The sequence below is a fragment of the Streptomyces sp. NP160 genome, assembly GCF_006335115.1.
Lineage (GTDB): Bacteria > Actinomycetota > Actinomycetes > Actinomycetales > Quadrisphaeraceae > Quadrisphaera.
The window spans coordinates 1-115,343 of the sequence record NZ_VDMJ01000006.1 but is presented as its reverse complement, the minus strand read 5'-3'; the positions used below and the strand labels follow the sequence as shown (position 1 = coordinate 115,343).

General features: G+C 75.3%; 99 protein-coding genes, 3 tRNA genes and 1 pseudogene. 49 read left to right on the top strand and 54 right to left on the bottom strand.

The genetic code is table 11. From position 1 onward, the window contains the following. Nucleotides 1–46: 46 nt before the first annotated feature. The 3 genes from FHN55_RS04610 to FHN55_RS04600 all read right to left on the bottom strand — a co-directional run bounded on the left by FHN55_RS04610 (nt 47) and on the right by FHN55_RS04600 (nt 3,515). On the bottom strand, nt 47–1,138 hold the full coding sequence (locus tag FHN55_RS04610; protein WP_139711067.1) for an alpha-ketoacid dehydrogenase subunit beta: 1,092 nt from the start codon (nt 1,136–1,138) through the stop codon (nt 47–49). After that, entirely contained in the window at nt 1,135–2,286 is a 1,152-nt protein-coding gene (locus FHN55_RS04605) for a thiamine pyrophosphate-dependent enzyme (RefSeq protein ID WP_218974348.1), read from the bottom strand. Before FHN55_RS04605 ends, FHN55_RS04610 begins: the two co-directional genes overlap by 4 nt. A 107-nt stretch (nt 2,287–2,393) precedes the next feature. Next, the gene (locus FHN55_RS04600) at nt 2,394–3,515 is read right to left on the bottom strand and encodes a histidinol-phosphate transaminase (RefSeq protein WP_139711066.1); all 1,122 of its coding nucleotides are present in this window, start codon (nt 3,513–3,515) and stop codon (nt 2,394–2,396) included. A 96-nt stretch (nt 3,516–3,611) separates the two neighbouring features. Between FHN55_RS04600 and FHN55_RS04595 the strand changes: the two genes are divergently transcribed. After that, entirely contained in the window at nt 3,612–5,081 is a 1,470-nt protein-coding gene (locus FHN55_RS04595) for a sugar porter family MFS transporter (RefSeq protein ID WP_257570696.1), read from the top strand. A 9-nt stretch (nt 5,082–5,090) separates the two neighbouring features. On the opposite strand, the gene FHN55_RS04590 is transcribed toward FHN55_RS04595, so the two are convergent. Together FHN55_RS04590 and FHN55_RS04585 are read right to left on the bottom strand one after the other, a co-directional pair. After that, complete coding sequence (locus FHN55_RS04590) at nt 5,091–6,680, bottom strand: hypothetical protein (protein ID WP_139711064.1); 1,590 nt, start codon at nt 6,678–6,680, stop codon at nt 5,091–5,093. Next, nucleotides 6,677–7,030 carry a hypothetical protein gene (locus FHN55_RS04585; RefSeq protein ID WP_139711063.1) on the bottom strand — a complete coding sequence of 118 codons (354 nt, stop codon included), beginning with the start codon at nt 7,028–7,030 and terminating at the stop codon, nt 6,677–6,679. Before FHN55_RS04585 ends, FHN55_RS04590 begins: the two co-directional genes overlap by 4 nt. A gap of 52 nt (nt 7,031–7,082) precedes the next feature. Here FHN55_RS04585 and FHN55_RS04580 point away from each other — a divergent pair, with 52 nt between their 5' ends. From FHN55_RS04580 to purB, 4 genes are all read left to right on the top strand, one after another. Further along, on the top strand, nt 7,083–7,802 hold the full coding sequence (locus tag FHN55_RS04580) for a hypothetical protein (RefSeq protein WP_139711062.1): 720 nt from the start codon (nt 7,083–7,085) through the stop codon (nt 7,800–7,802). After that, the gene (locus FHN55_RS04575) at nt 7,799–8,431 is read left to right on the top strand and encodes an MOSC domain-containing protein (RefSeq protein WP_218974347.1); all 633 of its coding nucleotides are present in this window, start codon (nt 7,799–7,801) and stop codon (nt 8,429–8,431) included. The genes FHN55_RS04580 and FHN55_RS04575 overlap by 4 nt, the downstream gene beginning before the upstream one ends. 108 nt (nt 8,432–8,539) lie before the next feature. Beyond that, entirely contained in the window at nt 8,540–9,487 is a 948-nt protein-coding gene (locus FHN55_RS04570) for a M23 family metallopeptidase (protein WP_139711061.1), read from the top strand. A gap of 109 nt (nt 9,488–9,596) precedes the next feature. Continuing rightward, nucleotides 9,597–11,021 (top strand): adenylosuccinate lyase, encoded by a 1,425-nt coding sequence (purB, locus tag FHN55_RS04565; RefSeq protein WP_139711060.1) that lies wholly within the window; start codon nt 9,597–9,599, stop codon nt 11,019–11,021. A gap of 61 nt (nt 11,022–11,082) precedes the next feature. Here purB and FHN55_RS04560 read toward each other — a convergent pair whose 3' ends face one another. Together FHN55_RS04560 and FHN55_RS04555 are read right to left on the bottom strand one after the other, a co-directional pair. Continuing rightward, nucleotides 11,083–12,054: an aldo/keto reductase gene (locus FHN55_RS04560; RefSeq protein ID WP_139711059.1), complete on the bottom strand. Its 972-nt coding sequence runs from the start codon at nt 12,052–12,054 to the stop codon at nt 11,083–11,085. Nucleotides 12,055–12,112: 58 nt separating this feature from the next. Next, entirely contained in the window at nt 12,113–12,298 is a 186-nt protein-coding gene (locus FHN55_RS04555; RefSeq protein ID WP_139711058.1) for a hypothetical protein, read from the bottom strand. Between the two features lie 22 nt (nt 12,299–12,320). Between FHN55_RS04555 and FHN55_RS04550 the strand changes: the two genes are divergently transcribed. Genes FHN55_RS04550 through FHN55_RS04540 form a run of 3 tightly spaced genes read left to right on the top strand, consistent with a single transcriptional unit; the run spans nt 12,321 to nt 15,542 of the window. After that, on the top strand, nt 12,321–13,145 hold the full coding sequence (locus tag FHN55_RS04550) for a fructosamine kinase family protein (protein WP_139711057.1): 825 nt from the start codon (nt 12,321–12,323) through the stop codon (nt 13,143–13,145). Nucleotides 13,146–13,205: 60 nt separating this feature from the next. Continuing rightward, entirely contained in the window at nt 13,206–14,621 is a 1,416-nt protein-coding gene (locus FHN55_RS04545) for a cation:dicarboxylate symporter family transporter (RefSeq protein WP_139711056.1), read from the top strand. A 42-nt stretch (nt 14,622–14,663) separates the two neighbouring features. Beyond that, entirely contained in the window at nt 14,664–15,542 is an 879-nt protein-coding gene (locus tag FHN55_RS04540) for a CPBP family intramembrane glutamic endopeptidase (protein WP_257570694.1), read from the top strand. A 19-nt stretch (nt 15,543–15,561) separates the two neighbouring features. Here FHN55_RS04540 and FHN55_RS04535 read toward each other — a convergent pair whose 3' ends face one another. The 5 genes from FHN55_RS04535 to FHN55_RS04515 all read right to left on the bottom strand — a co-directional run bounded on the left by FHN55_RS04535 (nt 15,562) and on the right by FHN55_RS04515 (nt 20,482). Then, a complete protein-coding gene (locus FHN55_RS04535) occupies nt 15,562–16,335 on the bottom strand; it encodes an HAD family hydrolase (RefSeq protein ID WP_218974346.1) in 774 nt (257 codons plus the stop codon). A gap of 58 nt (nt 16,336–16,393) precedes the next feature. Further along, complete coding sequence (locus FHN55_RS04530; RefSeq protein WP_257570693.1) at nt 16,394–18,127, bottom strand: ABC transporter ATP-binding protein; 1,734 nt, start codon at nt 18,125–18,127, stop codon at nt 16,394–16,396. Between the two features lie 65 nt (nt 18,128–18,192). Continuing rightward, nucleotides 18,193–18,459, bottom strand: a complete 267-nt coding sequence (locus FHN55_RS04525; protein WP_218974345.1) for a hypothetical protein — start codon at nt 18,457–18,459, stop codon at nt 18,193–18,195. A gap of 11 nt (nt 18,460–18,470) precedes the next feature. Then, a complete protein-coding gene (locus tag FHN55_RS04520; RefSeq protein ID WP_139711055.1) occupies nt 18,471–19,211 on the bottom strand; it encodes a phosphatase PAP2 family protein in 741 nt (246 codons plus the stop codon). Then, entirely contained in the window at nt 19,208–20,482 is a 1,275-nt protein-coding gene (locus FHN55_RS04515) for a lycopene cyclase family protein (RefSeq protein ID WP_139711054.1), read from the bottom strand. Before FHN55_RS04515 ends, FHN55_RS04520 begins: the two co-directional genes overlap by 4 nt. 75 nt (nt 20,483–20,557) lie before the next feature. Here FHN55_RS04515 and FHN55_RS04510 point away from each other — a divergent pair, with 75 nt between their 5' ends. After that, nucleotides 20,558–21,154 (top strand): GNAT family N-acetyltransferase, encoded by a 597-nt coding sequence (locus FHN55_RS04510; protein WP_139711053.1) that lies wholly within the window; start codon nt 20,558–20,560, stop codon nt 21,152–21,154. On the opposite strand, the gene FHN55_RS04505 is transcribed toward FHN55_RS04510, so the two are convergent. The 4 genes from FHN55_RS04505 to FHN55_RS04490 form a co-directional block, all read right to left on the bottom strand. Next, nucleotides 21,132–22,451, bottom strand: coding sequence for a nitrate/nitrite transporter (locus tag FHN55_RS04505; protein ID WP_218974344.1), 1,320 nt, complete (start codon nt 22,449–22,451; stop codon nt 21,132–21,134). The genes FHN55_RS04510 and FHN55_RS04505 overlap by 23 nt on opposite strands. A gap of 128 nt (nt 22,452–22,579) precedes the next feature. Then, nucleotides 22,580–22,882, bottom strand: a complete 303-nt coding sequence (locus FHN55_RS04500) for a DUF1540 domain-containing protein (protein WP_139711052.1) — start codon at nt 22,880–22,882, stop codon at nt 22,580–22,582. Between the two features lie 164 nt (nt 22,883–23,046). Beyond that, nucleotides 23,047–24,756 carry a DEAD/DEAH box helicase gene (locus FHN55_RS04495; protein WP_139711051.1) on the bottom strand — a complete coding sequence of 570 codons (1,710 nt, stop codon included), beginning with the start codon at nt 24,754–24,756 and terminating at the stop codon, nt 23,047–23,049. A gap of 289 nt (nt 24,757–25,045) precedes the next feature. Next, on the bottom strand, nt 25,046–26,476 hold the full coding sequence (locus tag FHN55_RS04490; protein ID WP_139711200.1) for a DNA polymerase IV: 1,431 nt from the start codon (nt 26,474–26,476) through the stop codon (nt 25,046–25,048). 162 nt (nt 26,477–26,638) lie between these two features. On the opposite strand from FHN55_RS04490, the gene FHN55_RS24075 reads away from it, so the two are divergent. Together FHN55_RS24075 and FHN55_RS04480 are read left to right on the top strand one after the other, a co-directional pair. Then, on the top strand, nt 26,639–27,274 hold the full coding sequence (locus FHN55_RS24075) for a transglycosylase family protein (RefSeq protein ID WP_139711050.1): 636 nt from the start codon (nt 26,639–26,641) through the stop codon (nt 27,272–27,274). A gap of 96 nt (nt 27,275–27,370) precedes the next feature. Continuing rightward, nucleotides 27,371–27,985 carry a transglycosylase family protein gene (locus FHN55_RS04480; RefSeq protein ID WP_139711049.1) on the top strand — a complete coding sequence of 205 codons (615 nt, stop codon included), beginning with the start codon at nt 27,371–27,373 and terminating at the stop codon, nt 27,983–27,985. A gap of 78 nt (nt 27,986–28,063) precedes the next feature. Here FHN55_RS04480 and FHN55_RS04475 read toward each other — a convergent pair whose 3' ends face one another. Further along, nucleotides 28,064–29,443, bottom strand: coding sequence for an aspartate aminotransferase family protein (locus FHN55_RS04475; protein ID WP_218974343.1), 1,380 nt, complete (start codon nt 29,441–29,443; stop codon nt 28,064–28,066). A gap of 78 nt (nt 29,444–29,521) precedes the next feature. On the opposite strand from FHN55_RS04475, the gene FHN55_RS04470 reads away from it, so the two are divergent. Then, on the top strand, nt 29,522–30,673 hold the full coding sequence (locus FHN55_RS04470) for a phosphotransferase (RefSeq protein WP_139711048.1): 1,152 nt from the start codon (nt 29,522–29,524) through the stop codon (nt 30,671–30,673). Nucleotides 30,674–30,706: 33 nt separating this feature from the next. Beyond that, on the top strand, nt 30,707–31,513 hold the full coding sequence (locus FHN55_RS04465; RefSeq protein WP_180357636.1) for a siderophore-interacting protein: 807 nt from the start codon (nt 30,707–30,709) through the stop codon (nt 31,511–31,513). 24 nt (nt 31,514–31,537) lie between these two features. On the opposite strand, the gene dnaB is transcribed toward FHN55_RS04465, so the two are convergent. The 7 genes from dnaB to FHN55_RS04430 all read right to left on the bottom strand — a co-directional run bounded on the left by dnaB (nt 31,538) and on the right by FHN55_RS04430 (nt 40,661). Next, a complete protein-coding gene (gene dnaB / locus FHN55_RS04460) occupies nt 31,538–34,111 on the bottom strand; it encodes a replicative DNA helicase (RefSeq protein WP_139711047.1) in 2,574 nt (857 codons plus the stop codon). 848 nt (nt 34,112–34,959) lie between these two features. Further along, nucleotides 34,960–35,409 (bottom strand): 50S ribosomal protein L9, encoded by a 450-nt coding sequence (gene rplI / locus FHN55_RS04455; RefSeq protein ID WP_139711046.1) that lies wholly within the window; start codon nt 35,407–35,409, stop codon nt 34,960–34,962. A gap of 27 nt (nt 35,410–35,436) precedes the next feature. Continuing rightward, nucleotides 35,437–35,673: a 30S ribosomal protein S18 gene (gene rpsR / locus FHN55_RS04450; protein ID WP_109772846.1), complete on the bottom strand. Its 237-nt coding sequence runs from the start codon at nt 35,671–35,673 to the stop codon at nt 35,437–35,439. A gap of 86 nt (nt 35,674–35,759) precedes the next feature. Further along, entirely contained in the window at nt 35,760–36,350 is a 591-nt protein-coding gene (locus tag FHN55_RS04445) for a single-stranded DNA-binding protein (protein WP_139711045.1), read from the bottom strand. A gap of 83 nt (nt 36,351–36,433) precedes the next feature. Continuing rightward, nucleotides 36,434–36,724, bottom strand: coding sequence for a 30S ribosomal protein S6 (gene rpsF / locus FHN55_RS04440; protein ID WP_139711197.1), 291 nt, complete (start codon nt 36,722–36,724; stop codon nt 36,434–36,436). Nucleotides 36,725–36,823: 99 nt separating this feature from the next. Further along, nucleotides 36,824–38,218 (bottom strand): hypothetical protein, encoded by a 1,395-nt coding sequence (locus FHN55_RS04435; protein WP_180357635.1) that lies wholly within the window; start codon nt 38,216–38,218, stop codon nt 36,824–36,826. A gap of 58 nt (nt 38,219–38,276) precedes the next feature. Next, nucleotides 38,277–40,661 carry a transglycosylase domain-containing protein gene (locus FHN55_RS04430; RefSeq protein ID WP_139711043.1) on the bottom strand — a complete coding sequence of 795 codons (2,385 nt, stop codon included), beginning with the start codon at nt 40,659–40,661 and terminating at the stop codon, nt 38,277–38,279. A gap of 260 nt (nt 40,662–40,921) precedes the next feature. On the opposite strand from FHN55_RS04430, the gene FHN55_RS04425 reads away from it, so the two are divergent. From FHN55_RS04425 to FHN55_RS04410, 4 genes are all read left to right on the top strand, one after another. Then, nucleotides 40,922–41,599 (top strand): PadR family transcriptional regulator, encoded by a 678-nt coding sequence (locus tag FHN55_RS04425; RefSeq protein ID WP_139711042.1) that lies wholly within the window; start codon nt 40,922–40,924, stop codon nt 41,597–41,599. 11 nt (nt 41,600–41,610) lie between these two features. Continuing rightward, on the top strand, nt 41,611–42,690 hold the full coding sequence (locus tag FHN55_RS04420) for an inositol-3-phosphate synthase (RefSeq protein WP_139711041.1): 1,080 nt from the start codon (nt 41,611–41,613) through the stop codon (nt 42,688–42,690). Nucleotides 42,691–42,713: 23 nt separating this feature from the next. Continuing rightward, nucleotides 42,714–44,126: an MFS transporter gene (locus FHN55_RS04415; RefSeq protein ID WP_139711040.1), complete on the top strand. Its 1,413-nt coding sequence runs from the start codon at nt 42,714–42,716 to the stop codon at nt 44,124–44,126. A gap of 398 nt (nt 44,127–44,524) precedes the next feature. After that, nucleotides 44,525–45,424 (top strand): DUF559 domain-containing protein, encoded by a 900-nt coding sequence (locus FHN55_RS04410; RefSeq protein ID WP_139711039.1) that lies wholly within the window; start codon nt 44,525–44,527, stop codon nt 45,422–45,424. Nucleotides 45,425–45,826: 402 nt separating this feature from the next. Here FHN55_RS04410 and FHN55_RS04405 read toward each other — a convergent pair whose 3' ends face one another. Then, nucleotides 45,827–47,245, bottom strand: coding sequence for a CCA tRNA nucleotidyltransferase (locus FHN55_RS04405; RefSeq protein ID WP_257570709.1), 1,419 nt, complete (start codon nt 47,243–47,245; stop codon nt 45,827–45,829). A 207-nt stretch (nt 47,246–47,452) separates the two neighbouring features. Here FHN55_RS04405 and FHN55_RS04400 point away from each other — a divergent pair, with 207 nt between their 5' ends. The 6 genes from FHN55_RS04400 to trxA all read left to right on the top strand — a co-directional run bounded on the left by FHN55_RS04400 (nt 47,453) and on the right by trxA (nt 56,250). Beyond that, nucleotides 47,453–48,016, top strand: coding sequence for an NUDIX hydrolase (locus FHN55_RS04400; RefSeq protein ID WP_139711037.1), 564 nt, complete (start codon nt 47,453–47,455; stop codon nt 48,014–48,016). 4 nt (nt 48,017–48,020) lie between these two features. After that, nucleotides 48,021–50,459, top strand: a complete 2,439-nt coding sequence (locus FHN55_RS04395) for a DUF6049 family protein (protein ID WP_139711036.1) — start codon at nt 48,021–48,023, stop codon at nt 50,457–50,459. Beyond that, the gene (murJ, locus tag FHN55_RS04390) at nt 50,452–52,086 is read left to right on the top strand and encodes a murein biosynthesis integral membrane protein MurJ (protein ID WP_218974342.1); all 1,635 of its coding nucleotides are present in this window, start codon (nt 50,452–50,454) and stop codon (nt 52,084–52,086) included. Before FHN55_RS04395 ends, murJ begins: the two co-directional genes overlap by 8 nt. Nucleotides 52,087–52,467: 381 nt before the next feature. Beyond that, complete coding sequence (locus tag FHN55_RS24070) at nt 52,468–54,765, top strand: protein kinase family protein (RefSeq protein WP_139711035.1); 2,298 nt, start codon at nt 52,468–52,470, stop codon at nt 54,763–54,765. A gap of 97 nt (nt 54,766–54,862) precedes the next feature. Continuing rightward, nucleotides 54,863–55,864 (top strand): thioredoxin-disulfide reductase, encoded by a 1,002-nt coding sequence (gene trxB / locus FHN55_RS04380; protein ID WP_139711034.1) that lies wholly within the window; start codon nt 54,863–54,865, stop codon nt 55,862–55,864. 62 nt (nt 55,865–55,926) lie between these two features. Further along, nucleotides 55,927–56,250 carry a thioredoxin gene (trxA, locus tag FHN55_RS04375; protein ID WP_139711033.1) on the top strand — a complete coding sequence of 108 codons (324 nt, stop codon included), beginning with the start codon at nt 55,927–55,929 and terminating at the stop codon, nt 56,248–56,250. 106 nt (nt 56,251–56,356) lie between these two features. On the opposite strand, the gene FHN55_RS04370 is transcribed toward trxA, so the two are convergent. The 9 genes and pseudogenes from FHN55_RS04370 to rpmH form a co-directional block, all read right to left on the bottom strand. After that, the gene (locus tag FHN55_RS04370; RefSeq protein ID WP_139711032.1) at nt 56,357–56,995 is read right to left on the bottom strand and encodes a GNAT family N-acetyltransferase; all 639 of its coding nucleotides are present in this window, start codon (nt 56,993–56,995) and stop codon (nt 56,357–56,359) included. 19 nt (nt 56,996–57,014) lie between these two features. Further along, nucleotides 57,015–58,223 carry a ParB/RepB/Spo0J family partition protein gene (locus FHN55_RS04365; RefSeq protein WP_180357634.1) on the bottom strand — a complete coding sequence of 403 codons (1,209 nt, stop codon included), beginning with the start codon at nt 58,221–58,223 and terminating at the stop codon, nt 57,015–57,017. 338 nt (nt 58,224–58,561) lie between these two features. After that, nucleotides 58,562–59,443: pseudogene (locus FHN55_RS04360) on the bottom strand (ParA family protein); the annotation flags it as partial. A gap of 61 nt (nt 59,444–59,504) precedes the next feature. Continuing rightward, nucleotides 59,505–60,311 carry a 16S rRNA (guanine(527)-N(7))-methyltransferase RsmG gene (gene rsmG / locus FHN55_RS04355; protein WP_139711031.1) on the bottom strand — a complete coding sequence of 269 codons (807 nt, stop codon included), beginning with the start codon at nt 60,309–60,311 and terminating at the stop codon, nt 59,505–59,507. A gap of 1 nt (nt 60,312) precedes the next feature. Further along, nucleotides 60,313–60,810: a R3H domain-containing nucleic acid-binding protein gene (locus FHN55_RS04350; RefSeq protein ID WP_218974359.1), complete on the bottom strand. Its 498-nt coding sequence runs from the start codon at nt 60,808–60,810 to the stop codon at nt 60,313–60,315. Between the two features lie 149 nt (nt 60,811–60,959). Then, nucleotides 60,960–61,931: a membrane protein insertase YidC gene (gene yidC / locus FHN55_RS04345; RefSeq protein ID WP_139711029.1), complete on the bottom strand. Its 972-nt coding sequence runs from the start codon at nt 61,929–61,931 to the stop codon at nt 60,960–60,962. Continuing rightward, a complete protein-coding gene (yidD, locus tag FHN55_RS04340) occupies nt 61,928–62,278 on the bottom strand; it encodes a membrane protein insertion efficiency factor YidD (RefSeq protein ID WP_218974358.1) in 351 nt (116 codons plus the stop codon). The genes yidC and yidD overlap by 4 nt, the downstream gene beginning before the upstream one ends. 38 nt (nt 62,279–62,316) lie before the next feature. Then, entirely contained in the window at nt 62,317–62,682 is a 366-nt protein-coding gene (rnpA, locus tag FHN55_RS04335) for a ribonuclease P protein component (RefSeq protein ID WP_139711027.1), read from the bottom strand. A 29-nt stretch (nt 62,683–62,711) separates the two neighbouring features. Then, entirely contained in the window at nt 62,712–62,849 is a 138-nt protein-coding gene (rpmH, locus tag FHN55_RS04330) for a 50S ribosomal protein L34 (RefSeq protein WP_109772950.1), read from the bottom strand. A gap of 460 nt (nt 62,850–63,309) precedes the next feature. Here rpmH and dnaA point away from each other — a divergent pair, with 460 nt between their 5' ends. The 10 genes from dnaA (at nt 63,310) to FHN55_RS04280 (ending at nt 75,288) form a co-directional block, all read left to right on the top strand. Beyond that, nucleotides 63,310–64,830, top strand: a complete 1,521-nt coding sequence (dnaA, locus tag FHN55_RS04325; protein WP_373995700.1) for a chromosomal replication initiator protein DnaA — start codon at nt 63,310–63,312, stop codon at nt 64,828–64,830. A 493-nt stretch (nt 64,831–65,323) separates the two neighbouring features. Next, on the top strand, nt 65,324–66,478 hold the full coding sequence (dnaN, locus tag FHN55_RS04320; RefSeq protein ID WP_139711025.1) for a DNA polymerase III subunit beta: 1,155 nt from the start codon (nt 65,324–65,326) through the stop codon (nt 66,476–66,478). A gap of 51 nt (nt 66,479–66,529) precedes the next feature. Beyond that, on the top strand, nt 66,530–67,528 hold the full coding sequence (gene gnd / locus FHN55_RS04315; RefSeq protein WP_139711024.1) for a phosphogluconate dehydrogenase (NAD(+)-dependent, decarboxylating): 999 nt from the start codon (nt 66,530–66,532) through the stop codon (nt 67,526–67,528). 12 nt (nt 67,529–67,540) lie between these two features. Continuing rightward, nucleotides 67,541–68,806, top strand: coding sequence for a DNA replication/repair protein RecF (gene recF, locus FHN55_RS04310; protein ID WP_139711023.1), 1,266 nt, complete (start codon nt 67,541–67,543; stop codon nt 68,804–68,806). Nucleotide 68,807: 1 nt separating this feature from the next. Then, entirely contained in the window at nt 68,808–69,410 is a 603-nt protein-coding gene (locus tag FHN55_RS04305; RefSeq protein ID WP_257570687.1) for a DUF721 domain-containing protein, read from the top strand. Between the two features lie 178 nt (nt 69,411–69,588). Beyond that, a complete protein-coding gene (gene gyrB, locus FHN55_RS04300) occupies nt 69,589–71,709 on the top strand; it encodes a DNA topoisomerase (ATP-hydrolyzing) subunit B (RefSeq protein ID WP_139711022.1) in 2,121 nt (706 codons plus the stop codon). Then, nucleotides 71,702–74,299, top strand: coding sequence for a DNA gyrase subunit A (gene gyrA, locus FHN55_RS04295; protein ID WP_139711021.1), 2,598 nt, complete (start codon nt 71,702–71,704; stop codon nt 74,297–74,299). Before gyrB ends, gyrA begins: the two co-directional genes overlap by 8 nt. Beyond that, entirely contained in the window at nt 74,296–75,075 is a 780-nt protein-coding gene (locus FHN55_RS04290) for a DUF3566 domain-containing protein (protein WP_139711020.1), read from the top strand. Before gyrA ends, FHN55_RS04290 begins: the two co-directional genes overlap by 4 nt. Before the next feature lie 52 nt (nt 75,076–75,127). Next, nucleotides 75,128–75,201: transfer RNA gene (locus tag FHN55_RS04285), tRNA-Ile, on the top strand. Nucleotides 75,202–75,215: 14 nt separating this feature from the next. After that, nucleotides 75,216–75,288 (top strand) — tRNA-Ala (locus tag FHN55_RS04280). 68 nt (nt 75,289–75,356) lie between these two features. Here FHN55_RS04280 and FHN55_RS04275 read toward each other — a convergent pair. Continuing rightward, on the bottom strand, nt 75,357–76,571 hold the full coding sequence (locus tag FHN55_RS04275) for a hypothetical protein (protein WP_139711019.1): 1,215 nt from the start codon (nt 76,569–76,571) through the stop codon (nt 75,357–75,359). Nucleotides 76,572–76,680: 109 nt separating this feature from the next. On the opposite strand from FHN55_RS04275, the gene FHN55_RS04270 reads away from it, so the two are divergent. Both FHN55_RS04270 and FHN55_RS04265 read left to right on the top strand, forming a co-directional pair. Further along, nucleotides 76,681–77,202 (top strand): peptidylprolyl isomerase, encoded by a 522-nt coding sequence (locus FHN55_RS04270; protein ID WP_139711018.1) that lies wholly within the window; start codon nt 76,681–76,683, stop codon nt 77,200–77,202. Between the two features lie 19 nt (nt 77,203–77,221). Further along, complete coding sequence (locus tag FHN55_RS04265; RefSeq protein ID WP_139711017.1) at nt 77,222–78,082, top strand: rhomboid family intramembrane serine protease; 861 nt, start codon at nt 77,222–77,224, stop codon at nt 78,080–78,082. A gap of 34 nt (nt 78,083–78,116) precedes the next feature. Here FHN55_RS04265 and FHN55_RS04260 read toward each other — a convergent pair whose 3' ends face one another. Beyond that, entirely contained in the window at nt 78,117–78,365 is a 249-nt protein-coding gene (locus FHN55_RS04260) for a cell division protein CrgA (RefSeq protein WP_139711016.1), read from the bottom strand. Between the two features lie 68 nt (nt 78,366–78,433). On the opposite strand from FHN55_RS04260, the gene FHN55_RS04255 reads away from it, so the two are divergent. Then, a complete protein-coding gene (locus FHN55_RS04255; RefSeq protein ID WP_180357633.1) occupies nt 78,434–79,237 on the top strand; it encodes a DUF881 domain-containing protein in 804 nt (267 codons plus the stop codon). Next, complete coding sequence (locus FHN55_RS04250; protein ID WP_139711015.1) at nt 79,234–79,899, top strand: aminodeoxychorismate/anthranilate synthase component II; 666 nt, start codon at nt 79,234–79,236, stop codon at nt 79,897–79,899. The genes FHN55_RS04255 and FHN55_RS04250 overlap by 4 nt, the downstream gene beginning before the upstream one ends. A gap of 26 nt (nt 79,900–79,925) precedes the next feature. Here the strand turns inward: FHN55_RS04250 and pknB are convergent, their stop codons facing one another. From pknB to FHN55_RS04215, 7 genes are read right to left on the bottom strand one after another with little or no spacing between them, the layout of a single operon-like run. Further along, complete coding sequence (gene pknB / locus FHN55_RS04245) at nt 79,926–81,869, bottom strand: Stk1 family PASTA domain-containing Ser/Thr kinase (RefSeq protein ID WP_139711014.1); 1,944 nt, start codon at nt 81,867–81,869, stop codon at nt 79,926–79,928. Continuing rightward, nucleotides 81,866–83,440, bottom strand: coding sequence for a serine/threonine-protein kinase (locus FHN55_RS23200; RefSeq protein WP_218974341.1), 1,575 nt, complete (start codon nt 83,438–83,440; stop codon nt 81,866–81,868). Before FHN55_RS23200 ends, pknB begins: the two co-directional genes overlap by 4 nt. Next, nucleotides 83,440–84,927 (bottom strand): penicillin-binding protein 2, encoded by a 1,488-nt coding sequence (locus tag FHN55_RS04235; RefSeq protein ID WP_139711013.1) that lies wholly within the window; start codon nt 84,925–84,927, stop codon nt 83,440–83,442. Before FHN55_RS04235 ends, FHN55_RS23200 begins: the two co-directional genes overlap by 1 nt. Then, nucleotides 84,924–86,297, bottom strand: coding sequence for an FtsW/RodA/SpoVE family cell cycle protein (locus FHN55_RS04230; protein WP_257570686.1), 1,374 nt, complete (start codon nt 86,295–86,297; stop codon nt 84,924–84,926). The genes FHN55_RS04235 and FHN55_RS04230 overlap by 4 nt, the downstream gene beginning before the upstream one ends. After that, nucleotides 86,294–87,727, bottom strand: a complete 1,434-nt coding sequence (locus FHN55_RS24065) for a PP2C family serine/threonine-protein phosphatase (protein WP_139711012.1) — start codon at nt 87,725–87,727, stop codon at nt 86,294–86,296. Before FHN55_RS24065 ends, FHN55_RS04230 begins: the two co-directional genes overlap by 4 nt. Further along, a complete protein-coding gene (locus FHN55_RS04220) occupies nt 87,724–88,263 on the bottom strand; it encodes an FHA domain-containing protein (RefSeq protein WP_139711011.1) in 540 nt (179 codons plus the stop codon). The genes FHN55_RS24065 and FHN55_RS04220 overlap by 4 nt, the downstream gene beginning before the upstream one ends. Before the next feature lie 4 nt (nt 88,264–88,267). Continuing rightward, nucleotides 88,268–88,999, bottom strand: a complete 732-nt coding sequence (locus FHN55_RS04215) for a DUF3662 and FHA domain-containing protein (RefSeq protein WP_139711010.1) — start codon at nt 88,997–88,999, stop codon at nt 88,268–88,270. A 153-nt stretch (nt 89,000–89,152) separates the two neighbouring features. On the opposite strand from FHN55_RS04215, the gene FHN55_RS04210 reads away from it, so the two are divergent. From FHN55_RS04210 to FHN55_RS04190, 5 genes are all read left to right on the top strand, one after another. Next, nucleotides 89,153–89,236, top strand: a tRNA-Leu gene (locus FHN55_RS04210). A 118-nt stretch (nt 89,237–89,354) separates the two neighbouring features. After that, nucleotides 89,355–90,380, top strand: coding sequence for a 3-oxoacyl-ACP synthase III (locus FHN55_RS04205; RefSeq protein ID WP_139711009.1), 1,026 nt, complete (start codon nt 89,355–89,357; stop codon nt 90,378–90,380). Beyond that, nucleotides 90,377–93,109, top strand: a complete 2,733-nt coding sequence (locus FHN55_RS04200; protein WP_218974340.1) for an alpha/beta fold hydrolase — start codon at nt 90,377–90,379, stop codon at nt 93,107–93,109. The genes FHN55_RS04205 and FHN55_RS04200 overlap by 4 nt, the downstream gene beginning before the upstream one ends. Beyond that, nucleotides 93,106–94,110, top strand: coding sequence for an NAD(P)-dependent oxidoreductase (locus FHN55_RS04195; RefSeq protein ID WP_139711008.1), 1,005 nt, complete (start codon nt 93,106–93,108; stop codon nt 94,108–94,110). Before FHN55_RS04200 ends, FHN55_RS04195 begins: the two co-directional genes overlap by 4 nt. Before the next feature lie 40 nt (nt 94,111–94,150). Beyond that, nucleotides 94,151–95,281: a glutathione-independent formaldehyde dehydrogenase gene (locus FHN55_RS04190; RefSeq protein ID WP_139711007.1), complete on the top strand. Its 1,131-nt coding sequence runs from the start codon at nt 94,151–94,153 to the stop codon at nt 95,279–95,281. 47 nt (nt 95,282–95,328) lie between these two features. On the opposite strand, the gene mnhG is transcribed toward FHN55_RS04190, so the two are convergent. The 6 genes from mnhG to FHN55_RS04160 are packed head-to-tail and all read right to left on the bottom strand — an operon-like array spanning nt 95,329 to nt 101,980. Next, on the bottom strand, nt 95,329–95,730 hold the full coding sequence (gene mnhG, locus FHN55_RS04185; protein ID WP_139711006.1) for a monovalent cation/H(+) antiporter subunit G: 402 nt from the start codon (nt 95,728–95,730) through the stop codon (nt 95,329–95,331). Continuing rightward, complete coding sequence (locus FHN55_RS04180) at nt 95,727–96,032, bottom strand: monovalent cation/H+ antiporter complex subunit F (RefSeq protein WP_180357632.1); 306 nt, start codon at nt 96,030–96,032, stop codon at nt 95,727–95,729. The genes mnhG and FHN55_RS04180 overlap by 4 nt, the downstream gene beginning before the upstream one ends. Before the next feature lie 8 nt (nt 96,033–96,040). Continuing rightward, a complete protein-coding gene (locus tag FHN55_RS04175; RefSeq protein WP_139711004.1) occupies nt 96,041–96,670 on the bottom strand; it encodes a Na+/H+ antiporter subunit E in 630 nt (209 codons plus the stop codon). Then, nucleotides 96,667–98,253, bottom strand: a complete 1,587-nt coding sequence (locus FHN55_RS04170) for a Na+/H+ antiporter subunit D (RefSeq protein WP_139711003.1) — start codon at nt 98,251–98,253, stop codon at nt 96,667–96,669. The genes FHN55_RS04175 and FHN55_RS04170 overlap by 4 nt, the downstream gene beginning before the upstream one ends. Further along, nucleotides 98,253–98,807, bottom strand: coding sequence for an NADH-quinone oxidoreductase subunit K (locus FHN55_RS23195; protein ID WP_218974339.1), 555 nt, complete (start codon nt 98,805–98,807; stop codon nt 98,253–98,255). Before FHN55_RS23195 ends, FHN55_RS04170 begins: the two co-directional genes overlap by 1 nt. Next, the gene (locus tag FHN55_RS04160) at nt 98,804–101,980 is read right to left on the bottom strand and encodes a Na+/H+ antiporter subunit A (protein ID WP_180357631.1); all 3,177 of its coding nucleotides are present in this window, start codon (nt 101,978–101,980) and stop codon (nt 98,804–98,806) included. Before FHN55_RS04160 ends, FHN55_RS23195 begins: the two co-directional genes overlap by 4 nt. A gap of 111 nt (nt 101,981–102,091) precedes the next feature. Between FHN55_RS04160 and FHN55_RS04155 the strand changes: the two genes are divergently transcribed. Together FHN55_RS04155 and FHN55_RS04150 are read left to right on the top strand one after the other, a co-directional pair. Next, on the top strand, nt 102,092–102,727 hold the full coding sequence (locus FHN55_RS04155) for a YitT family protein (protein ID WP_218974338.1): 636 nt from the start codon (nt 102,092–102,094) through the stop codon (nt 102,725–102,727). A 61-nt stretch (nt 102,728–102,788) separates the two neighbouring features. Then, on the top strand, nt 102,789–103,865 hold the full coding sequence (locus FHN55_RS04150) for an RNA polymerase subunit sigma-70 (RefSeq protein ID WP_139711002.1): 1,077 nt from the start codon (nt 102,789–102,791) through the stop codon (nt 103,863–103,865). Here the strand turns inward: FHN55_RS04150 and FHN55_RS04145 are convergent. The 5 genes from FHN55_RS04145 to FHN55_RS04125 all read right to left on the bottom strand — a co-directional run bounded on the left by FHN55_RS04145 (nt 103,810) and on the right by FHN55_RS04125 (nt 110,977). Further along, nucleotides 103,810–106,224, bottom strand: a complete 2,415-nt coding sequence (locus FHN55_RS04145; RefSeq protein ID WP_257570685.1) for an AAA family ATPase — start codon at nt 106,222–106,224, stop codon at nt 103,810–103,812. The two genes, FHN55_RS04150 and FHN55_RS04145, sit on opposite strands and share 56 nt — an antisense overlap. Before the next feature lie 154 nt (nt 106,225–106,378). Beyond that, complete coding sequence (locus tag FHN55_RS04140) at nt 106,379–107,566, bottom strand: PP2C family protein-serine/threonine phosphatase (protein WP_139711000.1); 1,188 nt, start codon at nt 107,564–107,566, stop codon at nt 106,379–106,381. 24 nt (nt 107,567–107,590) lie between these two features. Further along, entirely contained in the window at nt 107,591–109,243 is a 1,653-nt protein-coding gene (pgm, locus tag FHN55_RS04135) for a phosphoglucomutase (alpha-D-glucose-1,6-bisphosphate-dependent) (RefSeq protein ID WP_139710999.1), read from the bottom strand. Nucleotides 109,244–109,305: 62 nt separating this feature from the next. After that, on the bottom strand, nt 109,306–109,497 hold the full coding sequence (locus FHN55_RS04130; RefSeq protein WP_139710998.1) for a PspC domain-containing protein: 192 nt from the start codon (nt 109,495–109,497) through the stop codon (nt 109,306–109,308). Nucleotides 109,498–109,501: 4 nt separating this feature from the next. Continuing rightward, a complete protein-coding gene (locus tag FHN55_RS04125; protein WP_139711189.1) occupies nt 109,502–110,977 on the bottom strand; it encodes an MFS transporter in 1,476 nt (491 codons plus the stop codon). Between the two features lie 57 nt (nt 110,978–111,034). On the opposite strand from FHN55_RS04125, the gene FHN55_RS04120 reads away from it, so the two are divergent. From FHN55_RS04120 to FHN55_RS22525, 5 genes are all read left to right on the top strand, one after another. After that, complete coding sequence (locus FHN55_RS04120) at nt 111,035–111,931, top strand: DNA-formamidopyrimidine glycosylase family protein (RefSeq protein WP_139710997.1); 897 nt, start codon at nt 111,035–111,037, stop codon at nt 111,929–111,931. A 91-nt stretch (nt 111,932–112,022) separates the two neighbouring features. Next, nucleotides 112,023–113,426: a hemolysin family protein gene (locus tag FHN55_RS04115; RefSeq protein ID WP_257570684.1), complete on the top strand. Its 1,404-nt coding sequence runs from the start codon at nt 112,023–112,025 to the stop codon at nt 113,424–113,426. Further along, nucleotides 113,423–113,752 carry a rhodanese-like domain-containing protein gene (locus FHN55_RS04110; RefSeq protein WP_139710996.1) on the top strand — a complete coding sequence of 110 codons (330 nt, stop codon included), beginning with the start codon at nt 113,423–113,425 and terminating at the stop codon, nt 113,750–113,752. Before FHN55_RS04115 ends, FHN55_RS04110 begins: the two co-directional genes overlap by 4 nt. Before the next feature lie 61 nt (nt 113,753–113,813). Continuing rightward, nucleotides 113,814–114,536, top strand: a complete 723-nt coding sequence (locus FHN55_RS04105) for a DUF4232 domain-containing protein (RefSeq protein ID WP_139710995.1) — start codon at nt 113,814–113,816, stop codon at nt 114,534–114,536. 99 nt (nt 114,537–114,635) lie between these two features. Next, nucleotides 114,636–115,343: Ig-like domain-containing protein (locus FHN55_RS22525; protein ID WP_257570683.1), on the top strand; the 708-nt coding region annotated here is incomplete at its 3' end.

Here is a 115,343-nt window from a genome sequence, read left to right as displayed (position 1 = left end):
GCCTCCTCACGGGCGGTGGTCACTGCGGTGGTCGCGTGCCGGGTGCTCAGGCGAGCACGCGGTCGACGGCGTCGAGCAGGCGCTCGGCGTCGGGCAGGTAGTGCTCCTCGATGCGGGCCGCCGGGTAGGGCACGGAGAAGCCGCCCACGCGCAGCACGGGCGCCTCGAGGGAGTGGAAGCAGCCCTCGGTGACGCGCGCGGCCACCTCAGCCCCCATGCCCAGGAAGACCGGCGCCTCGTGGACGACGACGACGCGCCCGGTGCGGCGGGCGCTGGCCTCGACCACGCCGACGTCCAGCGGCGAGAGGCTGCGCAGGTCGACGACCTCCAGCTCGACGCCCTCCTCCGCGGCGGCCAGGGCGGCGTCGAGCGCCACGCGGACGGTGGGGCCGTAGGCGACCACGGTGACGGCGCCGCCCTCGGAGACGCGGGCGTCGCTGACGGGGCGGGCCACGCGCGCGGAGTGCAGGCCCGGCGCGGAGGCCAGGGCGGCGGCGGAGGTGTCGACGGAGCCCTTGTCCCAGTAGCGGCGCTTGGGCTCCATGACGACGACCGGGTCGGGCTGGGTGAGCGACTGCCGCAGCATCCAGTAGGCGTCCTGCGGGGTGGCGGGCGTGATGACGCGCAGGCCCGCGGTGTGGGCGAAGTACGCCTCGGGGGACTCGCTGTGGTGCTCCACCGCGCCGATGCCGCCGCCGTAGGGGATCCGGACGACGACGGGCAGCTGGGCGGTGCCCGCCAGCCGCGCGGGCATCTTGGCCAGCTGGGACACGATCTGGCTGAAGGCCGGGTAGACGAACCCGTCGAACTGGATCTCGCAGACGGGCCGGTAGCCGCGCAGCGCGAGGCCGACCGCGGTGCCGAGGATGCTCGCCTCGGCCAGCGGGGTGTCGACCACGCGGTCCTCGCCGAAGGCGGCCTGCAGGCCGTCGGTGACGCGGAACACGCCGCCGAGGCGGCCGATGTCCTCGCCCATGAGCAGGACCTTCTCGTCGGCGGCCATCGCGTCGTGCAGGGCCGCGGTGATGGCCTTGGCGAGGGTGAGGGTGGTGGGGCCGGCGGGTGCCGCGGCCGGCCCGGCGCCGCCCGGCGCGCCGGTGCTGCTCGTGGTGGCGGGGCGGGTGGTGGTGGCGCTCATCGGGCCTCCTCCGGCTCGGTGGCCAGCCAGGTCTCCAGCCAGGCGCGCTCGGAGGCGACCAGCGGGTGCTCGGCGGCGTAGGCGTGGTCGAACATCGACGTGGGGGCGGGGTCGGACATCTCGCGGACCCCGCGGCGCACGCGGGCGCCCAGCTCGTCGGACTCCTCGCGCACGGCGTCGAAGAAGGCGTCGTCGGCGCCGTCGGTGGCGCGCAGGTGGGCCTCGACGCGGGCGAGGGGGTCCTTGGCGCGCCAGGACTCCTCCTCCTCGCGGGTGCGGTAGCGCCCGGCGTCGTCGGAGGTGGTGTGGGCGTTCATCCGGTAGGTGACGGCCTCGACGAGGGTCGGGCCGGCGCCGCTGCGGGCGCGGTCGGCGGCCGCGCGGACCACGGCCTCGACGGCGAGGACGTCGTTGCCGTCCACCTGCACCCCCGGCATGCCGAAGCCCGCGGCCCTGGCGTGCAGGGGAGCGGCGCTCTGGCGGGAGGCGGGGGCCGAGATGGCCCAGCCGTTGTTCTGGCAGAAGAAGACCACCGGGGCGCTGAAGACGCCGGCCCAGCTCAGGGCCTCGTTGACCTCGCCCTGGGAGCTGGCGCCGTCGCCGAAGCAGGCCATCACGGCGGTGTCGCGGCCACGGTCGCCGGTGCCCACGAGACCGTCGCGCTGGACGCCCATGGCGTAGCCGGTGGCGTGGGGCAGCTGCGCGCCGATGACCAGCGTGTAGAGGTGGAAGGCGTGGTCGCTCGGGTCCCACCCTCCGTGGCTGGCGCCGCGGTAGAGCTGGAGCACCTGCAGCGGGTCGACGCCGCGGACCCAGGCCAGGCCGTGCTCGCGGTAGGTGGGGAAGACGTGGTCCTGCGGGGCGAGGCCGTGGCCGGCGCCCACCTGGGCGGCCTCCTGGCCGGTGCAGCTGGCCCACAGGGCCAGCTCGCCCTGGCGCTGCAGCGCGGTCGCCTCGACGTCGAACCGGCGGACCATCGCCATGTCGCGGTACCGGGCGCGGAGCTGCTCGTGGCCGACCTCGTCGACGAGACCGGCGTAGCGCTCGGTCTCGGGGTGCTCGTGCTCGTCGGTCTGCCGGCTGCGCCGGACCCCGCTGGGGCTGAGCAGCTGCACCGGGACCTGCGGCGCGGGGGCGACGGGGGGCACGCGACCTCCTGTGCTGGATTACCTACGGAACCGTACCTTACGGTCCCGTAGGTCTCAGCGGAAGCGGCGCGCCACCCCGTCCTCGCAGGGCCACCTCGACGGGCTGGTCAGCCCACCCGGTCCGGGCTCCAGCGCTGCAGGAACGCCCCGCACACCTCCAGCAGCACGTCGTCCGCCGCGACGTCGCCCACGGTGGCCCGCACCCCGTCGCTCGCGTAGCCGCGCACCGAGATGCCCGCCTCCGCGCAGGCGGCGACGAGGTCGGGGGTGGAGCTGCCGACGGGCAGGTAGACGAAGTTCGCCTCGGACCGCGGGATCCGCCAGCCCTGGCGGGTGAGCTCGGCCGCCACCCGCTCGCGCTCGTCGACGATGGCGTCCACGCGCTCCAGGAGCGCGTCCGACTGCTGCAGCGACGCGACCGCCGCCAGCTGGGCGATGCCGGAGACGCCGAAGGGCACCGCGGTGCGGCGCAGCGCCTCGGCGACCGGCTCGTGGGCCACGGCGTAGCCGACCCGCAGCCCCGCGAGGCCGTAGGCCTTCGAGAAGGTGCGCAGCACCATGACGTTCGGGTGGGCGCGGTGGACGGCCAGGCCGTCGGCGGCCGCGGGGTCCCTCACGAACTCCAGGTATGCCTCGTCCACCACCACCAGCACGTCGCGCGGGACGCGCGCCAGGAAGGCCTCCAGCTCCTGGGCGCCCACCACCGGCCCGGTCGGGTTGTTCGGGGTGCAGACGAGCACCAGGCGGGTCCGGTCGGTGATGGCGTCGGCCATCGCGCCGAGGTCGTGCCGGCCCGCGCCGTCCAGGGGCACCGGGACCGGCGTGGCCCCCGAGAGCCCGACGACGATCGGGTACGCCTCGAACGAGCGCCACGCGAAGACCACCTCGTCACCGGCCTCGCAGACCGCCTGCAGCACGGAGCCCAGCACGCCCACGCTCCCCGTGCCCGGCACCACGCGGGCCGCGGGCACGTCGAGGTGCTCGGCCAGGGCGTGGACGAGGTCGGCCGAGCCCATGTCGGGGTAGCGGTTGAGCTCTGCGGCGGCGCGCTGGACCACCTCGAGCACGGCGGGCAGCGGCGGGTAGGGGTTCTCGTTGGAGGAGATCTTGTAGGAGGCCCCGCCGGGACCGACCGGCGCGGGGCGGCCGGGCAGGTAGCCGGGCAGGGCGCTGACCGCGGCGCGCAGGCGCGGAGCCGACGAGGACGACGACGAGGACGGGCTGCTCACGGGCGCCACCGTATGCCGCGCGCCGCCTCACCCGGAGGTGTGATCACGGTGCGCTCTCGGCGTGCGCGGCCACCCCGTCAGGAGGATGGTGCCCGGGTGAGCAGCACGACGCAGGGCAGCGGCGGGACCACTCGCGCCGGCGGGGAGAAGACCACCGGGAAGGTCGTCGCGATCGCCGTGGTCGCCGCCGTCGGCGGCTTCCTGTTCGGCTTCGACTCCTCGGTGGTGAACGGCGCCGTGGACGCCCTGGCGGACCAGTTCAGCATCGGAGCGCTGCTCAAGGGGTTCACCGTCTCGTGCGCCCTGCTCGGCGCGGCGGTCGGCGCGTGGTTCGCCGGCCCGCTGGCCGACAAGTTCGGCCGCACGCGGGTCATGGTCATCGCCGCGGCGATCTTCGCGGTCAGCGCCATCGGCTCGGGCCTGGCGTTCGCCGTGTGGGACCTCATCCTCTGGCGGGCCGTCGGGGGCGTGGGCATCGGCGCCGCCTCGGTGATCGCCCCGGCCTACATCGCCGAGGTCTCCCCCGCGGCCATCCGCGGGCGCCTGGGCTCGCTGCAGCAGTTCGCCATCACGGTCGGCATCCTGTCCGCCCTGGTCTCGAACGCCCTGCTCGCCGGCGCTGCGGACGGCGCCGCCAGCGACTTCTGGCTCGGCCTGCCCGCGTGGCGCTGGATGTTCCTCGTCGGCGTCATCCCCGCGGTGGTCTGGGCGGCGCTCGCGCTCGCGGTGCCCGAGTCCCCGCGCTACCTCGTGGCGAAGGGCCGCCAGGAGGAGGCCGGGCGGGTGCTGGCCAGCATCCAGGGCCTCAAGGACCGCGGGCTGGTGAAGCGCCGCATCGCCGAGATCGCCAAGCACCTGGCGGCCGAGCGCGAGCCGTCCCTGCGGGACCTGCGCGGTCCGCGCCTCGGCCTGAAGCCCATCGTCTGGGTCGGCATCCTGCTCTCGGTCTTCCAGCAGGCCGTCGGCATCAACGTGATCTTCTACTACTCCACCTCGCTGTGGAGCTCGGTCGGCTTCGACGAGCAGCAGTCGGGCCTGTTCTCCGTCATCACCGCCGTCACCAACGTGCTCGTGACGCTCATCGCCATCGCCCTGGTCGACAAGGTGGGCCGCCGCCCGATGCTGCTGGCCGGCTCGCTCGGCATGACCGCGTCCCTGGGCGCCATGGCGCTGGCGTTCACCCAGGGCACCGCGGACGGCCAGGACCTGTCCCTGCCCGCTCCCTGGGGCCCGGTGGCCCTGGTGGCGGCCAACCTCTTCATCGTCTCGTTCGGCATCACCTGGGGCCCCGTGGTCTGGGTCCTGCTCGGTGAGATGTTCCCGGGCCGCATCCGCGCCGCCGCGCTGTCGGTGGCCGCCGCGGCCCAGTGGATCGCCAACTTCGTCATCTCCACCACCTTCCCGCCGCTGGCGGAGGTGGGTCTGCCCCTGGCGTACGGGCTGTACACGGTGCTGGCCCTGCTGTCCTTCTTCTTCGTGCTCAAGGCCGTCCCGGAGACCAAGGGCCGCGAGCTGGAGGACATGGACGACCTGCGCGTCGAGCGCCGCGAGCGCGCCCGGGCCTGACCCGGCTGCTCACCGGCTGACCCGGCGGGCCTCCACCTCGGTGACCACGGAAGTGGAGCCGGGCCCGGCGAAGAACCGCCCGGTCGCCTCGCGGCTGGCGGTGAGCGAGACGTCGTCCGAACCGTCGACGGCGTCACCGAGCAGCGCGTAGCCCTCGAGGGCGTGGGCGCCCAGCTGACCGGGCGTCGGCGCCCTCACGGTGACCTGGTGGGACTCCAAGGCGGTGTTGGCGATGCCGTCGAGGGCGGGCACGAGGTCCTCGGTGTGCTCCAGCGCCAGCGCCTGCACGTGGGAGGGCAGGTCGACGTGGCCGATGGGCGCCCCCGCCGTGACGACGGCCTGCACGTCGACGCGGGACCGGACGGCCGGGTCGGCCGCCATCTGGGCGGCCACGACGCCGCCCAGGCTGTAGCCGGCCAGCATGACCGGCTCGTCCGCTCCGACCCCGGCCCGCTCCACGGCCTGCAGGACGGCGTCGGTGTAGGCGGACCGGTCCCCGGCGACCCCGCGCAGGATCGCGTCCAGCGAGGCCGGGTTGCTGGACCCCGTCGACCAGTCCTCCGTGCCGGGCAGGTACACCACCGCCGAGCGGCTGCCGTCGGCGTGGGTGGTCCGCTCGACGCGGACGTGCAGCGCCGAGCCCGGAGCGCCTGCGGTCTCCCCGATGCGCCGGAAGAGGTCACCGACCCCGGCCGGAGGCCCGGCCGCGGCCTGCGCCGGAGGCACGGGTTCCGGGACCACGACCGTCCTGCGGCTCGTCCCGATGCCCTGGGCGGCGCCGGCCCGCGCCGCCCTCCCCGCGAGGAGCGGGGCCGCCGGCGCCACCAGCGCCGCGGGTCCGACGAGAGCAGCGGCCAGCATCCCGAAGAAGGGCTCCTCCCCCGGGCCGACGAGGCGCCCGAGGAGCGTCATGCCGTCCGGGTGCTGGGCGGCCCCCGGGTGCGGTCCACCGGGTGCGCTCGGACCGTGCAGCGCTGGACCGGGCAGCGCCGGGACGGGACCGCCTGGCGCCCGGGACAGCTGCGGGTCGGCGCTGTCCGGGAGCCACCCGCTGAGCCCGGGTCCAGGAGGGTCGGCCGGGAGCTGGAGCCCGCCCGGTGGTCCGCCAGGGGGCCCGGCCGCCGTCCCCGCGGGGGTTCCGGCGGCGGAGGGCGCTCCCCCGCCGGTGTCCGGAGACGACCGCCTCCACGCCGAGACGTTCCGGGTGACCACCCAGCCGGCCGTGACGAGCAGGGGATCGGCCGACCCCACCAGCGCGCCCAGCGCCGCCCAGCGGTGGCGCTCGGCCTCCTCCGCGGTCCGGTACCCGGTGGCGCAGGCGGCCACCAGCCGGGAGAGCCCCTCGGTGCTCTCGGCGAGCCGCTGCAGCTCGTGGCGGAGCGCCACCAGCTCCCCCTCGAGGGCGAGCACGGACCCCGGGTCCGCCAGCACCCCGTCGATCCCCAGGACCAGGCTCCGCCCCAGGTCCAGGCCGGTGACGGCGTCCTCCAGGTCCGCTGCGCCGCGGTGCAGGACGGTCACGGCGTGGTCGAGGTCGTCCAGCTCGGCTCCCGCTCCTCCCACCCCACCGGAGACGTCGAGGCCGGTGCCCGGGCTCACGACGCCCACCCGGCGGCGGCCCGCAGGGCGTCACCGGCAGCCGCCCTCCGCGACGCCGTGCCGGCGAGGCCCGCCAGGTCGGCGGCGAGGCGCTCCAGCTGCACCACGCGCACCGCGACGAGCCCGGCGAACGCCGTCGCAGCGGCTCCGGTCCAGTCGACGGCGAGCAGGCCGCGGTGCGCGGCCGCCTGAGCCTCGACGGTCGCGGCAGCGAGCCGCAGACGGCCCGCCAGCTCGGCCAGCGCGTCACCCGCAGCAGCAGCGGCGGCTGCGTGGACGCCCAGGTCCCGCAGGTCGTCCGCGAGGTCGCGGACGTCCCCGCCGAGGACGCTCGAGGTGGTCTGGGTCACCCCGCGATGGTCGACCGGCGGCCCGACCGCGTCGCCGCTCGAGCCCGGAGCTGTGGACGACGCGCCCTTGGACCGGCACCTGTGGGCGCACGACGTGCTCAGCGACGTACCGTCGGGCCTCGTGGAGAGCGTGCGGGACGCCGCGAGAGACCTCGAGCCGACGTTCGCCTGCTCCCCGCCACCGGGAACCGCCCGGGTCGACGCGGTCCTCGCCGCGGCGCGCGGCCGGGCGCCGGCCTGGGTGCTGGAGCGGCTGCCGGAGGGCTACCGCGGGGTGGTGGCGCCCCTCGACGCGCACGCCCCCGACGGGCTGGAGGCCGCCTGCACCTCGGGGCTGGAGCGCACGACGGCTCCGGTGGTGGCGATGCTCGACGGTCGCAGCGGCGTCGACCCCCGCGAGCTGGAGCGGCTCGCCGAGCCGGTGGTTCGCGGGAGCGCCGACCTCGTCGTGGCGGTGCGGCGCGCGGGGTGGGGCGCTGCGGCGCTGCTCAGGTGGCCGCTGCACCGCCGCGCGCTCGACGCCGCGGTGGCCCGGCGGATGGACCGCCGGCTGGCCGAGCTGGCCGAGGCGGACGGGCGCCCGGGTCCGCGGGACGCGGCCGGGCGGCCCCTGCGCCTGGCGGACGCCGTCCCCGCGCTGGCCGTGCGGCGCCAGCTGCTGAGCGCCGTGGACGGCGCCGGCCCCGGGACCGTGCTGGCCGCCGCCGCCGCGGGTGGCTGGCGCGTGGCGCAGGTGCAGGTGCGCTGCGGGCCCGGGCTGCTGCACCGGTGAGCAGCCCGACCGAGCAGCCGACCGACCCGCTGGCCCCGCTGGTCTGCAGGACGCCGGTCGAGGTGCTGCACCTGCTGGTCTCGCCCGTGCACCGGTACTTCGGCCGCCCCAAGGACGGCCCGCTCCCCTTCGAGGGCGACGACGCCGGCCCGACGGCAGAGGACCGCGAGACCGCCGACGTGGTCGCCGGCAAGGGGATCGTCGGCGACAGGTTCTTCGGCAAGGCCGCCCACATGGACGCCGCGGTCACCCTGCTCGCCGTCGAAGCGCTCGAGGCGGTCGCGGCGCAGCTGGGAGCTGCCCCCTTCGACCCCCTCCTCGCCCGGCGCAACGTCGTGCTCCGAGGAGCGGAGCTGGCGCCGCTGCGAGGCCGGACCTTCGCGCTGGACTGCGGCGAGGGCCCGGTGCTGCTCGCCGGCCGCCGGCCCGCCGCTCCCTGCGCGTGGATGGACCGCCAGCTGGCGCCCGGCGCCCACGCCGCGCTGCGGGGCCGGGGCGGGCTGCGGTGCGAGCCGCTGGGCTCGGGGCGCCTGCGCCGCGGCTCCGCCGTCCTCCTGACGGACGTCCCCCTCGACCCCGCTCGCGCCGGGGACGCCGTGCTGCCGCGCGGCGGCCGTCGCCTGCCCTGACGACCCGCCCGAGAGCTGCCCGACGCTCGACGGGTCCGCACGAGGTTCCCCGTGGACCCACCGGCGTGGCGCCGCAGATCCGGCGCTCCGCCTGCCTAGCGTGCTCGAGTGACCGCACTGCCGGACATCCCGCACCCCTCACGCTCCCTGCTGGACGAGCTGGTGCTGCTGGAGGGCGGCGCCGAGGCGACGCCGCCCGGGCGGACGTCACCGGGGACGACCCTCGAGCTGGTCGCGGCCCCCGCACGCACACCGCTGGCCGTCCGCGCCTGCGCGCGGGCCCGCGGCACCGCCTCGCTGCTGGGCGGCGCCCTGGTGGTGAGCAGCGTGGCCCTCCACCTGCTGCCCCTGCCCTGGCCCCAGCAGGCCGGCGACGCCGCCACGGCCGCGGGGCTGCTCGGCGTGCTGCTCGTGGCGACGGCGGCGCTGCTGTCGGTGCTCGCTCCGCGCGGCCGGTGGTCGTCGGTGCAGCTGCTGTCCGCACCGCTGGCCGGCCACTGCGTGGAGGCCGACGACTCCGGCGCCACCGGCCCCGGCTCCTACGGCCGCGCGCACGCGGTGGGCCTCGTCCTCGACGTCGCCGTCCCCGACCCCGCGGCCGTGCCGGTGCCGGGCCGCCGCGCCGCGGCCGCCCGCCGCCTGGGCCTGCTGCCCGTGGGTGACGCCGCCACCTTCGGCGAGCCGGTGGTGGCCCCCGCCGACGCCACGGTGCTCCGCGTGATCGACGGCGTGCGCGACCACGCCTGCCGCCAGAGCACCCTGGCCCGTCTGGCCGGGGGCCTGCTGGACGCCGCCCGCGAGCTGCTCGGCGCCCGCGCCGTCCTGGGCAACCACGTGGTGCTCGACTGCGGGGGCGGCCGCTACGCCGTGCTGCCCCACCTGCAGCGCCGCTCGGTGCGCGTCAGCCCCGGCGACCGGGTGCTGCCGGGCCAGGTGGTGGGGTCCGCCGGCTGCTCCGGCGCCGTCCCAGAGCCGCAGGCCCAGCTGCTCCTCGTCGACACCCCGCACCTGCGCATGGCCGCCGGCATCCCGGTCCGCGTGGCGTCCGTCGCCTGAGGACGACGACGAGGACGACGCCGAGGACGCGCCCGCCCCGCGGGCGCCCGGCAGGACCCCCGCGCCACCTGGCGCGGGGGTCCTGCCGCGCCTGGGAGGATGAGGCTCCGTGAGCACCCCCACGCCTGCAGCTGCGCCGTCGTCGTCGGCGCCCCTGGCCGAAGCCGGCTACGCCCTCGGCGCCCTCGACGGCCGCTACCGCGCGGCGGTCTCCCCCCTCGTGGAGCACCTGTCCGAGGCGGCCCTCAACCGCGAGCGGCTGCGCGTGGAGGTCGAGTGGCTGGTCCACCTGACCGCCACCGGCTCCGTGCCGGGCGCCCGCCGGCTCACCGCCGAGGAGGTCGCCTCGCTGCGCGCCCTGGTCGACGGCTTCGGCCCGGCGGTCGTGGAGGAGATGGCGGCGATCGAGCGCGAGACGGTGCACGACGTCAAGGCCGTGGAGGTGTGGCTGCGCCGCCAGCTGGCCGGCGGCAGCGCCGCTGACCTCGTCGAGCTGGTCCACTTCTGCCTCACCAGCGAGGACGTCAACAACCTGTCCTACGCGCTCATGGTGCGCGGCGCCGTCCAGCAGGTGTGGCTGCCCTCCGCGCGAGCGCTGCACGCCCAGCTGGTGGAGATGGCGCACGCCGCCGCCGGCGACGCCGCCCTGGCCCGCACCCATGGCCAGCCCGCCACCCCCACGACGCTCGGCAAGGAGCTCGCGGTCACCGCGGCGCGCCTGGACCGCCAGCTGCGGCGGGTGGAGCGCGCCGACTTCCTCGGCAAGCTCAACGGGGCCACCGGGACGTACGCGGCGCACGTCGTCGCCGTCCCCACCACGGACTGGCAGGAGGTGTCCCGCACCTTCGTCGAGGGCCTGGGCCTGCAGTGGAACCCGCTGACCACCCAGATCGAGAGCCACGACTGGCAGGCGGAGCTGTACAGCGACGTAGCCCGCTTCAACCGCGTCCTGCACGACCTGTGCACCGACGTGTGGAGCTACATCTCGCTGGGCTACTTCGCGCAGGTCCGCGGCCAGGGGACCGTCGGCTCCAGCACCATGCCCCACAAGGTCAACCCGATCCGGTTCGAGAACGCCGAGGCGAACCTGGAGGTCTCCAGCGCCCTGCTCGACGTGCTGGCCTCCACGCTGGTGACCTCGCGCCTGCAGCGGGACCTCACCGACTCCTCGATGCAGCGCAACATCGGCACCGCCTTCGGCCACTCGCTGCTGGCGGTGGACAACGTCCGCAAGGGCCTGGCGGGGCTCGACGTCGACCAGAGCGCCCTCGCGCGAGACCTCGACGCCAACTGGGAGGTCCTCGGCGAGGCGGTGCAGTCCGTCATGCGGGCGGCCTCGGTGGCGGGCGTGCCCGGCATGGACGACCCGTACTCCCGCCTCAAGGAGCTGACCCGGGGCCGGCGGGTGGACGCCGACGGCATGCGCGCCTTCGTGGAGGGGCTGGGCCTGCCCGGCGACGCCCGCGACCGCCTGCTCGCATTGACGCCCGGCACCTACACCGGCATCGCCGAGGAGCTCGCGCGCACCGTCTGACCACCAGACGCCTGACCGCCTGACCGGCGGGTCCCCGCCCGGGGACCCGCCGGTCGGCGCGTCACAGGCCCGCGGTGGTGATGCTCTCCAGCTCGTCGGCGGACAGCTCCACGGCCGTCACGGCCAGCAGCGCGGGCAGCTGCTGCGGGGTGCGGGCCGAGGCGATCGGCACCGCTCCCTGCGCGCGCAGCCACGCCAGCGCGATGGTGCTCAGCTCCGCCCCGCGGGCCTCGGCGACGGCGCGGACCGCGTCGAGCACGGCCCAGCTGCGGTCGTCGCCGTAGCGCTTCCCGACGCCCTCGGCGCGCACCGACTCGGGCACCTCGCCGCCGCGCGAGTACTTCCCGGTGAGGAACCCGGAGGCCAGGGCCCCGTAGGGCATCGCCAGCAGCTCGTGGCGGCGGCAGGCCGCGACGACGGCGGGGTCGGTGCGCGTGACGGCGCTCCCGGCGTTCTGCACGGCGACCGGGCCGGGCAGTCCCGCCTCCTGCGCGGCCGCCACGGCGCCGTCGATGCGCTCGGCGCTCCAGTTGCTCACCGCCCAGGCGCGGGCCCGCCCGCTGGTGACGGTGGCGGCGAAGGCCCGCACGACCTCCTCCACCGGACGCTGCTCCTGGTCGCGGTGGGCGTAGTAGAGCGCCACGGAGTCGAGCCCGAGGCGGCCCAGGGAGGCGTCCAGCGCGGCGTCGACGGCCGACGGCGACAGCTCGGCGCCCTCGGCGGCCCCGGTCTTGGTGGCCACGTGCACCGCGCCGCCGCCGGGGTGGCGGTCGGCGAGCCAGCGGCCGATGACGGTCTCGCTCTCGCCGCCGGTGTGGCCGGGCACCCACGCGGAGTAGACGTCGGCGGTGTCCACGAGGTTGCCGCCGGCCTCGGCGTAGGCGTCGAGCACGGCGCGGGAGGCCTCCTCGTCGGCGCTCCAGCCGAAGACGTTGCCGCCGAGGCAGAGCGGGTGGAGGTCGATGCCGGTGTCGCCGAGCGGCACCGCGCCGGTGCCCGCTGCGGTGGTGCTCGTGCTGGGGAGGCTGGTCATGTCCACGACCTACCCCGCCGGGGGCGCGGGGACACCTGCGACGCCCGCCCGGGGGTCCTCAGCGGCGGGAACGCTCCTGGCCGGGCGGGACGACCTGGTCCCAGCCCTTGAGGACGGGCTCGCGCAGGTGCCTGCGGGGACCCTCGCGGCGCTCCTTGGAGGCGGCGCGAGCCACCAGCGCGACGAACAGCGCGATGACGACGACGGTGCCCCACAGGACGAGGCCCACGATGCCGGTGCTCACCCCTCCACGGTAAGACCGTGGGATGCGTGCCCCCGACCACCAGCTCGCCGGCAGCGCCACCGACGACCCGTTCGTGAAGTCGCGCGCCAGCGCCCCGGAGGGCTTCTTCGCCGTCGAGGCCGCCGGTCTCGCCTGGCTCGCCGAGGCGGTGCCCGCCGGCGGCGTCCCCGTGCCACCGGTCCTGGAGGTGACCCGCGAGCGGATCGTCCTGCCGAGGCTGCAGCAGGTGCCCCCGACCCCCGGGGCGGCCGAGCGGTTCGGCCGGCAGCTGGCCGCTACGCACGCCGCCGGCGCGCCGCACCACGGCTCACCCCCGGCGGGGTGGGACGACGACGGCTGGATCGGCACGGCGAGGCTGCCCCACGCGCCCGGGGCGACTGCGGCGCCCGGGGGGTGGGGCGCCTTCTTCGCGCGCCTGCGGCTGGCTCCGCACCTGGCGGCCGCCCGGGACGCCGGCGCCCTGGACGACGACGACGCGCGGGTGCTCGAGCGCCTGTGCGCCAGGCTCGAGGAGGGCGCGTGGGACGACGGGCGCCCTCCGTCCCGGCTGCACGGGGACCTGTGGAGCGGCAACGCGCTGTGGACGGCGGAGGGCGTCGTCCTGGTCGACCCCGCCGCCCACGGCGGTCACGCCGAGACGGACCTGGGGATGCTCGCCCTCTTCGGCCTGCCCCACCTGGAGCGCGTGCTGGCCTCGTACGACGAGGCGGCACCGCTGGCCGACGGCTGGCGCGAGCGGGTGCGGCTGCACCAGGTCCACCCGCTGCTCGTGCACGCCCAGCTGTTCGGCGGCTCCTACGGCGCGGCGGCGGGGCGGGCGGCGCGCGCCGCCCTCGGCCTGCTCTGAGCCGCCCCGGGGTCCGCGTCGACGGGCGGAGCGCCCCGAGCGGGTCTAGCGTCCGGCTGCGTGTCGACGTCGACAGCGCCCGCCCAGCCGCCCCAGCCCCCTCGCACCCGGCGCGACAGGTCGCACTGGCTCTACATCGCGGTCATCGCGGCCGTGGTCCTCGGTGCGCTCGTCGGCGGGCTCTTCCCGGGGGTCGGCAGCTCGCTGTCGGTGCTGGGGGACGCCTTCGTCCGGCTCATCACCATGATGATCTCGCCGGTCATCTTCTGCACGATCGTGCTGGGCATCGGGTCGGTGCGCGCCGCGGCCACGGTCGGCAAGGTCGGCGTCCTGGCGCTGGGGTACTTCCTGGCGATGTCGACGCTGGCCCTGGCCATCGGCCTGGTGGTCGGCAACTTCGTGCACCCGGGCGACGGGCTCGACCTGAGCGGGGCCAGCGGCTACGAGCCGCCGGCCGGTGAGGCCGAGGAGGGCGGGTTCCTCCTCAACCTCATCCCCACCACGCTCGTCTCCCCGCTCGTGCAGGAGCAGGTGCTGTCCACGCTCTTCGTGGCGCTCCTCGTGGGCTTCGCCATCCAGTCCCTCGGCGGCAGCGCCGGCGAGGCGGCGCTGCGCGGCATCGGCGTGTTCCAGAAGGTGGTCTTCAAGGTCCTCGCCATGATCATGTGGGTGGCGCCGATCGGCGCCTTCGGCGCCATCGCCGGGGTGGTCGCCGACACCGGGTGGGAGGCGCTGCTCGGGCTGCTGCGCATCATGCTGGCGTTCTACGCCACCTGCGCGATCTTCGTGTTCCTCGTGCTCGGCACGGTGCTGCGGGTGGCCACCGGCCTCAACGTCTTCAGCCTGCTGAAGTACCTGGGCCGGGAGTTCCTGCTCATCGTCTCGACGTCGTCCTCCGAGACCGCGCTGCCCCGCCTCATCGCCAAGATGGAGCACCTCGGCGTGGCCCGTCCGGTGGTCGGGATCGTCGTGCCGACCGGGTACTCCTTCAACCTCGACGGCACCGCGATCTACCTGACGATGGCCTCGATCTTCATCGCCGAGGCGACCGGGCAGCCCCTGAGCATCCCCGAGCAGATCAGCCTGCTGGTCTTCATGATCATCGCTTCGAAGGGGGCCGCCGGCGTCACGGGCGCCGGGCTGGCCACCCTGGCGGCCGGCCTGCAGAGCCACCGCCCCGAGCTCGTGGGCGGGGTGGGGCTCATCGTGGGCATCGACAGGTTCATGTCGGAGGCCCGCGCCGTGACCAACTTCGCCGGCAACGCCATCGCCACGGTGCTCATCGGCCACTGGACCGGACAGGTCGACCACGACCGCGTCAAGGACGTGCTGGCCGGCCGCACGCCCTTCGACGAGGCCACGATGGTCGACGACGGCCACGGCGGCGGCCACGACGACAGCCACGACGACAGGTCTGCTCCCGAGCCCGCCGTCGAGCCGGCGAGGGGTGGGGCAGCGGACGCCGTCCACCGCTGACGCTCCCAGGGGGCTCCCAGCGCGCGCACGGACACTGGCCCCGTGACGCAGGTGGAGCGCAGCACGGCCGCTGGAGCCGCCGTCGGCGAGGTGGAGGAGCAGCCGCTCGAGCGGGGACGGGTCCTCGGCGAGGTCCTGCTCGTGGCGGCGCTGTCGCTGGGCCGCTCGGGCGTCTACGCCGTCGTCCAGCTCATCGCGCTGGCCACCGCCGCGGGCGGCGTCGCGGCCGGCACCGCCACGCTCAACCCCTCCCGCAGCCCGCGCCCCTACCTCGACCTGACCTACCAGCTGCTGGGCATCGGCTTCGCCCTCGTGCCGGTGGCGCTGTGCCTGTTCCTGCTCGCCGGGGGGACCTCGGGCCGCGGCCCGCTGCTGCCGGCCGTGGGGCGGGTGTGCCGGCGGATCGGCCTGGACCTGCGCCGTCCTGGCCGGGACCTCCTGCACGGGGTCGGCTTGGCGGCCCTCATCGGGATCCCCGGCCTCGGCCTGTACGTGCTCGGCCGCGCCGTCGGGATCACCGCCCAGGTGCAGGCGTCCGCGCTGGCCGAGAACTGGTGGACGGTGCCCGTCCTCGTGCTCTCCGCCCTGCAGAACGCGCTGCTGGAGGAGGTGCTCGTGGTCGCCTACCTCCTCGACCGGCTGCCCCGCCTGGGCCTGCGCCGGCCCGCGTGGCTGCGCCGCCTGCCGCCGCAGACCTGGACGGTGGTCTGGGTGGTGGCGGCGAGCGCGCTGCTGCGCGGCAGCTACCACCTCTACCAGGGCTACGGACCGGGCTTCGGCAACCTCGTCATGGGCGTGGTCTTCGCCCTCGTGTACTGGCGCACGCGCCGCGTGATGCCGCTGGTGGTCGCCCACACGCTCCTCGACGTCGTCGCCTTCGTCGGCTACCAGTACCTGGCGGGTCCTCTCGGCCTGTCCTGAGCGGGCGCAGCGCGCCCGCTCAGCGCAGCAGGTCGGCGAGCGCGTCCAGGCCGGGGACCACGAGGTCGGGCTCGGCCATGACGTCCGGGTACGGCGAGCCACCGGCCCTGTCGACGCAGGCCGTCGACAGGCCCGCCCGGGCGGCGCCGTCGAGGTCCCACGGGTGCACGGCGACCAGCAGCGCCTCCGCGGGCGAGGCGCCCACCTGGTCCAGCGCCCACGCGTAGGTGCTCGGCGCGGGCTTCCACAGCCCGCCCGGCGCGTCGGAGACCGACAGCGCGCCCTCCACGAGGTCGCCGGCGCCGCCCGCGGCGAGCAGCCGGTCGGTGGTCCCGGCGGCGCCCTGGCTGAGCGGCACCAGCCGCAGGCCGCGGTCGCGCAGGCCCCGCAGGCCGGGGACGACGTCGGGGTGCAGCGGCAGCGACCCGAGCGCCTCCACCACGGAGACCGCCGCGTCCTGCAGCCGCCCGGGGTCCACGCCGGCTCCCGCCAGCGCGGTGCGGGCGCCGGCGAGCGCCACCTCGGCGAAGCGCGGGCAGCTGCCGTGCAGGGCCAGCGCCAGCCCGTCCCGCAGCACGCCGGCGAACCACGCCGGCGCGAGGTGGCCCGGTGCCCCGGCGTCCTCGAAGACGGCGGCCAGCGCGGAGGTGTCGCTGAGGGTCTCGTTGACGTCGAGCAGCACCACCCGCAGGGGCGGCCGGTCGGCGGCGGCGTCGAGGGGGTCTCCGGGGGTGGTCTCCACCTGACCGGGGACGGGCTGGGCGAAGCGGTCGTCACCGGGGATCGTGCTCACCTCCCGAGCCTGCACGCCCCGCGCGCCGCTCGCCCGCGGAGGACGGGTCCCGAGGCGGTCAGCCGGACACGAGCAGCTGCGTGGCAGCCAGCTCGCGGTACAGCGGCGTGCTGACCAGCAGCTCCTCGTGGCGCCCGGTGCCGACCACGCGCCCGGCGTCGAGGACCACGATCTGGTCGGCGCCGACCACCGTCGACAGCCGGTGGGCCACCACCACCAGCGCCGTCGCCCTCCGCTGCACGGCGTCGAGGGCACGGGCCAGAGCGGCCTCGTTGCGGGCGTCGAGGCTCGCGGTGGGCTCGTCGAGGAGCAGCAGCTCGGGGCGGGCCAGCAGGGACCTGCAGATGGCCAGCCGCTGCCGCTCCCCGCCGGACAGCAGCACCCCGCCCTCCCCGACCTCGGCGTCCAGCCCCAGGGGAGACCGCTCGGCCAGCGCCGAGAGGCCCACGGCCGCCAGCACGTCCGCGACCTCCTCGTCGGTGGCCCGCGGCGCGGCGAGCAGCAGGTTCTCCCGCAGGGTGCCCGCGAGCACGGGCGCCTCCTGCTCGACGTAGCCGAGCCGGGCGCGCAGCGCCGCGCGGGGCAGGTCGCGCAGGTCGGTCCCGTCCAGGCGGACGCTGCCCTCGACGGGGTCGGCGAACCGCTCCAGCAGGCCCAGGAGAGTCGACTTGCCAGCGCCGGACGGACCGACCAGCGCGGTCCTGGTGCCCGGGTCCACGCGGAACGAGACGCCGTCGAGCACGCGCCGGTCGCTGCCGGGGTGGGCGAAGGCGACGCCGTCCAGCTCGAGCAGCGGTACCCCGCCCGCCGGCCCCACCACCGGCCCCACCACCGGGGCCGCCGCGGCGGCGGGGCGGGACGCGGGGTCCTCCTCGTCGAGGGCGAGCACCTCCTCCACGCGGGAGAGCGCCCCCAGTCCCAGCTGCAGCTGGGAGTACGCACCCAGGAGCTGCCCCAGCGGCAGGACCAGCACGAACAGGTAGAGGACGAACGCCACGAGGTCCGCCACGGACAGCGCCCCGCTGGCGACCCGGTACCCACCGACGCCGAGCACCGCTACGAAGGCGCCCTGGACGGCCACACCGACGAGGGGGGAGATGGCCGCCTGCACGCGGGCGGCGCGGACGCCGGCGTCGTAGGCCTGTTCGGCGGCGCGCCCGACGGCGTCGACCTCGCGGTCGGTGGCCCCGGAGGCGCGCAGGGTGCGGACCGCTCCGAGTGCTCGCTCGACGGCGGCGGTCATCGCCCCGACCCGCTCCTGGGAGGCCCGCGCGAGCTGGCGCAGCCTGCGGCCGACGGTGACGCCCGCCGCCGCGCCCACGCCCACCGCGACCAGCGTCACGGCGAGCAGCACCGGGTCGACCAGGGCCATGGCGACCACGGCGCCCACGGCGAGCAGGGCCGAGGAGGCCACCTCCACCAGACCGGAGGTGACCACCGCGCGCAGCAGCGTGGTGTCGGACCCGACCCGCGAGATGAGGTCGCCGGTCCGCCGGGCGTCGAGCTCGGCCACCGGCAGGCGCAGCAGCCGTCCGACCAGCCGTCGGCGCGTGGCCAGGACGACGCCCTCGGCGGTGCGCTGGAGCAGGTACTGCTGGAAGGCGCCGACCACCGACCCGGCCACGAGGACGACGACCACCACCGCCACCGCCCGCCCCGCGGGGGAGCCGTCCTGGACGGCGGAGATGACGCGCCGCACCAGCAGCGGCTGGGCCAGGCCCGTCGCGGCCGTCACGAGCGAGAGGGCCGCCGCGGCGACGAGCGGGCCGCGGTGCTCGCGCAGGTGGGGCACCAGCGTCCTCAGCCCCTCGCGCCGCACCGGGACCGCAGGCGCGGCTGGAGGGGGCGCGGGTGCGCTCAGCGGTCGCCCCAGCGCGAGAGCCGGAAGCGCTGGTGGGCGGCCTGCCGGGTCACCCCCATGGCCAGGGCGATCGAGGCCCACGAGGCCGACCGCACGCGCGCCCTGCGCACCGCCAGCTCCTCCAGCGCCTCGAGCTCCCGGCGAGCCGCGGCCAGGGCGGCCAGCGCCTCCAGCGGGTCGTCGTCCGCGGCTCGCGCCACCAGTGCCGCCAAGGCCGCCACCTCCTCGTCGTGGGTCCCCACGACGTCAAGGTTGCTTGACATCCTGCCGAGTGTCAAGGTGTGTTGACATCAGGGCGGCCCCGGAGCCACGGGCGCACGGCCGCAGCGAGGGCGAGGGCCACGGCGGCGCCAGTGCACCAGCCGGCCAGCACGTCGGTGAGCCAGTGCGCACCGAGGTAGACGCGGGTGAGCCCCACCACCAGCGCGAAGGCCCCCGCCGCCGAGACCGCCGCCACCCGCGCCCAGGCGCTGCGCAGCGCCACCACCGCCAGGACGGCCAGGCCGGTGGCCAGCGCCGCCGACGCGGTGGCGTGGCCGCTGGGGAAGGAGGGGTCGAGCGGGTGCTCCAGCGCCTCCGCCGCGGGAGGTCGGGGCCGGCCCACCAGGCGCTTGGTGCTCGCGCTCACCGCAGGTGCGAGACCCACCACGAGCGCTGCGTAGGCCACGGGCAGCCAGGAGGCCCACCGCAGCGCCAGGGGCACCGACGCCAGCAGCGCCAGCACGGCCCGGTACGGGGTGGTGCCGAGGTCGGAGAGCAGGCGCACCACGGGGGTGAGCTCCCGGGAGCGCAGCCGCTCGCCGAGCTCCTTCGCGGGCTCGTCCAGGCGGCTGACCAGGCCGTGGGCCAGCACGTCCGCACCGAGCGCGGCGGCCAGCGCCGCCAGCACCGCGGCACCCAGCAGCAGGCGGCGGCGCGCCGACCACCCCGACCACCCCGACCACCCCGTCGACCCCGTCGACCCCGTCCGCCTCCCTCCCTGGCCGCTCCCGGTGCGCCCACCGAGCCGGGTCACCGCCCGCCCCCCAGGCGCCAGGCGGCGTCGCGGGCCGCTGCCCGCAGCATCGGGCCCCGCGGGGAGGTGGCCATGAGGGCCAGCTCCTCCGCGGGACCGGTCAGCCCGTCCAGGAAGCGCAGCACCCTCTGCGGGGGGTTGCGGGTGAAGAGCCTCACGAAGAAGTCCGGGCCCTCGAGACCGCCGCGCTGCGGGCCGTCGATCAGCGCGCGGAGCACGAGGGCGTCCATCCACGCGTGGCGGCGCGGGTAGGGCCGAGGCACGTCGAGGCGGTCACCGGGCACGCCCGCGGCCAGCTGGCCGGCCAGCGCGCGCGCCGCGCGGTGCATGGCGGTGAACGCGTACCCGGTGGACGGGCGCACGGCACCGCCCGCCGTCCCCAGCCTCACCACGCGGCTGCGGCGCTGTCCCGGCGGCGCAGCCGGCCGCTGGGTGAAGGGGGCGTCGGTCATGGGGATGGCGCCGGCCTCGACGTGCTCCACGTGCAGGCCGGCGCTCGTCGTCGTCCCCAGCGCCCCGGGGAGGTAGGCGGCCAGCGCGGCGGCCTGCTCCTGCGCCGCCAGCGGCTCCGGCACGAATGCCGTGTGCTCCACGAGGGACGTCGCGGTGTCGCTGGGGAGGCAGTAGCCGAACGCGAGGCCGACCGGTGGCTGGGGCACGGAGAAGTCCATGAGCACGGCCCGGTCCGGGTCCACCGAGCCCTCGGCGCCGCGCACCCGCTGCCCGAGGAAGTGCTGCACGAGACTGGAGGCACCCGGCCGCGCGGGCGGGGCGGGGCGGGAGTCGAGCACCACCGGGGCCACCAGGTGGCCCTGCGGCAGCACCACCCGCGCCGCGGTGGCGTCCTCCTCCACGTCGAGCGCGGCGACCGGGAGGTGCGCCAGGTCCAGGGCCCCGCGGTCGACGGCGCGGGCGACCAGCGCGGCGACGTGGGCGTAGTAGTCCTCACCGCGCACCATGGCGTAGCGCAGCGGGGCGAGGTCCAGCCGCACCGGTGACCCGTCGCGCGCCACCACCAGCACCGTCGGCCACCAGCGGTGGACCGCCGGCCCCAGCTCGGCCTCCGCGCGTCCCCCGCGCGGCACCCAGGAGCACCACGTGCGGTCCGCCGGGCGCGCGGCCAGCCTGTCGAGGGGGTCGACGACGACGACGCGCAGCGGGCGGCGCTGCCGCTGCCGCAGCAGGTGCAGCGCCAGGTGGTGGAGGACGGCGGTGCCGGCGCCGCCACCGCCGAGCAGGACGACGTCGGCGGCTCGGGTCGTCGGCGTCACCCCCGCATCGTCGCCCACCGCGGGCCGGATCTTCGTCGGGTGTCCCCTCCGGCGCCGGGCGCTACGGTGGCCCGCGTGACCCACCTGGTGACCACCGAGCGCCTCGTCGTGCGCGACTGGGAGCGCTCCGACGCCGCCGCCGCCCTCGCCGTCTTCGGTGACGAGAGGGTCTCCCGCTGGCTCGCGCCGGCGGCCGAGGCGGTCCCGGACGAGCAGGCCATGGCCGAGCGCCTCGAGCAGTGGCGCGCCGAGCAGGTCAGGGAGGGCGACGACGTCGAGCAGTTCGTCGGGCGCTGGGCGCTGGCCCGCAAGGAGGACGGCGCCGTGGTCGGCGCGCTGGTGCTGCGGACCATGCCGCCGCACGGCGAGGACCTCGAGATCGCCTGGCAGCTGGCTCCGGAGCACTGGGGCCACAGCTACGCCAGCGAGGGCGCGCGCGCCCTGGCGGCGTGGGCCTTCGACCGCGGCGCCTCGGAGGTCTTCGCGGTGGTCCGCCCCGGCAACGACCGCGGCGAGTGGATCGCGCGGCGCCTCGGCATGGAGTGGGTCGGGGAGACAGACAAGTACTACGACCTGCACCTGCGGGTCTACCGCCTGCGCCCCTCCGACATCGCGCCGCCCGACCCGGTGACCACCGGCTCGCTGCCGGTCATCGCTCCTCCCCCCGCCTGACGGGGGCACCCGCCCGGACCCGGCGCGGGAAGCGCTGGGCCAGTGCCACGCGGATCGGGGGCACCACCACCCCCTCGGCCGCCAGCTGCGCCCGCACCTTCCGGCGCGTCACCAGGACCCCGACGAGGCCCACGGACCACACGACGTACTGCACGCTGAAGGCGGCGCGGAAGTCGCCCAGGGAGTAGTCGCCGCCGGTGGCGTCGAGCACCACGCCGACAGCCAGCACCGTCAGCAGGCTGGCCACGAACCCGCCCACGTTGACGATGCCCGTCGCCGTGCCCTGGCGGTCCGCGGGGTTGAAGGTGCGGGCGTAGTCGAAGCCCACCATGGACCCCGGCCCCCCGCTGGCGAGCGCGAGGACGAGCAGGCCGAGGAGCCACAGCGGCGCCGGTCCCGGCCACAGGAGCACCGCGGTCCAGGCCGCCGCGTTGGCGGCGACGATGGTCAGCACCAGCCAGGAGCGGCGCAGCGGGTGCCGGGCCACGAGCACGCCCAGCAGCGGGCCGGCCACGAGCCCGGCGACGACGTAGGACGTGAAGAGCGCGCTGACCGTGGCCTGCGGCACGCCCTCACCGCGCTCGAGGAAGGGGAACCCCCACATGAGCGCGAAGACCGTGCCGGGGAACTGGGTGGCGAAGTGGCTCCACAGGCCGAGCCGCGTCCCGGGGTTCCGCCAGGCCCGCACGAGGTCGCGGCCGGCCTTGGACCAGCTCAGCGGCGGGCCGGAGCGGGAGCGCACGCCCGGGGCGTCACGCACGAGGAGGGCCGCGAGGACCGTGGCGATCACGCCGAGGGCCGCTGCCGACGCGAAGGCCGGGGTCCAGCCCGGCCCCGACAGGACCGCCACGAGCGGCACCGCGGACAGCACCTGGCCCAGCTGGCCCATCAGGCCCGTGAGCTGGGTGATGACCGGCGCCTGGCGCGCCGGGAACCACGCCCCCACGAGCCGCAGCACGCTGATGAACGTCAGCGCGTCGCCCGCACCCACGAGCACGCGCCCCACCACGGCGAGCGGCAGCACCGCGCCCACGGCGAGCACGAGCTGGCCCGCGGCCATGAGCAGACCACCGGTGACCACGAGCCTCCGGGTGCCGAACCGGTCCAGGAGGACGCCGGCGGGCACCTGCAGCGCGGCGTAGACGAGGAGCTGGAGCACGGTGAAGGCGGAGACCGCGGCCGCCGTGGTCCCGAACCTGTCGACCGCGTCGAGGCCCGCCACCCCGAAGGAGGTGCGCTGCAGCACCGCCACGACGTACGCCGCGACGCCGACGCCCCACACCACCCACGCGCGCACCGGGTCAGTCTCCCGGGTGCGTGCCGCGGGGGTGCGCACCCCCGCAGACGACGACCGCCGGCCGTCGCGGGGGGCGACGACCGGCGGTCGGTGGTCCTGCTGGGCCCGGCCCGGGGCCGGGAGCGGGGTCAGGAGGCCTGGAAGGTGAGGCAGGCGGCGGTGTCCGAGCCGCTCGCCCCGGCGCCCACGCGGATGGAGCTGGCGGTGCACTCGAGGTCGGTGTTGAACGCGCAGTTGCTGCGCGAGCACGCACCCACCTGCGCCACGACCTTGTCCAGCCCGCCCTTGCGGCCCAGCGGGATGAAGGTGCCGCAGTCCGCCGAGCCGTCGGCGGACCCGACGGTGATGGCGAAGGCGTGGCAGCCGTCGTGGTTGTACGAGCAGCCGGCGACGGTGCACTCGGTGACGGCGGGCATCTCGAGCGTGGCCACGGTGACCTCCAGGAGTCGGTACGGAAAAGCGCTCGTCGATGACCTTATCGGCTCCGCACCGGAATATCTAATGCAACACCCCAGGTCAGCGGCCGTTCGTGATAAATCACGAGGCCCTTTCGATATTCGGTGAGGCTGCCCTCACCGAATATCGGAAGGCCTGACTAGCGAAATGAGGTGAGCCTGTCCTGGCCACCCCGGCGACCACCCTGGCCGCCCTGGCGACCGCGGCCAGAACCACCGCCGCTGACGCTGCTGCGGGAGCCGGTGCCACCGCGCCGCGAGCCGCCGCTCCTGGCGCCGCTGGTGGAGCGGGTCGGCTGGACCGGCGGTGCCGGGGGCGCCGGCTCGACGTGCGGGGCCACCTCACCGGTCAGGCGGAGGACCACCTCGGAGCCGGCCGTGGTCCGCTGGTGCTGCTCGGCGGTGATCCGGGCCTGCCGCATCATCTGCGCCACCTCGCGGCCCTGCTCGGGCAGCACCACGGTGACCACGTCACCGCCGGAGCCCGCACGGGCGGTGCGGCCGGACCGGTGCAGGTACGCCTTGTGCTCGGTCGGCGGGTCGACGTGCACCACCAGCTCGACGTCGTCGACGTGGATGCCGCGCGCGGCGATGTCGGTGGCGACCATGACCTTCACCTCGCCGGAGGAGAACGCGTCGAGGTTCCGAACCCGCGCGTTCTGGGAGAGGTTGCCGTGCAGGTCCACCGCGGGGATCCCCGACGCGGTGAGCTGCTTGGCCAGCTTCTTGGCCTGGTGCTTGGTGCGCAGGAAGAGCACCCGGCGGCCGGTGCCGGAGGCGAGGTGGCGCACGACCTCGGTCTTGGCGCCCGCGTCGGCCACGTGCAGCGCGTGGTGGGTCATCGCCGGCGGCGGGGCGGTGGCGCTGTCGACCGAGTGGGTCAGCGGGTCGACGAGGAAGCGCTTGACCAGCACGTCGACGCCGTTGTCCAGGGTGGCGGAGAACAGCAGGCGCTGGCCCCCCCGGGGGGTGGCGTCCAGGAGGCGGCGCACGCCGGGCAGGAAGCCCAGGTCGGCCATGTGGTCGGCCTCGTCGAGGACGGTCACCTCGACGCCGTCCAGCGTGAGCTCGCGCTGGCGCAGGAGGTCCTCGAGGCGACCCGGGCAGGCGATGACGATGTCGACGCCGGCAGCCAGGGCGGTCACCTGGCGGCCCTGCGGGACCCCGCCGAACACCACGGTGGTGCGCAGCCCGGCGGCCTGCGCGAGCGGCTCGACGGTGGCGGCGATCTGCGTGGCGAGCTCGCGGGTGGGGGCCAGCACGAGGCCGCGCGGGCGGCGGGGTGTCCGCGGGGCCTGTCCCGCGGCGACGCGGGCGACCAGCGGCAGCGCGAAGGCGATGGTCTTGCCCGATCCGGTGCGACCGCGGCCGAGCACGTCACGACCGGCGAGGGTGTCCGGGAGCGTCGCCGCCTGGATGGGGAACGGGCTGGTGACGCCGCGGGCCTCGAGCGAGGCCACGAGCGGGGCCGGGACGCCGAGCTCCGCGAACGACGCCCCGGTGGCCTCCCCGGTGGACGGGTCCGACGGGGAGGCGGGACGCACGGCGGCCTGCGCGGCGCGCTGGGGCGGTGCGCTCTCGGCGCGGGGGGCCGGCGGCTGCACGGCACCGGCGCGGGGGGCGCCGGGCGCCAGGGACCCGGGGGCGAGGACCCGGGAGCCCTGGGGGGCCGAGGCCGGGCGAGCAGCGCCCGCCTGGCCGCCGCGGCCGCGGCCGCCACGGCGGCGGCGCTGCTGGCCGCCCTCGCCGGAGCCGTCGCGGGGGGCGGCACCGGCGGTGCGGCCCGGGGCGGAGTGGCCGGGGCCGTTGTGGCCGGGGTTGCCGTGGCCGGGCGCGTTGGTGGGAGACACGGTGGGGGTTCCTCTCGGGCCGCGGCGCGCGGGGCGCGGCGCAGGCCGGTCCGGCGCGCGGGCGTCCGCCTCGGCGCTGGTGGCTGGCCACCTCCCGCCGGGGCGTCACGCCGGCGCGGCGCGGGAGGTGATCGGGTGGGCGGTCCGGCGCGAGCGCTGGGCTCGGCGCTCCGGACTCTGCCGCGCACGCCCAGTGTGCCGCATGAACCCGACCGACGGGACACGACACACCACATGCGTCCCACGTGGAACACCAACCCCATCCATCACGGGACTCGGGCCACAGGGGTCACCAGACCGGCGGTCCCGAAGGCGCGAGGTCGCCGTCGTCCACGGCGAAGGTGCGGACCCGCCCCACTCCGGTGTGCGGCCCCTCGAAGCGCACCGTGACCCGGCCGACGCCCGAGCCCTGCACCCACCCCGGCCCGTGCTCGCGGTGGACGACGTCCTGGCCCGGGCGCCACAGCACGGCGGAGGCACCAGCCGCCAGCACCTCCGGCTGCCCGGCGTCCGCGCTCCCGTCGTCGTCCTCCTGCTCCGCTTCGGGGTCCGCCGCCCCCGGGGCGGGGGCGGCGGAGGCCTGCGCGAGGAGGTCGGCGAGCAGGTCTCCCTGGACCGGGTCGTCGAGCCCGTCGAGGGCGCCCACCAGGCCCGAGACGCCCACGCCCAGCAGCCGCAGGCCGCCCGTCGTGTTGATGGCCGCGAGGAGCGGCGCGGCCGCCGCGCAGATCTCCTCCGCGGTGACCACGCCCGGGCCGCCGGCGGTGGTGGCGGAGCGGGCCAGCGCCGTGAAGTCGTACCGGCGGGCCTTGACGGTCACCGTGCGGCCCCTCACCCCGGAGGCCTGGAGCCGCTGCGCCACCCGCTCGGCCATCCGCCGCAGCTCCGCGGACAGCACCGACCGGTCCACGACGTCGGTGGGGAACGTCTCCTCGGCGCTCACCGACTTGGCCTCCCTCTCCGGCACCACCGGCCGCGGGTCCACGCCCAGCGCGGCGGCGTGCAGCGCCGCGCCCGCCGCCTTCCCGAGCAGGGAGACCAGCTCGCGCTCGTCCGTCGCCGCCAGCTGGCCCACCGTGGCCACGCCGAGCCCGGCCAGGCGGGCCTCGGTGGCGGGTCCCACGCCCGGCAGCGAGCGCACCCCCAGCGGTGAGAGCACTGATCGCTCGGCACCCGCGGGCACCACGAGGAGCGCGTCCGGCTTGCGCAGGTCCGAGGCCACCTTGGCCACCAGCTTGCTCGTCCCGACCCCCACCGAGGCCGTCAGGCCCACCTGCTCGCGCACGCGCTCCCGGAAGGCGACCGCGGCGGCGAGGACCGCCTCGTCGTCGGGACCCGTGGACGAGCCGCTCAGGTCGACGTAGGCCTCGTCCAGCGAGAGCGGCTCCAGGAGCCCCGGCGGGCCCGCGAGGTCGGCGAGCAGCGCCATCACGTGCGCCGACGCGGCGCGGTAGGCCTCGAAGCGCGGGGAGAGGTAGGCGGCCCAGGGGCAGGCCCGCCGCGCCGCCGCCGTGGGCATCGCGGAGCCGACCCCGAAGGCCCTCGCCTCGTAGGAGGCGGTGGCCACCACGCCGCGCCACGCCGTGCCGCCGACCACCACCGGCTTGCCGCGCAGCGACGGCTTGTCGCGCTGCTCCACGGCCGCGTAGAACGCGTCGAGGTCCACGTGGAGCACCGTGCGAGGGCGACCGGACGGACCGGTGCGCGGATCCGTGCGCACAGGACCGTCGGAGGTCACCTGACGACGGTAGCCCGCGGCGCTTCGTCCACAAGTTCCCCCAAAAGCACCCACGGGCGCACACGCCGTCCGTAGGTTGTGGGCGAACGCCCGGTCGAGCAGCACGGCGACCGGACCGGAGCACCGTCGACACGGAGGTCACCCGTGAGCCGCACCGCACGCCACCGCGCCCAGCCCGAGCCCAGCCGCCTGACCCGCCGGGCGCTCGGCGTGGCGGCCACCGCCGCGGTCGCCGCGGCACCCGTCGTGGCCGTGGCGGCGCCCGCGTCCGCCGCCACGGGCGCCACCTGGGACCGCCTCGCGCAGTGCGAGAGCACCGGCAACTGGGCCATCAACAGCGGCAACGGCTACTACGGCGGACTGCAGTTCTCGGCCAGCACCTGGAAGGGCTTCGGCGGCGGGCAGTACGCCTCCCGCGCGGACCTGGCCAGCCGCGAGCAGCAGATCGCCACCGCCGAGAAGGTCCTCGACGCGCAGGGGTGGGGCGCCTGGCCGGCCTGCTCGCGCAAGCTGGGCCTGGGAGCCGCCGACAAGGCCGGGTCCGCAGGCGCCGCACCGGCAGCGGCCGCCCCCGCGGCCGACGTGACCGCCCAGCGCAGCCCGCAGGCGTCCCGCTCCGCGGCCCGCACGGGCGGCTCCTACACGGTGGCGGCCGGTGACACGTTGGCGAAGATCGCCGCGGCGCAGGGCACCACGTGGCAGGCGATCTACTCCGCCAACACCTCCGTGATCGGCAGCAACCCGCACCGCATCTTCGTGGGGCAGGTCCTGTCCGTCTGACCTGCGGACCCCCCGTCGACTACTAGCCGTGACGACAATGGGGTTCTACGAGGTTTTTCGACACTCTCGGTGATCTGTGTCAGGGTGGGCGGCCTGATGACCCAGCAGACACACGCCCCGGTCCGAAGCTCCCGTCGTCGCCTGCTCGCCCTCGCGGCAGCAGCCTCACTGGCGGCAGCACCGCTGGTGGCCCTGTCGGGCACCGCCGCGCAGGCGGCCTCCGCCAGCACCTGGGACCGCCTCGCGGTCTGCGAGAGCACCAGCGACTGGTCGATCAACAGCGGGAACGGCTACTACGGCGGCCTGCAGTTCTCGTCGAGCACGTGGCGCGAGTTCGGGGGCGGTCAGTACGCCTCCCGCGCCGACCTGGCCAGCCGCGAGCAGCAGATCGCCGTCGCCGAGCGGGTGCTCGCGGTGCAGGGCTGGGGCGCCTGGCCCGCGTGCTCCGCGAAGCTCGGCCTGTCCGGCGCCGACGCGGCGGGCAGCTCCAGCGAGGTGGTGGCCTCGCGGGAGGCGCCCACCGCGTCCCGGTCGACCGAGCGCTCCGGCGGGTCCGGCGGGTCCGGCGGGTACACGGTGCGATCCGGTGACACGCTCTCGAGCATCGCCGCCTCGACCGGCACCACCTGGCAGGCGCTGCACGCCGCGAACGCCGCGGTCATCGGTGCGGACCCCGACCGGCTCCGCGTGGGCACCGTCCTGTCCGTCTGAGCCGGCCAGAGCCGCAGCTCGCCCGAGAGGACCGCCGCCAGGGGCGTCCGGACGTCGTCCGGACGCCCCTGGCGCGCGTCAGCTGCCCGCTGCGCGGCGGGACGCTCCCACGGCGCGGGCGGCGTCGTCGAGAGCCTCCAGCAGCCACGCCGCGTCGGTCGCGGAGAAGACCAGCGGCGGCCGCAGCTTGAGCACGTCGCCACCGGCGCCGCAGACGGAGGTCAGCACGCGACGCTGCCGCAGCGCCTCCACCACGTCCAGCGCCAGCGCCTTCGACCCAGCGCCGGTCTCCGGGTCCACCACCTCCAGGCCGATGTACAGCCCGGACCCGCGCACCTCACCGAGGAGGTCCGTGCGGGCGGACAGCGAGACCAGGTCGTCTCGCAGCGCGGTCCCGACGCGCAGGGCGCTGCCCTGCAGGTCCTCGTCGCGGATGACGTCGAGCACCGCCTGCGCCGCTGCCACCGAGACGGGGTTGCCGCCGAAGGTGTTGAAGTACGGCAGGTGGTCGGCGAAGGAGGCCAGCACCTCGGAGCGCGCGAGCAGCCCCGAGACGGGGATGCCGTTGCCCATCGGCTTGCCCGTGGTGACGAGCTCCGGCACCACGCCGTGGCCGTCGAAGCCCCAGAAGGCGCGGCCGGTCCGGGCGAACCCGGGCTGCACCTCGTCGGCGATGAAGACGCCGCCGCGGGCGCGGACCTCGGCGACGGCGGGCGCCAGGAACCCGGCCGGGTCGGGGAAGACGCCGTCGGAGGAGAAGATCGAGTCGGCCAGGAGCGCAGCGACGCCGAAGCCGGCGTCCTCCAGCTCGTCGGCAGCGGCCGCGACCTTCGCGGCGAACCAGGCGCCGAGGTCGTCCCAGCCCTCCGCGGCGGCGAGCCGCGCGTCGGGGGCGGGCACGGTGCGCACCCACTCCCCGATCGGCTGAGCGGTGCCGAGGGCCGGTGAGAGCTGGGAGACGGTGTCGGTGTTGCCGTGGTAGGCCTCGGAGGAGATCACCACGCCCCTGGCGCCGGTGTGGGCCTGGGCGACCCGGACCGCGAGGTCGTTGGCCTCCGAGCCCGTGCACAGCAGCATGAGCTGGCCGATCTCGTCGGGCGCCGTGGAGAGCAGGTCCTCGGCGTAGTCGAGCACCGCCTCGTGCAGGTAGCGGGTGTGGGTGTTGAGCGTGGCCACCTGCTGCTGCACCGCGGACACCACCCGCGGGTGGCAGTGCCCGACGCTGGCGACGTTGTTGTAGACGTCGAGGTAGCGCTCGCCGTCGGCGTCGAACAGGTGAGACCCGACCCCGCGCACCAGGTGCACCGGGTCGCGGTAGAAGAGGCGGTAGGCGGGTCCGAGCAGCTGCGAGCGGCGGCGCGTCAGCGCCAGCGTCTGCTCGCTGACGCCCTCGGCGTCCTCCGGGCGGAAGCTGTTGGTGTCCATGATCGTGGAGCGGGTGGTCGACGGGGCGGTCACGGGCGGAGTCTGCGCGAGCCGCGTTAAGGACCTGTTTCGTCGGCCCGCGCGCGACGTCCGGTTCGCCACCATCGGTCGGTGACCGCCCCGACCGCCCCTGCCTCCACCGCCGCGGCGGACGGGCTCGACACCCCGAGCGAGCAGCCCGTCGAGCAGCCCGTCGAGCAGCCCGTCGAGCAGCCCGTCGAGCAGCCCAGCACCGACGTCTCCCTGCACGCCTTCGACGCGCTCGGGAAGGGCGCCCCGGCGCCGTACTGGCTGCACCGGGGCGTGTGCGCGGCGTGGGGGCTGGAGCCGATGCGGGTGGACATGCCCCTCATCACCGTCTCGGAGAACGCCACCTTCCGGCTCGACCTCGACGGCCGGCCGGTGGGCGTGGTCCGGGTGTCGCAGCCCGGGTACGTGGGGGGCCCGGCGGCCATCGCCAGCGAGATCGCCTGGCTGGGGGCGCTGCACGCGCTCGACGAGGTGCGCCTCATCGACCCGGTGCCCACGGTGCGCGGCGGCTTCACCGCCGTCGTCAAGGACACCCGGGGGCACGGGTGGGCGTGCGTCTCCACGCGCTTCGTGGAGGGGTCGCCGCTGGAGGAGCTCGACGACCCCGCCGAGTGCTACCGCACCATCGGCCGGTGGACCGCGCTCTTCCACGAGCACGCCCGGTCCTGGGAGCCGCCGCACGCCTTCGAGCGGTTCACGTGGGACGTCCCCGACCTCGTCGGACCGACGGCCCGCTGGGGGCCGTGGGAGCAGGCGGTCGAGAGCCCCGAGGACGAGCTGCTGCTCGGGAGGGCGCAGGCGCGGGCCCTGGAGCTGCTGGCCGACCTCCCCGCGACCCGCGACCACTGGGGCCTCATCCACGCCGACCTGCGCCCGTCCAACATCATGGCGACCGCCGACGGGGCGCTGACGGTCATCGACTTCGACGACTGCGGCTTCGGCTTCTACCTGTACGACTTCGCCGCGGCCCTCAGCTTCGTCGACCACGAGCCGTACGCCCCCGCCATGGCGCGGGCGTGGGTGGCCGGCTACCGCGAGGTGTCGCCGCTGACCCAGGCCGACCTCGTGCACGCCTGCGCGCTGGCGATGCTCCGCCGGTTGCAGCTGCTGGGGTGGACCACCGGGCACCGCGCCGACGCGCTGCCACCGGGCCTGTTCGACGCGCAGCTGCCGGGTTCCGTGGAGTGCGCCCGCCGCTTCCTCGACGACCCCCTGTGGCTGCTGCAGGGGTAAGGGTCACCTAACTCGCGCGTCTAGCATGGGGCCGTGCACGGATCAGTGGTGAGGACCGAGCGGCTGACCCCGACGCTGGTGAGGGTGGTGCTGGGCGGCCCGGGCCTCGACGGCTTCCGGTCCGCCGACGGCACCGACGCGTACGTCAACGTGGCGATCCCCCCGGCGGGCGCGCCCTACGGTGCGGTGTTCGACCCGAGGGCGCTGCGCGAGGCCGGGTTGCCGCGCGAGCAGCTGCCGGCCCGGCGCCGGTACACCGTGCGCTCCTGGGACGCCGACGCGCGCGAGCTGGCGATTGACTTCGTCGTGCACGGCGACGCGGGGGTCGCGGGGCCGTGGGCCGCGTCGGCAGAGCCCGGTGACGTGCTCGTCTTCGAGGGACCGGCGTCGGGCTACCGGCCGGACCCGGCCGCCGCGTGGCACCTCATGCTCGGCGACGAGTCGGCGCTGCCGGCGGTCGCGGCCTCCCTGGAGGCGCTGCCGACCGACGCCACCGCGGTGGTGCGGCTCGTCTGCGACGGCCCGGAGCACGAGGTTCCGCTGTCGGCGCCGGCGGGGACGGACCTGGTGTGGCTGCACCGCACCCACGACGACGAGCGGGACGCGGCGCTGCTGCTCGAGGCGACGCGCGCCCTGGAGTGGCCCGACGGCACCGTCCACGCCTTCGTGCACGGCGAGGCGGAGGAGATCAGGGCGGTCCGCCGCCACCTCCTGCTCGACAGGGGGCTGGAGCGCTCGGAGATGTCCTGCTCGCCGTACTGGCGCCGCACGATGACGGACGAGGCGTGGCGGTCGGTCAAGCGCGACTTCGTGGCGGCGATGGACGCCGAGGTCGCCTGACGTCGGGGCCACCGGCTGGGGCGCTCAGCCGGTGGCCATGTCCACGAAGCGCGAGTAGTGGCCCTGGAAGGCCACGACGATGGTGTCCGTGGGCCCGTTGCGGTGCTTGGCGACGATGAGGTCGGCCTCGCCCGCGCGGGGGCTCTCCTTCTCGTAGGCGTCTTCGCGGTGCAGCAGGATGATCATGTCGGCGTCCTGCTCGATGGCGCCGGACTCGCGCAGGTCGGCCATGGCCGGGCGCTTGTCGGTGCGCTGCTCGGGGCCGCGGTTGAGCTGCGAGATGGCGATGACGGGCACCTCGAGCTCCTTGGCGAGGAGCTTGAGGGCTCGGGAGAACTCCGAGACCTCCTGCTGGCGGCTCTCGACCTTCTTGCCGGAGGTCATGAGCTGCAGGTAGTCGATGACGACGAGCTTCAGCCCGTGCTGCTGCTTGAGCCGGCGGCACTTGGCGCGGATCTCCATCAGCGTCATGTTGGGGCTGTCGTCGATGAACAGGGGCGCCTCGCTGACCGCGCCCATGGTGCGGGCCAGGCGGGTCCAGTCCTCCTCGCGCATGGTGCCCTTGCGCATGTTCTGCAGCGGCACCTTCGCCTCGGCGGACAGCAGGCGCATGGTGATCTCGGTCTTGCCCATCTCCAGGGAGAAGACGACGGCGGGCATGTTGTTCTTGATCGCCGCCGACCGGAGGATGTCCAGCCCGATGGTCGAGTTGTGGGTGGGCACCATCGAGCGCGTCGCCAGGTACAGGTGCGAGGGGTGCTCGATCTCGATGCACCGCACCGGCACGCTGGCCACAGGCCGGACCTCGACGACGTAGCGCTGCCGCAGCCTCTCCGTGGACGGACGGCGGCGATCCTTGTGCACGAGCCGCTTGCGCTCGAGCGCGAACACGTCGTCGTCAGTCGAGAAGGTGATCGTGAAGCAGGTCGAGCGTTCCGGGCCTCGGCCCGCCACAGGGCGGGTCGAGACAGCGCACCGGTAGCCGAGGCTCAGGACGAGCTCTTGCACGTCGCGGGCGAGACGCTCGTCCGTGACCGAGAACTGCACGCTCCCCGTGGGGTTGACGGTCCCGTCGCTGTCCAGCAACCCGGCCAGGAGCTCACGACGCTGTCGCTCGCTCGCGCGGAGGTAGGACGCCGGGATGTGCTTGCTCCCGAGGACTCCGAGCCCCCTCAGGAGGCCCAGGACGGACCCGTGGGCGGCGTGGCAGCTCGAACAGCGACGCAGACCTGACGACGACCGGCCGCAGTCGGGGCACGCGGGCTCTGCGACGGGCGCGCTGACGGTCTTCGCGCGGCCGCCGCACGAGCGGCCGCACGAGCGCACCTGGCTGGCCCGAGGCGTGAAGGCAGCGCCGCAGACGACGCAGCTGCCCTCAGCCACCTGCGGCTGCGGCAGGCGCCACGAGTAGCTGATGGTCCCGGCGACGGCTCGGACGTCGTACCCCTCGCTCTCGACGCGGGCGACGACTTCCAGGTCCGCTGTGGTGAAGCGGGCCGCGTCCGTGTGCCCGTCACCGAGCCACACGCCGAGGGCGTAGGGGGACACCGGCAGCGGCTGCCGCTCGAGCTGGAGCGGCTGCGCCACCTCCACGCTGTGCTCGACCCGCTCGTCAGCGGTCGCGCAGCGCACCGATCGGGCCATCTCCTCGGTCGTCCTGATCGACGCTGATCGGCCGCTGCGTCGCTCGGCACGAGTCCGGGTCGCCCACTGGTGCTGGGCGTCGGCGATGACTGTGGTGCCGTCGTCGAAGACGAGCTCGTAGCAGGGGCGGTCGAGCATGACGTCGGTCGCGGCGACCACCCGGGTGGGCGTGCCGTCAGCGGCGATGACGCAGTCCCCGACCGAGACCTCACCCATCGTCGTCCAGCCGGTGGGTGTGGGCAGCTGGGTGTCCAGCGCCAGAGCCTTGCCGATGGCGGGGCGGGCGGCGATGACGATCATCTGGCCCCCGTGGAGGCCGTTGGTGAGGGCGTCGAGGTCGGCGAAGCCCGTGGGCACACCGATCATCCCGTCGCCGCGGTGGCTGGAGGCCTCGATCTCGTCGATCGTGGCCTCGATGGTGGAGCCCAGCGGGACGTAGTCCTCGGTCTGGCGCTGGTCGGTGACCGCGTAGACCTCGGCCTGGGCGGTGTTGACGAGGGCGTCGACGTCGCCGCCCTCCGCGGCGTAGCCGAGCTGCACGATGCGCGTCCCGGCCTCCACGAGGCGCCGCAGGACGGCGCGCTCGCGCACGATCCGGGCGTAGTAGCCGGCGTTCGCCGCGGTCGGCACCGACGAGATGAGCGTGTGCAGGTACCCGGGGCCACCGACGCGCCCGATCTCGCCCTTGCGGGTGAGGGTGGCGGCCACCGTGATGGCGTCTGCCGGCTCGCCGCGACCGTAGAGGTCCATGACCGCGTCGTAGATGAGCTCGTGGGCGGGCCGGTAGAAGTCCGTGCCCCTGATCTGCTCGACGACGTCGGCGATGGCGTCCTTGCTGAGCATCATGCCGCCCAGCACGCTCATCTCAGCGGCGACGTCCTGCGGGGGCGTGCGCCCCAGCTCCTCACTGGGGCCCGCCGAGGACTCGTACGGCTCCAGGTCGGCCAGCGACATCCGTGTCAGCCCTCCCGCCTCTCCTGAGCGGTCGCCCGCTCACCCGTCCCTGCTCGTCTCGTCCGTCCCGCTGCCGGGACCGCTCACCACATCTAGCCACCCACCACCGACAGTCCGTGGGCCGACGGCGGAACAGGGGTGGACGGGGGCCGGAGGGCGCTCGCCGCCTGCTGCCGCGGACTCGGTGGTGCTGTCGACGGTAAGCGCCCGTGGGGGCCTGCGGCGGCGATCTCCGGCTGCTGGCGCGGCGCCCCTGTGGACAGGCGGTCGCGGCAGCCCTCTCACCTGCGGTGGAGGAGACCTGAGTTGTCCACAACCTGGGGACAGACCTGTGGACAACTGTGGATAACTCCGTGGTGATCACGACTCCACAGGCTGCGACCTGCCCTGACGTCCATCCACTGGGTGTGGACGACGAGCCGTCCACAGGGTGAACTCGAGGTGTCGGCGTGTCGCTGCACCGGCGTGTCGCACCCGACGCGCCGGTGGTGACAGAGCGCTGATGGAGGCTCCGCGCAGCGTCGCTGTGGGTCATGGGCGTTCCGAGGGCCAGCCCGAGGGGCCCCTCGTCTTCACGGCCCAGTCTCGCGGTCGACCCGGGGACGCCCAGGCCGGCTGGGGTCGCTGGAGCCCGCCTCAGGGCCTCCACCCGGGCCCCGACATCCCCACCGGCACGTCGCGACCCCACCCGGCCGCCGAGGCTGCGGCGTGGCGGTGCGAGCCGGGCGGTGGACGCTGGCCGCGGCGTCGTCCTCCCCGTCGTCGTCGGCAGACACGTCGACGCCCGCCCCGCGGGTGCGGGACGGGCGTCGAGGTGGTGCAGCGGCGCTGCAGCGCGTCAGCGGGGCTCAGGCCTCCGGGACGACCTGCACGTCGATCGAGGCGGACACCTCGGGGTGCAGGCGGACCTGCACGGTGTACTCGCCCGTGGACCGAATGGGGTTGCCGATCTCCACCTTGCGGTGGTCGATCGACGTGCCCGTGGAGTCCTTCACCGCGCTGGCGACCAGCGACGGCGTGACGGAACCGAACAGGCGCCCGCCGGTGCCGGTGCGCACCTGCAGCTTCACCGGAGCGGACTCCAGGCGCTGCTTGACGGACTTGGCCTCGTCGATGGAGGCCAGCTCGCGGGTGGCGCGGGCCGCGCGGATCTGCGCGACCTGCTTCTCGCCGCCCTTGGTCCAGCCGGTGGCCAGGCCGCGGGGGACGAGGTAGTTGCGGCCGTAGCCGTCCTTGACGTCGACGACGTCGCCGGGGGCACCGAGGCCGGTGACCTCCTGCGTGAGGATGAGCTTCATCTCTCGGTCTCCTCTGTCAGCCGGGGGTCAGCGCGGCGAGCTGGTGTAGGGCAGCAGGGCCATCTCGCGCGCGTTCTTCACGGCGGTGGCGATCTGGCGCTGCTCCTGGACGGACACACCGGTCACGCGGCGGGCGCGGATCTTGCCGCGGTCGGAGATGAACTTCCGCAGCAGCGCGGTGTCCTTGTAGTCGACCGTGGTGATCTTCGCCGCCTTGAGCGGGTTGACCTTCTTCTTGGGCTTGCGCACAGCGGGCTTGGCCATCGTGGAGCTCCCTCTCTCGGAGCCCGGCCCCGCTGGCAGGGGCCGGGATGGTGGGTGTTGGTCTGTGGGTCTGGAAGATCCGTCTGTCAGAACGGCGGGTCGTCGTTGAACGAGCCGCCGCCCCAGCTGCCGCCGCCGGAGCCGGAGCTCTGGCCGCCGCCGCCCCCCGAGGGGCCGGTGGCCCACGGGTCGTTGGACTGCTGGCCGCCACCGGAGGAGCCGCCGAAGCCGCCCCCGCCGCCGGAGCCGCCGCCGAAGCCGCCGCCGCCCTGGCCGCCGCCGCCGAAGCCGCCACCGCCCCCACCGCCGGAGCGCTGGGTCTTGTTGACCTTGGCGTTGGCGTACCGCAGGGAGGGGCCGATCTCGTCGACCTGCATCTCCATGGTGGTGCGCTTCTCGCCCTCCTTGGTCTCGTACGAGCGCGAGACCAGGCGGCCGGTGACGATGACCCGCGTGCCGCGGGTCAGGGACTCGGCGACGTTCTCCGCCGCGTCGCGCCAGACCGAGCAGCGCATGAACAGGGTCTCCCCGTCCTTCCACTCGTTGCTCTGGCGGTCGAAGGTCCGCGGCGTGGAGGCCACGGTGAAGCCGGCCACGGCAGCCCCGGACGGGGTGAACCGCAGCTCGGGGTCGCTCGTCAGGTTGCCGATGACGGTGATCGTCGTCTCGCCGGCCATGGGGTGCTCCTCAGCAGCTGGGTGTGTCGTCGCGTGCGGTCCGCGTCCAGCGCCGGTCTAGCAGCCGGCGCCGACAGCGGGTCTCAGGCGGTCTCGAGGCGCAGGAGCTTGGTGCGCAGCACGGCCTCGTTGAGGTTGAGCTGGCGGTCGAGCTCCTTGGCGGTGGCCGGCTCGGTGTTCATGGTCACGACGGCGTAGATGCCCTCGGACTTCTTGTCGATGTCGTAGGCCAGGCGACGACGGCCCCAGATGTCGACGTTCTCGACGGTGCCACCGTCGGCGCGGACGACGTTGAGGAACCTGTCGAGCGAGGGAGCGACGGTGCGCTCCTCGAGCTCGGCGTCGAGGATGACCATCAGTTCGTAGGCGCGCATCAGCGACCCACCTCCTCTGGACTCGGCGGTCACGGTCTCTCCGTGACAGGAGGCGCCGCCCTCGCGGGCGGCAGCGGTCCGGGGACCCGGACCAGCAGGTCAGTCTACCGGCTGCGGGACGGGGTCCCGGACGTCGTCGTCCGCCGCACGCGCGGCACGCCGCGAGCCGGCGGGCGCGGCCGACCTCGCCGTCGTCCTGACGCCCTGCACGGCGAGGAGGGCGAGCGCCGCCAGCCGCAGCACCAGCAGGACGGCGTACCCGCCGGGCGACATCCCGCGCCCGTCCTCGGAGCTGGTGGCGTACAGGTAGAGCCAGGTCCCGGTGGCGTAGGCGCACTCGGTCAGCGCCCAGGGCAGGTGGTCGCGCCACCGCGGCGCGGCGACGGCGGCCAGCGGCAGCACCACCAGGGTGGCCTGCACGGGCACGCTGGGGGAGACCGCGAGCCCACCCGCCACGAGCACCAGCGCCACGGCCGCGAGGCGGCGGACGGGGTCCGCGCCCGCCGTGCGGACCGCCGCAGCGGTCGCGAGGAGGACGACGACCAGCAGCCCGGCTCCCGCCAGGGCCGTCACGGCCCCAGCGGGGAGGGCGGACCAGGGGAGCCGGCTGCCGTCGGGCAGGTCCCCCTGAAGGCCGGGCAGCAGCCACAGGGAGCCGAAGCCCGCCCCGCCCGAGCCGTCCCACCAGCGGGATCCGCCGTCCAGCCCGCCCAGGGGGATGCTCGACACCAGCGTCACCAGGCCGCCGGCGAGCACGGCGGCGGCCGTGGCGGCCAGGGCGTCGAGGGCGGAGAGCGGCTCGGTCTCGGCCGCGGCCGGGGCGCCGCGGCGCGACCGCCGACCGAGGAGCACCACGAGCCAGACGGCGACGACGACGAGCGCGACCGCCGGCCTGACACCCGCGGCGACACCCACGAGCGCGCCCGCGACGGCGGGGCGTCGGCGCGCGAGGGCCAGCAGCGCTCCGGCGAGGAGGGTCACCGCCACGAGGTCCACGGAGACGAGCCCGGCGGTGACGACCACGGGGCTGAGGGCGACGAGGGCGGCGTCCCAGCCGGAGGCACCCGCCGCCCCGGTGCGCGCCCGGACCACGAGCACCGCGGCCAGGGACAGCGCGAGCGCGGCCAGCAGCACCGAGGTGTCGAAGGCGCCGCGGGGCGTGGTGCCGACGAGCTCCAGCAGGCGCAGGACGACGGCGGTGGTCGGCGGCTGGCCGCTGGCTCCGCCGGCATTCGCCACCAGGGCGGGGACGTCGGAGTAGCAGGCGTGGACGAACTGGTCGGGCGACGCCCACCCGGTGGCGCGGCAGTGCTGGCGGGTCAGCGCCGCGAGGGCCACCGGCACGACGGCCGCCAGCGCCAGCAGGGGAGCAGCACCCCACAGGCGGCCGCCCGCACCCGGGGGAGGTGTCGTGGCGGCGCGGTCACCGAGCGGGCCACCCACCGCCTCGCTGGCGGCCCTGACGACGGCGTCGCTGCGGCTGGGTGCACCCACGTCCGAGATCGTCCCCCACCCGCTGCCGGTGGCCGCCGCCAGTCCCGACCGGTCCCGGTCAGCCCTGGCCGCGCCCGCCGGGGCCCGCCGGGCCGCCGGTCGCCTGCTGGCCGGGGCGCGCCTGGCCGAGGCGCGCCGCGACGCGGTCGGCGAGACCGGGCGGGCCGGCGGCCTGAGCGGTGTCGCCCTGGTCCTCGCCGCCGTCGCCGCCGTCGCCCCCGTTCCCGCCGCCGTTGCCGTTGCCGCCGCCGTTCCCGGGACCGTCGGTCGCGCCGTCCGTGGCGCCGTCCGTGGCCCCGTCGGTCGCGCCGTCGGTCGGCGTGTCCGAGGGGGAGGCCGTCGCGGTCTCGGTCGGCGTCGGGGTGGCCGTCGGCGAGGGCGCGGCGCTCACCTGCTTCGACGGCTTCGGGAACTGCAGGACGTCCGTGCCCTTGAGCGCCTTGGTCATGTAGGAGGTCCAGATCTTGGCGGGGATGGTGCCGCCGGTGATGTCGCTCCTGACGCCGCCCCAGGAGCCGAGGGGAAGCTGCTTGCCGCCCTCGCCGCTGTTGTAGAGGACGACAGCGGTCTGCAGCTGCGGCGTGAAGCCGTTGAACCAGGCGGCGTAGCTGTCGTTCGTCGTCCCGGTCTTGCCGGCGATCGGGCGCTTGCCGAAGGCGCTGCCCACGCTGGCCGCGGTGCCGCCGCTCTTCGTCACCTGCTGCATGGCGTAGACGGTGTCCGCCACGGCCTGCTGGTCGAAGGTGGCCGTCGGTCGGAGGTCCTCGGTGTACCGCGGGGTCTCGCCCTGGTTGATCGACTTCACGAAGTGCGCCGTGTGCACCTCGCCCCCGTTCGCGAGGGCGGCGTAGGCCTGGGCCATCTGGATCGGCCTGACCGTCGACGTCCCCAGCACGTTGGAGAGGAGGTCCGTCTCGTTGTCGGCGACCGGCGCCCCGAGCCGCTTCGCCACGTCGGCCGTCTTGTCAGGGCCGATCTCCTCGTTGAGGTGCACGTAGACGGTGTTCACGGAGTCGGCGGTGGCCTTGACGAGGTTGATGTCGCCGAACTGCTCGCCGTTGCCGCTGCCGTAGTTCTTCACCCTGTACCCGTCGAAGGTCTGCGGGCTCGCTCCGTCGAAGGTGTCGGAGAGCGTGTACTCCCCGCTCTCGAGCGCCGCGAGGAGCGTGAACGGCTTGAAGGTCGACCCCGCCTGTGCGGAGCCCTTGGTGACGGAGTCGTACTGCGTCTGCGGGTCCTCGCCGGCGTACATCGCGCGGACACCGCCGGTGGCGGGGTCCACGGACACGAGACCCGCGCGCACGGTGTCCGGCCGCCCGTTCGTCGGGTAGGCCTTCGGGTCCTCCATGGTCGCGACGGCGGAGTCCTGCAGGCCCTTGTCGACCGTGGTCACCACCGTGAGGCCGGCGGTCTCCACCTGGTCCGTCGTGGTCAGCGTCTGGCTGCCGCCGTCGAGGGTGCCCACGGTGAAGTTCTGCGTCTTGCCGAGGTTGGCGATCTCCTCGACGACGGCCTGCAGGATGTAGCCGTTGGGGCCCTTGGACCACTCCGGCTTCAGCTGGTCGACCGTGGGCGGGATGGTCGGGTTGGCCGCGACCTCAGCGGCGGAGACGAACCCCATCTGCTGCATGGCGCCCATCACGTACGTGTAGCGCTTCTGGGCGTTCGCCTGGTCGACCGCGGGGTCCCACGCAGAGGGGGCCGGGAGGATGCCGATGAGGAGCGCGGCCTGCTCGTTGGTCAGCTGCGTCGGGTCGGCGTCCGGGCCGAAGTAGGCCTCCGTGGCGGCGCCGATGCCGTAGGCGCCGCGCCCGAAGTAGACGGTGTTGAGGTAGCTCGTGAGGATCTGGTCCTTGGAGTACTGCTGGTCCACCTTGAGGGCCTGGATGGCCTCGGTGGCCTTGCGCGTGTAGGCGCGCTGGTCGTTGCCGGTGATGTTCTTCACGTACTGCTGCGTGATGGTCGACCCGCCGCCGAGGTCGGGGTTGCCCGTCAGCACGCCCCAGACCGCACGACCGATGCCGGTGACGGAGACGCCCTTGTTCTCGTAGAAGGTGCGGTCCTCCGAGGCCACGGCGGCGTCCTTCGCGGACTTGGGCATCTGGTCCGGCTCGAGCGGCTTCCTGTCGATGCCGTCGTTGAGCTCGCCCATGACCGTGGTGCCGTCGCTGTAGTAGACGGTGGTCGTCGCCTTGAGCGCGTCACCGTTCATGGACGGCGTCGAGGTGGTGGCGTAGGCGAACGCCCCGGCACCGACCACCATGATCACCAGCAGGAGCAGCCCGCTGACCACCAGCTGCCACGACGGCAGCCAGCGGCGCCGGCGCTTCGGCGCCGGCGGTCGCTGCCCACCGGCACCGCCGTGGCGCGGGTCGGCCGTGCGGGCCGTCGGGCGTGCGGCGGGGGCGGAGCGGCGGCTGGGGGCCTGGGGGTGAGAAGGCACCGGGTGCGTCCCTGGAGTCGTGCGGGCGCCTCCGGCCCGTCCTGGGCTCGGGTGGTGCCGCGGGCGGAGCGGTCTCGAGTCCCCGCCAGTATGCGGCGCTGACCTGAAGCGGCACTGGTCTTCGGCTGCACGGGTGGGTCACGAGTCGCGCACGCACCGCTGCGTCGCTACAGTCCGCTGATGTATCGGCCCGATACATCAGCACTGCGCCCGCGCCCCGCTGAGCGGGCGTCCGGGACGACAGCAGAGGGGGACGGCGCGTGGCACGAGGCTCCGACGCGCTGACCATCGCCGTCCTCGGCCTCCTGGACGACGCCCCTCTGCACGGCTACGAGCTGCGCAAGCGCATCGACCTCGTGATCGGCCCCCTGCGGCGCCGCATCTCCTTCGGCAGCCTCTACCCGGCACTGCGCTCCATGGAGGAGCGCGGCTGGATCACGCAGAGCTCGCCCACCACCGCCACCCCGCCGCTGGCCGGCAAGCGCAGCCGCGTCGTCTACCAGCTCACCGACGCCGGCCGCGCCCAGCTGCGCTCGCTGCTCGCCAGCTCCGGTCCTGCGACGTGGGAGGACGAGCAGTTCGACGTCCACTTCGCCTTCTTCGGCAGCACCGACCCCGCCACCAGGCTGCGCATCCTCGAGGGGCGCCGCACCCGCGTGGTCGAGCGCCTCGAGCGCGTCAGCGCCGCCGGCGCCAGCGCCCGCGCCGACAGCTGGTCGGCGGAGCTGCACCGCCACACCACCGACTCCCTGGAGCGGGAGCTGCGCTGGCTCGACGAGCTCGTCGAGCGCGAGCGCGGCTCCGGGTCCGGGCCCGGGGCGCCGTCCAGGTCCCCGCAAGCACCGCCGCCCTCCCCCTCCGCGCGATCCGGCGCTGACGGGGAGGGACCGGCCAGCAGTACCAGCCAGCCGACCGGCCAGCTGTCGTCCAACCAGTGAGGAGAGAACGGATGGGCTCCATCCGCGTCGCCGTCGTGGGCGTCGGCAACTGCGCCGCGTCCCTGATCCAGGGCGTCGAGTACTACAAGGACGCCGCGGACGACGCGACCGTCCCCGGCCTCATGCACGTCCGCTTCGGCGAGTACCACATCTCGGACATCGAGTTCGTGGCCGCGTTCGACGTGGACGCCAAGAAGGTCGGCTTCGACCTGTCCGAGGCGATCTTCAACTCGGAGAACAACACCATCAAGATCGCTGACGTGCCGCCGCTGGGCGTGCCGGTGCAGCGCGGCGTCACGCACGACGGCCTCGGCAAGTACTACCGCGAGACCATCGAGGAGTCCGACGCCGCGCCGGTCGACGTGGTGCAGGCGCTCAAGGACGCCCGTGCCGACGTCCTGGTCTGCTACCTGCCCGTGGGCTCCGAGGACGCCGCGGAGTTCTACGCGCAGTGCGCCATCGACGCCAAGGTCGCCTTCGTCAACGCGCTGCCGGTGTTCATCGCCTCCGACCCGGAGTGGGCGCAGAAGTTCACCGACGCCGGCGTGCCGATCGTCGGGGACGACATCAAGTCCCAGATCGGTGCGACCATCACGCACCGCGCGCTGATGCGCCTCTTCGAGGACCGCGGCGTCATCGTCGACCGGACGTACCAGCTCAACGTCGGCGGCAACATGGACTTCAAGAACATGCTCGAGCGCGACCGCCTCGAGTCCAAGAAGATCTCCAAGACGCAGGCCGTGACGAGCAACGTCGACCACGACCTCGGCAAGCGCAACGTCCACATCGGTCCGAGCGACTACGTCGAGTGGCTCGACGACCGCAAGTGGGCCTACGTGCGCATGGAGGCCCGCAACTTCGGCGACGTGCCCCTGAACATGGAGTACAAGCTCGAGGTCTGGGACTCCCCGAACTCGGCCGGCGTCATCATCGACGCGCTGCGCGCCGCGAAGATCGGCCTGGACCGCGGCATCGGCGGCCCGCTGACGTCGCCGTCGTCCTACTTCATGAAGTCGCCGCCGGTGCAGAAGCGCGACGACAAGGCCAAGGACGACGTCGAGGCCTTCATCGCCGGCACCAACGAGCGCTGACCCAGGCACCACCCGCGGTGCCGGTGGGAGACACTGGACCCATCGACGCTGCCCACACCGACGGCCCGGCCCCCTCTGAGGAGCCGGGCCGTCGGCCGTCCACCCCCTCCACCCCCTCCACGCGCGAGACCTCGGGTCTGCTCGCCGGAGCCGCCGCGGTCGCCCGTGCGCCAGGTGCGCGACGGCTCGTCGGGGTGCGCCTGCTGGGACAGGCGGGCGACGGGGTGCTGCAGGCGGCCCTGGCCTCCTTCGTGCTGCTCTCCCCCGAGCGAGCCGCTTCGCCCGCCGCCATCGCGGGCGCGATGGCCGTGCTCCTGCTGCCCTTCACGATCGTCGGCCCCTGGGCGGCGGCTGTGCTCGACAGGTTCCGCCGGCGCCAGGTGCTCGTGGTGGCGTCGGCGACGCGGGCCGTGCTCGCCCTGGCCGCGTCGCTCGCCGTCGTCGCCGGTCCCCCGGTGGCCGTGCTCGTCGTGGCGCTGGCGTACCTGTCGGTCAACCGCCTGCTGCTCGCGGCGCTCTCGGCGTCGCTGCCGCGGGTGCTGCCGGCGCGCGACCTCGTGGCCGCCAACGCCGTCGTCCCCACCGCCGGCAGCGCCACGGCCCTGGCCGCCGGCGCCCTCGCACTGGCCGTGCACCCCCTCGTCGGGCTCGGGGACGTGGGCGACGCGCGCCTCCTCCTCGGCACGGTGCTGCTGTGCGCTGCCGCGGGGACGGTCGCGCTGCGCATCGGCCGGGACGAGCTCGGCCCCGGAGCCGACGACGTCGCCCAACACGCCCGTCCGGAGCGCGACCTGGTCGGTGCGCTGCGCCACCTGCGCGAGCGGCGGACGGCGGCCCGCGCGCTGCTGCTCATCGGCGCGCACCGCCTGGGGTACGGCGTCGCGCTGGTGCTGTCGCTGCTCTACGCGCGCACAGCGGCCGACTCCCCGGCGAGCGCTGCACCGGCAGGCAGCACGGGGAGCAGCTCGGGCCTGCTGGCCGCGACCGCTCTCGTAGGAGCCGTCACGCTGGCGTCCGGCCTCGGCTTCGCGCTGGCCGCGGCGCTGACGCCCGTGGCCGCGAGGCGGCTCGGGCCCCAGCGGTGGGCGGTCCTCGCCGCTGCCGCCTCGGCGGCGGCTCCCCTGGTGCTGGTCCTGGCTCCCGGTCCGACCGCTCTCGTGGTGGCCGCCGGGCTGCTCGGTCTCACGGCGCAGAGCGTGAAGATCTCCGTGGACACCCTGGTGCAGACAGGGGTCGACGACAGCTTCCGGGGGCGCGTCTTCGTGCTCTACGACGTGCTCACCAACGCGGCGACGGTCGCCGCGGCCGGTCTCGCCGCCCTCGTGCTTCCGGTGGACGGCTACTCGGTGCCAGTCCTCGTGGCGGTCGCCGCCTGGTGGGTGGCGGTAGCAGCCCTGAGCGCTGCGTCGTCGCGCGCCGGAGCCAGGGCCTCCTGAGCGACTCGCGCCGTTCCACGCGTTCCACGGGGAACGCGGGCCGGTGGAGGACCGCGCGGGCAGGGAGGGCGGACCCGGCTCCCGAGGAGACGGGACGCTGCCCGCGCGTGCCGACCTCGACCGGTGGCTGTCGGCGGTGGACTTCGAGCCCTTGGCCGTGGCGGCGGGGGAGCTGCGGACGGGCAGGCTTCCACCGCAGCCCGGCCACCGGCCCAGGAGGTCCGCGGTGACGGACGCGGCGCTGCTGCGCACCGACCTGGTGGTCGCGGCGGCGTGCAGAAGTGGTCGGAACGGCGTTCCGTGCGCTCGTCGGGCGATCTCTGCACGCCGGTGCGACCGGGCAGACAGCCTGTGGACAAGATCCACATCGGCGCCGGCCGTGCTTCCACCCTTCCGGGATGGAGATCGCTGAGGTCCGCCGTCAGGTCTGGCAGCTGGGTGGTGTCGCCCGCAGGGACCAGCTCGACGTCCACCACCGGGTGCTGGCGCGTGCCGTCGACTGCGGCGCTGTGCTGCGCGTGGCCCGCGGCACCTACGCGCTGTCGAGCCAGACCGCCCCGCTGCTGGCGGCCGCGCAGGCCGGGGGAGTCGCATCTCACGCGAGCGCCGCGCAGCTCTGGCTGCTGGACCTCGTCTCGGCACCGGAGCTCCCCCACGTCACGGTCCGGCGGAACCGCCGGCTGACGCCCGCAGCGGCGTCTGGCCTGGTGCCGCACTGGTCGCACCTGCCGGACGGCGATGTCGACGGCCTTGTGACGACCCCTCTGCGCACCGTCGTCGACTGCGCTCGCACGATGCCGTTCCCTGAGGCCCTGGCTGTCGCCGACTCCGCGATGAGGCGACACCTCGTGGAGGAGTCGGAGCTGCTCGACCGCGCCGAGCGGACGCGAGGAGCCGGACGGCAGTCCGTCCTGCGGGTGGCCCGCTACGCCTCGGCCGAGCCTGCGAACCCCTTCGAGTCGGCTCTGCGCGGCATCGCGATCACGGCCGGGGTGACGGGGCTCAGACCACAGCTGCCGCTCGAGGTGCGCGGAAGCTTCGTGCGGCCGGACCTCGTGGACCCGCGGCTGCGCCTCGTCGCCGAAGCGGACAGCTTCGAGTGGCACGGCAGGCGACAGGCCCTGGCGTCCGACTGCAGGCGGTACGACGAACTGGTCGCCGACGGTTGGACGGTGCTGCGCTTCGCGTGGGAGCAGGTCATGTTCGACCGGGAGTGGGTCGCGGAGGTGCTGACCGCGGCCTCCGAGCTCTGCCAGACGGCTGTGGGTGGCCGTGGCGGCGTGCGGAAGTCCGCCTGACTTCCATCATCGAGCCGCTTGCTGAACTTCTGCACGCCGCTGCGACCATCCGCCCGCTCAGCTCTGGCGTTCCACGCGTTCCACGGGGAACGTCTCGGTGGTCGCTGGGCGGGGGGCGCCCCCCTTCGGTGAGAGGCACCAAGGGCAGCGGTGCGCCGTCCACGGTCCAGCTCGAGCGCGTCGAGGGCGGTCGACCTCCACGCGGCCCGACGACCCCGACAGCAGGAGCACGCCGCACGTCGCAGGTACGTCGTCCGGCCCGGTGACCACCACGCCGGGCAGGTCGACCACTGCGCCGCGCGACCACTCGACCCGACGACCGAGGGCCCGGCGTTCCGCGTGGAACGCCGGGCCCTCGTCAGTCGCGCGGTCCGGTCGTCGTCCTGGTGAGGACGAGGCGGCTCAGGCGCCGGGCGCCTGCGACTCGGGCTGCTCGGCCCACCACCGCAGCAGCTCGGCGCGCGCAGCGTCCTCACCGAGCAGGCCGTCGTCGAGCCGCACCTGGAGCATGTGCTTGTAGGCCCGCCCGACCACCGGGCCGGGCCTGACGCCCAGCAGCGCCATGATGGCCGCGCCGTCGAGCTCGGGCCGGACGGCGTCGAGCTGCTCCTGCTCGCGGATCGCCGCGATCCGGACCTCGAGGTCGTCGTAGGTGCGCTGCAGCTGCTCGGCGCGGCGCTTGTTCCGCGTGGTGGAGTCGGCGCGCGTGAGCGCGTGGAGCCGGGGGAGCAGGGGACCCGCGTCGGTGACGTAGCGACGCACCGCCGAGTCCGTCCACTGGCCGCCGCCGTACCCGTGGAACCGCAGGTGCAGCTCGACCAGCCTCGCGACCTGCTTGGTGGACTCCTTGTCGAACTTCAGCGCCTTCATCCGGCGAGCCGTCATCTTGGCGCCCACCACCTCGTGGTGGTGGAAGCTCACGCCGCCGCCGGGCTCGAAGCGCCGCGTGGGCGGCTTGCCGATGTCGTGCAGGAGCGCAGCCAGGCGCAGCACCACGTCAGGACCGTCGGCGTCGAGCCCGTAGCGGGGCTCGAGCTCGATCGCCTGGCGCAGCACGGTGAGGGAGTGCTCGTAGACGTCCTTGTGGCGGTGGTGCTCGTCGACCTCCAGCTGCAGCGCCGGCAGCTCCGGCAGGACGACAGCGGCCAGGCCGGCGTCGACGAGGACCCTCAGGCCCGGCACCGGGTCGGGGGCGCGGAGCAGCTTCACCAGCTCTGCCTGCACGCGCTCCGCGGAGACGATGGAGAGCCGCTCGGCCATCTCGGTCGCCGCCGCGAGCGCCTCGGGTGCGAGGTCGAAGCCGAGCTGGGCGGCGAAGCGGGCGCCGCGCATCATGCGCAGCGGGTCGTCGTCGAAGGAGCGCTCCGCGGCGACCGGCGTGCGCAGGTAGCCGCCGGCGAGGTCGTCGAGGCCGCCGAAGGGGTCCACGAAGACGCCGTCGGGCAGGCGAAGCGCCATGGCGTTCACGGTGAAGTCGCGCCGCGAGAGGTCGCCGTCGAGGGTGTCGCCGAACGCGACGACGGGCTTGCGGCTCTCCGGGTCGTAGACGTCGGAGCGGTAGGTGGTCACCTCCACCACCACGGCACCGCGCCGGGCGCCGATGGTGCCGAAGGCTCGGCCGGCGTCCCACGTGGCACTGCCCCACGCCCCCAGCAGCCGCTCGGTCTCCTCGGGCCGCGCGGAGGTGGCGAAGTCGAGGTCGAACTCGCCCTCGCCGCCCAGGCGCGACAGGAGCGCGTCCCTGACGGAGCCGCCCACGAGGGCCAGCTCGTGCCCGGCCGCGGCGAAGCGCCGGCCCAGCTCGGCGGCCGCGGGAGCCACCCTGGCGAGCTCGTCGAGGACGCGGCGCTCCGCCGCGAGGTGGGCGTCGGAGCGCTCGGGACGCCCCTCGCCGCCGGGGGAGCCCTGGCCCTCGCCGGGGGTCGGGTCGGCGTGGTCGTCGGGGTGGTCGGTCACGACGCGGATCCACTGGCGAGGCGCGGCACGAGCGTCAAGGCTGCCAGAGGTCCCGTAGTTACAGTGGCTCGCATGTCCCCAGGCGATCGTCGTCCGACGCCGGGACGGCGCCGCCACGGTGACGGTCGGCCGCCGCAGGGGCAGGGGGAGCGCCAGCCCGAGCGCGGTGGCCGCGGGTCCTGGCGCGGCGGTGGGCGCACCGTTGAGGAGGTCTCCGCCGGCGGCATCGTGGTCGAGACGTCCACCGGTGAGGCGCGGGCTGCGCTGATCGCGCGGCTGAACCGCGCGGGGCGCCTGGAGTGGTGCCTGCCCAAGGGGCACCTCGAGGGCAGCGAGACGCCCCAGGAGGCCGCCGTGCGCGAGGTCGCCGAGGAGACCGGGATCACCGGCGTCGTGGTGGGGGAGCTCGGCACCATCGACTACTGGTTCTCCGCGGAGGGCCGCCGCATCCACAAGACGGTCCACCACTACCTGCTCGAGGCGACCGGGGGAGCGATCAGCGTGGACGGCGACCCCGACGCGGAGGCGGTCGAGGCGGCGTGGGTGCCGGTGGCCCAGCTCGGGCAGCGGCTGGCGTTCTCCAACGAGCGCCGCATCGCTCGCGCCGCGAGCGAGCTGCTCGCCAGTGGTGGGTGACCACGTGGTGCGTGCAGGCGGCCGCGCCTCGGGGCAGCGCCTCGTCGTCCTGCTCGGCGCTGCGGCGGTGGCGCTGGGACCGATGGGCCTCGCAGCGCCGGCTGCCGGGGCACCGGCTCCCGTCCGCGGCGGCCCGCTGACGGGCCTCACCACCGCCGTCGGCCCGACCGGCGTCGGCGTCGACCTCGAGCAGCTCGGCCCCACGGCGCTGACCCCCGGCTCGCAGCTGGTGGTGCGCGTCCGGGTGACCAACACGAGCGCCGCCGCGCTGACGGGCGCCCGCTCGCGGCTCTTCGTCGACTCCCCCGTCCTGTCCAGCCGCGCCGCGCTCGACGCGTGGGCTGCCGGTCAGGGCGTGCAGGGCGGGGACCGGTTCGCCGGTGTCGACGGCGCGGAGCAGCCGCTGGGCCGCTCGCTGGCGCCGGGGGAGAGCACCGACGTCGACTTCTCCGTCGACGCGGACCAGCTCCAGCTCGGTGGGGAGTTCGGTCCGCGCGGGATCACGGTGGACGTCCTCGACTCCTCGCTGCAGCGCCTCACAGCGCTGCGCACCTTCGTCGTGTGGCTGCCGCAGGGCGGCCAGGGCGCGGCGCCGGCCACCGCCCCCCTCACGGTCGTAGCACCGGTCACCGCGGGAGCCCCCGACGTCAGCACTGGACAGCTTCCCGAAGCGCGCGTGGAGGAGCAGCTCGGGCGGCTGCGGGACCTGCTCCCCGCCATGTCGCTGCAGTCGACGAGCCTCGTGGTGGACCCCGCCCTGCTGGGCCCCTTCGCGCAGCCAGCCCAGCAGGAGCCCTCCGTCAGCGCCAGCGGGAGCACCGCCGGCACGCCCAGCGGCAGTCCCAGCGGGTCCGCGAGCCCCGGTCCGCCCTCCTCCGCCTCCTCTGCCACCGGTGCGGCCACGACTCCCCCGGCCCAGGGCTCGGACCCCACGAGCACCGCCGACCCGACGTCCGCCGGCGGCACCGGTGACGTCCCCGACCTGGTCGCCGGGACGACGGAGGAGACCTCCCCCGACCTCCAGACCTGGGTGGACGTGCTCCTGGCGCGCACCGGTGGGAGGGCCGCGGCGCTGCCCCAGGGCGACACCGACGTGGTGGCCACCGGCGCCGCGGGGACGAGCGACCTCCTCGCGCTGGCCGTCTCCCAGGCGCGCACGGCGCTGGGTGGCGATGACGACCAGGTCCTGCTGTGGCCGGCTGACCTGAGCGCGGCCGCGCCCCAGCCGCTCGTCACCGAGGCGGCTGCTGCCGCCCCGAGCGCCTCGGCCTCGTCGTCCTCGGACGGCGCGGGCTCGACGCCCGGACCCGCGGTGCTCGTGGACGCGAGGTCGGTCCCCGGTGGGGTCGGCGCCAACGGGACGGGTCCCTCGACGGCGACGCTGACGACGACGACGGCCAGCGGCACCGCGTCGGCCACCGGGGTCCTCGTGGACGCCACCGCGTCGTCGCTGCTGGCCTCCGCCGCCGCTGACGGGTCACCGGTGGACCCCGCCGAGGCCTCGGCGCGCCTCCTCGCCGACACCGCCGTGTCGGCGGTCGGTGGCGGCGGCGTGGTGCTCGCGCTCCCCCGCTCCTGGGACGCCGACCCCTCGGCCATGGCGACGGTGCTCGGCCCGGTGAGCAGCGCGCCCTGGGTGCGGGCCACGCCGCTGCCGGACCTCCTCGCCAGCGCACCGACGGCAGCGCCGCTCGACGTCACCCAGGCGCGCGCGGTGGCGGCGGACCAGGGGACGACGGGTGCGCCCCTCTCGGCAGCGGGCCTCAACGCCGCCCAGGGCGCGGTGGCCGCCGCCGAGACCGTGGCGCCCGTGGTCCAGGACCCGGCGGGTCAGCGGGAGCTGCTGGAGCCCGTGGAGCTCAGCGCCGCCGCGGCGGCGTCGCTCGGCTGGCGCGACGACCCGCAAGGCTGGCAGCGGGCGCTCGACCAGCTCTCGGAGACGGCCGCGCGGCTGCGCGACGGTCTGGAGGTCGTGCAGGGGAGTCCCACCACGGTCATCTCCTCGCGGGTCAACCTGCCGGTCAACGTCCGCAACACCCTCGCCCAGCCGGCCACGGTCTTCGTGCACCTGCAGTCCGGCAACATCCGCCTGATCCCCCGCGACCCGGTGGAGCTGACCATCGCGCCCGGGACGCAGCAGCAGGCGCAGATCCCGGTGAGGGCCGCCGCCAGCGGCGACACGTCCGTGACGGTCTACCTCACGGACGCCGCCGGCAACCAGATCGGAGAGCCCGAGCCACTGCGCGTGCGCGTGCGCGCCGACTGGGAGGGCCGCGGTGTGGCCATCGCCGCGGGCGTGGCCGGACTGGTCTTCGTGGGAGGTGTCGTGCGGACCGTGGTCCGCGTCCGCCGCCGCCCCGCTCCCCCCGTGGTGCGCTCCGCCGAGGAGGCGGACGCCGACGGCCCACCCACCCGACGTCCTGAGGAGTCCACCCGTGGCTGAAGCCCGTCCCGAGCGCCGGTCCCTCACCGGAGCGGCGCTGGGACGGGCCAGCGCGGTGATGGCAGCGGGGACGGCGGTCTCCCGCGTCCTAGGCTTCGTGCGCGTCTCTCTGCTCGCGGCGGTCATCAGCGCCGTGGGTGCCGGCGCCAACGCCTTCACGGTCGCCAACACCGTCCCCAACATGCTCTACCTGCTCATCGCCGGAGGGGTGCTCAACGCCGTCCTGGTCCCCCAGGTGGTCCGCGCGATGCAGCGACCCGACGGTGGGGCCGAGTACCTCGACCGCCTCGTGACTGCTGCGGTGGTCGCGCTGGCCGCCGTCACCGCGGTCCTCGTGGCGGCCGCGCCGCTCGTCATCCTGCTCACCACGTTCCGCGCGGACCCGGCGCAGCGGTCCCTGGCCGTCGCCTTCGGCTTCTGGTGCCTGCCGCAGGTGTTCTTCTACGCGCTCTACACGCTGCTCGGCCAGATCCTCAACGCCAAGGGGAGGTTCGGCGCCTACATGTGGGCGCCCGTCGTGAACAACGTCGTCGGCGTCGCGGGCCTGGGCGTGTTCATCCTCGCCTTCGGCGCGGTGGGCAAGGACGTCCCAGCCGGGGCGTGGACGCCGGCGCAGATCGCGGTGCTGGCGGGGTCCTCGACGCTGGGGGTCGTGGCCCAGGCGCTGGTGCTGCTCCCGGTGCTGCGCAGGGCGGGGGTCCGGCTGCGCCCCCGGTGGGGCGTGCGAGGCATGGGCCTGCGCAGCGCAGGGCGGGTGGCGGGGTGGACCTTCGGCGCGCTGCTCCTGAGCCAGGGCAGCGCCTTCGTCATCGCCAACGTCGGTAGCAGCGTCGGCGGTGGGGAGTCGGCTGGGAACACCGTGTGGAGCTCCGCCTTCCTCGTCTTCATGCTCCCCCACTCCCTGGTGACGGTCTCGCTCGTGACGGCGCTCTTCACGCGCATGAGCCGAGCCGCCGCCGAGGGCGACCTGAACTCCCTGCGCACCGACGTGTCCTCAGGGCTCCGGACCGTCGCCGTGGCGACCGTGGTGGCCAGCGCGGGACTCGTCGCTCTGAACGGCCCCACCGGCGTGCTCCTGGCCGGCGGACGCCCCGATGACGGAGCCGTCCTTGCACGGGTCATCGCCGTCGTGGCGCTGGGTCTGGTCCCCTTCAGCGCCACCTACCTCGTGCAGCGCGGCTTCTACGCCCTCGAGGACGCCAAGACCCCCTTCTTCGTCCAGGCGCTCACCACAGCGCTGTGGGTCTCGGTCTCGCTGGCCACCTTCACTCTGCCGGCGGACGTGCGCATCGAGGGCGTGGCAGCCGGTCTGGTCCTGTCCCAGTGGGTCGGCGCCCTGGTCGGCGTGCTGGCTCTGCGGAGGCGGCTCGGAGGCGTCGACGGTGCTCGCCTGGTGCGCACCCACGCCAAGCTCCTCCTCCTCGGAGCGCTCGCCGCGGTGGCGGGCCTGGCGGTGGTGCTCCCCCTCGACGGCCTGCTGCGCCAGGGGTACCTCGGTGCGGCGGTGCTCGCGGTGGTCGGCGGCGTCGTCGTCGTCCTGGTCTACGCGGTGGGGCTGCGCGTGCTGCACGTCGAGGAGGTCCGCCCCCTCCTGCGCCGGCTCCCCGGCCCCCTCGGCCGCCGCTGAGACCGGCCCACACCGACCCTCGAGGAGGACCGTCCGCTCAGCGGGCGGTCCTCCTCCGCGTTCGGCACCCGGGGCCCGCGCCACCCCGACCGGCCCCCGCGGGACGTCACCGGTCCTCACGGCCCAGGACGACGACGCGCGCTCCACGTGGACCCGGGGGCGGACCCTCAGCGGCGCCCGGGACTGCGTCGCGCAGACCGGGACGAAGGGGCGCAACCTCCGCGAACCGCCCGCTCGCAGGTCCACGAGCAGCCACGACGCGCCCGCCGCGCCCGGCCGCGGTCCGGGCGCAGCGAACCGCCTCGCCGTACCATCCAGTGGTCGATCGACTGCGTTCCGAGAGCACCGGGGCAGCGATGAGCACCGATGGGAGGAGCTGAGGTGGCAGACCGGACCACGCCCCTGCCCTCCCGAGGCGAGGAGCCGGGCCACCTGGCGAGCGGCACGGCCACCGGCACCCGGACCACGGGCCGCTCGCGCTCCTCGGCCGGCTCGGTGGGCGTCCTCCTCGACGGCCGCTACCGCCTGCTGCAGCGGCGCACGAAGGACGGCGCCTGGGCCACCTGGGACGGCGAGGACGACCAGCTGCTGCGCCCCGTGGTGCTCACCGTGGTCTCGGGACCGACCGCCGCGGAGGCCGTGGACGCCGCACGCCGCTCGGCCACCCTCGAGGACGAGCGCCTGCCCCACCTGCTCGACGTGGGCCTCGAGCGCGCGGTGGACGGCACCGCCCTGGGCTGGGTCGTCACCGAGCGCTCCCCCGGCCGCACGCTCGCCGACCTGCTGCGGGAGTCCCCGCTGCCGTCGGCGCGCGCCCGCGCCCTCGTGGGCGAGGCGGCTGCCGTGCTCGCCCGCGCCAGCCGCTCCGGTCTGCACCACCGCCGCCTGGAGCCCAGCGCCGTCACCCTGACCGCGGACGGCGCCGTCAGCGTGCTCGGGCTGGAGGTGGCGGCCGCCGCGGCGGGCCTGCCACCGCGCTCCCCCGCCGAGGCCGAGCACGAGGACGCCGAGGGCCTCGTGCGCGTGCTCTACGCCGCCATCACCGGCCTGTGGCCGGCTGGTCGCAGCGGAGCGCTCGGTGCCGCACCGACCGGCCGCGGCGGCAGCCCGGTCGCACCCGGCGACCTGACCCCGGGCGTGCCGCACGACCTCGACGCCCTGTGCCAGGCCGTGCTCGGCCCCTACCGCGAGGGCCCGGCCACCCCCGCCGACGTCGCCGCGGCGCTGGCCCCGTGGGGCAGCTCCACCGGCCCGGTCACGCGCACCGGCCTGGGGCTGCCCGCCGCCCCCGCGACGGGAGCACCCGGCAGCGGTCGCGGCTCCGGCGCAGCAGCCGAGGTCGGCGTCGCCGCAGGGGGCGCCGCTGCCGGCGCGTGGGCCTCCGCACCCGCCCGCGCCCGCCTCGGCGGTGGCCCCGGGCTGCACTTCGCCGGCGGCGACGCCCCCGGCGGAGACGACGGTGGGCCGGTCGTGCACACCACGCGGGCCGAGCGCCGCGCGGCCCAGCGGCGTGCTGAGCGCGACGCCGAGCGGGCGGCCCACGGCGAGGACGCCTTCGAGGCACTGCTGGGTCCCGTCACCGGTCCCCGCCACCCCGTGCCCCCGGTGCTGGAGCGCAGCGCCCAGACCGCAGCCGCGGCTGGCGCGGCGGCTGAGGACGCCTGGGGCGTCCCGGCGCCCGCCCAGCCGACGCGGCGCGTGGAGCAGCCCGCGGTGCGGCGCACCGAGGTGCCCGCAGACCCGTCGCAGGCCCCCGAGCCGGCAGCGACGGCACCGCTGGCGCCCCGGCGCCGGCAGCACGAGGACCGCCGCCACGGGGACGACCGGGACCGCGGCTCCTCGCGCAGCGTCTCGCGCAGCGCCGCCTCGGCCCCGCCGGCGACCGCCGCGGCCTTCTCCGACACCGACGCCACCGACTGGGTGAGCGCCGGGTGGGGCCACGCCCCGGCCGGCGCGGAGGCCGTCTCCGGCTCGCGCAGGGGTGCCTCCGGGTCGCGCATCGCCGGCGGCGACGGCCGCCGGCGCCGGGGGCCGGTCCTCGCCGTCCTCGTGGTGCTGGTCCTGCTGCTGGTCGCGGCCGTGCTCCTGCTGACCCCGCGGGTCCCGCAGATCGCGGGGGCGCTCGGCATCGCACGGTCGAGCACCGCGGCGCCGGGGGCGTCCGCCGGTGCCGCGCCGTCCGCTGCTGCGCCGGCCGCGGACCCCAGCGCCTCCGCCGCACCCGAGGCCGCCACCGGTCCCGGCGAGATCACGGGTGCGCAGGCGCAGGACCCCTTCGGCGACAGCACCGAGAACGACGAGAGCGCCTCGCGCGCCGTCGACGGCGACCCCGCCACCGGATGGCGCTCCAGCACCTACAGCAACGCGGCGCTCGGCAACCTCAAGCGCGGCGTCGGCCTGGGGCTCGTCCTCGGCGACGGCACGACCCCCAGCACCGTCACGGCGCTGCAGCTGAGCACCGAGGGCACCGGCGGTCGCCTGGAGGTCCGCAGCAGCCCAGACGGCGGCTACGACGGCAGCACCGTGGTGGCCACCACCGAGGCGGGCACCGGTGGCGCCACCGTCGAGGTCCCCCTCGACCAGCCCACCGAGACCACCCACCTCCTGCTGTGGTTCACCGAGCTCCCGCAGACCTCCTCCGGCTACACCGCGACCGTCGGCGAGGTCTCCGCGCGCTGACCGGCCGGGAACACCCGGCCCCTACGATCGGTTGAACGACTCGCGCCCCGTGACCAGCAGCGGGACCCGGCGCAGCAGTCCACCGAGGGGAGCCCAAGTGCCCGACGACGTCCGCGACCTGGTGATCGTGGGATCGGGACCCGCAGGCTGGACGGCGGCCATCTACGCCGCCCGCGCCGACCTGCACCCCGTCGTGGTGGCGGGGTCCGTCACGGTCGGCGGCGCCCTCATGAACACCACCGAGGTCGAGAACTTCCCGGGCTTCCCCGAGGGCCTCATGGGCCCCGAGCTCATGGAGCGCATGCAGGCCCAGGCCGAGCGCTTCGGCGCGGAGGTCGTCTACGACGACGCCGTGGAGCTGGACCTGACCGGAGACGTCAAGGTGGTCCGCACGGGCCTCGGCGAGACCTACAGGTCCCGCGTCGTGGTGCTCGCCACCGGCTCCGCCTACCGCGAGCTGGGGCTGCCCAACGAGAAGCGCCTGTCCGGCCACGGGGTCTCCTGGTGCGCCACCTGCGACGGCTTCTTCTTCAAGGGCAAGGACGTCGCGGTGGTCGGCGGCGGCGACTCGGCGCTGGAGGAGGCGACCTTCCTGTCGCGCTTCGCGGACTCCGTGACGCTGGTGCACCGCCGCGACGAGCTGCGCGCCTCCAAGATCATGCAGCGCCGGGCCCAGAACGACCCGAAGATCCGCTACGCCTGGAACAGCGCGGTGGACGACGTCGTCGGCGGTGACAAGGTGACCGCGCTGCGCCTGCGCGACACCACCACCGGCGAGCTGTCCGAGCTCCCCGTGGCGGGCGTCTTCGTGGCCATCGGCCACGAGCCCCGCGTCGACCTCTTCCGCGGCCAGGTGGACCTCGACGACAAGGGCTACGTCGCCGTCGAGGGCCGCTCCTCGCGCACCAACCTGCCCGGGGTCTTCGCCTGCGGCGACGTGGTCGACCACGAGTACCGCCAGGCCATCACCGCGGCCGCCTCCGGCACGGTCGCCGCCCTGGACGCCGAGCGCTACCTCGCAGCGCTCGCCGACACCGACTCCCCGCGGGTCGCCGCGGTCGAGGCCGAAGAGGTGGCCGAGGCCACCGCCGTCGGCTGACCCGACCGCCACCCGCTCCCCAGACCTCCCAGACACCACCCGCAGACCGAGAGGAACCAGCCATGACCGCTCGCGCCGTCACCGACGCCACCTTCGACACCGAGGTGCTGCAGAACGACAAGCCCGTCCTCGTCGACTTCTGGGCCCCGTGGTGCGGCCCGTGCCGCCAGGTCTCCCCGATCATCGAGGAGATCGCCAGCGAGCACTCCGAGGCGCTGGACGTCGTCAAGGTCAACACGGACGAGAACCCCCGCACGTCCGCGGCCTACGGCATCACCTCCATCCCCACGCTCAACGTGTACAAGGGCGGTGAGCTGGTGAAGCAGATCATCGGCGCCCGTCCCAAGCCCGTGCTCGAGCGCGAGCTGGCCGAGTTCATCGGCTGACACCTCCACGACGACGACAGCCCCCGACCTCTGAGGTCGGGGGCCGTCGTCGTCGTCGGCAGCGGCGAGGGGCTGTGCGCTCCGCTAAGGACCGCGCGAGACCGGGTCAGACCCCGGACAGGACCGGGACCCGCGCGCGGCCCAGGATGCGCTCCAGGGCCGCCTCCACGTCCTCGCGCCAGGACAGCGCGGTCCGCAGCTCCAGCCGCAGGCGCGGGTAGCGGTGGTGGGGCCGGACCACGGTGAAGCCGACCGCCTCGTAGAACGCCGCGGGGACGATGCAGTCGGCCGAGAGTCCCTCGCGCTGCTCCTCCAGCTCGGCCCCCGCCGCCCCGAACGCCTCCACGGCGCGGACCCCGCGCTGGGTGAGGTCCTTCGCCGCGCTCTGCACGAGCATCCGGGCGATGCCGCCGCCTCGGTGCCGAGGCTCCACCCACCCCGTCATGAGCAGGACGGCGTCACCGCTGACCGGTGAGGTCGGGAACGCGCGCGAGCGGGGGACGTGCACCGGAGGCGCGTAGGTGACGAACCCCGCGAGGGCGTCGTCGACGTAGGCGAGCCGGCCGGCCGACCCCCACTGCAGCAGCACCTCGGACAGCCACGCCTCTTTCTCGAAGGCGGTGCCACCCGCGGCGACGGCGCGGCCCGCCGAGACCGGGTCCAGCTCCCACGCCACGCAGCCGCGGCAGCGCGTGGGCAGGTCGGCGAGCGCTTCGAGGGTCAGCGGAGCGACGCGGCGGGACACGCCACCGCCTCCTGCGTCGTCAGAGGACGCCCGAGGGCCCCGAGCGGCCCTCGGCGTCGTCAGTGCCGGCCGAGGGCGCCTGGGACACGCCCGACTCGCCGGGGGCCAGGGAGCCCAGGATCCGGTCGAGGTCCTCCAGGGTCGCGAACTCGACGGTGAGGCGCCCCTTCTTGGCGCCCATGGCCACGCTCACGCGCGTGTCGAAGCGGTCCGACAGGCGGGCGGCGAGGTCGTCGAGCACCGGGGCGGCGGCGCGCACCTGGGGACGGCTGGGCCGGGTGGTGCCGACGCCGCCCAGGGCCACGAGCTCCTCGGTGGTGCGCACCGAGAGGCCCTCGGCCACGATCCGCTGCGCCAGGCGCTCCATCGCGTCGGACGTCGGCAAGCCGAGCAGCGCCCGGGCGTGACCGGCGGAGATGACGCCCGCAGCCACGCGGCGCGCGACCGACGGCGGGAGCCGCAGCAGGCGGATGGTGTTGGAGATCTGCGGCCTGGACCGGCCCAGGCGCTGGGCCAGGGAGTCGTGCGTGCAGCCGAAGTCGTCGAGGAGCTGCTGGTAGGCCGCCGCCTCCTCGAGGGGGTTGAGGTCGGCGCGGTGGAGGTTCTCCAGCAGCGCGTCGCGCAGCAGGTCCTCGTCGGTGGTGTCGCGCACGATGGCCGGCACGGTCGCCAGGCCGGCGCTCTCGGCGGCGCGCCAGCGCCGCTCGCCCATGACCAGCTCGAACGACATCTGCTCGCCGGGCGGCGGGGTGCTGCCGTCGACGCGGCGCAGCGGCCTCACGACCACCGGCTGCAGGACGCCGATCTCCTTGACGCTGTGCACGAGCTCGGCGTGCGCGTCCTCGTCGAAGACCTGGCGGGGCTGGCGCGGGTTGGGGCTGACCGACCCGACGGGGACCTCCGCGAACCAGGTGCCGGGGATCGGCAGCAGGTCCTCGTCGCTGGCGGCGGAGCGGGACCCCGGGCGGCGGGGTGCCTGCCAGCTGGGAGGCACGGGGGCGCCGTCCCGCAGGTCGATCACCCGGCCTCCGGGCGGGTCCGCCGGGCCGCCGGGCGCGTCGTCGTCCTCCGGTGCCTCGGGACGGCGGTCCGTGCGGTCGAAGACCTGCGGCTGCGCCGGGCGCTCGGGCGCGCCGACGGCCCGCAGCTGCCCGGTGACCTCGGGGGAGACGGCGTCGGGGATGAGGGCGCCCAGACCGCGCCCCAGCCCGCGCTTGCGCTCGCTCATGCGCGGCGCTCCGCTGCGCGGCGCCGGCTCGCGGTGCTGCGGTCGGGCGTCCAGGAGCCGCGCAGGTCGAGGGGTCCTGTCCGGAGGTCGACGACCGTCGCCGGCTGCTCCTCGGCCTCGTCTCGCGGCTGCTCGCCCGGCTCCCCGTCCAGCCGGCCGTCCGGCTGGTCGGTCGGCTGGTCGGTCGGAGCGACGTGGCCGGTCACCGGGGCGAGCTCCTCACCCGTGGCGACCGCCTCTCCGGCGGGCTCACGGGCGGGCTGCTCGGCCACCGGCTCTGAGGCGGGCTGCTCGGCCGCCGGTCCAGCGGCCTGCAGGCGGGCGTGGTGGCTCTCCACCAGCTCGCGCGCGGCCTGCAGGTAGGACAGCGCACCGGAGTTGCCCGGGTCGTACGTCATGACGGTCTCCCCGTGGCTGGGCGCCTCGGAGATGCGCACCGAGCGGGGGATGGTCGTGTCGAGCACCCGGGTGGGGAACGCCCGGCGCACCTCGTCGGCCACCTCGCGGGCCAGGCGGGTCCGGGCGTCGTACATGGTCAGCAGGATCGTGGTGATCTCCAGCTGCGGGTTGAGCGAGCGCTGCACGAGGCCGATGTTGTTGCGCAGCTGGGTCAGCCCCTCCAGCGCGTAGTACTCGCACTGGATGGGGATCAGCACCTCGCGGGCCGCGACCAGCGCGTTCAGGGTGATGAGGCCCAGGCTCGGGGGGCAGTCGAGGAGCACGTAGTCCAGGCGCGGGCGGCCCTGCTGCTCGCGCTCGGCGACGTGGTCGGCCAGGGCGCGGCTCAGCAGCGAGACGCGAGCCACCATGTCGGGCTCGGTGGCCAGCTCCATCTCGGCACCGGCCAGGTCGATGCTGGCCGGGCAGACCTCCAGGCCCCGCACGTCGGGGCACTGGCGCACGGCCTCCGACAGCGACAGGCCCTCGACCAGCACCTCGTAGGTCCCGGGGGTGCGGTCCTCGTGGGCCACGCCGAGCGCGGTGGACGCGTTGCCCTGGGGGTCGACGTCGAGGACGAGCACCTGCAGGCCGCACTGCGCGAGCGCTGCCGCCAGGTTCACGGCGCTCGTGGTCTTGCCGACGCCGCCCTTCTGGTTGGCGACCGTCAGCACGCGGGTCTGGGGCGGCTTGGGGAGCGTGCGGCCCCGCAGCCGGATCCGGCGGCGCGCGTCCTCGGCGGCCTGCCGCGCCAGCGGGGTGTCCTCGCCGGCGTCCGGGATCGCCTGGGCGAGCAGCGCCCTGCGGGCGAGCTCCTCGTCCTCGGGCGTTCCAGCAGGCTGCTCAGCCACGTGGCTTCCGCGCGCGCTGCCGCGCCGCTCGTGATCGACCACCGACGTCCTCTCCGCCTCGCGCACCCCCGACCGGGTGAGGGGCGGCACCCACAGTAACGCTCACGACGGTCGTCGGGACCGGGACGAGCCCTGTCCCCACCTTCAGCACCCGCGGGTCGAGGCCACCCAGGCGCGCCAGAGCGGACCGCGCGGCCTCGACCTCCTCCGCGGCGCTGCGTCCCTTCAGCGCCAGGAGCTGCCCCCCGCGACGGGCCAGGGGCAGGCACCAGCCCGCGAGGCGGTCCAGCGGCGCGACGGCACGAGCGGTCACCACGTCGGCTGCCGGCAGGGCGCCGGGACGCCCGGGGGCGACCTCCTCGGCGCGTGCGCGCACCACCCGGACGCGACGACCGATGCCGAGGTCCTCCACCACCTCGACCAGCCACGTCGCCCTGCGCTCCAGGGGCTCCACCAGCACGACCGTGGCATCAGGACGCGCCAGCGCCAGGCACAGCCCGGGCAGTCCCGCACCGCTGCCGACGTCCACCACGAGGGCGGCCGGGGGCAGCAGCTCCCCGACGACGGCGCAGTTCAGGACGTGCCGCTCCCACAGCCGGGGCACCTCGCGCGGGCCGACCAGGCCGCGCTCCACGGCCGTGGTGGCCAGGTGGCCGGCGTACCGGCGCGCGAGGTCGACGCCGTCCGCGCCGTCGTCGTCCTCGTCGCTGCCGAAGACGGTCCTGACCGCCACCGCGAGGTCGGGCGGCTCACGGAGCCGCCCGTCCTGGACGGCCGGCAGGTCGTGCTCGGCGGTCACGTCAGGCGGTGGGGGAGACCACCACGCGGCGGTGCGGCTCCTCGCCTTCGGAGTCGCTGACCAGGCCGGCCGCCGCGACGGCGTCGTGCACGACCTTGCGCTCGAAGGGGTTCATCGGCTCGAGGGCGACCGGCGCCCCGTCCCGCTGCACCTCGGCCACAGCGCGGGCGGCCAGCTGCTGCAGCTCCTCGCGGCGGCGGGCGCGGTGCCCGGCCACGTCGAGCATGAGGCGGCTGCGCTCGCCGGTGCGGGCCTGCACCGCGAGCCGCGTCAGGTCCTGCAGGGCCTCGAGCACCTCGCCGCGCGGACCCGCCAGGCGGCGCAGGGCGATGGCGTCGCTGCCCTCGGCGACCACGGAGACGGCCGCGCGGCCGTCCTCGACGTCGATGTCGATGTCGCCGTCGAGGTCGGCGATGTCGAGGAGCTCCTCGAGGTAGTCGGCGGCGACCTCACCCTCCTCCTCGAGCCGCTCGAGGCGGCTGCGGCGCTCGCCGCCCACCGCGTCGCCGCCCTCGGCACCGGGGGCCCCGCCGGCGGCGGCCTCCGGTGCCGTCGCGGAGCCGGTGTCGTCGTCGGTGGTGCTGGTGGGGACCTCGTGCGTGGCCTGCTCGGTGCTCACCACGGCCTCCTCGTCGTCAGGTGGGCGGTTCAGTTCTGGGGGCGCCGCGTGGGCTCTGCGGGGCCGCGGCTGCGGTCCTTGCGCTTGGGCTGGACGCGCTGGCCGGACCGCTGCGGGGCCTCCTGCACGACCTCGCCGGCGACGACCTCGGCGGAGGCGTCACCGCGGCGGGCGCGCTTGCGGGCGCGGCGGGCCTCCAGCGCCTCCTCGGCCTTGGAGCCGGGGGCGGGCATGCGGCGGATGACGTAGGCCTGCTGGCCGCCGGTCCACAGGTTGGTGGTGAACCAGTAGATGAGCACGCCGATCGGGAAGTTCACGCCGGAGACGGCGAAGATGATCGGGAACAGGTACATGATCAGCTTCTGCTGCTGGGCGAACGGGTTGTCCAGCGCGGAGGCGGGCATGTTCTTGATCATCAGCTGGCGCTGGGTGGTGAAGGTCGTGAGGCTCATGGCCACGATCAGCACCGCGGTGAGGATCTTGACGTTGAGGTCGGGGCTGCCCAGGAAGGTGTCCGTGAGGCGCGCGCCGAAGATGGTCGACTCCGCGGCCTGCCTGGCCAGCACGCCAGTGAGCGGGCCTACGCCCTCCTCGTTGCGGATGCCGTAGTTCAGCACCCGGAACAGGGCGAAGAAGATCGGCGCCTGGAGCAGGATCGGCAGGCACGAGGAGAAGGGGTTCGTGCCGTGGGAGCGGTACAGCTCCATGGTCTCCCGGCTCATCGCCTCGCGGCTGGCCGGGTCGGACTTCCCCTTGTACTTCTGCTGGATCTTGCGCATCTCCGGCTGCAGCAGGGCCATGCCGCGACTGGCCTTGATCTGCTTGACGAAGAGCGGGATCAGCACGATGCGGATGATCACCACGAGGGCCACGATGGACAGCGACCAGGTCCAGCCGCTGGTCTCCGGCATGCCCAGGGCCGTCAGGCCGGCGTGGGCGCCGACCATGATCCAGGCCACCACCCACTCGAGCGGGTAGATCAGGCTCTCGAAGAAGTTCATCTCGTCCTCACGGGCTGGGGACGGGAGGCCCCGTGGTCGTGGTGGTCCTGCGGGCGTGCGAGCGGGTGGTCGCCTGGCGCGCCCCCACCAGTGTGGGGCCTGCGCCCGGTGGCTCTGGCACCGCTCTCGGGCGCGGGTGCGGGCACCGGGTCCCAGCCGCCGGCCGCCCACGGGTGGCAGCGCGCCAGGCGGCGGGCCGTCAGCCAGGTCCCCCGCACGGCTCCGTGGCGCCGCAGCGCGGTGGCGCCGTAGGAGGAGCACGACGGCGCATACCGGCACACCGGTCCCAGCAGGGGCGAGACGAGCAGCTGGTAGGCCCGCACGAGCACCACCAGGACGGCGGCCAGGGCGCGGTCGAGGGCACCGAGGACGCGCCGGAGGCCGCTCACGGCACCTCCCCGACCTCGGGCACCAGCTTGCGCACCGCCGAGGCGAGGTCGCGTCCGAGGACGTCGCTCCTGGCAGCGGCGGCGGCCGGGTTGGCCCTCACCACCGCTCGGGCCCCGGGGGGCAGCGCTCCCAGCTGGGCCGCCACGAGGTGGCGCAGCCTGCGCTCGACGCGATTGCGCACCACCGAGCCGCCGACGGCCTTGGACACGACGAAGCCGACGCGCACCGGAGCTGCCGCCTCCTCAGGGCCCGTGGGCTCGAGGAGGTGCAGCACCAGGTGGCGCCGGCCGGCGCGCCGCCCGCGCCGCACGACCGCCGAGAAGTCGGCGGGGCGGCGCAGGCGGTGCGGCGCGGGGAGCACGAGGCAGCGGGCCCGGGGGGCCGCTGGTCTCAGGCGGACAGCTGGGCGCGGCCCTTGGAGCGCCGCGCGGCGAGGATGGCGCGGCCGGCGCGGGTGCGCATGCGCAGGCGGAAGCCGTGCACCTTGGCCCGGCGCCGGTTGTTCGGCTGGAAGGTCCGCTTGCTCACGCCCGTCACTCCATCACGTCGCTGATCAGCTCGCTGTCGCGGGCGACCCGGCGCTCTGCTGAGCCCGGTCGCACCGAGCGGCCGGGCCGAGGTCCGCGGGCCCCGACCGCAGTGGTCTGGAGGGCACCAGCGGACGCTCGAACGCCTGCCGCAACCGCTCCACGGTAGGGGCGCGGAGGCTGACGGGTCAAACCTGCCGCGTCGGCAGCAGGCCGCGGGTGGTCCCGCACCCGCTCCGGCGTGCCGCCTTGTGCCCGGCGAGACCGTGCCGCTAGCGTCGTGCGCTCCCGCTCCGGGGCCGGCAGTGCCGCCTCCCGACCGGTCGACGTCCCCACCTCCGTCCACAGCCTGTGGACAACCCTGTGGACGACGTGCGCGACCCCTCGTGCGGGCGTGGGAGGGTGGGTCGGTGGCCGAACAGCAGGACCTCCCCTCGGCCTGGCCGGGCGTCATCGCCGCGCTGGGTGCCGACGCCCGCATCTCGCGGCAGCAGCTCGCCTTCCTCCGCCTGACGCGCCCCCTGGGCCTGCTCAACGACATGGTGCTGCTCTCGGTGCCCAACGAGCTCACCAAGGAGATGATCGAGCAGCGGCTGCGCGAGCCCGTCGCGGCCGCGCTGTCGGAGCGCCTGGGCCGGGAGGTCCGCGTCGCGGTCGCCGTGGACAGCAGCCTGACCGACGCCCCGCCCCTGGAGGCGCCGCGCCCGGCGACGCCCTCCGACGGGCAGGTGCCCTCGCCCCGCGGCGGCGCCGCGGGCGCGGACGGCGCCCCGTCCGGCGACGACCCCGACCGGGCCGACCGGGCCGACCGGGCCGACGGGACCGAGGACGACGCCGAGGACGGCGCCGAGCTGCTCGCCACCGGCGAGGACGGGGCGCTGTTCGGCGTGAGCCGTCCTCCGCAGGTGCCCCGCAGCCGCCGCGGGGAGCAGTCGCGCAGGGACGCCGAGCCGGCGCGCCTGAACCCCAAGTACACCTTCGACACCTTCGTCATCGGCTCGTCCAACCGGTTCGCCCACGCGGCCGCCGTGGCGGTGGCCGAGGCGCCGGCCAAGGCGTACAACCCCCTGTTCGTCTACGGGCCCTCCGGGCTCGGCAAGACGCACCTGCTGCACGCGATCGGCCACTACGCCCAGCACCTCTACCAGGGCGTGAAGGTGCGCTACGTGAACTCCGAGGAGTTCACCAACGACTTCATCAACTCGATCCGCGACGACCAGAAGAACTCGTTCCTGCGGCGCTACCGCGACGTCGACTTCCTGCTCGTGGACGACATCCAGTTCCTGTCCAACAAGGTGCAGACGCAGGAGGAGTTCTTCCACACCTTCAACGTGCTGCACAACGCCAACAAGCAGGTGATCATCACCTCCGACCAGCCGCCCAAGAACCTCTTCGGGTTCGAGGAGCGGATGCGGTCGAGGTTCGAGTGGGGCCTGACCACCGACGTGCAGCCGCCGGACCTGGAGACGCGCATCGCAATCCTGTCCAAGAAGGCCATCACGGACCGGATCTCGGTGCCCTACGAGGTGCTGGAGTTCATCGGCTCGCAGATCTCCACCAACATCCGCGAGCTGGAGGGTGCGCTCATCCGCGTCACCGCCTTCGCCAACCTCAACCGCGCCGACGTGGACCTGGCGCTGGCGGAGGTCGTCCTCAAGGACCTGCTGACCGGGGAGACCGCGCAGATCTCCCTGGCGACGGTGATGGCCCAGACGGCCGACTACTACAAGGTGACCATCGAGGACCTCTGCGGGCCCGCTCGCTCCCGCTCGGTGGTGAACGCCCGGCAGGTGGCGATGTACCTGTGCCGGGAGCTCACCGAGCTCAGCCTCCCCAAGATCGGGCAGGCGTTCGGCGGCCGCGACCACACCACCGTCATGCACGCCAACCGCAAGGTGCGCGAGCAGCTGGCGGAGCGCCGGCAGACCTACAACGAGGTCACGGAGCTGACAAACCGCATCAAGATGCAGCACCGGGCGTGACGTCGCCACCCCTCTGACCTGCGACGACGAGGGTTGTCCACAGGCTGTGTCCCCAGGTGAGGACGATCCACAGCCGTCCACAGCCCCTGTGGACAGAACTGTCCACAGCCCCTGTGGAGAACAGCCCTCTTCCTGTGGATGACGTGTGGACAACAGGGGATCGATCTGTGGACGGGGTGTGGACGAGATCTGGCCGTCCACAGGCACCCGTAGTTTTTCCCCACGTCATCCACAGCTCTGTCCACAGGTGTGCACAACCTCCCACCTGCGACGACAGGGGTTTTCCACAGTATCCACAGGCCCTATGACTACTACGGAACCAGTCATCTAGCGGATTCGATCGTGCAGCCTCCATCTGCGCCGGACCGCTCGCCACCCGCCACGGGGGTGCCTGTGGGTGGCCGGCCGAGCCTCGGCCCGCGCACCGTTACCCTCGCCGGTCGGGGCCCTCCCTGGGCGCACACGCACAGCACGCACGCATGGAGGTGGACCCGTGAGGTTCGGGGTCGAGCGCGACGTCCTGGCAGACGCCGTCGGGTGGACGGCGCGGACGCTTCCGGCCCGGCCGCCGGTCCCGGTGCTCTCGGGCGTGCTCCTCGAGGCCGCCGAGCCCGGCGTCCTGAAGCTGTCGAGCTTCGACTACGAGGTCTCCGCGCACGTGGAGGTCCCCGCCGAGGTGCACGAGCCCGGGCGGGTGCTCGTCTCGGGCCGCCTCCTGGCGGACATCGCGCGCTCCCTGCCGGCGCAGCCGGTGCAGGTCTCGCTGCAGGGGCCCCGCGTCGTCGTCACCTGCGGCTCGAGCCGCTTCACGCTGCTCACGATGCCGGTGGAGGACTACCCGGCCCTGCCGGCCATGCCCGACGTGCTCGGCAGCGTGGCCGGGGACGTCTTCGCCTCCGCCGTGGCCCAGGTGGTGGTGGCCGCCAGCCGCGACGAGACGCTGCCGGTGCTCACCGGCGTGCGCGTGGAGATCGAGGGCGACGAGCTCACCCTGCTGGCCACGGACCGCTACCGCCTGGCGGTCCGGACCCTGCCGTGGAGCGCCGGCGAGGGCGGCGGGTCCTCCGCGGCGCTCGTGCGGGCCCGCACCCTGTCCGAGGTCGCCCGGGCCATGGGCAGCGGCGAGGTCGTCCTCGCGCTGTCGTCGGAGGCCGCCGGCGCCGAGGGCCGGGGTCGCGGCGCCTCGGGCCTGGTCGGCTTCGAGGCGGGCGGGCGGCGCACCACCTCCCTGCTGGTCGACGGCGACTACCCCAAGGTGCGGTCGCTGTTCCCCGCCGAGTCGCCGATCGCCGCCGTGGTCGCCGTCCCCGCGCTCGTGGAGGCGGTGCGCCGCGTGGCCCTGGTCGCCGAGCGCAGCCGGCCCGTCCGGCTGTCGTTCACCCAGGGCCAGGTGGTGCTGGAGGCCGGCGACGGGGAGGACGCGCAGGCGTCCGAGGCGATCCCGGCCCAGCTGCACGGGGACGACGTCTCCATCGCCTTCAACCCCCAGTTCCTCCTCGACGGGCTGGGTGCGCTCAACATGCCGTTCGTGCGGCTGTCCTTCACGCTTCCCACGAAGCCCGCCGTCCTCACCGGACAGACCGACGAGGACTCCGAGCCCAGCGACCACTACCGCTACCTGCTCATGCCCGTGCGGATGGCCGGCTGACGCCCGCACCGCGGGCGACCCACTCCAACGACGCACTCCCGGAGGTCTGCTGTGCACATCGGTCTGGTCGGTCTCGGCAAGATGGGCGGCAACATGCGCACGCGGCTGCGCCGCGGTGGCATCGAGGTCACGGGGTTCGACAACAACCCCGACCTGTCCGACGTCGCGAGCCTGGAGGCGCTCGTCGAGGCGCTGCCGGCCCCGCGGGCGGTCTGGGTGATGGTCCCGGCCGGCCAGATCACGCACAGCGTCATCGACCAGCTCAAGGGGCTGCTGTCGGAGGGCGACGTCGTCATCGACGGCGGCAACTCCAAGTACACCGACGACGCGGCGCACGCCGAGTCCCTCGCCGAGAACGGCATCGGCTTCGTGGACTGCGGCGTGTCCGGCGGCATCTGGGGCCTCGAGAACGGCTACGGCCTGATGTGCGGCGGCGACGCCGAGCTCGTCGAGCGGCTCCTGCCGGTCTTCGACGCGCTGCGCCCCGAGGGCCCCCGCGAGGAGGGCTTCGTCCACGCCGGGGCCGTGGGCGCCGGCCACTACGCGAAGATGGTGCACAACGGCATCGAGTACGGCCTCATGCAGGCGTACGCCGAGGGCTTCGAGCTGCTCACGGCCAAGGACATCGTCACCGACGTCACCGGCTCCTTCAAGGCGTGGACGCGCGGCACCGTGGTGCGCTCCTGGCTGCTGGACCTGCTGGTGCGGGCGCTGGAGGCCGAGGGCACCAGCCTGGGCTCGATCCGCGGCTACGTGAACGACTCCGGCGAGGGCCGCTGGACGGTCGAGGAGGCCATCAACGAGTCCGTGCCGATGCCGGCGATCACCGCGGCGCTGTTCGCGCGCTTCGCCTCCCGGCAGGACGACTCCCCGGCCATGAAGATGGTCGCGGCGCTGCGCAACCAGTTCGGCGGGCACGCGGTGGAGTCCCTCGGCGGGGACGACGCGGCGGCCGACCAGACCAGCGGCGGGAAGCCCGAGGCCGGTCCGCAGGAGGCCAGCGCCGCCGAGGCGGGACCGAGCTCCGGCTCGGGCTCCACCTCCCGCTGACCGGAGGGGCGGGTGCACGTCACGCACCTGTCCCTGGTCGACTTCCGCAACTACGAGACCGCGGAGGTCGCGCTCGCCCCGGGCCCGACCGCCCTGGTCGGGCCCAACGGGCAGGGCAAGACCAACCTCGTGGAGGCGGTCGGCTACGTGGCGACCCTCGGCAGCCACCGCGCCGCGACCGACGCGCCGCTGGTTCGCGCCGGCGCGGAGCGGGCGGTGGTGCGCGCTGCCGTCGACAGGGCCGGCCGCTCCACGCTGGTCGAGGTGGAGATCTCCCCGGGCCGGGCCAACCGGGCGCGCCTGAACCGCGCGCCGCTGTCGCGGGCCCGGGAGGTGCTGGGGTCGCTGAGGACGGTGCTCTTCGCCCCCGAGGACCTCGCGCTGGTCAAGGGCGAACCCGACGGTCGGCGCCGCTTCATGGACGAGGCGCTCGTGGCGCTGGCGCCCCGGCTCGCCGGGGTGCGCTCCGACCTCGACCGGGTGCTCAAGCAGCGCGGTGCGCTCCTGCGGCAGGCCGCGGCCTCCCGGCGCGGTGGCCGCACCGGCAGGCCGTCGCGGGCCAGCGAGCGCGCGGCGCAGGCGGCGCGGGAGTCCGGCTGGCAGGACGCGGCGGCCGCCGAGGCGGCCACCCTCGACGTGTGGGACACCCACCTCGCGACGGTGGGCGCCGAGCTGCTCGCCGCCCGCCTGCTCCTGGTGCGGCGGCTCCACCCGCACGTCGCGCGGGCCTACGCGGCGGTCAGCGGGGCGAGCGGTGGGCTCGACGGCGGGTCGGGTGGCGCCGAGGGGCCCGTCCGGCTGTCCTACCGCAGCACGCTGCCGCTGCTGGCCGACCTCGACCTGGCCGGGGACTGCGAGCTGCCGCCCCGGGCGGAGCTGGCGCAGGCGCTGCTGGAGCAGATGGCGCAGGTGCGCGCCGAGGAGCTGGAGCGCGGCACCTCGCTGGTCGGCCCCCAGCGCGACGACCTGCTGCTGGAGCTGTCGGGCCTGCCCGCGCGGGGGTACGCCAGCCACGGGGAGTCGTGGTCGTACGCGCTGGCGCTGCGGCTGGGCCTGTACGAGCTGCTGTGCGGTGACGGCCCGAGGGACCCCGCCAGCGAGCCGGTGCTCGTGCTCGACGACGTCTTCGCCGAGCTGGACGCCGGTCGCCGCCAGCGGCTCGCGGCGCTCGTGGCGCCGGCGGAGCAGGTGCTCATCACCGCCGCCGTCGCCGAGGACGTGCCGCCGGAGCTGGCGGGGCGCCGCCTGCAGGTGCGCGCCGGCACCGTGGAGGTCTGAGGTGCCCGGCCCCCCGGTGGACCCGCCGCCGGACCCGGACGCGCCACCCGCTCCCGAGGAGCTCCCCGACGCGGCCGCCACCGCCCTGCACCGGGCGCGGGCTGCGGCTCGGGCCCGGGGGGCCCGCCCGGGACGGCCCGGCTCGCTGCCGCCCCCGGGGCGCGGCGGCGGGGCCGCCGGCGCGGGGGCCGCCGGCCCGACGGGCCGGCGCGGCCAGGACGGCGGCCGCAGCGGTGCGCGGCCCGACGCGCGGGACCCGCAGACCGTGAGCTCCAGCATCGGGCGCCTGGTCAGCGAGCGCGGCTGGCGCACGCCGGTCGCCGTGGGCGGCGTGATGGGCCGGTGGGCCGACGTCGTCGGCGGTGAGGTCGCAGCCCACTGCCAGCCGGAGACCTTCGCCGAGGGCGAGCTCGTGGTCAGGGCGGACTCCACGGCCTGGGCGACGCAGGTGCGCATGCTCACGGCGGTGGTGCTGCGCCGGCTGGGCGAGGAGCTCGGCGAGGGCGTGGTCACCCGGCTCGTGGTGCGCGGGCCCGCCGGGCCGTCCTGGCGCGCCGGCAGCCGCTCGGCCGGCGGCCGCGGACCGCGCGACACCTACGGCTGACGCACCAGCGCAGCGGAGGGGGCAGCGGGCGCAGAGCCGCGTCGGGAGCGCCGGGGCGGACCCGGGACACCACCGCGGGGCTGTTCGGGGCGCTGCGGGGCGTCCACGGGCCGCAGAAGGGGTGCTGCGGGCGCCGAGGAGCGCGTCCGGCGATGTGGTGTCGGGGCTTCGACGTAAGATGGAGACCCGTGCGCGCCCCTGGGCGCGTGACTGCGCGAGGAGGACCGTGGCCGACCCCACAGACGACGCCGTTCCCGTGCCCGAGGCTCTGCAGCAGCCCCTGGCCGAGCAGCCGGAGGAGCACCACCGCGCGAGCGGCCCGGCCCCGTCGTCCCCCACGTACGACGCGAGCAACATCCAGGTCCTCGAGGGCCTCGAGGCGGTCCGCAAGCGGCCCGGCATGTACATCGGCTCGACCGGTGAGCGCGGCCTGCACCACCTGGTGTGGGAGGTCGTCGACAACTCCGTCGACGAGGCTCTCGCCGGCCACGCCACCACGATCGACGTCACGCTCCTGGCCGACGGTGGCGTCCGCGTGGTCGACGACGGGCGCGGCATCCCGGTGGACGTCATCCCCTCGGAGGGCAAGCCGGCCGTCGAGGTGGTGCTGACGGTGCTGCACGCCGGTGGCAAGTTCGGCGGTGGCGGCTACGCCGTCTCCGGTGGCCTCCACGGCGTGGGCATCTCCGTGGTGAACGCCCTGTCGCGCCGCGTCGAGGTGGAGGTCCGCCGCCAGGGCCACGTGTGGCGCCAGGCGTACCGCCACGGCGTGCCCGAGGCACCGCTGGCCCAGGGCGAGGAGACCGACGAGACGGGCACCACCGTCACCTTCTGGCCCAGCGACGAGACGTTCGAGACCGTCGTCTTCGACTACGAGACGCTGCGCGCGCGCCTGCAGCAGTACGCCTTCCTCAACCGCGGCCTCGAGCTGCGGCTGACGGACGAGCGCCCCGCCCCCACCGAGGAGGGCGAGGACTACGACGAGTCGGTCAAGGCCCGCTCGGTGACCTACCGCTACGACGGCGGCCTGGTCGACTACGTCAGGCACCTCAACAAGCAGAAGCGCTCCGAGGCCGTCCACGACTCGGTGATCGCCTTCGACGCCGAGGACGCCGACCGCGGCATGTCCGTGGAGATCGCCATGCAGTGGACGACCGGCTACTCCGAGTCCGTCCACACCTACGCCAACGTCATCAACACCCACGAGGGCGGCACCCACGAGGAGGGCTTCCGCGCCGCGCTGACCGCGCTGGTCAACCGCTACGCGCGCGCCAACAACCTCCTCAAGGAGAAGGACGAGAACCTCACCGGCGACGACGTGCGCGAGGGCCTCACCGCCGTCGTCTCGGTCAAGCTCGGCGAGCCGCAGTTCGAGGGCCAGACCAAGACCAAGCTCGGCAACACCGAGGTCAAGGGCTTCGTGCAGAACCGCATGACCGAGAACCTCTCGGACTGGCTCGAGCGGAACCCCAACGAGGCCAAGGCGGTGGTCCGCAAGGCCATCAGCGCCTCCCAGGCCCGCCTGGCGGCCCGCAAGGCCCGCGAGGCCACCCGCCGCAAGGGCCTCATGGACGGCGTGGGCCTGCCGGGCAAGCTCAAGGACTGCCAGTCCAACGACCCGACGCGCTGCGAGGTCTTCATCGTCGAGGGCGACTCCGCCGGCGGCTCCGCCGTGCGCGGTCGCGACCCGGAGACGCAGGCGATCCTGCCGATCCGCGGCAAGATCCTCAACGTCGAGAAGGCCCGCCTCGACAAGGCGCTGGGCAACCAGGAGGTGCAGGCGCTCATCACGGCGTTCGGCACCGGCATCGGCGAGGAGTTCGACCTCTCCAAGCTGAGGTACCACAAGATCGTGCTCATGGCCGACGCCGACGTCGACGGCCAGCACATCACCACGCTGCTGCTCACGCTGCTGTTCCGCTACATGCGGCCGCTGGTGGAGGCCGGCCACGTCTACCTGGCGCAGCCGCCGCTGTACCGGATCAAGTGGTCCAACCGCGAGCACGACTTCGTCTTCTCCGACCGCGAGCGGGACGCCGTGATCGCCGACGGCACCGCCAGCGGGGGGCGCCTGCCCAAGGAGAGCGCCGTCCAGCGCTACAAGGGGCTGGGCGAGATGAACTGGGACGAGCTGGCGGTCACCACCATGGACCGCGCCCACCGGACCCTGCGGCAGGTCACCCTCGACGACGCCGCCGCCGCCGACGCCATCTTCGCGGTGCTCATGGGGGAGGACGTCGACTCGCGGCGCTCCTTCATCCAGCGCAACGCCCACGACGTGAGGTTCCTCGATGTCTGAGCCCCCCACCGGAACGGTGACCAGCCCCGCGTCGTCCGGGGACGACCGGGTCGAGCAGGTCGACCTGCAGCTGGAGATGCAGCGGTCCTACCTCGACTACGCGATGAGCGTCATCGTGAGCCGGGCGCTGCCCGACGTGCGCGACGGGCTCAAGCCCGTCCACCGCCGCGTCCTGTACGCCATGTACGACGGCGGGTACCGCCCCGACCGCCCCTACTCCAAGTGCGCCCGCGTGGTCGGCGACGTCATGGGGCACTACCACCCCCACGGCGACACGGCGATCTACGACGCCCTGGTGCGCCTGGCGCAGGACTGGTCCCTGCGGTACCCGCTGGTGGCGGGCCAGGGCAACTTCGGCTCCCCGGGCAACGACCCCGCGGCCGCACCCCGGTACACCGAGTGCCGCATGGCCCCGCTCGCCATGGAGATGGTGCGCGACATCGACGAGGAGACCGTCGACTTCTCGCCCAACTACGACGGGCACACGACCGAGCCCGACGTCCTCCCGGCGCGCTTCCCCAACCTGCTGGTCAACGGCTCCGCGGGCATCGCCGTGGGCATGGCCACCAACATCCCGCCGCACAACCTGCGCGAGGTGGCCGACGGCGTGCAGTGGGCGCTGGAGCACCCCGACGCGAGCGAGGAGGAGCTCCTCGACGCGCTGCTGGCACGCATCCAGGGTCCCGACTTCCCCACCGCCGCGACCATCCTGGGCCGCTCGGGCATCGAGGACATGTACCGCACGGGTCGCGGCAGCGTCCCGATGCGCGCGGTGGTGGCCGTGGAGGAGATCCAGAACCGCCAGTGCCTGGTGGTCACGGAGCTGCCCTACCAGGTCAACCCCGACAACCTCGCCACGAAGATCGCCGAGCTGGCCAACACCGGCCGCATCTCGGGGATCGCCGACGTGCGCGACGAGACCTCGGGCAAGACCGGCCAGCGCCTCGTGGTCGTGCTCAAGCGCGACGCCGTGGCCAAGGTGGTGCTCAACAACCTCTACAAGCACACGCCGCTGCAGGAGAACTTCAGCGCCAACATGCTGGCGCTGGTCGACGGCGTGCCGCGCACGCTGCCGATCAACGCGTTCGTCACCCACTGGATCGCCCACCAGCTCGAGGTCATCGTCCGGCGCACGCAGTACCGGCTCCGCCGGGCGCAGCAGCGGGCGCACATCCTCATCGGCCAGCTCAAGGCCCTGGACGCCCTCGACGCCGTGATCGCCCTGATCCGGGCCTCGGCGACCACGGAGGACGCCCGGACCGGCCTCATGGGCCTGCTCGACATCGACGAGGTCCAGGCCAACGCCATCCTCGAGATGCAGCTGCGCCGCCTGGCCGCCCTGGAGCGCCAGCGGATCATCGACGAGCACGACGCCCTCGTCGCGCAGATCGCCGACTACGAGGACATCCTCGCCCGTCCCGCCCGCCAGCGGACCATCGTGGGCGAGGAGCTCGGCGAGATCGTCGCCAAGTACGGCGACGACCGCCGCACGCGCATCGTGCCCTTCGAGGGCGACATGAGCGTGGAGGACCTCATCCCCGAGGAGGACGTGGTCGTCACGATCACGGCCGGGGGCTACGCCAAGCGCACCCGCGTGGACGCCTACCGGGCCCAGCGGCGCGGCGGCAAGGGCGTGCGGGGGGCGGCGCTGCGCGCCGACGACGTCGTGAACTCCTTCTTCACCACGACGACCCACCACTGGCTCCTGTTCTTCACCAACTTCGGGCGCGTGTACCGGGCCAAGGCGCACGAGCTGCCCGAGGGCGGTCGTGACGCGCGGGGCCAGCACGTGGCGAACCTGCTGGCCTTCCAGCCCGGCGAGACCATCGCCCAGGTGCTCGACCTGCGCGACTACGCCCAGGCCCCGTTCCTCGTGCTCGCCACCCGCAGCGGTCTGGTCAAGAAGACGCGGTTGACGGAGTACGACTCGCCCCGCTCCGGCGGTGTCGTTGCGATCAACCTGCGTGACGGAGACGAGCTGGTGTCGGCTCGCCTGGTCGGAGACGAGGACGACCTGCTGCTCGTCTCCCGCCAGGGGCAGTCCGTGCGGTTCACCGCCTCCGACGACGCGCTGCGGCCGATGGGGCGGGCCACCTCGGGCGTCACCGGCATGCGCTTCCGCGAGGGCGACGAGCTGCTCGCCATGGACGCCGTGCGCGACGACACCACCGCGGACGTCTTCGTGGTCTTCGCCTCGGGCATGGCCAAGCGCACGGCGGTCGACCAGTACCGCGTCCAGGGGCGCGGCGGCTACGGCGTGCGGGTGGCGAAGCCCTCCGAGCGCGGGGGCGACCTCGCGGGGGTGCTCCTGGTCGGGGACGAGGACGAGGTCCTCGTGGTGATGGCCAGCGGCAAGGTCGTCCGCAGCCGCGCTGCGGAGGTCCGGGCCACCGGCCGGGACACCATGGGCGTGAGCTTCGCCAGGGTGGACGCCCGGGACCAGATCCTGCTCGTGGCGCGCAACGCCGAGCGCGCCGCCGAGGAGGAGATCAACGGGGACGGTCCCGCGCAGGGCGCGGCTCCCGGCGCCGAGGGCCCGGATGCCGTACCGTCGGCGCAGCCTGAGCCTGAGCCCGGAGGTGGGGCGTGAGCCCGTCCGAGAAGACTGACGCCCGAGACTCCTCGGGCGGCGCTGGACGGCCCGCGTCCACCGGTGCCTCCGGTGGGAGCGCGCCGACGGCCTCCGGCGGGCCCGCCGCACGGCCCGCCCAGCGGCCGACGACCCCGGGGGCGCGGCCGCAGCCGGCCGCGCCCGCCGCGGGTGGTCCGAGCCCCCTGGGCAGCGGTCCCCGACCCGCGGCGGCGGGCGCCGCGCAGCGCGGCGCCACCGCCAGGCCGCTGTCGTCCCCGCCCGCCGCCGCTCGTCCGGCAGCGGCGGCCTCCGCGGCGCCCACGGCGACGTCGACGGCGCCCACAGCGGTGCGCCCGGCGCGCACCGGTGAGGAGCCGCGCACCGCGGAGCAGCCCGAGGCGGCCCACGCCGCGTCCGCACCGGCCGGAGAGGCGCCGCGGCGGGTCAAACTCAGCCTGTCGCGCGTCAGCCTGTGGTCGGTCGCGCGCCTGGCGTTCCTGCTGTCCGTGGCCCTCGGCATCATCGCCGTCGTCGCAGTGACGGTGCTGTGGGCGGTCCTCAACGGCATGGGCGTGTTCAACCAGCTTGACAGCGTCATCAGCGACGTCGTCGGCAGTGAGAGCGACTTCCGCGTGGCGGACCTGCTCAGCCTGTCGCGGGTGCTGTCGGTGACGGTCTTCCTCGCCGTCGTCGACGTGGTGCTGCTCACGCTGATCAGCACCATCGCTGCCGTGCTCTACAACCTCGCCAGCGGCCTGGTGGGCGGCGTCCGGCTGACCCTCAGCGACGACTGAGCAGCAGCGCCTGGTAACCTCGAGACACCCCGGTGCGTCCGCGTGCCGGTGCGGGCCTATAGCTCAGTTGGTTAGAGCGCTTCCCTGATAAGGAAGAGGTCACAGGTTCAAGTCCTGTTAGGCCCACCCGACGTGCCCCCGGGGGCGTGGCGCAATTGGTAGCGCACCTGCTTTGCATGCAGGGGGTTAGGGGTTCGAGTCCCCTCGCCTCCACTCGGAGACACACGCAGCACGAAGGCCGGTCACCTCCTCGGGTGACCGGCCTTCGTGCTGTCGTCGGCTCAGGAGCCGGACGGCCCCGGCTTGGGCTTCGGCTTGGGCTTGCTCGTCGCGGTCGACGACGGCGCGTCGGGGGTGTCCGAGCTCTTCGTCGCATCACCCAGCACGGAGTCCGCAGCACCGGCCGTGGTCGCGCTGGTGGTCAGCGTCGGCGGGGCGGTCTCGGCCTTCGCGGTGGACGAGGACGACGACGAGGACGACGACGTGGCGTCCTTGGCCTTGTCCGCGACCTTCTCGACCGTCTCCTGGACCTTGCCCGCGGCCTTGTCCACCACGGACTCGGCCTTGGAGGCGGCCTCCTGGCCCTTCGCCGAGCCGTCAGCGGCAGGGGTGTCGACGTCGGAGGAGGTGCTCGCCGCGCTGCCACCACCGAGGGTGGCGCCCGCGCCGCCGGAGGTGCCCGGCGTCGAGGACGACAGGCGGCTGTGGTCGGCCGGAGCGGTGCTGACGCCCGTGCCCGGCGCGGTCGCCGGGACCCACGGGTCCACCACGGCCTGCTGGCGCGACTTCCACACGGCCCAACCGGCCGCGCCGGCGGCTCCGGCGACGGTCGTGAAGAGCAGGAAGCGGCGGGTCCGGCGGCGCCGTGCCGCCTTCTTCGCGGCCTTCGCGCTGATGAGCGGGCTGCCGCTCACCTTCTTGAGGCCGGTCGTGGTGCTCGTGGCGGCGGCGTCGGTGGCCTCGCCCGCCTTCGCCGCGGCGGCAGCGGCCGCCGCGCTCACCGCGGCGACGGCACGGGGCAGCCAGTCGTCCACGATCGTGTCGCGGGCGTGGTCGACGCGGGGCACCAGCGACTCCGCGGCGTGCTCCACCTTGGGCGCCGCAGCGCGGATGCTGCGGTCCTTGGCGTCCACGACCAGCGGCAGGGCCTTGGCGTAGGCCTCCCCCACGCGCGGCTGGGCCCACTCACGAGCCTGACCGGCGTAGCCGACAGCAGCGTCCTTGGCGTGCGAGGCGGCCGGACCGGCCTGCTTCTTCCACTCCTCGGCGCTCTTCGCGATGCGCTGCGCGCTGCTCAGAGCCCCCGCCTGCAGGGCCGCGCCCGACGCCGCCACGGTGTGGCCGGCGCCCTTGGCGGTGCTCTTGACCTGCGCGAGCTCGCCAGCGACCTGCGCGGCGCGCTTCTCCGCCTTGCCTGCGAGCGTCGCCCCGGCCGCCTTGGTGGCGTGGCTGACCGCCGCGGCGGTCCGCTCCGCTCGGTTCTTGCTCCCGAACACGCGTCCTCCTCCCGGGCCCGGCTCCCGGACCGTCGGCGCCCATCCTGCCGGGAGGGGCTCCGCCTCGCCCAGCGAGGGGGCGAGATCGCAGGGTGCGAGGATGGTGGGCATGGAGGCGACGCTGCACACGAACCACGGGGACGTCCGCGTGGTGCTGTTCCCCGACCACGCTCCGAAGACGGTGGCCAACTTCACCGGTCTGGCGACCGGTGAGAAGGAGTGGACCGACCCGCAGACCGGTGCCAAGCGCACCGACAGGTTCTTCGACGGGCTCACCTTCCACCGCGTGATCCCGGGCTTCATGGTCCAGGGCGGTGACCCGGTCGGGAACGGCACGGGCGGTCCGGGCTACACCTTCGACGACGAGATCCACCCCGAGCTCACGTTCACCAAGCCGTACCTGCTCGCCATGGCCAACGCCGGCAAGCGCGGCGGCCAGGGCACCAACGGCTCGCAGTTCTTCATCACGGTGGCACCGACCACGTGGCTGCAGGGCAAGCACACGATCTTCGGCGAGGTCGCCGACGAGGAGAGCAAGAAGGTCGTCGACGCCATCGCCGGTGTGCGCACCGGCGCCATGGACCGCCCGGTGGAGCCGGTGGTCCTGGAGTCCGTCGAGATCACCGAGTGACCCGCGGGGTGCTGGAGCCGTGACCGAGCCTGCCTGGGGGCCCCAGGCCCCCGGGCAGGACCCCGTCTGCCCCCGCCACCCCGACCGGGTCTCCTACGTCCGCTGCCAGCGCTGCGAGCGGCCGACCTGCCCGGAGTGCCAGCGCCCCGCGGCGGTGGGCTTCCAGTGCGTGGACTGCGTGCGGGAGGGGGCGAGGGGCGTCCGCGAGGCCAGGACCGCCTTCGGCGCGACGCTGCGCCGCGGCCGCCCCGTCGTGACGCTGACCGTCATCGCCATCTGCGTCGCGGTCTACCTCCTGCAGGCGACGGTCGCGCCGGGCATCACCTACGACTTCGGCTTCGCGCCCGTCGCCGCGGGTGCCGAGCCCTGGAGGTTCCTCACCGCGGCCTTCCTGCACGGCGGGGTCATCCACATCGCCTTCAACATGTACGCGCTGTGGCTGTTCGGCTCCTACCTGGAGCGGCAGTTCGGCAGGGCGCGCTTCGCCGCGCTGTACCTCGTCTCGGCGTTCGGCGGGTCGGTCGGCACGCTGCTGCTGGCGAGCCCGGACAGCCGGGGGTGGGCGACGATCTCCGTCGGCGCCTCGGGCGCCGTCTTCGGCCTCTTCGGCGCCCTCGTGCTGGTTCAGCGCAAGCTCAACCAGCAGTTCGGCCAGGTCGTGGTGCTCATCGTCATCAACGGCGCCATCGGCTTCCTGGTCCCGGGCATCGCCTGGCAGGCGCACCTGGGCGGCCTGGTCACCGGCCTCGCGCTGGGGGCCGTCTACGCGTACGCGCCGCAGCGCACGCGCACGCCGGTGCAGGTGGTGGGCGCCGTCGCCGTCGCCGTGGTGCTCCTGGTGGCCGCCGTCGCGCGGATGGCGGCCACCGGGCTCCTGTGAGGCTGTGCGGGCCCCGGCCCGTCAGCCCGGCCCGTCAGCGCCAGCGGGTGGTCATCGCGAAGCCGACCAGCACCACGCCGAAGCCCACCGCCAGGTTCCACGCGCCCAGCTGCGGGACCGGGTAGGTCGCGCTGCTGAGGTAGTAGACGACGATCCACACCAACCCGACCACCATCAGGGCGAGCATGACGGGAACCCACCAGCGGGGGCTCGGGCGGGGGCCGGCGCTCTTCTCGCGCGGGGCTGTCCACGCGCGACGGCGACGTATCCTCGACTCGGGCACCGGTCCTCCTCCAGCAGGGCTGTCAGGGCCCGAGGGTAGTCGCCCGGACCGGGCGGGGAGGGCGAGCCGTGACGGACGCAGCGACGAGCGCCCCGCCGGCCGCACCGGACCCCGCCGAACCCCCGGACACCGCGCGCCGGCGGTGGCAGCGGCCGGGCCTCAGCGGCCTCGCCGTCGTCGTCGTCCTCGTGCTCGCGGGGGGCCTGTTCGCCACGTCGGCGCGCACCGCCGACGGGACCGACCTGCGGGCCAGCACCAGCGACCTGCGCAGCCAGGTGGTGGCGCGGGAGCGCGACGTGGCCCGTGACGACCGGCGCCTGGCGCAGCTGCAGGAGGAGGTCACCCGGTTGGGCCGCCAGGTCGACGACCCGGCAGCCCAGCGGCTGCAGGCCGAGGCGGGCGCCCTGGCCGGCGCCGCCGGTCTCGACCCGGTGGACGGGCCCGGCCTGGTCATCACGCTCGACGACGCCCCGCGCGCCGCGGACACCGCTGCGGCGGCGGGCGCCACCGGGGTCAGCGCGGACGTCTTCATCGTCCACCAGCAGGACCTGCAGGCCGTGGTCAACGCCCTGTGGGCCGGCGGGGCCACGGCGGTGGGACTGCAGGACCAGCGGATCATCTCGACCTCGGCGGTGCGCTGCGTGGGCAACGTGCTGCGCCTGCAGGGGCGCCTGTACGCCCCGCCGTACACCGTGCGGGCAGTGGGGGACCCTGAGGCCCTCCGAGCCGCCGTGGACGCCTCACCGGCCGTGAGGGCCTACCTCTCCGACGCCGCGCGGGTGGGGCTCGGCTGGCAGCTGAGCCAGGAGGACGTCAGCGTGCCCGGCTGGGACGGGTCCCTGCAGCTGGCCCACGCTACGGTTCCCCGATGAGCTCCACCGGCCGCCGCGTGCTCGTCGTCGACAACTACGACAGCTTCGTCTGGACCATCGTGGGCTACCTCGAGCAGCTCGGCGCCGACTGCCGGGTGCTGCGCAACGACGACGCCGCGCTGGAGCGCGACGACGTGCTCGACGGCGTGGACGGCGTGCTGCTGTCCCCGGGGCCGGGCGCCCCGAAGGAGGCCGGGGCCAGCCCCGACCTCGTGCGGCGCTGCGCGGAGTCCGCCACCCCGATGCTGGGCGTCTGCCTGGGTCACCAGGCCCTCGGCGAGGTCTACGGGGCCACCGTCACGCACGCTGAGGAGCTGCTGCACGGCAAGACCAGCGAGGTCGTCCACGACGGCCAGGGCGTGCTCCACGGGCTCCCGGAGCCCTTCACCGCCACGCGGTACCACTCCCTGGCCGTGGTCTCCGAGACCGTCCCGGACGAGCTGGTGGTCACCGGGCGCACCACCGGGGGCGTGGTGATGGCCCTGCAGCACCGCGACCTCCCGCTGTACGGCGTGCAGTTCCACCCGGAGTCGGTGCTCACGCAGGGCGGCCACCGCCTCCTCGCCAACTGGCTCGAGGTGTGCGGCGACGACGCCGCCGTGGACCGCTCCGCGGGCATGGCGCCCCTGGTGCGCGGCGAGCAGCAGCCCCGCTCCGCCTGAGCAGGGCCCGGGCGGATCCGTCCGGCTCAGTCGTCTCGCGGGCTCCGCGACGGCTCGCCCTCCGCAGGCTCCTCGGGGGCCAGTGACGTGCCCTGCGTGGGCGTCGTGCTGGGCGTCTGGCTCGCCGACGGGCTCTGGCTGGGGCTCTGCTCGCCCTCGGCGCCGTCGGTCGGCTGGCCGGTCGGTGCGTCGGTGGCCGTCTCCGTGGGTGAGGCGGTGGCCGTGGGGCCCCCCGAGACGACGAGCTGGACGACGCTGCCGACGGCGACGCTGCCGCTCTCCGGCGTCTGCGAGACGACGCTCCCCGGAGGCTGGTCGCTCGGCTGCTCGGTGAGGGAGGGCACGAGCCCGAGCTCCGTGAGGGCCGCCACGGCGTCCTCCTGGCTCTTGCCGACGACGCTCGTGACCTCGACCTTGCCGCTGGCCACGACGAGCTCCACCGTCGCGCCGGGCTCGAGGGACGTGCCCGCGGGGGGGTTCGTCGAGATGACCGTCCCGGCGCGCAGCTGCGGGGCGTCCTGCGGCGACACCGTGCCCAGCACGAGCCCCTGCTGGTCCAGCCTCGCCGCAGCCTGCTCCTGGGTCTGACCGACGACGTCGGGGACCTGGACGGCGGCCGGTCCGCTGGAGAGCACCAGCGCCACGGCGGACTTCGCCTCCACCTGCTGGCCGGCCTCCGGGTCGGAGTCGATGACGGTGCCGGCGGCGGCGGGGTCCGCGCGCTCGGTGGTGCCGCTGACGCTGAGACCCTCCGCCCGCAGCCGCGCCTCGGCGGACTGCTGGGTCTCGCCCACGACCACCGGCACGGTGACCATGCTCGACTCCTGGTAGGCGCGCCAGGTCAGCCACCCGACGAGCCCCAGCACCACGAGCAGCAGCAGCACGAGCAGGGTCATGAAGACCCGGCTGCCCCGGCGCGGCTCCGGCTGGGCGGCGAACTGCCCCGTGACGGGGGCGTCCACCGCGTCCACCTGGCCGGTCGCGAGCGTTCGGGCGCGGCGGCTGACGAACCCGCCCGCTGCCACGGCGCGGGTGGCCTCGGTGGTGGTCGGCAGGTGCTGGGTGGCCGCGGCGTGGGCGACGGCCACCGTCGGCGCCATGACCGGGTGCCCGGCCTCGGCGGCGAGCAGGTCCTCGCGGAACTCGTCGGCGTCGGCGTACCTGTCGTCGCGCTGCTTGGACAGCGCCTTGAGCACCACCTGGTCGAGCTCGTCGTCGACGGCGCGGTTGTACTGGCTCGGCGGTGCGGGCAGCTCGCCGACGTGCTGGTAGGCCACCGCGACGGGGGAGTCGCCGATGAAGGGCGGGCGGCCGGTGAGCAGCTCGTAGAGCAGGCAGCCCGTGGAGTACAGGTCGGTGCGGGCGTCGACCACCTCCCCGCGGGCCTGCTCGGGGGAGAGGTACTGGGCGGTGCCGATGACGGCGGAGGTCTGGGTCATGGTGGCCGAGGAGTCGGCGACGGCGCGGGCGATGCCGAAGTCCATGACCTTGATGGCGCCGGAGGGCGTGACCATGACGTTGGCGGGCTTGACGTCGCGGTGGACGATGCCGGCGTCGTGGGCGGCCTGCAGGGCGGTGAGGACCCCGGCGGTGATCTCCACGGCGCGCTGGGTGCCCAGGCCGGCGCCGCCTGCGTCGTCGAGGAGGTCGCGCACGGTGCGGCCCTCGACGTACTCCATGACGATGTACGGCGTGCGGACCTGCGCGCCGCCGGACTCCGTGGAGACGTCCTCGCCGGTGTCGTACACCGAGACGATCGCCGGGTGGTTCAGGCCCGCCGTGGACTGCGCCTCGCGGCGGAAGCGGGCCTGGAACACCGGGTCGCGCGCCATGTCGGAGCGCAGCAGCTTGATGGCGACCCGGCGGCCGAGCCGCTGGTCGCGCCCGGCGTGCACCTCGGCCATGCCGCCGCGCCCCAGCAGCTCGGAGACCTCGTAGCGGTCACCGAGCACGCGGGCGGCTCCGGTCACGCGCCGTCCACCCCCTGCACGGCACCACCGGCGGGAGCACCCGCTCCGGCGGTGCCGCTGGCACCCGGCGTAGCCGCCGAGGCACCCGTGCTGGGCGTGGGGGCCGACGACGACGGCGCCGGTTCGGAGGCGCTGGGGGTCACGGGGTCGGTGGGCTCGGCGCTGGTCTCCGCGTCCGTCGGCGCCGGGCTGGTCTCGGTGTCCGTCGACTCCGACGGCGCGGGGGTGGTGGCGGACTCCGTCTCGGCCTGCGTCTGGCTGCTCCGCTGCGGGGCGGGAGACTCCTCCGTGGTCGAGGTCGGCGTGCTCAGCGACGGGTTCTGCGGCGTCTCGGCGCCGGAGCTGGCGCTGTTGATGTACACCAGCGCCGCCAGGACGACGACGAGGACGGCGAGCAGCCCGAGCAGCGGCACCGTCATGCGGCCCCGCCCGGAGCGCTGGCCCGTCGGCTCCGGCGCGGCCTGCGGGCCGGTGGTCATGCCGGTGCGGGGGTAGGCGCCGGCAGCGGCCGCCCCGGCGCCCGCCGCACCGCCCGCGGCGTAGGCCGCCGCGGCGGCCTGCGCGGACCGCCGGGTGGCGGGCGCGGCCGGTTCGGGCCACGGGACGGTCTCGTCGCCCTGCGAGGGAGGCATGGCGCGGGTGGCGTCGGCCGTGGGCGGCAGCGCGACCGTGGAGGCACCGGCTGCGCCCGCCGCTGCCGCGGCGGAGGAGCCCAGCCCGGCGAACAGCACGCGCTGGGCGCGCGCGTCGTCCCCGTCGGCGACCAGGGAGGCCACCTGGGCCACCACGGCGGCGTCCCGGGGGCGGGCGTGGGGGTCCTTGGCCAGGCAGGCGTCCACCAGGGCCCGCGCGCCGGCGGGCACGGAGGAGGGCAGCGGGGGCGGCGGGTCGTTGACCTGCGCCAGCGCGATGGCCACCTGCGACTCACCCGTGAAGGGACGCTGTCCGGCGAGCATCTCGTGGGCGACCACGCCGAGGGCGTACACGTCGACCGCGGGAGTGAGGTCGCGGCGGCCGGTGGCCTGCTCGGGGGACAGGTACGCCGCGGTACCCATGACCTGGCCCGTGGCCGTCAGGGGCGCCTCGGCGGCGGCCCGCGCGATGCCGAAGTCGGTGACCTTGACCCCGCCGGTGGGCGTCACGAGGAGGTTGCCGGGCTTGACGTCTCGGTGGACGATGCCGGCCTCGTGCGCCGCGGCCAGTCCGGAGGCCGCCGAGGCGATGATGCGCATGGCGCGGCGCGGCTCCACGGAGTGCTGCGTGGCCAGGAGGTCGCTCAGCGGCTCCCCCGGCACCAGCTCCATGACCAGCCAGGCGCTGCCGTCGGACTCGCCGTAGTCGTAGGTGGCGGCGATGGCCGGGTGGGCCAGGCGCGCGCTGTTGCGGGCCTCGGTGCGGAACCGGGCCAGGAAGCCAGCGTCGGTGGCGAGCTCGCTGCGGAGCACCTTGACGGCCACGGTGCGGCCCAGGAGCTCGTCGTGGGCCTCCCAGACCTCCCCCATGCCGCCGGAGGCGATGGGAGTGGTGAGCTGGTACCTGTTGCCCAGCACGGTGCCGGCGTCGACGCGCATCAGCCGTTGCTCCCCGAGCCCTGGGCGGCCTGCGCCGTCAGCGCGGCCTCGATCACGCTCTTGGCGATCGGTGCAGCGACGCTGCCGCCGGAGGCCTCCTGCGCGGCGCTGCCGCCGGACTCCACGAACACCGCCACGGCCACCTGCGGGTCGTTCGCCGGGGCGAAGGCGGTGAACCACGCGTGGGGCGCCGCGCCGGCCTCGTTCTGCGCGGTCCCGGTCTTCCCGGCCACGCTGACGCCGGGGATCTGCGCCCTGCGACCGGTCCCGGACTGCACCACACCCTCCATCATGGCGGTCAGGCTGCTCGCGGTCTGCTCGGACACGGCGCGCCCCCGCTCGGTGGGGCGCGGCGCCTCGAGGACCTCGAGGTCGCGGCCCCGCACCGTGCGCACCAGGTTCGGCTGCATCACCACTCCACCGTTCGCGATCGCCGCGGCGACCATGGCCATCTGCATCGGGGTCGCCTGGACGTCGAACTGGCCGATGCTCGACTGCGCGAGCTGCGGCGGGTTGAGGTCCTGAGACGGGAAGCGGCTCGCTGCGACCCGGGTCGGGATGTCGAAGGACGAGTCGAACCCGAACTTCTCCGCCTGCTCGCGCAGTGCGTCCTGGCCGAGCGCCAGCCCGAGGCTGGCGTAGGCCGTGTTGCACGAGACGCGCAGCGCGTCGGCCAGGGACGTCCTCCCGTCGGTGCCGCACGGCCTGTCGTCGTCGTTGGCCAGGGTCGCCGTGGTCTGCGGCAGCTGGAGCTCCGCGGGACCCTCAAGGACGCTGTCCGCCGTGTACTGCCCGCTCTCCAGCGCTGCGGCGGTCGTGACCAGCTTGAAGGTGGAGCCCGGCGGGTAGCTCTGGGCGGTGGCCTTGCTGACCAGCGGGTCGCCGTCGGCGTCGCTGAGGGCGGCCCGCGCCTGCGCCGCGGCGGCGGTGTCGTGGTCGGCCAGGGCGTTCGGGTCCCAGCCCGGGGAGGAGTACAGCGCCAGCACGTCGCCGGTCGTCGGGTCGAGGGCCACGACGGCGCCCTGCTGGTCCCCCAGCCCGTCGGCGGCGGCCTGCTGGACGGCGTCGCGGATGGTGGTCTCCACCACCGCGCCACCCGGCTGCGTGCCGGTCAGCAGGTCGGAGACGCGCCGGAAGAAGAACTTGTCGGAGTCTCCCGACAGGTAGGCGTCCTCGGCGCGCTCCAGCCCGCTGGCGCCGGACGTCACCGAGTACGTGCCCGTCACCGCCGAGTACAGCTCGCCCTCGGGGTAGGTGCGCTGGTAGCGGTACCTGTCGTCCTTCGGCACCGACTCGGCGATGACGGTGCCGTCCGCCGTGGTGATCGGGCCCCGCTCGCGGCCGAGCTGCTCGTACAGGGTCCGCGAGTTGCGGGGGTCGGCGCGCAGCTGGCCGGCGTCGACGAACTGCACCCAGGTCGCGGCGACCATGAGCGCGGTGAACATCGCGGTGACCACCACGGCGAGGCGGCGCAGAGGGGCGTTCACAGGCGCACCACCTGGGTGGCGGCGGCGCCGGCCTCGTCGGGCACCACGGGCGAGCCCTCGGGCTCGGGGACGGCAGGCGCGGGGCGGCGAGCGGCGTCGGAGATGCGCAGCAGCAGCCCGACGATCATCCAGTTGGCCACCAGGCTCGAGCCGCCGTAGGCCAGGAACGGCATGGTCAGGCCGGTCAGGGGGATGACCCGCAGCACGCCGCCGGCCACGACGAAGCACTGCAGGCCGATGGCGAACGCGAGGCCGCCGGCCAGCAGCTTGCCGAAGCCGTCGCGCGCGGCGACGGCGGTGCGCAGCCCCCGCTCCACGAGCACCAGGTAGAGCACCAGCACGGCCAGCAGCCCCGTGAGCCCGAGCTCCTCGCCCAGGGTGGCCAGGATGAAGTCGCTCTCGGCGTAGGGCACCGTCTGCGGGCGGCCCTCGCCGATGCCGGTGCCCAGCAGGCCGCCGTTGGCGAAGCCGAACAGGCCCTGCACCAGCTGGAAGCTGCCGCCGTACTCGCGGTCGTAGACGTCGGTGGCGAACGGGTCGAGCCAGGCGGTGACGCGGGCCTGCACGTGGCTGAAGAGGCTCCAGGCGAGCACCGCGCCGCCCACGAACAGCGTCAGGCCGATGGTGATCCAGCTCACGCGCTGCGTGGCCACGTAGAGCATCGCCACGAAGAGCCCGAAGAACAGCAGCGAGGTCCCGAGGTCGCGCTCGAGCACGAGCACCCCCAGGCTCGCGAGCCACGCCACGAGCAGGGGGCCCAGGTCGCGGGGTCGGGGCAGCTGCAGGCCGAGGACCTTCGGGCCCACCAGCGACAGGGTGTCGCGGGCGGTGACGAGGTACCCGGCGAAGAAGACCGTCAGCACGATCTTGGCGAGCTCACCGGGCTGGAAGCCGATCGGGCCGACCCGCACCCAGATCTGCGCGCCGTTGATGTTCACGCCCAGCCCCGGGACCAGCGGCAGGAGCAGCAGCACGAGGCCGGCGACCATGGCCGTGAAGGTGTAGCGCCGCAGCCAGCGGTGGTCGCGCAGCAGGACGACGACGGCGGTGGCCAGCACCAGCCCCACCGCCGACCACGCGAGCTGGCGCTCGGCGAAGGCCGTCTCGTCGGCCACGTCCAGGCGGTGGATCAGGGCCAGGCCCAGCCCGTTGAGGAGCATGGCGACCGGCAGGAGCAGCGGGTCGGCGTAGCGGGCGCGCCAGCGCACGGCCAGGTGGAGGACCAGGGCGAGCGCGCCCAGGCCACCGCCGTAGCTGAGGAGGTCCGCCGGCCAGGCGCCCTCGGTGGCGACGCCGACCAGCCCGTAGGCGGCCATCGCCAGGCCGACCGCGACCGCGGTCAGCCCGAGCTCGACCCAGCGCGCCCTCACGGGGCGGCCGCCGTGGTGGGAGCGGTGGGAGGTGCCACCGAGGTGCCGGTCGGGGAGGCCGCCGGGACGTCGGTCGGGGAGGCGCTCGGGGCCGCCGAGGGGGCAGCGGCGTCCTCGGCGCGCGACACCTCGCGCAGGCGCGTCACGATCTGCTCGGCGTCCGGGAGGCTGTCGGCGGGCATGCCCGAGGCGACCTGGTCGCGGAAGGCGGCCGGCAGGTCGGCGATGCGCACGTCGGTGACGTCCACCAGCCGCGACAGGTGCACGGGGCCGACGTCCTGGGACAGGCCGCGGTAGATGGCCACGGCGCCGCCGTCGTCGGCGACGAAGTACTGGCGCCCCAGCCACGCCGACCCGGCCAGGGCGCCACCCCCGAGCACGAGGGCCACGACGAGGACCACGAGGACCCGCTGCCCCCAGCGCACCCGGGAGGGTCTGGGAGGAGGCTCGTCGGTGCGGTCCCCGGGCGCGGGGCCCGGTGGTCCCGTCTCCGACTCCTCCCGGACGCCGCCCGGGGCGGAGGACCGGCCGCCCGCTGCCGCCGGTGCCGACGCCGTGAGGGGAGCCGCGGCGACGCCGCCGCGGCCCAGCACGGCCGCGCGCATGGCGGGGCTGGTGGGGATCCTGACGGCGCGCTCGGCGGGGTCCGGCCGCTCGCCTGCCGCGCCCACGACCTGCCGGACGGTCGCCGGGGGCCCGCCCTGCTCGACCTCGACGACGTCGGCCACGACGCAGGTGACGTTGTCGGGCGCGCCGGCGCGCAGCGCCAGCTCCACGAGGGTCTCGGCGCACCGGCCCACGTCCGGGACCCCGGCGAGGGTGCGCTCGACGGTCTCGTCGGAGACGACCCGCGGGAGCCCGTCGGAGCACAGCAGCCAGCGGTCGCCGACGTGCGCCTCCTGCACGGACAGGTCGGGCTCGGGCGAGGACTGCACGTCGCCGAGGACCCGCAGGATGACGTTGCGCTGCGGGTGGTGCTCGGCCTCCTCGGCGGTGATGCGGCCCTCGTCCACCAGGCGCTGCACGAACGTGTGGTCTCGCGTGACCTGCGTGAGCGCGCCGTCGCGGAGCAGGTAGGCGCGCGAGTCGCCCAGGTGCGCCAGCACCAGGCGCTCCCCGGCGCGCAGGAGCGCGGTGACGGTGGTGCCCATGCCCGCCAGGGCGGGCTCGGCGGCCACGCGGCGCAGCAGCGCCTCCTGCGCGCGCGCGACGGCGTCGGCGAGGCGCTGGGGGGCCTCGGCGCCGTGGGCCTCGTCGTCGAGGCCCATGAGCTCGGCCACGGCGGTGGCGGAGGCGACGTCGCCCCCGGCGTGACCGCCCATGCCGTCGGCGACGACGACGAAGCGCGCACCCGCGAAGCCGGAGTCCTGGTTGCTGGCGCGCACCAGGCCGACGTCGGAGCGGGCGGCCGCCCGCAGTGCCAGGGTCATGCGCGCAGCTCCAGGGTGGTGCGGCCGATGCGCACCACGCTGCCGGCGCCCACCGGCACCGCCCCGCGCACGGGCGCGGCGGCGGGGCCGGCCCCCAGGCTGGTCCCGTTGGTGGAGCCGAGGTCCTCCAGGACCCAGCCGCCCGGGGCGCTGCTCGAGGGGGTCAGGCGGGCGTGGTGGCCGGAGGCGTAGTCGTCGCCGAGGACGAGGGTGCAGTCGTCGGCGCGCCCGAGCACCACGGGCGCGCCGTCCAGCTCGAGCCGGGTGCCGGAGCGCGGTCCTTCGACGACCACGAGCAGGCGGGCGCGCGGGGCCGCGGGGGCCGGAGCGGGGCGGGGGGCGGCCGGCGGGACCGGTGCCGGGGCGGGCGCCGGTGCGGAGGGAGCGGGAGCCGCAGCCGCCGGTGCGGGAGCCGCCTCGCGGGGGGCGCGCACCCCGTAGAGGTCACGGCGCAGGACGGCGACCACGCCGAGCACGAACAGCCACAGCACCACGAGGAGGCCCAGCTGGAGGACGGTGACGGTGAGCTGGCTCACGGCCTCACCACTCCTCGTCGGTGCCGTCGCCGGCGGAGGAGCCCGAGTGGAAGACCACGGTGGTCCGCCCCAGCTGGATGCGGCTCCCGTCGTGGAGGACCGCGGTGCGGCCGCCGGAGTCGTCGAGGCGCCGCCCGTCGACCACCGTGCCGTTGGTGGACCCCAGGTCGTGCGCGGTGGTCCGGCCACCGCTGCGGACCACCTCGAGGTGGCGCCGCGACGTGCCGGGGTCGTCCACGACGACGTCGCACTCGCTGCCGCGACCGATGACGGTCCGCTCGGAGGCCATCTGGTAGCTGCGGCCGTCGACCTCCAGCACGGGGTGCGCCGGGGTCGCCACCGCCGAGGTGGCCGGGGCGATGCCGCCGCGCACCCGGGCGCTGCGCACCCGGAAGACGCCCGTCGCCAGCTCCTCGTCGCGCTGGAGCCGCACGGACACCGGACCGGAGAAGGAGTAGCGCTGCGCGCGGGCGTGGTCGGTGACGGCGGTGGCCAGCTCAGCGGCCAGCGAGTCCTCCCAGGAGGACAGGCGCTCGTGGTCGGCCGGGCCCAGGTCGATGGTGAAGGCGTTGGGCACCAGCGTGCGGCCCGGGCCGACGACCGCGGAGGTGGTGTCCACCTCCCGGCGCAGGGCGCTGGCCAGCTCGACGGGCTGCACCTCGCTCTTGAAGGCCTTCGCGAAGACGCCGTTCACGACGCGCTCGACGCTGCGCTCGAAGCGGTCGAGCACTCCCACGGCTCCTCCCCTCAGCGTGCGGCAGCCGGTCTGCGGATCGTATCCGCGGTGCCGCCCGGGTGCGGCGTCCTGGCCGTCTCCGCGCGCCGCGGCCCTCCCGGCCGGGGGCGTGGGTGGGCTCCCCGCACGGGCGTGCTAGTTTTCCTGCTGCTCGCGCGAGTGGCGGAATAGGCAGACGCGCACGGTTCAGGTCCGTGTGCCCGAAAGGGCGTGGGGGTTCAACTCCCCCCTCGCGCACCGCGAGCCCAGGGCCCGGTCGCTCCACGGCGACCGGGCCCTCGGTGTCTGCCGCGGGGGGCAGCACACCGCCAGGACCGTTAACCTCGGGGCTCCTGAGCCCTGGAACGAGGTGTGCGTGAACGGCAACACGAGCTGGCGGGCGGCCAACACCGCTCTGCTCTCCATCAACGCCATCGAGGCACCGGTCGTGGTCACGTCCGACGAGCTCGACGAGCGCCTCGCGGGGACCATGCAGAGGCTCGGCATCCGCCCCGGCCTGCTGGAGCGGGTCACCGGCATCCGCGAGCGCCGCCTCTACGCCGGCGACGTCACGTGCGGCGAGGCCGCGGCGACGGCGGGGTCCAAGGCCCTGTCCGAGGCGGGGGTCGACGCGTCCGACGTCGGCCTGGTGATCAACACGTCGGTGACGCGCTACCACCTCGAGCCCGCGGTGTCAGCGGTCGTCCACGAGGCGATGGGGCTGCCCACGTCGGCGATGAACTTCGACATCACCAACGCCTGCCTCGGCTTCGTGAACGGGCTGCAGACCGCGTCGGCGATGATCGACGCCGGGCAGGTCCGCTACGCGGTGGTGGTGGGCGCCGAGGACATCAGCCCGATGTTCGACAGGACGCTGGACCGCCTGGCCCACCAGCCGGTGACCCGCCAGGAGTACCTGGACGAGTTCGCCTCCCTCACGCTCGGCTCGGGCGCGGTGGCCGCCGTCCTCGGCCCTGCCGACGCCCACCCCGAGGGGCACCGCATCAAGGGCGGTGTGGCGCGCAGCGGGAGCTCGCACCACGGGCTGTGCGTGGCCAGCGCCGAGCAGATGGTGGCCGACGGCCGCGGTCTGCTCGAGCACGGCGTCGCCCTGGTCGGCGAGGCGTTCGACGCCGCTGACGAGGAGTGGGGCTGGAGCAGCGGGGTCGCCCGCTACGTCTTCCACCAGGTCTCCAAGATCCACATGGCGGCGCTCGTGGAGCGCACCGGCGTCCCGTGGTCGAAGGTGCCCGAGAGCTACCCCGTGCTCGGCAACGTCGGTCCCGCGTCCCTGCCCATGACGCTGGCGCGCGAGGTCGACTCCCTCGAGCCGGGTGACCGGGTGCTGTGCCTGGGCGTGGGCTCGGGCCTGAACTCGGCCTTCTGCGAGATCGTCTGGTGACCCGCGCCCCCGCGGCGCTCCCCCCGGCCGGCCTGCCCGGCCTGGATCCGGCCTGGTCGCGCCTGGTCGCCTTCACCGACGCCGACGGCGTCCACCGCACGGTCCACCTGCTCGACGGTGCCGACGCGGTGCGCGAGGCGACCGGCCGCGACCCGGTGGGGGTCCTCCTCGCGGTGCACGGCAACCCCACCTGGTCCTACCTGTGGCGGACGCTGCTGCCGCGGGCCGCTGCTGCCGGGTGGCGCCTCGTGGCCCCCGACCAGCTCGACATGGGCTTCTCCGAGCGCACCGGCACCCGCCGCCGCCTCGCGCGGCGCATCGACGACCTGGGCCGCCTCACCGACGCCCTCGGCGTCACGGGGGCCGGTGGCTCCGGGACCCGGGTGGTGACCGTCGGCCACGACTGGGGCGGCGTCGTCTCGTCGGGCTGGGCAGGGCGCCACCGCGACGTCCTCGCCGGCGTGGTGCTCCTCAACACGGCGGTGCACCAGCCCGAGGGCGCGTCGCTGCCGGCGGTCCTCGTCCCGTTCACCACGCACGGCCTCCACACGGCCGGCACCACGACGACCGACGCGTTCCTGCGCGCGACGATGGCCACGGCCCGCCGCCCGCTGGCGCCCGGCGTGGCCGACGCCTACCTGGCGCCGTACCGCGGCGCCGCGCGGCGCGTGGGCGTGGGTGCCTTCGTCGCCGACATCCCGGTGGTTCCCGGCCACCCCAGCGCCGCGACCCTGGACGACGTGGCCGCCGGCTTGTCCGCCATCGGAGCCGGGACGGGCGGCCCCAGGGTCCCCTCGTTGCTCCTCTGGGGTCCTGCCGACCCGGTCTTCCGGCAGCGCTACCTCTCCGACCTGCGGGCGCGCCTGCCGCACGCCGACGTCCAGCGCTTCGAGGGGACCGGCCACCTGCTGGTCGAGGACGTCGAGCCCGACCGCGGCGTCGCCGGCACCGTGGTGCGGTGGCTGCAGCGCCTCGACGCGCCGTCCGCTCCCGCCCCTGACGGCGAGCCCGCCGCCGCTGACCGGGCACCGCTGTGGTCGGCCCTGCGGGACCGCTCCGAGGACGACTCCGTGGCCGTCGCCCAGCTCCGGCCCGGTGCACCCGCCGAGACGCTCACCTGGCGCGAGCTGGCCGCGCGCGTCGACGACCTCGCCGAGGGCCTGGCCGCATCCGGCGTCCGCCACGGCGACCGCGTCGCGCTCCTCGTGCCGCCCGGCCCTGACCTCTCCGCGCTGTTCAGCGCGTGCCTGCGCCTGGGGGCCGTGGTCGTCGTGGCCGACGCCGGCCTGGGCGTCAAGGGGCTCACCCGGGCCGTGGCCAGCGCCGACCCCGCCGTCGTCGTCGGCATCGAGAGGGCCCTCCTGGCCGCCCGCGCGCTGGGCTGGCCCGGGCGCCGCGTCCTCGCCGGCGCCAGCTCGGGCCTGCGGCGACGCGCCCTGGGCCAGGTCGAGCTGCTCGCGGACCTCGAGGCCCGCGGCCGCGCCCTGCGCGCCGCGCCGGACCACGTGCCGCTGCCGGAGCCGGTGCCCTCGGACCAGGGCGCGGTGCTGTTCACCTCCGGGTCCACGGGGCCGGCCAAGGGCGTGGTGCACACGCACGCCACGCTCCAGGCGCTGCGCGACGCTGCCGCGCACACCAGCGGCCTGGGCCGGGGGGACTCCCTCGTGGCGGCGTTCGCCCCGTTCGCCATCCTCGCGCCGCTCCTGGGCGCCACTGCCGCGGTGCCGGAGACCGACGTCACCAAGCCGGACACCCTCACCGCCGGCGCGCTCGCGCGCGCCGTCGCGGCGATCGCCCCTGACGACGCAGCGCCCGCGCCCGTGGTGTTCGCCTCCCCCGCCGCGCTGCGGCGGGTGGTGGCGACCGCGGCGGACGTCGACGACGCCGGCCGCGCAGCCCTGGCCCGCGTCAAGCTGCTGCTGTCCGCCGGGGCGCCCGTGGGCACCGACCTGCTCGCGGCCGCCGGCGAGGTGCTGCCCCGCGCGGAGTGCCGCACCCCCTACGGCATGACCGAGGGGCTGCTGGTCGCGCAGACCAACCTCACCGAGCTGCAGGCCGCCGGTGAGGGCGAGGGCGTGCTGGTCGGCTCACCGCTGCCGGGCACGCGGGTGGCCACGTCGGCCCTCGACGACCGCGGCCGCGCGGTCGGCCCGCTGGTCGAGGGCGCTGACGCGCCCACGGGGGAGATCGTCGTGAGGTCCCCCCTCATGAAGGACCACTACGACCAGCTCTGGGACGTCCAGCGGGAGAGCGTGCGCGGCACCCCCGGTGCTGACGGCGAACCCGGGTGGCACCGCACCGGCGACGTCGGCCACCTCGACGCCGCCGGGCGGATCTGGGTGGAGGGGCGGCTCACCCACGTGCTCACCACGGTCGCCGGTCCCCTCACGCCCGTCGGGGCCGAGCAGCGCGTGCAGCGGCTCCCCGGCATCGCCCGGGCGGCGCTCGTGGGCGTCGGTCCGGCCGGGACGCAGCAGCCCGTCGTCGTCGTCGAGACGACCGGCGAGGCCGGTGCCCCGGTACCGGGCGCCGCGGGCGTGGAGCTCGTCGACGCCGTCCGCGCCGCCGCCGGCACGGCGGTGCCGGTCGCGGCGGTGCTCGTGGTGGCCGAGCTGCCCACCGACGTGCGGCACCGCTCCAAGGTCGACAGGACCCGCGTCGCCGCCTGGGCCGACGGCGTGCTCACCGGCAGCACCAAGGCCGACAGCCCCGTGGAGGTGCCCGCGTGAAGGTGCTCGTGACCGGTGCCAGCGGCCTGCTCGGCGGGACCACCGCTGCGGCCCTCGTGGCGCGCGGCCACGAGGTCACCACCTTCCAGCGCCGGCCCAGCGGGGTCGAGGGGGCCCGCGACGTGCGCGGGGACATGTCGGACCCCGCCGCGGTGCTCCGCGCCTGCGAGGGCGTCGACGCCGTGGTCCACCTCGCCGCCAAGGTCGCGCTGACCGGCCCGGAGGAGGAGTACCGGGCGGTCAACGTGGAGGGCACCCGCGCGCTGCTCGCCGGTGCGCGGGAGGCCGGTGCCACGCGCTTCGTGCAGGTCTCCTCCCCCTCGGTGGCGCACGTCGGCTCCTCCCTGGTGGGCGAGGGGGCCGGCACCGCGGACCCGGAGCACGCCCGCGGGCCCTACGCCCGCACCAAGGCCGCCGCAGAGCTGCTCGCGCTGGCCGCGGACGCCCCCGGCTTCGCCGTGGTCGCGGTGCGTCCCCACATCGTCTGGGGCCCCGGCGACACCCAGCTGGTCGGCCGCGTCGTCGAGCGCGCCCGGGTGGGCCGCATGGTGGTCATCGGTGACGGCACCGCCCTCATCGACACCACGTACATGGACGACGCCGCCGCCGCGATCGTCGCGGCGCTGGACCACGCCGAGGACGACGACGCCCACGGCCGCGCCTTCGTCATCTCCAGCGCCCAGCCCCGCACGGTCGGGGAGCTGCTGGCCAAGATGGCCGTCGCCGGCGGGGCGCCCGTCCCGACCCGCCGCATCCCCACGCGAGCAGCCAGCGCCGCCGGTCACGCCGTCGAGGCGGTCTGGAAGGGCCTGCGCGCCGTCGGGCACCCCCTGGGCGCCGAGGAGCCGCCGCTGACGTCGTTCCTGGCGGAGCAGCTGGGTACGGCGCACTGGTTCGACCAGCGCGAGACGCAGCGGGTGCTGCAGTGGGCCCCGCAGGTCGACCTCGACGAGGGCTTCCGCCGCGTGGCCGCCTGGTACGCCGAGCACGACCCGCGCTGATCCGGGGGTTGTCCTCCGCGGCGACGGGTACGGGTGGTCCATGAAGGCACTCGTCTACAACGGACCGCGCGACGTCACCGTCACGGACGTCCCCGACGCGCGCATCGAGGCGCCGACCGACGTCGTCGTCAGGATCACCTCGACCAACATCTGCGGGTCCGACCTGCACATGTACGAGGGGCGCACCGACGTGGAGCAGGGCAAGACCCTCGGCCACGAGAACATGGGGATCGTCGAGGAGGTCGGTTCCGGAGTCACCCGGCTGAAGAGGGGCGACCGCGTCTCCCTGCCCTTCAACATCGCCTGCGGCCACTGCCGCAACTGCAACCGCGGCAAGACCGCCTTCTGCCTCGAGGTGAACCCCGGGATGGCCGGTGGCGCCTTCGGCTACGCCGACATGGGGCCCTACCAGGGCGGCCAGGCGGAGTACCTGCGGGTGCCGTTCGCCGACTTCAACGCGCTGCGCCTCCCCGGCGGCAGCGAGCACGAGCTCGACTACACGATGCTGTCCGACATCTTCCCCACCGGCTGGCACGGCACCCGCCTGTCGGGCCTGGAGCCCGGCGAGTCCGTCACGATCATGGGCGCCGGCCCGGTGGGCCTCATGGCGGCGCTGTCGGCCCGGATCCAGGGCGCTGACCAGGTCTACGTGGTCGACCAGCACCCCGACCGGCTGCGGCTGGCCGAGCAGGCTGGTGCGACCCCCGTCGACTTCAGCGAGGGCGACCCGGTGGAGCAGGTCATGGAGGCCACCGGCGGCGTCGGCACCGACCGCGGCGTGGAGGCCGTGGGCTGGCAGGCGCACGACCACTCCGGCGAGGAGCACCCCGCCGGCACCCTGGACACCCTCGTGCAGGTGGTGCGGGCCACGGGCGGCATCGGCGTGGTGGGCGTCTTCCCGCCGCAGGACCCGAACGGCCCGGACCCCCTCATGAAGGAGGGGCGGATGGCCTTCCCGTTCGGAGCCTTCTTCACCAAGGGCCTGACCATGGGCACCGGGCAGGCCGACGTGAAGCGCTACAACCGCCAGCTGCGCGACCTCATCACCCAGGGCAAGGCCTCACCCGGGTTCATCGTCAGCCACGAGCTGGACCTGGCCCAGGCCGCTGAGGGCTACCAGCACTTCGACGCCCGCGAGGACGGCTGGACCAAGGTCGTGCTGCACCCCTGATCCCCCACCCGACCGTGATCGTGGTCTGCCGCCTGCGAAGACCACGATCACGAGGAGGGGGTGCGGTCCTCCGGTGGTGACGGGGACGACTCCGGGTGGTCGCCGGCAGCGCACTCCAGCTCGAACACGCGCAGGTCGTCCTGGACGAGCTGGTCGCGGGGCACGACGCCGGATCGGTGCCCCGCGCGGGCGAGCAGGTGGCTGGCCACCGGCGCGGTGACCAGCTGGAACAGTCCCACGAAGAGCAGCGCGACCACGGCGCTCGCATCAGGGACGAGCTGCACCTCGACGCCCGCCAGCACCAGGAGCAGCCCCAGCACCTGGGGCTTGGTCCCCGCGTGCATCCGCATCCACAGGTCGGGGAAGCGCAGCATGCCGACGCCGGCGGCCAGCGCCAGTAGCGACCCCGACAGCAGGAGCACCGCCGACAGCCAGTCCCACGCGCTCACGAGCCGCTCCTGCCCGCCGAGGTGTCGTCGGGGTGCTCCTCGGGCTCGCGGGCGGGGTCCTCGCGGCCCAGGAAGCGCACCACGGCCACCGAGCTGGCGAAGCCGAGCAGGGACAGCGCCAGCAGCACCGGCACGAAGACCGTGGAGCCCCGCCGCGCCACCAGCACGGCGACGCCGCAGAGCAGGATCGCCACGAAGACGTCGGCGGCGGCGGCGCGGTCCAGGGTGGTCGGGCCCTTCACGAGGCGCACCACCACGAGCAGGGCCGCCACCAGCAGGATCCCGAGGGCGGCGTCAGTCACGAGACCCATCAGCTCCTGGCCTCCCTCACGTCGTCAGCGACGGCCACGCCGTCGCGCAGCGCCCCCGGGGCCAGGGCCGCGAGCACCCGCTCCTCCATGCGCCGCACGCTGGCGCGGACGTCGTCGCCGACGGTCTCGGGGTCGCCCGTGACCAGGGCGTGCAGGTACAGCGTGCCGCTCGGGACGTCGATGTCGACCACGAGCGTGCCCGGCACCAGGCTGAGGATCTCGGCGGTGGCCGCGATCATCGCGTCGGACCGGGAGCGCAGCGGTGCCGCGACGATGGCGCTGGCGGGCACGGGCCCGGGACGCACGGCGAACCACGCCACCTGCAGGCTCGAGCGCAGCAGGTCGACCAGCACGTAGCCGGCCAGCCGCACCGAGCCCACCACCGACGGCCTCGGCGCCGGCGGCAGCGTGGGCATGGGGAAGACCGCGACCAGCGCCAGCGCCACCAGCACGCCCCCGACCACCACGAGCGGGCTGACCGAGCCCCACAGCCCGCACCAGAAGACGACCATCCACGTGAGGATGGGCAGCTGGCGCCGGTGGGGGAGCCGTCCCCGCAGGCCGGGGCGGGTCAGTGACGGCTCGTGGCTGCTGCCGGGGGGCCGGGGGGACGCGGCCTGCGCGCTCACGGTGACTTCTCCCCGCTGTCGGTGCCGCCGCTGCCGTCGGCGCCCGCCACGTCCAGACCGCCCACCACCGAGGTGTAGCGGGGGACGTCGAGCGTGTCGTCCGCGGCGCCGTCGGCGAGGGCGAGCAGGGGGCCCGCCACGAAGGTCAGCGCGCTGACCACCACCACCACGCCCGCGGCAGCGGCGACCATCGCCGGAGGGACGCGGTGGGCCCGCGCGGCAGCGGCCTCGGGGCTCACCTCGGGGTCGAGGCGGGTGGCCCGACCCGACCAGAAGGTGGCGGCCCACGCCCGGGAGATGGCGTACAGCGTGAGCAGGCTCGTCACCACACCGGCCACCACCAGCACCCAGGCGGACAGGCCGCCGTCTGCGGCGCCGGCGCGCAGCAGCGCGAGCTTGCCGACGAAGCCGGAGAACGGCGGGATGCCCGCGAGGTTCAGGGCCGGCAGCAGGAAGAGCAGGGCGATGCCGGGGGCCGCGCCCCCGAGACCGCCGAGGCGGCGCAGCGAGGTGGTGCCCGCGGCCCGCTCGACCAGGCCCACCACGAGGAACAGCGCCGTCTGGACGAGGATGTGGTGGACGGCGTAGAAGACCGCGGCCCCCAGCGCCTCCCGGCTGCCCAGCGCGACGCCGAAGAGCATGTAGCCGATGTGGCTGACCAGCGTGAACGACAGCAGCCGCTTGAGGTCGTTCTGGGCGATGGCCCCAAGGATCCCCACCACCATCGTGGCGACGGCCACCACCACCAGCCCGGTGGTCACCGCCGCCGAGGGCACCCCGCCGAAGAGGACGGTCTGGGTGCGGAAGATGGCGTAGACGCCGATCTTGGTGAGCAGGCCCGCGAAGACGGCCGCCACCGGCGCCGCCGCCGTCGGGTAGCTGTCGGGCAGCCACCCCGACAGCGGGAACGCGGCGGCCTTCAGGCCGAAGGCCAGCAGGAGCGCCAGCTGCAGCGCCACGGCCACCGCCAGCGGCAGGCCCGACAGCCGCCCCGGCAGGTCGGCCATCGAGACCGTGCCGGTCGCCGCGTACACGAGGCCGATGGCCGTCAGGAAGAGCAGCGAGGAGACGATCGAGACGACGACGTACGTCATCCCCGCCCGCACGCGAGCCGCGGTGCCGCCCAGGGTCAGCAGGACGTAGCTGCTGACGAGGAGCACCTCGAAGCCCACGTAGAGGTTGAACAGGTCGCCGGCGAGGAAGGCGATGGAGACGCCGGCCGACAGGGTCAGGAACGTGGGGTGGTAGATCGAGACCGGGGTCCGCTCGGTGTCACCGGTGCTGCCCTGCCCGACGGAGAACAGCATCACCGACAGCGTCACCACGGACGAGGTCAGGAGCATGAGCGCCGACAGCCTGTCCGCGACCAGGGAGATCCCGACGCCGGCCGGCCAGGCGCCCAGCACCACCGACTGGGGCCCGTCGGTGGCCGCACCGACCAGGAGCCCCACCGCCGTGGCGGTCACGCCGGACAGCACCGCGACGCTCACCCAGCGCTGCCAGACCGGGTGGCTGCCCAGGACCAGGGTCAGGGCCGCACCGAGCACCGGGAGCAGGACGGCCAGGGGCAGGAGGACGCGCATCAGGGCCTCGCCCCCTCGGCGGCGCCGTCCTCGGAGCTGGGAGCGGGGCGGTTCCCCGCGCCGAGCACCGGGCCGCCGGAGCCGCCCGGCGCGCTCTCGGCGCCCCGGGCGACGGGCGCGCCGTCCGGGCCGTCCACGCTGTCGGCGCTCTCGCTGGCCTCGCCGGGGGGTGCGGCCTCCCCGCGCGAACGGCCCTGCGGGCTGGTGTCGCGCACCACGTCGTCGCCCTTGGTGCCCTCGATGCGACTGGTGCGGTAGGCCATGGCCAGCAGGAACGCGGTGACCGCGAAGGTGATGACGATGGCGGTGAGCACCAGCGCCTGCGGCAGCGGGTCGCTCGACTCGGCGGCGGTCTCGAGGGTGATCTCCCCGTCGGGGTCGAGCACCGGAGCCCGCCCCGCTCGGCCGGCCGCGGCGATGAGCAGCAGGTTCACCCCGTTGCCCGCCACGAGCACCCCGAGCACCACGCGCGTGAGGTGCCGGGACGTGAGCAGGTAGACGCCGGTGGCCACCAGCCCGCCCACGGCGACGGTCAGGACGATCGTGGGGCTCACCGGGCACCAGCCCCCTCGGCACCGGCCTCGACGTCGGCGGCGTCGGTCTCCTCGGCGTCGTCGGCGTCCTCCGCGTCGGCGGTGGCGAGGTCGACCGGAGCGGTGCCGTCGGCCTCGACGCCGGGACCCGGCATCTCGTCGGGCCCGGGCTCGCCGTCGTCGTCGCCGTCCTCCTGGTCGTGGAGGGCGGCGGGGTCGGCCTCGATCTCCTCCTGCTGGGCGTCGATGCCGGCGCCCAGGCTGCGCAGGACGTCGAGCACGGTGCCGACGACCACGAGGTAGACCCCGACGTCGAAGGCGAGGGAGCTGACCAGGTGGACCTCGCCGAGCAGGGGGACCTGGAGGTAGGTGTCGGCGGTCTGCGTGGCCTGGGCCCCGAGGAGCAGCGGCACGCCCGCCGAGGCGGCGGCGATGAGCAGCCCCGAGCCCAGGAGCACGCCGACGTCGACCCGGGCGGCCTCCCCGAGCTCGTAGCGCCCCCCTGCCAGGTAGCGCAGGAACAGCGCGAGCCCGGTGACCAGGCCCGCGGCGAAGCCGCCACCGGGGAGGTTGTGGCCGGCGAAGAGCAGGTACACCGACAGCACGAGCACGGTGCCGAAGACCAGCCTGACGACGATCTCCAGCAGCAGGCTGCGGCGCGCCGGCGCGAGGGTCTTCACCGCGGGCAGCCAGCGGGTGGACGGCGCGGCGTCCGGGCCGGGGGCGAAGTCCTGGGAGGAGCGCCAGGTGGAGGCCACGGTCGTGGCGCCCGACGGCTGCCCCGCCGCTGCCCGGCCACCGCCCGGGCCGGAGCGCAGGCGGGGGGCGCGCCCGGTGCGGTGGCGCAGGAAGACCAGGCTCGCCACACCGGTCGCGGCGACCGTGAGCACGGTGATCTCCCCGAACGTGTCCCAGGCGCGCAGGTCGACCAGGGTCACGTTGACCACGTTCTCGCCGTAGCCGAGCTCGTACGCCAGCCGGGCGAAGTCGACCGAGACCGGGGTGGCCTCGCGGGCGGCCAGCGCCACCGCTGCGAGCAGGGAGGCCACGGCGCCGGCGCCGACGGCCAGCACCGCCCGCACCCACGGCCGCGGTCCGTTCACCAGGCTGTCGGGCGAGGGCTCGAAGGTGGGCGGCAGGCCGCGCAGCACCAGCACGGCGGCCGCCAGCGTGACGCTCTCCACCAGGGCCTGTGTGAGGGCGACGTCGGGGGCGCCGGCCACGACGAAGAGCCCCGCCACGGCGTACCCCGAGACGCCGGCCATCACGAACGCCGCGCGGCGGTTCCTGCTCGCCGCCGCGGAGACCGCCGTGGCGAGGGCCACGACCACCAGAGCGGCCTGCAGCGGCTCGTCCCACCACCGCCAGTCGGTCGGCCACGAGCCGGTGAGTGCGGCGACCACGAGCGCGGTGCCCGGACCGAGCACCAGCACCGCTGCGGCGGTCAGCACGTACTGCGGCAGCGACCCGCGCTGGTAGACCAGCGTGGTGGCCGCGGCGACGGCGTCGATCCACCCGCGGGCGCGGTCCTGCAAGCGTCCGCCGGTGAGCGGGACCAGGGCCGGCACGTCCAGGCGGCGCTGCAGCGCCTCCACGCGGGCGCGGGCGGCGAAGAGCGCCGCGCCCAGCCCCAGGGCGACCGCGGACAGGGCCAGCACGGGCGTGAACCCGTGCCACAGGGCCAGGTGGTACTCCTCCGGCCCGGCCGGGAAGCCGGCGGTGGCCGCGGCCACCACGCCGTCGACCGGGCCCGGGAAGAGCCCCGTGAACAGCCCGCCCCCGGCGGCCACGAGCAGCGGGAGCAGCACCGCCCGGCCCGGTGCGTGGAAGGCGTCGGGGTCGGGAGCGCCCTCGGGCAGCCGGCGGGTGGCGAAGGCTCCCCACACGAAGCGCGCGCTGTAGGCGGCCGTCAGCACGGACCCGACGAGGAGCACCACGAGCACGAAGAGGTCCGCGCCGGCGGAGGCTCCCGGCGGCCAGCCGCCACCGGCCACGAAGCCCTCGAAGGCGGCCTCGTGCGTGATGAAGCCGAGCATCGGCGGGAACCCCGCCATCGACCCGGCGGCGAGCACCGAGGCCACCAGCAGCGCCGGCGCGCGGCGCGCCAGGCCCGAGAGCCGGCGCAGGTCGCGGGTGTGGGCGCCGTGGTCGATCGCGCCGACCACCATGAACAGGCAGGACTTGAACATGGCGTGGGCGAGCAGCAGGCCGGTGCCGGCGATGGCCCCGGTGCGGCCGCCCGCGCCGACCAGCAGCGCGATGAAGCCCAGCTCGCTGACGGTGCCGTGGGCGAGCAGCAGCTTGAGGTCGTGCTGGCGCAATGCGCGCCAGGCCCCGACCACCATGGTCGCTCCACCCAGCACGACGACCGTCCAGCGCCAGGCCGGCACCTCGGTGAACACCGGGCCGAACCTGACGATGAGGTAGACGCCGGCCTTCACCATCGCCGCGGCGTGCAGGTAGGCGCTGATGGGCGTGGGGGCCACCATCGCGCCGGGCAGCCACGCGGTGGTGGGCAGCAGCGCGGACTTGGTGACCGCTCCGGCCAGGAGCAGGAGCGCCGCGGTGGTGGTGGCCGCGCCCGCTGCGGGCGGGTCGGCGAGCAGCCCGCTGATCGAGGTGGTGCCGGTGCTCACGGCGAGGACGACGATGCCGACCAGCATCGCCAGGCCGCCGGCGGTGGTGACGACGAGCGCCTGGCTGGCGGCGTAGCGGGCGGCGCGCGACCTGCCGTCACCGCCGATGAGCAGCCACGACAGCACCGTCGTGAGCTCCCACGCCACGTAGAGCAGCACCAGGTCGTCGGCGAGGACGAGCACGAGCATGACGGCGCAGAAGGCCACCAGCAGGGGGACGGTGCGCTGCCGCGTGCGCGCCTGGGAGTCTCCGGCGAAGTAGCCGGAGGAGTACACGAGCACGAGCGCACCGACGCCCGCCACGACGAGCACCATGATCGCCGAGAGCGGGTCGAGGCGGAGCGCGAGCTCCACGCCGAGGTCCGGGATCCACGGCACCGACTCCCGCACGGAGGAGCCGTCCGACCCGGCCGTGCCGGACGCCCACTGCACCACCAGCCAGGCGAGCACCGCCAGGGGCGCCAGCGCCGTGAGGAGGACCCCCCGAGGACCCCAGCGGCGCACGACGGGCACGGCCAGGGCAGCGGCGGCGCAGTGCGCCGTCAGCAGCAGGATCATGTCCGGCCGACTCTACGGGGAGAGGGGCGTCCCGGCCCACCGTCGCGCCCACCCCACCCGTCTGCCGCGGCGCGCTCCTGCGGCGCCGGCACCTGGCCTACCGTGCGCGCCGTGAGCAGCGCACCCACCACCACGCCCGCACCGCCGGTGCCGACGCCCCCGCCGCACACGCCGCTGGAGGACGCCGCGGCGCTGGTGGTGGGCTCGTTCCTGCTCGGCTGGGCGCTGCTGCTCCTGCAGGAGGCGGGAGCCGTCTCCGGGGGCCTGGCCGGTGTCGCCTTCATCGTCGCCGGGCTCGGCCCGGTGCCCCTGGGCGTCGCCTTCTTCCTGCTCAACCTGCCCTTCTACGGCCTGGCGGTGAGGCGCCTCGGGTGGGGCTTCGCCGTGAGGACCCTGGTGTGCGTGGGCCTGACGTCCGTGCTCGCCGACGTGCTCGGCCACGTGGTCGAGGTGCACATGCCGGTGCTCCTGGCCACGGCGTTCGCGGGCCTGAGCCTGGGCCTGGGCTTCCTCGTGCTGTTCCGCCACCGCGCGAGCGCCGGCGGGTTCGGCATCCTCGCGTTCCACCTGCAGGAGCGCTTCGGCTGGCGCGCCGGGTACGTGCAGATGGCCTTCGACGCGGCGGTCATGCTCGCCGCCCTGGCCGTGGTCGGGTGGCGCTCTGTGCTCGCCTCGCTGCTGGGCGTCGTCGTCCTCAACGCCGTGGTGGCGATGAACCACCGCCCGGGCCGCTACGTGGTCCGCTGACCGCGGCCGCTGGGCCGTCCGGGGGATCCCCGGTGTCGGTGGTGTCTGGCACGGTGGGGACATGACCGCGCTCGATGGGGGCCTCGACACCGCAGTCGAGGGGGCCGAGCTCCAGCTGGAGGGCTTCCGCAGGGAGCTCACCGGGTACTGCTACCGGATGCTCGGCTCGCTGGCCGACGCCGAGGACGCCGTGCAGGACGCCATGGTGCGCGCGTGGCGGCACTCGAACTCGCTGCGCGACGCGTCGGCGCAGCGCGGGTGGCTGTACCGGATCGCCACCCGCGTCTGCTTCGACCACCTCGAGGGGCGCAAGCGGCGCGCGCTGCCGGTGGACATGTCACCGTCGCCGTCGGCGCCGGTGGTCTCCTCGCTGGGCGCCCCCCTGGAGCGGGCGGCCTGGGTGGAGCCCGCCCCTGACGCCCGCGTGCTGGGCACCGCGCCCGCCGCGGACCCCGCCGCCGTCGCCGAGGAGCGCGAGTCCGTCCGGCTGGCCCTGGTGGCGGCGCTGCAGCTGCTGCCGCCCCGCCAGCGCGCGGTGCTGGTCCTGCGGGAGGTGCTGCACTGGCACGCCGACGAGGTGGCGGCCCTGCTGGACACCTCGGTCGCCTCGGTCAACAGCCTGCTGCAGCGCGCCCGCGCGACCATCGCCGCCCACGACGCGCAGCGGGCGTCCACCACGCCGCTCAGCGACGAGCACGCCGCGCTGCTGGAGCGCTACGCCGACGCCTTCGAGCGCTACGACGTCGACGCCCTCGTGGCCCTCCTCCACGCCGAGGCGACGATGTCCATGCCGCCCTACTCGCTGTGGCTGCAGGGGCCGGCCGACGTGGCCGCCTGGCTGGTGGGACCCGGCGCCGGCTGCCGCGGCTCGCGCGTGCTGCGCACCCGCCTCAACGGGCAGCTGGCCCTGGCGCAGTACCGGCCCGACCACGCCTCCGCCGGGCCGGACGGCCTGCCCACCCGCTGGACCCCCTGGGCGCTCGTGGTCCTGGCGGTCCGCGAGGACGGCGAGCCGCGCATCGGCGACCTCGTCTTCTTCCTCGACGCGGACCGGGGCCTGTTCGAGGGCTGCGGGCTGCCGGTCAGCCTCGGCGCCGAGGCCCCTGCGCCGCGGACGCCGGAGGTGGCGGGGAGCTGAGGCCACCGGCCGGCGCGGCCAGCCCCTCCATCCCGGCGGGCAGCGGCGCGCTGGAGACGACGAGCAGGCGCTGCGTCGGTCGGGTCAGCGCCACGTAGAGGTCCCCGGCGCCGCGCGGTGAGGCCTCCAGCACGGCGCGGGGCTCGCAGAGCACCACCGCGTCGAACTCCAGCCCCTTGACGCCCGTCACGTCGGAGACGGTCACGGCGGCGTCAGCCGGCTCGTCGACGCCGCGGACGTCGCCGTCCGCGAGCGCTTCGCCGAGCGCTGCCCGCAGACCCGCGACCAGGGGGTGCGGCGCCACGACGGCCAGCCGGCCGGCGCCGAGCACCTCCACCTGCCCGCGCACCGCGGAGACCACCGCCGCCGTCCACGCGGGGGACCCGGCCGGTGCCGGAGCCCCGACGGCAGCGGGAGGCACCTCGGCGTCGCGGATGGAGCTCGGGGCCTCCTCGGGGGACCCGTGGGCCTCGAGCACCCGGCTGGCGAGGTCCATGACCTGCCGCGGCGTGCGGTAGTTCACGGTGAGCCGCGACAGGGTGAAGGTGCGGGACAGGTCCACCCCGCTGCGCGTGCGCGTGCCGGTGCCCAGGACGGGGGCCAGCGCCTGCCCCCAGTCGTGCGCGCCCGCGGCGCTGGAGGTCTGCGCGAGGTCGCCCACCACGGTCATGGACCGCGACGGGCAGCGGCGCGCCAGCACCCGCCACGCCATCGCCGACAGCTCCTGCGCCTCGTCGACCACCACGTGGCCGTACGCCCAGGTGCGGTCGGACTCGGCGCGCTCGGCCACGCTGCCGCGCGGTCCGTCGTAGGCCCACCGCTCGGCCAGCCCCTCTGCGCTCAGGGCCCCGCCGCCGCTGGGGTCGACCAGCCCCGACTCCAGCACCCCGCGCGCCTGCGCCACGAGGTCGGCGCGCTCGCGGGCGGCGCGGGCCGCGTCGACGGCGCCGGAGGTGGGGTCCTCCCCCAGCAGCTCGGCCAGCTCGTCCAGCAGCGGGACGTCGGCCACGGTCAGCGGTGCGTCCTTGGGCCGCGCCAGGCGCGCCAGCTCCTCGCGGCGCCACGCGCGGCCGTGCTGACCCTGCTGCCGCGACGCCTCGGCCGCGGCCCCCGCCAGGTGGTCGCGCTTGGCCCACAGGTCGCGCAGCACGCCCACGGGCGTCAGCGGCATCCAGCAGAGGTTGACCTCGCGGCGCACGTCGGGGGACTCCCGCAGCTCGGCCTCCAGCGACTGGCGGGTGTCGGCGTCCAGCTCGTCGCTGCGGGTCCCGTGCGCGGTGGCCAGCTGGCGCACCAGGTCGTTCATGACGCGGCGCACGAAGGACGTGCGCGCGGCGTTGTGCGGCTGGCGGGAGTCGCGCGCCGCGTCGCGCGCGGCGCGCACCGTGCGGGGCCTCAGCACCACGGCGTGGGTCCCCACGGACAGGCGCAGCGGCCGCTCCGGCACGCGCTGGCGCTGCCGCACCGCCGCCGCCAGCAGCTCGGCCATCCGCGGGTCGCCCTTGAGGGCGGCGACGTCGTCGTCGTCCACGGCGGTGGCGCGCACGCCCGGGTACAGCTCGCCCAGGCTCGCCATGACCACCCCGGTCTCTCCGAGGGCGGGCAGCACCTGGTCGATGTAGCGCAGGAAGGCCCGGTTCGGTCCCACCACGAGGACGCCGGACCTCGCGATGCGCTCGCGGTGCGCGTAGAGCAGGTAGGCCGCGCGGTGCAGGGCCACGGCCGTCTTGCCGGTGCCCGGGCCGCCCTGCACCACCAGGACGCCGGGCAGCGGGGCCCTGACGACGGCGTCCTGCTCGGCCTGCAGGGTGGCCACCACATCGCGCATCCGCCCGGTGCGCGCGGCCGTGACCGCCGCCATGAGCGCGCCGCCCCCGGCCACGACCATGCCCTCGGGGAGGGCGGCGCCGTCGGCCACGACGTCGTCCTCGAGCGCGGTGACCGTGCGCCCGGTCAGGGTGAGGTGCCTGCGGCGCACCACGCCGAGCGGGTCAGCGGCCGTGGCGCGGTAGAACGGCTCGGCCGCCGGGGCGCGCCAGTCGGTGAGCAGCTGCTCCTGGGTCTCGTCCGACAGGCCGATGCGGCCCACGTAGCGGACGTCGCCGTCCTCGAGGTCGAGCCGGCCGAAGACCAGCCGGTCCTCCACGGCGCGCAGCTGGGCCAGCCGGTCCTCGTAGAGGGTCGCGAAGGCGTCGCGCTCCATGCGCGCGGCCGGGGTGCCGGTGGAGCCGGCGGCACGGACGTCGCGCAGGCGCCGCTCCGTGGAGGAGCGGAGCAGGTCGAGCCGGGCGTACCGCTCGTCGACGCGCTCCTGCTCGCCCGCCGTCTCGCGGGCCAGGCCGCTCGCACTGCCGCTCACCGAGGCCTCCGTCCGCATCCGCACGCCGTCCCGCCGGGTGCGCCGACCGTCCCGTCGACCCCTCCGCGGCGACGCAACAGCCTGCCAGGGGTGCGCTCGGCACCCGTCAGGCGGTCCCACCGCGGGACCCCGGGCGCCTCCCGTGGGGAGGACGTCAGCGGCGGGTCGACCCCGACCGCTGCGAGCGCGCGCCGCGCTCGTCGTCCTCGGCGCCTGCGGAGGGCTGCGCCGACCGTGCCGGGGCAGGGGGACGCTCCAGGACGAGCAGGGCGAGGTCGTCGCGCAGGCGTCCGCGCGACCAGCGGGTGACACCCCGGACGACGCCGTCCAGACCGTCCGCCAGGGACCCGCCCGCGAGGTGCTCGGCGAGCAGCGCCTCGGCGTCGACGAACGGCCCACCGGGCTGCCGCGACAGCGGACGTGGCCGGCGCGCCTCCAGCAGCCCGTCGGTGACGAGCACGAGCCGGTCGTGCGCCTCCAGGCGTCCGCGCAGCACCGCGGGCGGCCCGGTCAGCTCGAGCAGGCCCAGCGGAGGTCCGGGCTCGACGGGGAGGACCCGGGCGCGACCGGTCCCGGGGGAGACCAGGAAGGGCGCGGGGTGACCGCACGAGACGGCCTCGAGGTCTCCCGTGGCGCCGTCCACCTGCACCAGCGTCGCGGTGACGAACACCTCCTGGCCCAGCGACGCCCGGCGCACGGTGAGGTCGAGGGCGCCGGCCAGCTCGTCGAGCTCCAGTCCGTCGTGGGCGCGCTCGCGGAAGCTGCCGAGCACGTAGCCGGCCAGCCTGACGGCGTCCAGGCCCTTGCCCTGCACGTCTCCGACCAGCGCCCGGACCCCGCGCTCGGTCTCCACCACGGCGACCAGGTCACCGCCGATGCGCGCCAGCTGGGCGGCGGACCGGTAGGCGCTGGCGCACCGCAGGCCTCCGATGCGGCGCGGCGGGGGCTCGAGGATGGCCAGCTGGGCCGCGTCCGCGACGGCCGCCACCTGGCCCGCGCTGCGCTCGCGGCGCGTGCGGTGCCAGGCGGCGACGACGGCGACGACGGTGATGACCGCGATGATCAGCAGCCGGGTCATGGCCACGTCGCTGTTGGGCACGTAGTCCGACCGCGTCGACTCCAGCCAGCCCGTCCCGTAGGAGAGCCCGAGCGCGAGCAGACCCGCACCGGCCGTGGCGAACGGCCCTCCGAGCGCGGCCGACAGCAGGGGCACCGACACCAGGGTCCCGGCGTACTGGACGCCGGGGCCCTGGAGCACGTCGAGCAGGACGATGCTCAGCCCGAGGACCACGGGAGCCGACCACCTCACCAGGCGTGACGGCCTGGCGGCGGGACGTGGCATGCCTGATCCTCCCAGGCGGGGGGCTCAGCCGGCGAGCGCCCTGCCCACGACCTCACGCGCCTCCTCCTGGACGGCAGCCAGGTGGTCGGCTCCCCTGAAGGACTCGGCGTAGATCTTGTAGACGTCCTCGGTGCCCGACGGGCGGGCCGCGAACCAGGCGTTCTCGGTGACCACCTTGAGGCCGCCGACGGCTTCGCCGTTGCCGGGTGCCTCCGTCAGCACGGCCGTGATCGCCTCACCGGCGAGGGTGTCGGCGCTGACGTCGGAGGGCGACAGGGCCGCGAGACGGGCCTTCTCCTCGCGGGAGGCGGGGGCGTCGACACGGGCGTAGGCCGGGTCCCCGTGCTGGGCCACCAGCTCGGCGTACAGCTCGCTCGGGCTGCGGCCGGTCACGGCCCTGATCTCACTGGCGAGCAGCGCCAGCAGGATCCCGTCCTTGTCGGTGGTCCAGGTGGTGCCGTCGTGCCGCAGGAACGAGGCGCCGGCCGACTCCTCCCCGCCGAAGCCGACCGAGCCGTCCAGCAGGCCGGGCACGAAGTGCTTGAACCCCACCGGCACCTCCAGCAGCGTCCGCCCGAGCGAGGCCACCACCCTGTCGATCATCGACGACGACACGAGCGTCTTGCCGACGGCCGTCCCGGCGCCCCAGCCCGGGCGGTGGGCGAAGAGGTAGGAGATCGCCACGGCGAGGTAGTGGTTGGGGTTCATCAGACCGCCGTCGGGCGTGACGATGCCGTGGCGGTCGGCGTCGGCGTCGTTGCCGGTGGCCACGTCGTACGGGGCGGTCCCGCCGTCACCGGTCGCCATGATCTCGCGCAGCGAGGCCATCGCCGACGGCGAGGAGCAGTCCATGCGGATCTTGCCGTCGGTGTCCAGCGTCATGAACGCCCAGCGCGGGTCGACCTCGGGGTTCACCACGGTGAGGTCGAGGCCGTGCCGCGAGGCGATCTCGCCCCAGTAGCCGACGGCTGCTCCCCCGAGGGGGTCGGCGCCGATGCGCACCCCGGCCGCCCTGACGGCCTCGAGGTCGAGCACGGAGGGCAGGTCGTCGACGTAGTGCGCCAGGAAGTCGTAGGAGCCGGCGCGACCGCGCGCCTCGTCGAAGGAGACCCGCTGCACGCCGTCGAGGTCCTTCTCGAGCAGCTCGTTGGCGCGGGCGGCGATGCGCTTGGTGGCGTCCGAGCCCGCGGGCCCGCCCGTGGGCGGGTTGTACTTGAAGCCGCCGTCGCGGGGCGGGTTGTGGGACGGCGTGACGACGATGCCGTCAGCGCCACCGGCCACGCCCTGGGCGTTGAGCCGCAGGATCGCGTGGGAGACGGCCGGGGTGGGGGTGTAGCCGTCGCGGCTGTCGACCAGGACGTCGACGCCGTTGGCCACCAGCACCTCCAGCGCGCTGCGCCAGGCCGGCTCCGACAGCGCGTGGGTGTCGCGCCCGATGACCAGCGGACCGCTCACGCCCTCCTCGGCGCGGTGCTCCACGATCGCCTGGGTGGTGGCGAGGATGTGGGCCTCGTTGAAGGCCGAGTCCAGGCTGGAGCCGCGGTGGCCCGAGGTGCCGAAGACCACGCGCTGGCCGGGGTCGGAGGGGTCCGGCCGCCGCTCGGCGTAGGCGGCGAGCAGGGCGTCGAGGTCGACGAGGTCCTCGGGGCGGGCCTTCTGGCCGGCGCGGGGGTGCATGCCCGTCATCCCACCGCGCGCTCCCGGCGCGGCGCAACGCCGGGGCCTCCGCGCGAGGGGTCCTACCGCTCCTTGGGCATGACGACCCACAGGGCGACGTACGCGATGACCTGCGGGCCCGGCAGCAGGCACGAGAGCACCGCGAGCAGGCGCAGCAGGGTGGGGCTCATGCCCCAGCGCCGCGCCAGACCGGCGCAGACACCAGCGATGATCTTGCCGTTGCGAGGGCGGACCAGTCCTCCGGGAGCAGCCATGCGATCACTCTTCCGCAGCGGCGGCCCCGGCGCGCGGCAGGGCGAGCAGGGCCAGGAGCGCCCCGCCCGCCACGAGGGCGGCGCACACGAGCATCCCCGAGCGGAAGGCCGGTGTGAGCAGCGCCGGGTCGGTGTAGGCGCTGCCCGACAGGCCGACCACGGCCGGCAGGGCGGCCACCGCCAGCAGGCCGGCCGTGCGCGCCACCGCGTTGTTCACGCCCGAGGCGGCCCCCGCCAGCTCCGCCGGTGCCGCCGCCAGCACCCCGGCCGTCAGCGGGGCGACGAAGGCCGCGAAGCCGAGGCCCATGACCAGCACCCCCGGCAGCACGGCGGTGGCGTACGCGTCTCCCGGCGAGGCACCGGACAGCAGCAGCAGGCCCACCGCCGCCGTCGCTGCCCCGGCGGTGAGCATGGTGCGCGCCCCGAGCCGCTGCCCCAGCGCCCCGGCCCGCCCCGACAGCAGCCCGAGCAGCAGCGAGGAGGGCAGCGTGGCCAGCCCCGCCTGCAGCGCCGTCCACCCCAGGGAGACCTGCAGCTGCAGCACCAGCAGCAGCTGCATCCCCGAGAGCGCCGCGTACACGAGCAGCGTGAAGCCGTTGGCGGCGGTGAAGGTGCGGTCGGCGAACAGCGACGGCGGCACCACGGGGGAGGCCGCGCGCCGCTCCCGCACCACGAAGCCCGCCGCGAGCGCCACCGCGGCGGCGGCGGCGCCCAGCACCGCGGCGTCGGCCGCTGCGCCCGACGACTCCCCGGCGCGCGTCAGCGCCCACGTCAGCCCCGCGAGCGCCGCAGCCCCCAGCGCCGCGCCCGGCAGGTCGAGCCGGTGGGTGCGGGCGGCCTCGTCGCGGGTGTCGGGCACCTTCCGGGCCAGGACGACGGCGAGGGCGGCCACCGGCAGGTTCAGCGCGAACACCAGGCGCCAGTCGAGGGCCACCAGCGCCCCTCCCACCACGGGCGCGGCCACGGTGGCGAGCGTGGTGGCACCCGACCACAGGCCGATGGCGCGGGCGCGGTCCTCGTGGCGCAGGACCGTCTGCAGCAGAGCCAGGGACATCGGCGTCAGCAGCGCCGCGCCCACCCCCTGCAGCGCCCGGGCCGCGACGAGCACCTCCGCGGTGGGCGCCAGGGCGCAGGCGGCCGAGGCCACCGCGAACCACGCCACGCCCGCCACGAACACGCGCCGACGGCCCCACCGGTCGCCCAGCGCGCCGCCGAGCAGCACCAGCGCGGCGAGGCTCAGCGTGTAGGCGTTGACGGTCCACTGCAGCACGCCCAGGTCGGCGCCGAGGTCGCGGCCGATGCTCGGCAGCGCCACGGACACCACCTGCGCGTCGAGGAAGGCCACCGCCGAGCCGGCCGTGCTCGCCACGAGCACCGCCCGCCCGGTCGGCGAGGCCAGGGCGACGCCGTCGGCGCGGCCGCGCCCCTCGTCGTCCCGGTGGCCCGGGTCGCCGGAGAGGGGGGCTCGCTGGTCCGGCACGGTGACGATGCTGCCCGCCGCGAGGTGGTCCCGCTCCCGGGCTGCCACGCTGGCCGCGTGCCCGAGCTGCCCGAGGTCGAGGCGCTGGCCGGGTTCCTCCGCCAGCGCCTGGTGGAGCGCCCCGCCGCCGGGGGCGGTGCGGCCGTCGTCGCCGAGGTGGGCGTCGGCGCGATCAACGTGCTCAAGACCTTCGACCCGCCGCCGTCGGCGCTCGCGGGCCTGCCGGTGACGGGCGTGGCGCGGCACGGCAAGTGGCTCGACCTCGACCTGGACGGACTCCACCTCGTGGTCCACCTGTCGCGCGCCGGCTGGCTGCGCTGGTCGGAGCAGCTGCCCACCACCCCGGTGCGGCCGGGCAAGAGCCCGCTGGCGCTGCGGGTGCTGTTCGACGACGGCGAGGACGGTCGACCGGGGTTCGACCTCACCGAGCAGGGCACCCACAAGCGGCTCGCCGTCCACGTGGTGCGCGACCCGCGGCAGGTCGCGGCCATCGCCTCGCTGGGGCCCGACCCCCTCGACGACTCCTTCGACCTCACCGCTCTGCAGGCGCTGCTCGCCGGCTCGCGCCAGCAGGTCAAGGGGCTGCTGCGCGAGCAGTCCGTGCTGGCGGGGGTGGGCAACGCCTACTCCGACGAGGTGCTCCACGCCGCACGGATCTCCCCGTTCGCGGTCTCCGGGAAGCTCGACGACGACGAGGTGTCCCGCCTCTACGCCTCCCTGAAGGACGTGCTCGCGTCCGCCGTGGCCGCGGCGACGGGCAAGCCGGCGTCCCAGCTCAAGGACGCCAAGCGCGCCGGGATGCGGGTGCACGGCCGCACCGGCGAGGCCTGCCCGGTCTGCGGTGACGTGGTGCGCGAGGTGTCCTTCGCGGACAGGTCGCTGCAGTACTGCGCCACCTGCCAGACCGGCGGCAAGCCGCTCGCCGACCGGCGCACCTCCAAGTTCCTGCGCTGACCCGGCCGCCGGGGGCCGTCCTCGAGGGGGGACCCCCGGGTGGACGACGACCGACGGGTCCGCACCCCGCACCTGCCCCAGACTGGACGGCGTGGAACCCGGCCTGCTCCTGAACGTCACCGTCGTCGTCGTCCTGGTGCTCGTCGGCGGGTTCTTCGCCTGCTCGGAGCTGGCGGTGGTGTCGCTGCGGGAGAGCCAGGTGCGCGCCATGGCCGCCAAGGGCGGCCGCGGCGCCGCCGTCGGTCGCCTCACGGGCGACACCAACCGCTTCCTGTCCGCGGTGCAGATCGGCGTCACGCTGTCGGGCTTCCTCGCGTCGGCGTTCGGCGGCAGCCAGATCGCCGTCGTCGTCGCCCCGTGGCTGGTGTCCCTCGGTCTGTCGGAGGGCGTGGCCGACGTGGTGGCCCTCGTCGTGGTGACCGCGCTGGTCACCTACGTCTCGCTGGTGCTCGGCGAGCTGGTGCCCAAGCGCTTGGCGCTGCAGCGCTCCGAGGGCGTGTCCCTGTTCGTGGCGCCGATCCTGGACCGGATCGCCGCGGTGACCACTCCCGTGGTGTGGCTGCTCGGCCGCTCCACCGACCTCGTCGGCCGGCTCATCGGGCTCGACCCGAACGCCTCCCGCGAGGAGGTGACGGAGGAGGAGCTGCGCGACATGGTCTCCACCCACGAGCAGCTCGACGAGACCGAGCGCCGCATCGTCGCCGACGTCTTCGACGCCGCCGACCGCCGCCTGTCCGAGGTGATGGTCCCCCGCACCGAGGTCGACTTCCTGCCCGCGGGCCTCGACCTGGAGGAGGCCGTCACCGTGGTGGAGGACCAGCCCCACTCCCGCTACCCCGTCACGGGGGAGTCCTCCGACGACGTCCTCGGGTTCGTCCACGTGCGCGACCTCCTCACCGCGGCGCACCGCGGCCACGAGGGCACCGTGTCCGACCTGGTCCGCCCCGTGGCGCTGCTGCCGGGCAGCAAGACGCTGCTGCCCGCGCTGTCGGAGATGCGCCGCAGCGGCCGCCACCTGGCCGTCGTCGTCGACGAGTACGGCGGCACCGACGGGATCGTCACCCTCGAGGACCTCGTGGAGGAGCTGGTCGGGGAGATCGAGGACGAGTACGACCCCCACGCCGGCGAGCCCCGCTGGTCCAGCGGCGCCACGGGCCCGGTGGAGCTGGACGGCCTGCTGCACCGCGACGAGGTGCACGAGGCCACCGGCGTCGAGCTGCCCGAGGGGCCGTACGAGACCCTCGCGGGCTTCGTCATGACGTCCCTGGGGGTGCTGCCGGGCCTGGGCGACGAGGTCAGGGACCTGGGCCACGTGTTCACGGTGGTGGAGCTGGACGGGCGCCGCCCCTCCCGCATCCGCGTGGAGCCGCTGGCGCAGGATGGTGACGAGGACGCCGCCGGCGCCGGAGTCGCCCAGCAGGACGACGACCGCCGCGGCGCCCGTCCCGGCAGTGCCGACGACGACCAGCCCGAGCCGACGAGGAGCCCCGCATGACCGAGCCCGCCCCCGTGGTCAGCGCCGACCAGGTGCCCGACGGCGCCGTGCTCCTGGACGTCCGCGAGCAGGACGAGTGGGACGCCGGCCATGCACCCGGCGCGATCCACGTGCCCCTGGGTGACCTCCCTTCCCGCCTGGACGACCTCCCCGACGACGCCGAGCTGCAGGTCCTCTGCCGCGCCGGCGGCCGGGCCGCCCGCGCCGCGGCGTGGCTGCAGGAGAACGGCTACGACGCGGTGGTCGTCGACGGCGGCATGGGCGCCTGGCAGGACGCCGGCCGCCCGGTGGTCTCCGAGGACGGCGGCGAGCCCCGCGTCATCTGACCCCTCGGGGTGCGGGCCGGGCGCCCCGGCGAAAGTTGCCTGAGCGATCTACTGTTGCCGCATGATCGGGGTGACGGGGGGATCGGCCCGCGCTGCGCTGCAGCGGGTCGCGGTGGTCGCGAGCGCCGGGGTGCTGGCGTGGTCGCTCGGCGGGTGCTCGTCCGCGGGTGCCGCCACGGACCCGGGCGGAGCCACCACGGGACCCCCGCAGAGCACGGCCTCGACCGCCGCCGGCTCGTCGTCGGCGGCCAGCGACGGGTCCAGCGGCGCCCCCGTCGGCTCGGAGGCCTCCTCTCCCACGGGCAGTGCCCCCGCCACCGGCTCGTCCGGCAGCGGTGGTGGGACGTCCGGGGCGGTACCGGCGTGCCGGACCGCGGACCTGGCCCTGTCCCTGCTGCCGGGTGAGGGTGGCGCCAGCGCCGGGCACCAGCACGACACGATCCAGTTCACCAACCGCGGCTCCGCGGCGTGCGCGCTGGACGGCCACCCCGGCGTCTCGCTGGTCACCGGCGACTCGGGCCAGCAGCTGGGGGCGGCGGCGACCCGCGAGGGGAGCCCGGCGCCCGTGCGCCTCGGCCCCGGCGCCTCGGCCTACGCCGACCTCAGCGTGGCCGAGGCCGGCGACTACGACGCCGCCCAGTGCCAGCCGCAGGCGGCGAAGGGGCTGCGGGTGTACCCGCCCGACCAGACCGCAGCGGCCTTCGTGCCCGCGGACGGGCTCACCGGGTGCGCGTCATCGTCGGTCGTCCTCCTCGTGGTGGACCCCGTCGTCGCAGGTCGCTGACCTGACGTGCGCGGGAGCGCGGAGGTCGGTGCGGCTCCCCCCGAAGCGCCCGGGTGGCGGAGTCGCCCGACCTACGCTATGCGGGTGGAGTGCGCGGGGGTGAGCGGCACGAGCCGGCGGGTGTTCCTGCTGGCGGTGGCTGGTGGGGTGGTCGGTGGGGCTGGGGTGCTGGCCGGGTGCGGCCCCTCCGCCTCCGGTGGCGGCAGCGCCGCCGCCCCGGCGCAGACCTCGCGGGCCGCGGTGCCGGCGGCGCAGGTATCGCTGGTCGCTGAGGGTGCGGGGGCTGACGGGGTGACCTCCCCGGTGCCGGTGCTGCGGGCGACGGTCTCCGGTGGGGAGCTGGCGGAGGTGGTGGTCACCGGCGCTGACGGCTCGGCGGTCGCGGGCAGTGGTGCTGGGGACGGGTCCTGGTCTCCGCGGGAGCCGTTGGAGCTGGGGGCGTCCTACACCGCGGTCGCGACCGCGAGCAACGCTGAGGGGCGCAGCGCGTCGGTGTCGTTGCCGTTCACGGTGACCGGTGAGGACGCGGCGGTGCGGGCCAAGATGATGCCGTTGGACGGGGAGGTCGTGGGCGTCGGGATGCCCGTGGTGGTGATCTTCACGCGGGAGGTGCCCAAGGCCGAGCGGGCGGGGCTGACCGAGGCGATCGAGCTGACCACGACCGCTCCTGACGGGTCGGCGGTGCAGGGGGCGTGGCGCTGGATCGGGGCGGACCGGGTGCACTGGCGGCCGCGGGAGTACTGGCCGGCGGGCACGGAGGTCAGTGTGCAGGTGCCGTTGACCAAGCTGCGGGTGGACGGGGCGTGG

Coding starts and splice junctions, on each gene's coding strand:
- FHN55_RS04445 (WP_139711045.1), bottom strand. CDS start 36,350: ATGGCCGGCGAGACGACGATCACCGTCATCGGCAACCTGACGAGCGAC.
- FHN55_RS04140 (WP_139711000.1), bottom strand. CDS start 107,566: ATGCCACGTCCCGCCGCCAGGCCGTCACGCCTGGTGAGGTGGTCGGCT.
- trxA (WP_139711033.1), top strand. CDS start 55,927: ATGACCGCTCGCGCCGTCACCGACGCCACCTTCGACACCGAGGTGCTG.
- rpsR (WP_109772846.1), bottom strand. CDS start 35,673: ATGGCCAAGCCCGCTGTGCGCAAGCCCAAGAAGAAGGTCAACCCGCTC.
- FHN55_RS04525 (WP_218974345.1), bottom strand. CDS start 18,459: ATGTCAAGCAACCTTGACGTCGTGGGGACCCACGACGAGGAGGTGGCG.
- FHN55_RS04270 (WP_139711018.1), top strand. CDS start 76,681: ATGGAGGCGACGCTGCACACGAACCACGGGGACGTCCGCGTGGTGCTG.
- dnaB (WP_139711047.1), bottom strand. CDS start 34,111: ATGTCGCTGGCCGACCTGGAGCCGTACGAGTCCTCGGCGGGCCCCAGT.
- rplI (WP_139711046.1), bottom strand. CDS start 35,409: ATGAAGCTCATCCTCACGCAGGAGGTCACCGGCCTCGGTGCCCCCGGC.
- FHN55_RS23200 (WP_218974341.1), bottom strand. CDS start 83,440: ATGCGCGTCGACGCCGGCACCGTGCTGGGCAACAGGTACCAGCTCACC.
- FHN55_RS04250 (WP_139711015.1), top strand. CDS start 79,234: ATGAGCTCCACCGGCCGCCGCGTGCTCGTCGTCGACAACTACGACAGC.
- FHN55_RS04150 (WP_139711002.1), top strand. CDS start 102,789: ATGACCGCGCTCGATGGGGGCCTCGACACCGCAGTCGAGGGGGCCGAG.
- FHN55_RS04110 (WP_139710996.1), top strand. CDS start 113,423: ATGACCGAGCCCGCCCCCGTGGTCAGCGCCGACCAGGTGCCCGACGGC.
- FHN55_RS04550 (WP_139711057.1), top strand. CDS start 12,321: ATGCGTGCCCCCGACCACCAGCTCGCCGGCAGCGCCACCGACGACCCG.
- FHN55_RS04560 (WP_139711059.1), bottom strand. CDS start 12,054: ATGACCAGCCTCCCCAGCACGAGCACCACCGCAGCGGGCACCGGCGCG.
- gyrB (WP_139711022.1), top strand. CDS start 69,589: ATGGAGACCCGTGCGCGCCCCTGGGCGCGTGACTGCGCGAGGAGGACC.
- FHN55_RS04480 (WP_139711049.1), top strand. CDS start 27,371: ATGACCCAGCAGACACACGCCCCGGTCCGAAGCTCCCGTCGTCGCCTG.
- gyrA (WP_139711021.1), top strand. CDS start 71,702: ATGTCTGAGCCCCCCACCGGAACGGTGACCAGCCCCGCGTCGTCCGGG.
- FHN55_RS04365 (WP_180357634.1), bottom strand. CDS start 58,223: ATGAGCGAGCGCAAGCGCGGGCTGGGGCGCGGTCTGGGCGCCCTCATC.
- FHN55_RS04190 (WP_139711007.1), top strand. CDS start 94,151: ATGAAGGCACTCGTCTACAACGGACCGCGCGACGTCACCGTCACGGAC.
- FHN55_RS04105 (WP_139710995.1), top strand. CDS start 113,814: ATGATCGGGGTGACGGGGGGATCGGCCCGCGCTGCGCTGCAGCGGGTC.
- FHN55_RS04610 (WP_139711067.1), bottom strand. CDS start 1,138: ATGAGCGCCACCACCACCCGCCCCGCCACCACGAGCAGCACCGGCGCG.
- FHN55_RS04130 (WP_139710998.1), bottom strand. CDS start 109,497: ATGGCTGCTCCCGGAGGACTGGTCCGCCCTCGCAACGGCAAGATCATC.
- FHN55_RS04170 (WP_139711003.1), bottom strand. CDS start 98,253: ATGCGCGTCCTCCTGCCCCTGGCCGTCCTGCTCCCGGTGCTCGGTGCG.
- pgm (WP_139710999.1), bottom strand. CDS start 109,243: ATGCACCCCCGCGCCGGCCAGAAGGCCCGCCCCGAGGACCTCGTCGAC.
- FHN55_RS24065 (WP_139711012.1), bottom strand. CDS start 87,727: ATGACCCTGGCACTGCGGGCGGCCGCCCGCTCCGACGTCGGCCTGGTG.
- FHN55_RS04420 (WP_139711041.1), top strand. CDS start 41,611: ATGGGCTCCATCCGCGTCGCCGTCGTGGGCGTCGGCAACTGCGCCGCG.
- FHN55_RS04400 (WP_139711037.1), top strand. CDS start 47,453: ATGTCCCCAGGCGATCGTCGTCCGACGCCGGGACGGCGCCGCCACGGT.
- FHN55_RS04160 (WP_180357631.1), bottom strand. CDS start 101,980: ATGATCCTGCTGCTGACGGCGCACTGCGCCGCCGCTGCCCTGGCCGTG.
- rpsF (WP_139711197.1), bottom strand. CDS start 36,724: ATGCGCGCCTACGAACTGATGGTCATCCTCGACGCCGAGCTCGAGGAG.
- FHN55_RS04410 (WP_139711039.1), top strand. CDS start 44,525: ATGGAGATCGCTGAGGTCCGCCGTCAGGTCTGGCAGCTGGGTGGTGTC.
- yidC (WP_139711029.1), bottom strand. CDS start 61,931: ATGAACTTCTTCGAGAGCCTGATCTACCCGCTCGAGTGGGTGGTGGCC.